At 48.0% G+C, this 115343-nt stretch carries 72 protein-coding genes and 1 rRNA gene (1 of these 73 cut by a window edge); 25 read left to right on the top strand and 48 right to left on the bottom strand.

The window, feature by feature from the left end:
• The first annotated feature begins 4 nt into the window (after positions 1-4).
• Entirely contained in the window at positions 5-1783 is a 1779-nt protein-coding gene (locus ACOJUO_RS02360; protein ID WP_422138808.1) for an N-6 DNA methylase, read from the top strand.
• On the opposite strand, the gene fliP is transcribed toward ACOJUO_RS02360, so the two are convergent.
• The 7 genes from fliP to ACOJUO_RS02325 form a co-directional block, all read right to left on the bottom strand.
• Positions 1769-2509 carry a flagellar type III secretion system pore protein FliP gene (gene fliP / locus ACOJUO_RS02355; protein ID WP_422135150.1) on the bottom strand — a complete coding sequence of 247 codons (741 nt, stop codon included), beginning with the start codon at positions 2507-2509 and terminating at the stop codon, positions 1769-1771. The two genes, ACOJUO_RS02360 and fliP, sit on opposite strands and share 15 nt — an antisense overlap.
• A 3-nt stretch (positions 2510-2512) precedes the next feature.
• Positions 2513-2914 (bottom strand): flagellar motor switch protein FliN, encoded by a 402-nt coding sequence (fliN, locus tag ACOJUO_RS02350; RefSeq protein WP_422135149.1) that lies wholly within the window; start codon positions 2912-2914, stop codon positions 2513-2515.
• 29 nt (positions 2915-2943) lie between these two features.
• On the bottom strand, positions 2944-3903 hold the full coding sequence (locus ACOJUO_RS02345; RefSeq protein ID WP_422135148.1) for a flagellar motor switch protein FliM: 960 nt from the start codon (positions 3901-3903) through the stop codon (positions 2944-2946).
• Between the two features lie 79 nt (positions 3904-3982).
• The gene (flhA, locus tag ACOJUO_RS02340; protein WP_422135147.1) at positions 3983-6088 is read right to left on the bottom strand and encodes a flagellar biosynthesis protein FlhA; all 2106 of its coding nucleotides are present in this window, start codon (positions 6086-6088) and stop codon (positions 3983-3985) included.
• Positions 6085-7236 (bottom strand): flagellar biosynthesis protein FlhB, encoded by a 1152-nt coding sequence (gene flhB / locus ACOJUO_RS02335; protein ID WP_422138807.1) that lies wholly within the window; start codon positions 7234-7236, stop codon positions 6085-6087. The genes flhA and flhB overlap by 4 nt, the downstream gene beginning before the upstream one ends.
• Before the next feature lie 10 nt (positions 7237-7246).
• On the bottom strand, positions 7247-8020 hold the full coding sequence (fliR, locus tag ACOJUO_RS02330; RefSeq protein WP_422135145.1) for a flagellar biosynthetic protein FliR: 774 nt from the start codon (positions 8018-8020) through the stop codon (positions 7247-7249).
• Positions 8020-8289 carry a flagellar biosynthetic protein FliQ gene (locus ACOJUO_RS02325; protein WP_422135144.1) on the bottom strand — a complete coding sequence of 90 codons (270 nt, stop codon included), beginning with the start codon at positions 8287-8289 and terminating at the stop codon, positions 8020-8022. Before ACOJUO_RS02325 ends, fliR begins: the two co-directional genes overlap by 1 nt.
• A 254-nt stretch (positions 8290-8543) precedes the next feature.
• On the opposite strand from ACOJUO_RS02325, the gene ACOJUO_RS02320 reads away from it, so the two are divergent.
• From ACOJUO_RS02320 to ACOJUO_RS02285, 8 genes are all read left to right on the top strand, one after another.
• Positions 8544-9347, top strand: a complete 804-nt coding sequence (locus tag ACOJUO_RS02320) for a flagellin (protein WP_422135143.1) — start codon at positions 8544-8546, stop codon at positions 9345-9347.
• A gap of 152 nt (positions 9348-9499) precedes the next feature.
• On the top strand, positions 9500-10849 hold the full coding sequence (gene fliD / locus ACOJUO_RS02315) for a flagellar filament capping protein FliD (protein WP_422138806.1): 1350 nt from the start codon (positions 9500-9502) through the stop codon (positions 10847-10849).
• Positions 10850-10863: 14 nt separating this feature from the next.
• Positions 10864-11265 carry a flagellar export chaperone FliS gene (gene fliS, locus ACOJUO_RS02310; protein ID WP_422135141.1) on the top strand — a complete coding sequence of 134 codons (402 nt, stop codon included), beginning with the start codon at positions 10864-10866 and terminating at the stop codon, positions 11263-11265.
• Positions 11266-11278: 13 nt separating this feature from the next.
• Entirely contained in the window at positions 11279-12526 is a 1248-nt protein-coding gene (locus tag ACOJUO_RS02305) for a flagellar hook-length control protein FliK (protein ID WP_422135140.1), read from the top strand.
• A 30-nt stretch (positions 12527-12556) separates the two neighbouring features.
• Positions 12557-13069, top strand: coding sequence for a flagellar basal body-associated FliL family protein (locus ACOJUO_RS02300; protein ID WP_422135139.1), 513 nt, complete (start codon positions 12557-12559; stop codon positions 13067-13069).
• 16 nt (positions 13070-13085) lie between these two features.
• Entirely contained in the window at positions 13086-13820 is a 735-nt protein-coding gene (locus ACOJUO_RS02295) for a sigma-70 family RNA polymerase sigma factor (protein ID WP_422135138.1), read from the top strand.
• 4 nt (positions 13821-13824) lie between these two features.
• Positions 13825-14676, top strand: a complete 852-nt coding sequence (gene motA / locus ACOJUO_RS02290) for a flagellar motor stator protein MotA (protein WP_317145266.1) — start codon at positions 13825-13827, stop codon at positions 14674-14676.
• Entirely contained in the window at positions 14673-15659 is a 987-nt protein-coding gene (locus ACOJUO_RS02285) for a flagellar motor protein MotB (protein ID WP_422138805.1), read from the top strand. The genes motA and ACOJUO_RS02285 overlap by 4 nt, the downstream gene beginning before the upstream one ends.
• A 16-nt stretch (positions 15660-15675) precedes the next feature.
• On the opposite strand, the gene tcdA is transcribed toward ACOJUO_RS02285, so the two are convergent.
• Entirely contained in the window at positions 15676-16482 is an 807-nt protein-coding gene (gene tcdA, locus ACOJUO_RS02280) for a tRNA cyclic N6-threonylcarbamoyladenosine(37) synthase TcdA (protein WP_422135136.1), read from the bottom strand.
• Positions 16483-16589: 107 nt separating this feature from the next.
• Here tcdA and glk point away from each other — a divergent pair, with 107 nt between their 5' ends.
• Positions 16590-17561, top strand: coding sequence for a glucokinase (glk, locus tag ACOJUO_RS02275; protein ID WP_422138804.1), 972 nt, complete (start codon positions 16590-16592; stop codon positions 17559-17561).
• Positions 17562-17611: 50 nt separating this feature from the next.
• On the opposite strand, the gene ACOJUO_RS02270 is transcribed toward glk, so the two are convergent.
• Complete coding sequence (locus ACOJUO_RS02270) at positions 17612-17752, bottom strand: hypothetical protein (protein WP_422135134.1); 141 nt, start codon at positions 17750-17752, stop codon at positions 17612-17614.
• A gap of 354 nt (positions 17753-18106) precedes the next feature.
• Here ACOJUO_RS02270 and ACOJUO_RS02265 point away from each other — a divergent pair, with 354 nt between their 5' ends.
• Both ACOJUO_RS02265 and ACOJUO_RS02260 read left to right on the top strand, forming a co-directional pair.
• Positions 18107-19888: a hypothetical protein gene (locus ACOJUO_RS02265; protein WP_422138803.1), complete on the top strand. Its 1782-nt coding sequence runs from the start codon at positions 18107-18109 to the stop codon at positions 19886-19888.
• A 144-nt stretch (positions 19889-20032) separates the two neighbouring features.
• Positions 20033-21016, top strand: a complete 984-nt coding sequence (locus ACOJUO_RS02260; protein WP_422138802.1) for a transposase — start codon at positions 20033-20035, stop codon at positions 21014-21016.
• A gap of 459 nt (positions 21017-21475) precedes the next feature.
• Here the strand turns inward: ACOJUO_RS02260 and lamB are convergent, their stop codons facing one another.
• Positions 21476-22963, bottom strand: coding sequence for a maltoporin LamB (gene lamB / locus ACOJUO_RS02255; RefSeq protein ID WP_422138801.1), 1488 nt, complete (start codon positions 22961-22963; stop codon positions 21476-21478).
• A 465-nt stretch (positions 22964-23428) separates the two neighbouring features.
• Between lamB and ACOJUO_RS02250 the strand changes: the two genes are divergently transcribed.
• Complete coding sequence (locus ACOJUO_RS02250) at positions 23429-24508, top strand: MalM family protein (protein WP_422138800.1); 1080 nt, start codon at positions 23429-23431, stop codon at positions 24506-24508.
• Positions 24509-24574: 66 nt separating this feature from the next.
• Here the strand turns inward: ACOJUO_RS02250 and malQ are convergent, their stop codons facing one another.
• The 17 genes from malQ to ACOJUO_RS02165 all read right to left on the bottom strand — a co-directional run bounded on the left by malQ (position 24575) and on the right by ACOJUO_RS02165 (position 62768).
• Positions 24575-26764 (bottom strand): 4-alpha-glucanotransferase, encoded by a 2190-nt coding sequence (gene malQ / locus ACOJUO_RS02245; protein ID WP_422138799.1) that lies wholly within the window; start codon positions 26762-26764, stop codon positions 24575-24577.
• Positions 26765-26778: 14 nt separating this feature from the next.
• Positions 26779-27912, bottom strand: a complete 1134-nt coding sequence (locus ACOJUO_RS02240) for an ABC transporter ATP-binding protein (protein WP_422135128.1) — start codon at positions 27910-27912, stop codon at positions 26779-26781.
• A gap of 34 nt (positions 27913-27946) precedes the next feature.
• The gene (malG, locus tag ACOJUO_RS02235) at positions 27947-28834 is read right to left on the bottom strand and encodes a maltose ABC transporter permease MalG (protein ID WP_422135127.1); all 888 of its coding nucleotides are present in this window, start codon (positions 28832-28834) and stop codon (positions 27947-27949) included.
• Between the two features lie 6 nt (positions 28835-28840).
• The gene (gene malF / locus ACOJUO_RS02230) at positions 28841-30391 is read right to left on the bottom strand and encodes a maltose ABC transporter permease MalF (protein ID WP_422138798.1); all 1551 of its coding nucleotides are present in this window, start codon (positions 30389-30391) and stop codon (positions 28841-28843) included.
• Between the two features lie 129 nt (positions 30392-30520).
• Positions 30521-31738, bottom strand: a complete 1218-nt coding sequence (gene malE / locus ACOJUO_RS02225; protein ID WP_422138797.1) for a maltose/maltodextrin ABC transporter substrate-binding protein MalE — start codon at positions 31736-31738, stop codon at positions 30521-30523.
• Between the two features lie 693 nt (positions 31739-32431).
• Positions 32432-33151, bottom strand: a complete 720-nt coding sequence (locus ACOJUO_RS02220; RefSeq protein ID WP_422138796.1) for a papain-like cysteine protease family protein — start codon at positions 33149-33151, stop codon at positions 32432-32434.
• Between the two features lie 363 nt (positions 33152-33514).
• Entirely contained in the window at positions 33515-36571 is a 3057-nt protein-coding gene (locus ACOJUO_RS02215) for a hypothetical protein (RefSeq protein WP_422138795.1), read from the bottom strand.
• Positions 36572-36699: 128 nt separating this feature from the next.
• Positions 36700-39843: a hypothetical protein gene (locus tag ACOJUO_RS02210; protein ID WP_422138794.1), complete on the bottom strand. Its 3144-nt coding sequence runs from the start codon at positions 39841-39843 to the stop codon at positions 36700-36702.
• 130 nt (positions 39844-39973) lie between these two features.
• Positions 39974-43060 (bottom strand): hypothetical protein, encoded by a 3087-nt coding sequence (locus tag ACOJUO_RS02205; protein WP_422138793.1) that lies wholly within the window; start codon positions 43058-43060, stop codon positions 39974-39976.
• 141 nt (positions 43061-43201) lie between these two features.
• Complete coding sequence (locus tag ACOJUO_RS02200; protein ID WP_422138792.1) at positions 43202-46255, bottom strand: hypothetical protein; 3054 nt, start codon at positions 46253-46255, stop codon at positions 43202-43204.
• The gene (locus ACOJUO_RS02195) at positions 46252-46404 is read right to left on the bottom strand and encodes a hypothetical protein (RefSeq protein WP_422138791.1); all 153 of its coding nucleotides are present in this window, start codon (positions 46402-46404) and stop codon (positions 46252-46254) included. Before ACOJUO_RS02195 ends, ACOJUO_RS02200 begins: the two co-directional genes overlap by 4 nt.
• Before the next feature lie 323 nt (positions 46405-46727).
• Positions 46728-49757, bottom strand: a complete 3030-nt coding sequence (locus ACOJUO_RS02190) for a hypothetical protein (protein WP_422138790.1) — start codon at positions 49755-49757, stop codon at positions 46728-46730.
• On the bottom strand, positions 49754-49927 hold the full coding sequence (locus ACOJUO_RS02185) for a hypothetical protein (protein ID WP_422138789.1): 174 nt from the start codon (positions 49925-49927) through the stop codon (positions 49754-49756). The genes ACOJUO_RS02190 and ACOJUO_RS02185 overlap by 4 nt, the downstream gene beginning before the upstream one ends.
• 345 nt (positions 49928-50272) lie before the next feature.
• Positions 50273-53326: a hypothetical protein gene (locus tag ACOJUO_RS02180; RefSeq protein ID WP_422138788.1), complete on the bottom strand. Its 3054-nt coding sequence runs from the start codon at positions 53324-53326 to the stop codon at positions 50273-50275.
• Positions 53327-53417: 91 nt separating this feature from the next.
• A complete protein-coding gene (locus ACOJUO_RS02175) occupies positions 53418-56453 on the bottom strand; it encodes a hypothetical protein (RefSeq protein ID WP_422138787.1) in 3036 nt (1011 codons plus the stop codon).
• Entirely contained in the window at positions 56450-59569 is a 3120-nt protein-coding gene (locus ACOJUO_RS02170) for a hypothetical protein (protein ID WP_422138786.1), read from the bottom strand. Before ACOJUO_RS02170 ends, ACOJUO_RS02175 begins: the two co-directional genes overlap by 4 nt.
• Positions 59570-59684: 115 nt before the next feature.
• Positions 59685-62768 carry a hypothetical protein gene (locus ACOJUO_RS02165; RefSeq protein WP_422138785.1) on the bottom strand — a complete coding sequence of 1028 codons (3084 nt, stop codon included), beginning with the start codon at positions 62766-62768 and terminating at the stop codon, positions 59685-59687.
• Between the two features lie 294 nt (positions 62769-63062).
• On the opposite strand from ACOJUO_RS02165, the gene ACOJUO_RS02160 reads away from it, so the two are divergent.
• Positions 63063-64883, top strand: a complete 1821-nt coding sequence (locus ACOJUO_RS02160) for a hypothetical protein (RefSeq protein ID WP_422138784.1) — start codon at positions 63063-63065, stop codon at positions 64881-64883.
• A gap of 109 nt (positions 64884-64992) precedes the next feature.
• Here ACOJUO_RS02160 and ACOJUO_RS02155 read toward each other — a convergent pair whose 3' ends face one another.
• The 10 genes from ACOJUO_RS02155 to ACOJUO_RS02110 form a co-directional block, all read right to left on the bottom strand.
• Positions 64993-68055, bottom strand: a complete 3063-nt coding sequence (locus tag ACOJUO_RS02155) for a hypothetical protein (protein WP_422138783.1) — start codon at positions 68053-68055, stop codon at positions 64993-64995.
• Between the two features lie 126 nt (positions 68056-68181).
• Positions 68182-71256: a hypothetical protein gene (locus ACOJUO_RS02150; protein WP_422138782.1), complete on the bottom strand. Its 3075-nt coding sequence runs from the start codon at positions 71254-71256 to the stop codon at positions 68182-68184.
• A gap of 85 nt (positions 71257-71341) precedes the next feature.
• A complete protein-coding gene (locus tag ACOJUO_RS02145; protein WP_422138781.1) occupies positions 71342-71752 on the bottom strand; it encodes a hypothetical protein in 411 nt (136 codons plus the stop codon).
• 168 nt (positions 71753-71920) lie between these two features.
• Positions 71921-72232, bottom strand: a complete 312-nt coding sequence (locus ACOJUO_RS02140) for a CcdB family protein (protein ID WP_422135107.1) — start codon at positions 72230-72232, stop codon at positions 71921-71923.
• The gene (locus ACOJUO_RS02135) at positions 72233-72454 is read right to left on the bottom strand and encodes a type II toxin-antitoxin system CcdA family antitoxin (protein ID WP_422135106.1); all 222 of its coding nucleotides are present in this window, start codon (positions 72452-72454) and stop codon (positions 72233-72235) included.
• 166 nt (positions 72455-72620) lie between these two features.
• Positions 72621-75719: a hypothetical protein gene (locus ACOJUO_RS02130; protein WP_422138780.1), complete on the bottom strand. Its 3099-nt coding sequence runs from the start codon at positions 75717-75719 to the stop codon at positions 72621-72623.
• A 125-nt stretch (positions 75720-75844) separates the two neighbouring features.
• Positions 75845-78988: a hypothetical protein gene (locus ACOJUO_RS02125; RefSeq protein WP_422135104.1), complete on the bottom strand. Its 3144-nt coding sequence runs from the start codon at positions 78986-78988 to the stop codon at positions 75845-75847.
• A gap of 238 nt (positions 78989-79226) precedes the next feature.
• Positions 79227-79448, bottom strand: coding sequence for a hypothetical protein (locus ACOJUO_RS02120; RefSeq protein WP_422135103.1), 222 nt, complete (start codon positions 79446-79448; stop codon positions 79227-79229).
• Positions 79445-79993 carry a hypothetical protein gene (locus ACOJUO_RS02115; protein ID WP_422138779.1) on the bottom strand — a complete coding sequence of 183 codons (549 nt, stop codon included), beginning with the start codon at positions 79991-79993 and terminating at the stop codon, positions 79445-79447. Before ACOJUO_RS02115 ends, ACOJUO_RS02120 begins: the two co-directional genes overlap by 4 nt.
• A 423-nt stretch (positions 79994-80416) precedes the next feature.
• Positions 80417-83473 (bottom strand): hypothetical protein, encoded by a 3057-nt coding sequence (locus ACOJUO_RS02110; RefSeq protein WP_422138778.1) that lies wholly within the window; start codon positions 83471-83473, stop codon positions 80417-80419.
• Positions 83474-83550: 77 nt separating this feature from the next.
• Between ACOJUO_RS02110 and ACOJUO_RS02105 the strand changes: the two genes are divergently transcribed.
• A complete protein-coding gene (locus ACOJUO_RS02105; protein ID WP_422138777.1) occupies positions 83551-83778 on the top strand; it encodes a hypothetical protein in 228 nt (75 codons plus the stop codon).
• Positions 83779-83855: 77 nt separating this feature from the next.
• On the opposite strand, the gene ACOJUO_RS02100 is transcribed toward ACOJUO_RS02105, so the two are convergent.
• The gene (locus tag ACOJUO_RS02100) at positions 83856-86945 is read right to left on the bottom strand and encodes a hypothetical protein (protein WP_422138776.1); all 3090 of its coding nucleotides are present in this window, start codon (positions 86943-86945) and stop codon (positions 83856-83858) included.
• A 77-nt stretch (positions 86946-87022) separates the two neighbouring features.
• Between ACOJUO_RS02100 and ACOJUO_RS02095 the strand changes: the two genes are divergently transcribed.
• Entirely contained in the window at positions 87023-87334 is a 312-nt protein-coding gene (locus ACOJUO_RS02095) for a hypothetical protein (protein ID WP_422138775.1), read from the top strand.
• 55 nt (positions 87335-87389) lie between these two features.
• On the opposite strand, the gene ACOJUO_RS02090 is transcribed toward ACOJUO_RS02095, so the two are convergent.
• Both ACOJUO_RS02090 and ACOJUO_RS02085 read right to left on the bottom strand, forming a co-directional pair.
• Positions 87390-90518, bottom strand: a complete 3129-nt coding sequence (locus ACOJUO_RS02090; RefSeq protein WP_422138774.1) for a hypothetical protein — start codon at positions 90516-90518, stop codon at positions 87390-87392.
• A 120-nt stretch (positions 90519-90638) separates the two neighbouring features.
• Entirely contained in the window at positions 90639-91538 is a 900-nt protein-coding gene (locus ACOJUO_RS02085; protein ID WP_422135094.1) for an ROK family protein, read from the bottom strand.
• 305 nt (positions 91539-91843) lie between these two features.
• Between ACOJUO_RS02085 and ACOJUO_RS02080 the strand changes: the two genes are divergently transcribed.
• The 3 genes from ACOJUO_RS02080 (at position 91844) to glgX (ending at position 98838) form a co-directional block, all read left to right on the top strand.
• On the top strand, positions 91844-94306 hold the full coding sequence (locus tag ACOJUO_RS02080; RefSeq protein WP_422138773.1) for a glycogen/starch/alpha-glucan phosphorylase: 2463 nt from the start codon (positions 91844-91846) through the stop codon (positions 94304-94306).
• A 140-nt stretch (positions 94307-94446) separates the two neighbouring features.
• A complete protein-coding gene (gene glgB / locus ACOJUO_RS02075) occupies positions 94447-96657 on the top strand; it encodes a 1,4-alpha-glucan branching protein GlgB (RefSeq protein ID WP_422138772.1) in 2211 nt (736 codons plus the stop codon).
• Between the two features lie 15 nt (positions 96658-96672).
• Complete coding sequence (glgX, locus tag ACOJUO_RS02070; RefSeq protein ID WP_422138771.1) at positions 96673-98838, top strand: glycogen debranching protein GlgX; 2166 nt, start codon at positions 96673-96675, stop codon at positions 98836-98838.
• Between the two features lie 72 nt (positions 98839-98910).
• On the opposite strand, the gene amrA is transcribed toward glgX, so the two are convergent.
• Positions 98911-99480, bottom strand: a complete 570-nt coding sequence (amrA, locus tag ACOJUO_RS02065) for an AmmeMemoRadiSam system protein A (RefSeq protein WP_422138770.1) — start codon at positions 99478-99480, stop codon at positions 98911-98913.
• 81 nt (positions 99481-99561) lie between these two features.
• Positions 99562-100341 (bottom strand): AmmeMemoRadiSam system protein B, encoded by a 780-nt coding sequence (gene amrB, locus ACOJUO_RS02060; protein WP_422138769.1) that lies wholly within the window; start codon positions 100339-100341, stop codon positions 99562-99564.
• A gap of 63 nt (positions 100342-100404) precedes the next feature.
• On the opposite strand from amrB, the gene amrS reads away from it, so the two are divergent.
• On the top strand, positions 100405-101499 hold the full coding sequence (gene amrS / locus ACOJUO_RS02055; RefSeq protein ID WP_422138768.1) for an AmmeMemoRadiSam system radical SAM enzyme: 1095 nt from the start codon (positions 100405-100407) through the stop codon (positions 101497-101499).
• Positions 101500-101574: 75 nt separating this feature from the next.
• Here the strand turns inward: amrS and ACOJUO_RS02050 are convergent, their stop codons facing one another.
• Positions 101575-102909, bottom strand: a complete 1335-nt coding sequence (locus ACOJUO_RS02050) for an FAD-dependent oxidoreductase (RefSeq protein ID WP_422138767.1) — start codon at positions 102907-102909, stop codon at positions 101575-101577.
• Positions 102866-103687, bottom strand: a complete 822-nt coding sequence (locus ACOJUO_RS02045) for an HpcH/HpaI aldolase family protein (RefSeq protein ID WP_422135086.1) — start codon at positions 103685-103687, stop codon at positions 102866-102868. Before ACOJUO_RS02045 ends, ACOJUO_RS02050 begins: the two co-directional genes overlap by 44 nt.
• Before the next feature lie 365 nt (positions 103688-104052).
• On the opposite strand from ACOJUO_RS02045, the gene ACOJUO_RS02040 reads away from it, so the two are divergent.
• On the top strand, positions 104053-105363 hold the full coding sequence (locus ACOJUO_RS02040) for a WD40 repeat domain-containing protein (protein WP_422138766.1): 1311 nt from the start codon (positions 104053-104055) through the stop codon (positions 105361-105363).
• Between the two features lie 344 nt (positions 105364-105707).
• On the opposite strand, the gene ACOJUO_RS02035 is transcribed toward ACOJUO_RS02040, so the two are convergent.
• Positions 105708-106316, bottom strand: a complete 609-nt coding sequence (locus tag ACOJUO_RS02035) for a hypothetical protein (protein WP_422138765.1) — start codon at positions 106314-106316, stop codon at positions 105708-105710.
• Between the two features lie 341 nt (positions 106317-106657).
• Between ACOJUO_RS02035 and ACOJUO_RS02030 the strand changes: the two genes are divergently transcribed.
• Positions 106658-107158 (top strand): cupin domain-containing protein, encoded by a 501-nt coding sequence (locus tag ACOJUO_RS02030; protein ID WP_422138764.1) that lies wholly within the window; start codon positions 106658-106660, stop codon positions 107156-107158.
• Positions 107159-107316: 158 nt separating this feature from the next.
• Entirely contained in the window at positions 107317-107478 is a 162-nt protein-coding gene (locus ACOJUO_RS02025; protein ID WP_422138763.1) for a DM13 domain-containing protein, read from the top strand.
• 40 nt (positions 107479-107518) lie between these two features.
• On the opposite strand, the gene ACOJUO_RS02020 is transcribed toward ACOJUO_RS02025, so the two are convergent.
• The 3 genes from ACOJUO_RS02020 to ACOJUO_RS02010 form a co-directional block, all read right to left on the bottom strand.
• Positions 107519-108157 carry a histidine phosphatase family protein gene (locus ACOJUO_RS02020; protein WP_422138762.1) on the bottom strand — a complete coding sequence of 213 codons (639 nt, stop codon included), beginning with the start codon at positions 108155-108157 and terminating at the stop codon, positions 107519-107521.
• A 259-nt stretch (positions 108158-108416) separates the two neighbouring features.
• A complete protein-coding gene (locus ACOJUO_RS02015) occupies positions 108417-110075 on the bottom strand; it encodes a hypothetical protein (protein WP_422138761.1) in 1659 nt (552 codons plus the stop codon).
• Between the two features lie 143 nt (positions 110076-110218).
• The gene (locus ACOJUO_RS02010) at positions 110219-112597 is read right to left on the bottom strand and encodes a Lon protease family protein (RefSeq protein WP_422135079.1); all 2379 of its coding nucleotides are present in this window, start codon (positions 112595-112597) and stop codon (positions 110219-110221) included.
• Positions 112598-113044: 447 nt separating this feature from the next.
• Here ACOJUO_RS02010 and dacB point away from each other — a divergent pair, with 447 nt between their 5' ends.
• Together dacB and ACOJUO_RS02000 are read left to right on the top strand one after the other, a co-directional pair.
• Positions 113045-114451 carry a D-alanyl-D-alanine carboxypeptidase/D-alanyl-D-alanine endopeptidase gene (gene dacB / locus ACOJUO_RS02005; RefSeq protein ID WP_422135078.1) on the top strand — a complete coding sequence of 469 codons (1407 nt, stop codon included), beginning with the start codon at positions 113045-113047 and terminating at the stop codon, positions 114449-114451.
• A 582-nt stretch (positions 114452-115033) separates the two neighbouring features.
• A 16S ribosomal RNA gene (locus tag ACOJUO_RS02000) occupies positions 115034-115343 on the top strand (it continues 1247 nt past the right edge of the window).

The raw sequence follows: 115343 nt of genomic DNA, 5'->3' as shown, positions 1-115343 counted from the left end.
TTTTATGAGCCGCGACATTGTTAATGCCCTTATTCCGGGTACGTTACAGAATAAAAACTGGTATCAGGCTTACCTGGTTCTGCTGGGGCAGCTCTTTGCCTGGGCAAGGTTGTGTGAAATGGAGTTTTTGCCGGAGCGAGAGTTGCCAGACAATCATTCTGAACTTGAGCAGCTGTTCAGAGAAATCGGGCAGAAAAAAGTACCGGAGACATTTGCCAATGCAGATCAACGTATCTGGCAAATAGCCTGGCAACAGGGCGAAGAATTAGCTGGACCGATCCCGACAGATGAAATCACCCGAGCCTGCCACTCAGTGATGACTGCAAAGAGGCATAAGCTACTGAAGTACAATGAGATTCCTCTGGCCCTGCATCGTCGCTTCAGACCTCTCTCCTCGGCATTGCCCGAAGCCATTGGTGGACTGCTGGAGGCACTGTCCGAATCAGTTGGCAGTTGCTACCTGCCCAATGCAGACAGTTTTATTCTGGGAGCGGATCTTGCGCTCACCGGCGAGATTTATTCTGAGCAGCCTTCTATCAATACTCTGGATGCTTTGAGTGTTTTGATTAATCCGGATATTCATATTGCCCAGGGGCATCCGGTACTTGAACCTGCTTTTTTTAAATCTGGCCAGCTACAAAAGTTTGATCATGGGGTGGGTCTTCTGACAGCGAATCACCGTTATAAAGTGAATGAAGTTCGAGATATTTTCCAACGGCTGGATACCCAGGTCCGTAATGAAGAAATGTTGTTTATCCGGCATATGTTCTGGCGCTGTTCCGAACAGGTTGTCATCGCTGTGCCGGGGGTATTTCTTCAGAAAAATACCGAGCATCATATTGCCTTTCGCCGCTGGTTATTAAAACAGAACAGGCTGCACGCTATTATTAAACTGCCTAAAGGACTGCTTCCCGGACGAGCCACTCCACTTTATGTGCTGGTGGCAAAACGACAAGTTACTGATAATGTGCATTTGATAGACGCCAGCAGCGACTACTTCAAAGTTACCCCTGTGCGCAAAAAGGGAGCAGCTAAAATTCAGCTGAATAATGTTGATGTCATTCTTGAACAAATGAATGAAGAAACAGTAAACCCTCGTTTCTCCAAAAAGCTGGACAAAAGGCAGCTGATTCAGGGGAGCGTCATTCTTGATCCCGGACATTATTGTGCTGACACCCGACGCATTGATTTACTCGGTAAGCCTTTAGCTGCCAGTCATTTAGAGTCACAGGTCGATATCATAAGAGCTCAAGCTCTGCGTGATAATAGTCTGGAAAAACAGGTATTTCTGGAAGTAACAGCCAATGACATTAATGAGGCTGGAGAGATTGAGCACCCTGAAAAAGAAATTCATGTTGATGAAAAAGGGCTGAAGCGGGCAAAACAACAGTTATTGCGACCAGGCGATGTTCTACTGGTTATCAAGGGACAGGCAGGGCGAATTGCCATTGTACCGGATGTCTGTGGGTTAAACTGGGTGGCCAATCAGTCCTTTGTCATTCTTCGACTGAAGAAAAATACTTATCTCAATAGCTCTATTGTTTTGTTTCGATTCCTGCGTTCGCAAACCGGAAAAATGTTGCTTGATAGTATTTGTACAGAAAGTCAGGTGCCGTTTATTCATGGCAATGATTTAAAACAACTTCCTGTTCCCGAGTGGTCTTCCATTGAACAAAGGCAGGCAGAACAGTCGCACAGAGAAATTCTCAAACTCTATGCCCAGGTTCGGTTTATTCGCGATAAAGCGCGAATGATAGAAAGTGAGTTGTTAAAAGAAGCTTGATGCCAGAGTACCCATAATCATGGCCCAGCCGTCTACCAGAACAAACAGCATCAATTTGAAAGGCAGCGAAATCATCTGGGGCGACAGCATAATCATACCCATGGCCATGAGAACACTGGCCACTACCAGATCAATCACCAGAAAGGGTATGTATATAACAAAGCCAATTTGAAAAGCAGTTTTTAATTCACTGGTAACAAAAGCAGGAATGGCGATGGAGAAAGGCGTTTCAGCAACATCGATCGGTGGCGTTATATCGGCAATTTGATAAAACAATTCCAGATCCGTATCTCTGGTCTGGCGCAGCATAAAATCTTTGACAGGAACTTCTGCCTTTTTTAAAGCCTCTATCATTGTCAACTGCTCATCCAGATAAGGTTCAACCGCCTGGCTGTAAACAAGCCCAAATAATGGTTGCATTATAATCAGGGTCAGTGCCAGCGATATGCCAAGCAAAACCTGAGTTGGGGGAGTCTGTTGTAAACCCAGAGCCTGACGCAGAATGGCCAGAACAATAATAATCCGGGTAAAGGACGTCATCATCAGCAGCGCAGCAGGAATAAAACTCAGTGCTGTCATCAGAATCAGAATCTGAAGACTGGCGCTGTATTCCTGAGAATCACCATTACTGGTGACAGTCATTAATGGAAAGCCTTCCTGCCCCCAGCTGAGTGACGGAGTCAGGAGAAATGTCAGGCCGACATAGATCAGCAACCTTATAGTCATGGGTCAGGCCAGATTTTTCAGACGTTCTGATTCGCTGATGACATCCAGCAGGCGAATGCCGTACTTATCGTTGATCACCACAACTTCGGCGTAGGCGACCAGAGTACCATTGACTTTCACTTCCAAAGGCTCGGAGGCTTCTTTCTCCAGCTCTACAATTGAGCCTTTATTAAGGTGCATTAGTTCACCAATGTTAATTTCGGTGCTGCCCAGTTCCAGAGACAGTGTCACCGGAATGTCAAGTATCATGCCCAGATCACTGACTGACTGCGGCGGGTTATTGGTATCTTCCAGTAGCTCTCTGGAGGTGGTTTCTGATTCCAGACTGTCCTGAAGACTGACACCATCACCTGCAGGTTGTGGCGGAGCCAGTTCCTGCTCGTTTTCATTTTCTTCATTACTCATGGATGATATTTCCTCGGGCTGGTGGATCTCTACTCTTTCTGGCCTGGATACAGAGAGTTAAGAATTTTCATGGCCAGCATATTATTCACAGTGCAGACGTCAGCACGGTAGGCTGGAATGCCTGCAAACTTGACAGTGACACTGCTGGGAATATCTGCCTGAATGATCTGTCCCGTTTTCAGTCTCAGCACATCGCGAAGGCTCAGCTTCAACTCGCACAATCGGGCAGAGACTTCCAGTGGAGCCTGCATAACCCCGGCCATCATGTTGCGTTGCCAGGTGGGATCCTGTTCTGTAAATTTAAAGGCCTGCAGCTTTTCTCTGACCGGTTCCAGAGCCTGATAAGGCATGATGATATGAAATGGACTTTCTGTGGAGCCAAGGGAAATAGTGAAGCGGCTGAGGAGAATAATCTCGGTATCTGAGCGAAAGACGGTGGATATGGGGCGGTTGTGATTTTCAGCAAGGCGTATCTTGAAAGAAAGAATACTGCTCCAGGCTTCGGTCTGGTCATCCGCTGCAGATTTTAGCAGGCGTTCCATGATACGAATTTCGGCGTTGGTCAGTTCCTCTTCATGGTTTTCGTTAAACTCACCGGTACCACTGAAAAAAATGTCTACAAGAGAATATAAAAGCGGTGTCTCCAGGGCCATGAAGCCAGCGCACTTCAGTGTTGTTGAACGGTAGATATACTGTACATCAGGTATATTTTCCTGATGCAGATAATCACCGATTGCCAGGGAATCGACCGATTCGAAATGAATATCTACCGGGCGACGAAAAACAGCAGTGAGACTGTGACGAAATAATTGGGAAAAACGCCGGTAGATCAATTCAAGTGTCGGCAAAAGGTCGTGAATCTTATAATCCGGGTTAGTCAGATCATAAGTCGTCAGATCCTTGAATTTTGAAGGCGGATGAACCCGGCGAGTCTTTGTTTCACCCGACAGGCTGGATTCGGTATTGTTTGATAAAGATTTCCGTTCCATGGGAAATTCCATATAACTGGCTTATCACCAGATAATTCTTGTTATTAAAAAACATACCGCTATTAGCTGATAAAGACAATCAGCCAATCTTGCCAACCACTATGACTTCTTTATTTTCAGGAATTTCATTAAACGACAATACATGCATACCCTCGGTGCATAGACGAGCATATCTGGCCATGGCCGGGCGCAATGATGCATTGACAAGCATGACAGGCACTTTTCCTTCAGCAGCAAGGTTGGCAGAGACTTCTGGCATTTGAACTTGAAGTTGCTCCGCAATTCGGGGTTCAAGTGGCAGTGTGTCAGGGGAGAAGTCGTTACTCTGACGAGCTTGTTGGTAACTTTGCATAATGACCTGCTCCAGCTCTGAGCTCATGGTGACAACCGGTATTTCAGAGGTGTTGCCTACCAGGTTCTGGATAATGCTGCGACGCAGGGCAATTCGAACTTCAGAGGTCAGCAGGTGTGGTTCTGTAATCCGTTCAGACGACTCCAGTAAGGTGCTGGCAATGGTTTGAATATCACTGACAGAGACATCTTCGGTCAGCAAATCTCTGAGTATTCGGGAAAACACACTCATGGACAGCTTTTTGGGAATAAGATCTTCAGCCAGTTTGGGGGAATAGTGAGTCAGCTTATCCAGCAGTTGCACTACTTCATCATGCCCAAGCAGCTCACTGGCGTGTTCATCAATAATTTTATTAAGGTGTGTAGCGATAACCGTAGCAGCGTCGACTACCGTGTAGCCCAGTCCGACGGCATGTTCCCGCTCTGAGGTTTCAATCCAGAGTGCTTCCAGTCCGTAAGCAGGCTCTGAAGTTGCAATACCATTTATCTCACCAAATACTTCACCGGGATTGATCGCCAATAAACGCATGGGCTCAATCTGTCCTTCGGCAACAATGACACCCTTGAGCAGTATATTGTAACTATCAGGTTTCAGGTTCAGGTTATCTTTCACATGCACGCTGGGAATCAGAAAGCCCAGCTCCCGGGATTGGGTTTTGCGAATGCCTTTTAGCTGAGTGAGTAGTTGAGCGCCCTGATTTTCATCTGCCAGAGGAATGAGTTTATAACCCAGTTCAAGCCCCAGGGTATCCACTGGCGGAATATCTCCCCAGGACCAGGGTGATGACTCACTGACATCTTCTGTATTGGCTGCAGAGTGGCTGGATTCGGGTTCATCCTTCTGATGTTTGTTGGTGGTCCACCAGGCCAGAAACGCCACGATCAGGCCCAGACTGAGAAAGGGTACATGGGGCATACCGGGAACAATGCCTATCACCATTAAAATCATGGCTGTGAGGCCCAACGCTTTCGGAGAAGAGAACATCTGTTCGGAAACCTGATGCCCTACATCCGCAGATTCAGAGACACGGGTTACCATGATAGCCGCAGAGGTGGAGAGCAGCAGCGAAGGAATCTGGGCCACCAGACCATCACCAATCGTCAGAAGAGAATAAACAGCAAAGGCTTCCCCGGCAGATAACCCTTGGCCAATGGTGCCTATCAGCATTCCACCTATGATATTGATGGCAAGAATAAGCAGGCCGGCCACAGCATCACCCCGGACAAACTTACTGGCACCATCCATTGAGCCATAGAAGTCTGCCTCCCGGCGTACACTTTCCCGGCGGTCGTGCGCTTCCTGCTGATCAATAACGCCGGCATTGAGGTCTGCATCAATGGACATCTGCTTGCCTGGCAGGGCATCGAGAGTGAAGCGGGCGGTCACCTCAGAAATACGACCAGCACCCTTGGTGACCACGACAAAGTTGATAATCACCAGAATAAAGAACACCACCAGACCAACAACGTAACTGTTGCCAATAACAACCTCACCAAAGGATTGAATCACCTTTCCGGCAGCGCCATTGCCAGTATGTCCATTCAGAAGAACCACCCGGGTTGATGCCACGTTCAGGGCAAGGCGCAACAAAGTGGAAACCAGCAGGATGGTTGGAAACACCGCAAATTCAAGAGGTCGAAGTGTGTAAATGCTAACCAACAGGATGAGCAGAGACAGTGCGATGTTGAAGGTAAAGAATACATCCAGCATAAAAGGCGGCATCGGCAGTGTAACCATACCGAGCGTCATCAGAACGATCAGCGGAATCCCGATATTCAGGTTGCCGCTTTTGGGCGACATCATGTATAGCAGACGTTGAGCTTCCTTGATCATTGTCTCTTCTTATCCCATTTTTCCCGGAAGGCGCTGGGGACTTCCGGTGTTGGTAAATCGGGTGCCTTGCTTCTGCGTCCGGCCTGAAAGTCATTCAGATGATGGACGTAAGCCAAAACCTGGGCAACGGCCAAAAACAGGTCGTCGGCAATTTCCTGATTTAACTGTGTCGTATGATAAATCACCCGGGTTAACGTGGGTGACTGTACCACCGGCTTATTGTATTCCCGTGCCACAGCGCAGATATGCAGGGCTACTCTGTCAACGCCTTTTGCTACGACATAGGGCGCTCTGGCTTTGTCCAGATCATATTTCAGAGCCACTGCAAAGTGAGTTGGGTTGGTGATAATGACATCCGCCGAAGGAACGGCCTGCATCATTCTGCGACCCGCAATTTCCTGTTGCTTCTCCCGCAGTCTTGAACGAAGCTCTGGCTGACCTTCAGACTCTTTCATTTCATCACGCATTTCCTTGTGTGTCATGCGCAGTTTTTTCATGTGGTTCCATCTTTGGAAAGGTACATCAATAAAACAGATCAACAGCAGGGCACTGACCAGAATGGTGATGGCCATGGTAAGGTGGCTGAGGCCCTCTGAAACTGCTTGAAATATCGGCAGCCGGTTGAGCCAGAGCACATCCCGAAAGAACCATTGATTAATGAGCCAGAGGGAAAAAGCCAGCAGCGAGATTTTGGCAATGGACTTTAACAACTCAATCATGGAGTTGGCAGAAAACATGCGTTTAATGCCTTTGAGAAAACTGATGCGCTCAGCCTTGGGTCGTATCTGTTTATTTGAGAATATCCAGCCTCCTAAAGCCGCTGAAGCGGCTATTGAGGCCAGAATGACAATCAGCATAAAGGGCAGCAGGCCGGAGAACCCCTGAGTAATGCTGACGATCAGGTGATCCGTCAGCCAGCTTTCCTGACGCAATACGTCTTTTTCAAACCTGAAGCTTTTGTACATAACCTGAAACAGCTGGTCGCGAATTAATCCACCACTGAGCCATAAAGCAACCAGGGTTGAAGCCAGCAAAGCAAAGGTGACCAGTTCCCGGGATCGGGGAACCTGGCCTTCGTCACGGCTCTTCTGAAGTTTTCGTTCGGAGGGTTCTTCTGAGCGTTCGCCAGTCTGTGATTCTTCTGCCATCTGAAAATTCCTAAAGAACCAGTGATCGTAGAATGTCCAGAACAGTCCGGGTAAATCGTGTGAAGACACCGTTCAGGGTGGAACTGATCAGCATCAGAATAAAAATGCCTGCCAGCATGGTCAGAGGAAAGCCCAGACTGAAAATATTGAATTGCGGCGCCGAGCGGTTCATTACACCAAAGGTAAAAGTGACAATTAATAATGCAACAATGGCGGGAAGAACCATCAGTAGTGCGCTGGCAAACATCCAGCCGCCCATGGCGGGAAGCCGGTCAATATCCAGTTGGCGAATAGAAAAGGGCGCAATGGGAATGGTATTAAAGCTCTCCACAACAATAGAAATGACGACCAAATGCCCATCAAATGCCAGAAACATCAGAAAGCTCAGCAGTTGGAATACCTGGCTGATTACCGGAATCTGGGCGCCGTTCATCGGATCAAACATGACCGCCATACCCAGACCCATCTGCAGGGAGAGCATTTGTCCGGCGGAGGTGAAAATAGCGAAATAGATTTGCAGTACCATCGCCATTAAAAGCCCGACAGCCAGCTGTTGTGCAGTGATCAGAAGGGCTTCACCCGACAGTGGCTCTACTGCGGGTACCGCAGGCAGCATGGGGGCCACAATAATAGTGATGGCCATCGCCAGAATTACCCGGATTCTGGGTGCCACTACCTGACTGCTGATAATGGGCATTGCCAGAAAGAGGGCTCCGATACGAAAAAACGGCCAGAGGTACTGACCAATCCAGCCCACCACTTCAGAGAAGGTAAAGGTTCCCATCAGGCCAGCATCTCAGGAATAAATTCATACAGCCGGAGAAACAGATCCATAAATTCCTGAATCAGCCAGGGGCCCGTCATGCCTATAGTGACCAGTGTTGCCAGCAGACGGGGCAGGAAACTGAGGGTTTGCTCATTGATTTGAGTCGCTGCCTGCAGTGTGCTGACCACCAGACCCACCAGCAGTCCGGGCATCACAATCACCGATACCATCAGAACAATGAGGGTCAGCGCATCACGAAAAAGGTCTGCCACAACTTCCGGTGTCATGGGGTTTCCTCTGAATAGTTCAGGTTGTTTCGCAACTTTGCAAAACAGACTGCAACCCGAAGAAATTAACCAAGAGCATAGTTTTCTAAAATGAATTCGCAATAGATATATAAAAACATTTTTTTACTTTAAAAACGACTTAAAAGAATGGCAAGTCTATTTAATAAATCCAGAAGCCTTCCCGAGTGGTACTTATCAACAGGCAGTACGTTGAAGTTATTAAGCGAGTAAAACCATGAATAGGAATTAGTAAAATGGCAATGACCGTAAATACCAATATCTTCTCTCAGAATGCTCAGCGTAATCTGAGTAAGACCGAGGCAGGTCTTCAGACCGCCATGCAGCGTCTGTCTTCTGGTATGCGTATTAACAGTGCTAAGGATGATGCTGCCGGTTTGCAGATTGCGAATAAAATGGCTGCACAAATTGGTGGACTTGGTGTCGCTATCCGTAATGCCAACGATGGCATCTCCATGGCCCAGACTGCTGAAGGTGCTATGAGCGAGATCACTAACTCTTTGCTGCGTATGAGGGATCTGGCTTTGCAGGCGTCAAGTGGTACCTATGAGGCTGCTGATGTTACCGCCCTGCAAGCCGAATACGATGCTCAACTGGCTGAGATTGGCCGTATTGCCGCAACGACTGAGTTTAACGGGACAACCGTTCTTGGCGCAGGTACCGTCGAAATTGCAGTTGACTATACCGATGCTACCACCAATAACATAGACCTTAACTTTACTGCCGTTGCGCTGACCGCTGTTACCTTTACCGATGCCGCTACCGCTCAAACAGCAGTGGGTGCATTGGATGTGGATATTGCTGCTTATGACGCTGTTCGAGCCAGTCTGGGTGCATCCCAAAACCGACTGAGCACTACCGTCAATAACCTTTCAAATATCCGTGAAAATCTGAGTGCTTCCAGAAGCCGTATCGTGGATACTGATTTTGCTTCAGAAACAGCGAATCTGAGTAAGTATCAGGTTATGCAACAGGCCGGTACTGCTGTGTTGGCTCAGGCTAACGCGATCCCTCAGAACATTCTGTCTCTGCTGCGTTAATCGCTGGAGAGGTAAAATTCAGTCAGCTTTAATGCTGATGGTCTTTGTGGGAGCCAGTGAGCTCCCATTTTTTATAGAGCTGTCTGTTATTCGGTTATGTTTCTCAAAGCGGTGCCGACTGAATAAAAGCAGGCATTAATCAGAGGCTGATTATGTTCAGTTTAAGTGGCATCTATTCAGGGCTGGATGTTAACTCCATTGTTGACACTTTGGTGGAGGCCGAGCGTGCTCCCAGTGAAAACCGTTATGCCCGCAGAGAGGAGGCCTTTAATGTAGAACTGTCTGCCGTCGGGACGCTAAAGTCTGCACTGAATGATTTTAATACTCAGGTAGAAAGCCTGAACAGCATCAGTAAATTCAGTCCCAGAGCCGTCAGTGTCAGTAATGAGTCCGTTCTGAGCGCAACCGCTTCCAGCAGCGCCGGGGAAGGCAGTTATCAGTTTTATGTGGATCAGCTGGCGACTCGCCACCAGACTGTATCCGCAGCTATCGCTACAGATGCCACTATTGGTTCCGGAACGGTCAATCTCTCGGTTAACGGTGAAAGCTTCTCCGTTACGGTCGAACCGGGTTCAGAAAGCCTGACTAATTTACGCGATGCTATAAACAGCGCAGCCGATAACGCCGGGATTCAGGCAGCGATTATTAATGAAAACGGTCAGCAACGTCTGATGCTGACTAGTGAGAAATCCGGAGCAGCAAACACCATAACGAGTGACTTCAGTGGCCTTTCCGGTGGCTCAGCAACCCTGGGTTCCTTTACCGATTTACAGGTGGCAGTGGATGCCAGTATCCGGTTTGGTGCAGGAGCCTCTGCAATCACTATTACTTCCGAAGATAACCAACTGGAAAACCTTATTGATGGCGTCACGCTCAATCTGAAAGCCGTCAGCACAGATCCGGTTACCGTGAATATCTCCGTAGACAAAGACAGCCTGAAAGAGTCCATGCAGGAGTTTGTGGATGCCTGGAACAATGTTAAGTCTACCCTTGATACTCTCACAGATTTCAACGGTGTTTCAGCGGGGCCTCTCAATGGTGATAGCCAGACCCGGGCTATTGAGGGTCAGTTGAGAAGTGTCATCAGTTCTTTATATGGTGAAGACGGTGACACATTCAGAACACTCGGGCAATTGGGTCTGACAACTACCGAAGACGGCTCAATAACCCTGGATAACGATAGTCTGGATAACGCCCTGATTAACAACTTTGATGAATTGGCGCAGGTGCTGGCTGGTGAAGATGGCTTAATGAATCAAATGGCAGCCGTTCTCACTCCCCACCTTGAAAGTAGCGGAACGCTTGACAGTCGAGAGGACAGGATTGAAGAGGGCTTGAGTGATATTGAAGATGATCGTGCGGCACTGGAGCTGAGACTGGAGCGGACCCGCAGCTATTACCAGAATCAGTTCCTGGCGATGGAAAGTATTCTGGCCTCACTGAGTGGAACCAGTGACTGGATCACCAGCAGTCTGAATAGTCTGAATAACAATAATTCCTGATCATGGAGAGGGTCATGAAGAAAAAAGGTCTGGGTGCTTATCAGCAACAGGAAAAAGCGGGTGTAGAAGCGTCTGATTCTGTTCAGCTGGTGGGTGTGTTGTTTACCAAACTGATGGACAATCTGGCTAAAGCAAGCCACCACATTGAGCGAAAGGATCTGACCAACAAGTCTGATCGCCTCTCCCTGTCTATCGAAATTCTGCTGGTGCTGGAACAGTCTCTGGATTTTGAAAGAGGTGGTGACTTGGCCGGAAATCTCCAATCGTTATATCTCTATTGCATCAGACGTTTAACTGAGGCCAATGCAAAAAATGATTTGACTGCTATCAGTGAAGTTATGGGGCTGCTAAAAGAAATACAGGAAGCCTGGGCCCATATTTCCCTTCCTCAAGCTGCGATTGCCACTATTCAGTAACGGAGCGGTTTGAATGGAAAACCAGGCTCTGCCAGTTTTTTCGTTGTTATCTCTATCGAGTTCAGCGCCATCGGTTGATGGTGCTCAACCGCAGGTCATGGCGGCTGCTGAGACAGTTACTACTTCTTCTGAGTTGACATTTGAAACTGTTCTTCAACAGTTTTCCTCAATAGAATCTGCATCCACAGAGTTAGTCTCTCCGGAGCTTCTGGCTGCAGGGTTGATACCTGTTGATGGGCAGGCAAAAACAAATTTACCCTTGGCAAACCCTGACGTTTCAGAGCTGACAAAGCATATTCCCGTCACCAGCTTACCGATACTGACCAGAGAAGCAAAACCTGAACAGTCCGCCGTAGAAATAAAAAGTACCTCTTTAACAGTAGGGGTTACTGAACGGCCTGATTTAAATCTGTCAATGCCCGGAAAATCTGAAAAACTCCGCCTGCCTGTTCGACCACAGGAATCAGAGGTCTCTCTGACTCCGGTTAATACTCAGTGGGTGTCTCAGACTCAAAAACCATTAACGGATGTTAATCTGGTAGAGGAAGTCGATCACCAGACAGGAAAATTTAAGCCGGAAATCACTCTGAAACCGGATCAGATCCAGACAGAAGCCAAAGCGCCGGAGATAAAAAATCACCATGGATCAAAAGAAATTCCAGCTCCGCTGTCTCTGTTCAATTTCGAAGTGGAACGGAAGGTTTCTTTAAAAACAGCGCCTGCGCTGGTACAGCAGACCGAGTCAATACAGGCCATCGTTAATCAGACGCCTCAAACCTCCCAACAGCCTGTTTCCATTCAGATGACTGAGCCATCATCAGCAGCCCAGTCAGCCACAGTTAAGCAACCTTTCCTGCAACCTGAAGTAGCTCAGCGACCCTTCGGGCAGACAGTGGTGCAAATGATTAAGCAGGGTGAGCAGAAAATGGAGTTTCGGTTAGACCCACCGGAATTGGGTCGTGTAACGCTGACGGTTAGCGTTGACAGAGACGCTGTCAGCCTTCAGGTGATAACAGCAACACCCGCTGCTAGAGACTTGCTGCTGCTTCACGGAGATCGCCTGCGGGAAGCTCTTAATAGTGAATCACTGACTCTGGGGCAAATGTCAGTGGATGTGGGTAGCCAGAAAGACGCTGATACGTCGGAACAATCTTCAGAATATCTGCCCACCGCCGATGGTTGTCTTGAATCAAATGGTTATCAGAGCGCCCAGGAACAATTCAGGCTTCATGGCGGCAGATTATTGGATCATTTCGTTTAACAGATCATCGGAAAAGGAGTTTCTGGACTCATGGCAGATGAAAAAGAAGGCAGTGACTCTGAAAACAAAAATTCAGGCCACGGCAAGTTATTAATCATCATCATTATTCTTCTGGTGCTGTTGCTGGCGGGTGGTGGCGCTTTTGTGGCAATGACAATGATGAATCCGCCGCAGCAACAGGAACAGCAACAGCAACAGCAGCCGCAACCGCAAGCTGCAGCATTGGGACCACCCAGTTTTATGGTGCTTGAGCCATTTATTATCACTCTCAAAAGTGATGCCCGACCTCGATATATGCAGATAAAACAGTCATTGATGGTACGGGATGAAACCGTGATCGCAACACTGGAAGCCTACCGGCCTCTTATTCGTAATGAAGTCATCAACTATCTGGGCTCACTCTCGTTTGAAGAGGTTAAAGCCGGGGGAGTTACAGAGATTATCCGTGCTGAAACGCTGGCAAGAGTCAATGCCCTGCTCGAGAAAGAGAGGGTGGGAGCAAGGGTGGATGACTGTCTGATTACGGATCTTGTGATCCAGTAGCAACTTAGTGGCTGAGATGCAGCAAAAAGGACTTGACGCTTATCGCCAACAGGCAGGAAATCAGCGGGATGTTCTGGTTAAACAGCACTTGTCTCTGGTCAAAAAGATTGTGCTGCATCTGGCCAGTAGTCTGGGTAGTAACATTTCCCGGGATGATCTCTTGCAAGCCGGGATGATGGGGCTTCTGGATGCTGCCAGTCGTTACGATCCGGGCCGCAAAGTCCCCTTTGAACAGTTTGCCAAAACCCGGATTCGAGGCGCAGTGATTGATGAGTTACGACAGTGGGACTGGCGCAGCAGAACAGATCGGGAACACGGACAGAAGATCAGGAAGGCAATTCAGACGCTTAATACAAAGCTGGGACGGGCTCCGTCCGAGTCAGAAATTGCAAAAGAGCTTGGTGTCAGCCTTGAGCGATACCACCGCATGTTGCAGAGCAGTAATTCCGACAATCTGCTGAGTCTGGATGGGCTGATGCAGGGTGAGGCTGACAGCAAAATCATAGAGGTTAATCAGGATGACTCTATAGAAGTGGTTGCCATGGGAGGGGAGCGCAGCAGGGCCCTGGCAAATGCTTTAAAGGAGTTACCGGAACGAGAGCAACATTTGATGAATCTCTATTATGTTCATGAACTGAATATGAAAGAAATTGGAGAAGCTCTGGATCTGACGGAGGCCCGTATTTGTCAGTTACACCGTCAGGCTGTTCTAAGACTGCGCTCGCTGCTGGAAGAATGGAACAGGGAATAGTGTTATGAAAATCTTGGGGCTGCTTATCCAGCTAGGCTGCATCTTTGGTGGCTTTATGGCTGCGGGTGGTGAAATGAGGGCTATCTGGCAGCCAGCAGAAATAGTGATGATTGGTGGTGGCGCCTTGGGGGCGTTTATGATTGCCAACCCAACGAATGTTGTCAAAGCGGCCGGGCGACATTTGGTTTATACCGTCAATAATTCAGGTTTTAATCGTGAATATTTTGATGAGCTGCTCTCTCTTTTGTATACGTTGTTCAATATGGCGAAAAAAAAGGGAGGGACCAAGGCGCTTGAAGAGCATATAGAAAACCCTGAAAACAGCGATGTTTTTTCCAAATACCCTCTGATAATGAAGACCCCTCATATCTATAACTTCATTACTGAAAACCTCAGGTTGTCACTGGTAGACGGCATTGAGCCCCACGAATACGAAACCATTATTGAGGAAGAAATTGAATCCATGGAGTCAGAAATGATGCGTCCGGCGGATGCTCTGCAGCTGATTTCTGATGCATTGCCGGGTTTCGGTATTCTCGCGGCAGTACTGGGTATCGTTATTACTATGGGTGCGATAGATGGCCCAATGGATCAACTGGGCCGATTGATTGCTGCGGCTCTGACAGGTACTTTTCTTGGCATATTTATGGCCTACGGATTAGTAGGACCCTGTGCAACGGCCATTGGCCACTCAATCGATCAGGAGATTAGAGCATTTCATTGCATCAGGGTGGGGCTGGGCAGTAACAAGTCCGGTTTTCCTCCTGTTGTTTCAGTGGATTCCGGCAGGAAAATGCTTTTTGCGGACAAACGCCCCACTTTTAGTGAACTGGAAGAGTTGCTGGACGGCTCATGAGTAAAGATCATGTCATTGTCATTAAAAAGAAACATGGCGGTCATGGTGATGGACATCATGGCGGTTCATGGAAAGTAGCCTTTGCTGATTTTGCCATTGCCATGATGGCTTTGTTTCTTTTGCTCTGGATCATGAGCGCCACGGACAAGGAACAGAAGAAAGCCATTGCCACCTATTTTGAAGATCCGGGCTCATTCCGCCATCCAAGCAGTTCCAAGCCCATTAATTTTGGGGGAATGAATACTTTGGTGAATATTCCCAGACCAGGGGCAAACAATCGAGGCAGGGAAGAGACTGAAGTTATTGCTGAGGATATGGACAAAACCCTGAATAACACGCTGATTTTCGACAAGCTGTCCGATGAATTACAAAAATTGGTAGGCGGCAGTAAATCAGCTGGAAGATATGAAGATTACATTGATCTGGAGAAAACACCGGAAGGCTTACGCATTGTCATTCTGGACAATAACAAGAAGAATATGTTTGAAAAGGGGAGCGCGAGACTGCAGCCATTTTTTCAGGATTTAATGCTTGAGATGGCCCCTATTTTGAACAAACTTTCTTTCAGTCTCATGATCAGCGGTCATACCGACAGCTCAGGCTTTCAGAGGAATAACTATTCAAACTGGGAACTGTCATCAGCCCGGGCTCAGGTTGCCAGAAGAACACTGGTTTTCGGAGGACTGGAGGAGTCCCGGATTATGATGGTGTTGGGTATGGCTGACCGGGTACTGCGCGACCCTGAAAACCCTGAATCCAGCTCCAATCGTAGAATTGAAATTCTGTTTTTGAACGAGGAAATGGAAAAGCGGATTGAAGATATGTTTGCACCGGTTGAAGAAGGTACCGGAGATGTAATTCAGGAAGGCACCGAAAAACTGAGTGATGAAGACTCGCAGAAAATGCGCACAGCTCTGGACAAAGCCCGGGACAATCAGCTTCCGGAAGAAATGAAAGATGATATAAACTGGGGAGACAATTAAGCATCTGACCAGTTTCTTAAGTTTTCTTATCGATGATTTTTTTAATGATTCGAGACACAGCCACAAAGCCAAACGTAGCCGTCACAACAGTGGTGGCGCCAAAACCACTGGCACAATCCATTTTTGTAGAACCCATATCAGCAGGCTTCTGCTGGCACACTGTGCCATCGGGCTGAGGATAAACGGCCTGTTCTGAAGAGAAGACACAATCGACACCAAACTTCCGCTTGCTGTTTTTAGTAAAGCCGTGGAAATCTCTCAGATGGTTTCTGACTTTTTTTGCCAGAGGGTCGTGCCAGGTTTTGGTAAGATCGGCAATCTGAATCTGGGTAGGATCGACCTGACCGCCCGCGCCACCGGTTGTGATGACAGGAATCTTGTTTCTTTTGCAGTGATGAATCAGGGCGGCCTTGATTCTGAAACTGTCTATGGCATCCAATACATAATCAAAGTCCGGACTGATCAGTTCAGACACATTTTCGGTCGTTACAAAGTTTTCAATAACATGGCACTGGCAGTCCGGATTAATGGACTGAATGCGGCTGGCCATCACTTCACATTTGGACTGGCCAATGGTTTCAGTGGTGGCATGAAGCTGACGATTGATGTTAGTGACACAGACATCATCCAGATCGATCAGAGTAATAGTCCCTACCCCGGTTCTGGCCAGAGCCTCTGCTGCCCATGAGCCGACTCCGCCAATGCCTGTGACGCAGACATGAGATTGTCTCAGTCGGTCTACAGCATCGTTGCCATAGAGCCTGCGGCTTCCTCCAAAACGGGCGTCATAGCCATTGGTTGAGTTTTCTGAAGCAACTGTCATAGAGAGTCCGGGAGCTTTTCAGGCATTTTCAGGTCAGGAGTTCGGGCGCAGGATTATAATACTGACATCCTCACTTGTCATGAAGCCTGTTGGCCTGGATGTATCCGATGACTGAAGTATTGCAATCTCTGGTGGGGGATATTGGTGGTACCAATGCCCGCTTTGCCCTGGTGAAACCTGACAGTCTGGTGTTGGAAGGCATTCAGACGATGTCGAGTATTGATTATTCCGATCTGGAAGATGCCGTTCGGCTCTACCTGAAAAATCAGCGGGTTAAAACCATTGCCAGGGCCTGTCTTGCTGTTGCAGGCCCGGTCGTGGGTGGAAAGGTAAGTTTCACCAACAGCCACTGGAAAATTGATCAGCAACAGTTCAAACAAGACTTTGAACTGGAAGTGATGGCGCTGATCAATGATTTTGCCGCACAGGCTCTGGCGGTCCCTCACCTTCCTGTAAGCGAACTCATGCCTGTTGGGCCTGAGCTGGACTTTGATCCTGATGCCGTCAAGCTGGTAATTGGTCCCGGAACCGGTCTGGGGCTTTGTGGATTGATCGAAACGCCTGTGGGTTGGCAAGCTCTGCCCGGTGAAGGGGGCAATGCCGACTTTGCACCTTCTACTGAAAGAGATATCAGTGTCTGGAGATTTATCCGAAAAGAAGTTGGGGGGTTGCTGGGAGTTGAGAGAATACTTTCCGGCTCAGGTCTGGAATTACTTTATGAAGCGCACTCGAGCCTGGATGGTCGGATGGATAAACTGCAGGCGGCAGATATTACAGTTCAGGCTCTGGAAGAACAGGATTCTCTCGCTTACGAAGTGCTGGATCACTTTTTTGAGATTCTGGGTAATACCGCCGGGAATGCTGCACTGATTCTGGGAGCAAGGGGTGGTGTCTACATTGCGGGCGGCATTATCCCCAAAGTTAAAACGCTGTTTGCCAGAGGAACGTTCCGTAAGGCCTTTGAGAACAGAGACAAGATGAAAGACTACATGTCAGGCATACCAACATGGCTCATATTGTCTGAAAATCCCGGGTTAACCGGAGCGGCGGCCTATTTGAACCGTTCAGGTCATTATTAAAGTCAGCTGTCTTCTAAAAGTATCCCCAGAGGCTGTGGATAAGTCTGGGATTAACCTTTGGGTGGTTTCTCAAACTTCAGGGAAGTAACAAACTGCAAATAAGTGGTTAAAAAATGATCAGTGAACACGGCAGGATCATCGTCCAGATGGGCTTCGGCCAGAAATTCAGCAATTTCATTGTCCTGCAGCATTTCTAGAGGGTTTGTATTTGCCCCTGACGGGGCTACGGCTCATGAGTACTCAGCCATACGGAATCGAATATTTCTGGCTTATTGGGCAGGTGCTCTGCAAGGCGCAACGACGGGAACATAGCAAGCTATGTGACCAGAGTTGCAACGCATCACGACTGCATGGATGCAGGAGCTAGAGCAACGCAGGAGCAGTTGCCGCGAGTGCCTGAACAATGAGTCAGAAAATATGATTTCGTATGGTTGAGTAGTTATATGTCAGTTGATGTAACTATAGGGTTAGGCTATTCAGGAAACTAATAAGCATTCAAACAATCAAAAGTTATAACTTGAGAGTTTAAGAAGGAAGAATGCAGCATGTTTGGAACAATTGGTCAAAGTGTTGGGACGTATCAATATCCTGGTTGTGGGCTTGGAGGAGCAGACCTTATATCAATGAGTATAAAGCCTGATCGATACTCCTTAGAAGTATGGAAAGAAACTTTGAATAAAATAAATCCTAATATTTCTGATAATCTGGGAATCAGTCCACTGATGTATGTAATATGGGCGGCAGATGATGACTCTATGGATAAAGCTCGTTCTGAAAAGATAGCAACTATTATTGAACTTTTTATTAAGAACGGGGCTGATTGCAATCCACAAAATGGCGCTGGTGACACTCCGCTGCTACTACTTTGCAAAAAAAAATGGGGTGACTTTCCACAGCTCATAGAATTTGCCCTTGAACAAATAATAAATAATGGAACTGAACCTGACTCTATTATGGTTCGTGGCATACCTCTACTTTTGGCTATGTCAACATTTCCAGGAAATTATTCAACAATGGCATGGAAAATTTTGTTGAAAAAGGGGCTAAACCCTAATGTTTCTGATGCTGGAGAAAGCCCATTGACCAATGTAATAAAAAGCAAGTCTATGGATGACGTTATTAATCAAAAGCTAGCAACTATTATTGAACTGTTGATTAATAATGGGGCAGATTGCTATCAAGAAATTGGCTCTGGTGAAACTCCGTTACAACTACTTTGTTCAAAAAAATGGGATGACTTTCCAAAGCTCAGAGAGCTTGCAATTGAACAAACAATAAATAAAGGAATTGATCCTGACTCTATTATGGCTGTTGGCAAACCTCTACTTTTAGCTATGTCAAACTATCCAGATTATTATTCTTCAATGGCATGGAAAACTTTGTTGCACAAAGGGCTAGACCCTAATGTTTCTGACGATTCAGGAATGAGCCCATTGATTAATGTAATAAAAAGTAAATCTTTGGATAAGAATTCTTCTGAAAATCTAGCAACTATTATTGAACTGTTGATTAAGAATGGGGCAGATTGCAATCAAGAAAGTGGCTCTGGTGAAACTCCGCTACAACTACTTTGCTCAAAAAAATGGGATTACTTTACAAAGCTTAGAGAATCTGCACTTGAACAAATAAGAAATAATGGAATTGAACTTGACTCTATTATGGTTGATCTCCAATCTCTACTTTTAGCGATGTCAAGATATCCAGGGTTATATTCTTTAAAGGCATGGAAAACTTTGTTGCACAAAGGGCTGGACCCTAATGTTTCTGACGATGCAGGAATGAGCCCATTGATTAAAGTAATAAAAAGTAATTCTTCGGACAAAGTTATTTCTAAAAAGCTAGCAAATATTATTGAGCTTTTGATTAAGAATGGGGCAGATTGCTATCAAAAAGATAGGGTTCGTGACAATGCGCTAGAACTACTTTTTTTAAAAAAATGGGATAACTTTCCACAACTCAGAGAGCTTGCGTTAGAACAAATAAGAAATAATGGAATTGAACCAGAGTCTCTTAAGGTTAAAGGCAAACCTCTGCTTTTAGCAATGTCAAAATCTCCAATAAAGTATTCTAAGTTAGCTCTTAGAAGCGTTTTCAGATATGGAGTTCTCCCTATTTTAGAAGAAAATGAATTAGAAGGGCCTACAGAAAAAAAACCAAAATTGAAGTGTTATTTTAACGATACGTTAGAAAAGCACAAAGCCCATTTTTGTTTTCGCCCTCTTGAGTATCGCTGCATTTGTGCTGTAGACAGACATTCAAGAGGACAGGAATTGACAATGCTTCCGAAAAGCATTCAGAAAGATATTAAACACTTGTTTTATTCATGAAAGAAAAAAGAAAAAAGAAAAAAGACACCCATAAATTAAAAAAGAGACCCAAAAAAAGAAAAAAGACACCCTTAAATTTGCTTTACTATCCACTTGGTCTACTTTTTCATCCATCACTGATTTTTTACCCAGACAGGTGAGTCCATGGCTCAGGCCCGCAATACTCTGATTGACCCCAGCTCAACGCCTTATTATCACTGCACGGCAAGATGTGTTCGTCAGGCTTACCTCTGTGGAGAGAACCACCTGACTGGCAAGAACTACGAGCATCGCCGCCAATGGGTGGTGGATAAACTCCGGGAACTGGTTTCAGTCTTTGCTATAGAAGTCTGCGCTTACGCTGTTATGTCGAATCATTATCATGTGGTTTTGCACATCAATCAGTCATTTGCCAGAGGCTGGTCACGGAATGAAGTGCTTCATCGTTGGACGACCTTGTTCAGAGGTCCGCTCCTGGTGCAAAGGCATCTGGCCGCTGACAAACTGGGCAGCGCTGAGTTGGCCCGTATTGATGAATATGCTGAGCAATACCGGCGTCGTTTAACGGATATCAGCTGGTTTATGCGCTGCCTGAATGAACATCTTGCTCGTGAGGCCAATAAAGAAGACGAGTGTAAAGGACGCTTCTGGGAAGGTCGTTTTAAAAGCCAGGCACTGCTGGACGAAGCAGCGTTACTGACCTGCATGACCTATGTTGACTTGAATCCGATTCGGGCTGGAAAGGTAGAAAGACCGGAAGCATCAGACTACACGTCGATTCAGGAACGCGTGGAGCAGGTTACACATTCTGAGACTAAAAAACAGCCGCTGACCCTGAAACCTTTTTGTTTGCAGGGCCAGAATACGGAGGTTGCCCTTCCCTACCTTCTTCGCGACTATCTGGAACTGGTTGACTGGAGTGGCCGCATTGTCAGGACAGACAAGAAAGGTTCCATCCCGTCGTGTACCCCTCCTATTCTTGAAAGATTGGAAATTGATCCGGATGAGTGGCTGAAAACCATGCAATGGAATAATCGTTTTTATCGGGCAGTTGGCCGTCTGAAGGCGATGAAGGCTTATGCACTTGAAGCCGGACAGAAGTGGCTTCGAGGTTTAAACGCCTGTAGTCGTTTGTACCTGACAGGTTAGCGTAGAAGTCTGTCAAGGCGTCAAAGACCCTCTCTTTATCTCTCTTCGACTTATCTCGGAATGAATTTGCATTGTCTGAATTATGGCTTGAACAGCTTCTGTTCGTTGGATGGTGCTGTGTGGCTCGTTGATACGCTGGTTGAAGATAGATTTTCTGATCCTTTTTGGGGATGCAGTTTTTGAATGTCTTATTTTTTATAGGTTTTTATGGGTGTCTTATATTTACTATATTTAATGTATATTTTTTATGGGTGTCTTATATTTTTATATTTTTTTATATTTTTTATACGAACCAGAAATGCCCCACAGATTTTGCTGACGAGGCAAAAAAATAAGGCTGCACAATTGCAGCCTTATCTTGATCATAAGTAACATATTATTGCTCTAGGATTTTTTTAAAATACCTCGCTCAACCCCTTGGCAGAAAAACCCGCTACTTTATTCATTTCAGATTACGGATTACCACCAAGCTTCAAACTGCACGCCGTATGTCCAACCGTCGGAGTCCGCGCCAAAGGTGTTTGCGATCTGAGGTCTTGAAGTTCCTGTATCGAAGTAGTCAAGGCCCTCCACTGAACTGCATGTTTCCTCACCGTAATCAGCTACGCTACATAATGGAGTGCCTGATTTGTCGGTAGGGAGCAAATTGGGATTTTCGACAGCATCCCATTTTGCGTACGTAGCAAATACTCTGATAACCGGTCTGACAAATGCTCCAAACTTTGGATGGAACTGTTGAGCTATAGTGAATTTGGTCACCTGACTGTCAAAGCCTTGGCCTTTTCCGCTGTCTAAAGTACTGTCATAAAAGGCATTTTCAACTTTATCCCAACCCAGTTCAATTGCAGTACTGGTGATTTCGGTCCACTTCCAGATGGGTCTGATACCCGCTGTTATCCAGGTTCTCTTGTCAGGCAATGAGGTATCTAGTTTTTGAGCTTCTTCGTCGTATTCTACCTGTGTCCAGGCTGCAACGTACATGATGTCCATTTGGTCACTCAGAGAGAATGAACCATGATCAAGCACCCTGTAGAGCTTGTTACCTTTGTACCACTCTGCTGAGGCTATGTCTCTGCCAGTTGAACCAACGCTTGGACCCGTCATGCCATCATTAGCGTATTGCACCGCAAACTTGTTAAAACCATCCAGAACCTCCCAGGTCAGCTCAGCTGTAAGCAGCCATCCGTCTTTATCAAGAAACTCTTTGTAAACAGACTTGTCAGGAGGGTTTCCTTTGCCGTAGTCAACTCCCAGTTCAAGGCTTAGATTATCCATAAGCCTCAAATCTTTCAGTCTGAGATCTATGACATCGGTTTCAACTCCCTGCTCAACTCTATTGGCAGGTTCACTGCTGTCGAAATATTCAACCTTGGGTGTATGTCTTAGCCAGGCAATATCAAACTTGCCTATACCTACATCAATATCCTGAATACCGGCTCCCGGGCCAGAAACATCCCAGTAGTACCAGTCATTCATATGAACATCATGTCTCTGGTAAAAGCGTTTGCCCGCCCAGAGCATAGCCTCCGGCATACCCTCAATGATATTAGTGGCCTGTAAGTTGACTTCCCTCAGGGCAAACTCATTGTTGCCATAATAATCGTCACCCATTCCGGGCATTTCCCAGTCATTGTTTTGGAAAACCTTATAGGCGATATTGGTATCCAGCCTGAACGAGGTATTATTATCATTAGACAACTCAGCACCAAACTTCAGCTCGGTATAGGTCTCACACTCATTACCCAAGCGGTACTTGGCGGGTGCCCCAGCCGCTTTAAAGCAGGCCTGATCTCCTCCTTCTGCTGAACGACCTACGCCAGAGCGGGCATAGCCGTGAAAATCAACGTTAACTTCTTCAAAGGCCCAGGAAAGTGCAGGGAGGGAAGCGAGAGAAATAACCCCAATACTGCGACCCAGAGCAGACAGAGTACTCTGTATCTGAATCATTGCTATTTACCTTGTGTGTGTACGACAGTTGACCAGAGCTAACCGTTGGCTAAGTTGCTCTGGCCTGTTGCCATGAAGATGCGGTTTCCCAAGATCCTGAAGCCATCACATATTCATGGCGGCTTGAGTAAATAAACCGAATGACTTTGAGAATTATGTTTTCGGCATACCCGTAAAAAATCTAGACCAGAGATTCGCAATCAGCAAAGTAAACAGGAAAAAATAGCAGATAATAGAGTTTTTTATCCTGTCTGACACAAATACGACTATGTTTGCAGACAGGCTCCCAGAGCCTGTGCGGCAATACTGTTACTGATAGTGAAAAAATGCTGCAATTTTTTGTTGATCGTGAATTCAGGTATACAGTTTATGATTTTGTTGAGAGGTATCAGAACAGTTGGCACTCCAGGCGGCCAAATTAACGCAGCATTAAGAAGATCTTATAAACGACGGGATGTGTTTGGAATGCGGAAAAAACAGATTCTTTCGCTGTGTATTATTGTCCCTGTGATAACCCTGACGGGCTGTACTTTTTTCAATAGCCGCGAAGAGATAGTCAGGCAGCCAGACTCAGAAGGCAAAGTGTACAACTCGGTTAAACATATTACCTGTCAGCCAATCAGTTATCCCGGCGATAAAAAAAAGACTAACGTTGTCGTTAATGACTTTACTTCAAGGTTAAAACAATCCACCGGAGAGACTCCGGTACTGGCTTTCAGTCTGCCGCTAACGGGTATTCATAAAGTGAGTATTAACAGCTACGTGGTTAAGGATGGCGACAAAGAACAGCTGTTCTATCCGGCTGTTGCACTTCTGGATCAGTCGCACAATATCATAGCCCATATACCTGAAAGTCAGATCAAGTACAAAAAGCCCGGGTTTACCAGCCCTGAAAGTATTGAAGCCCAATTCGTCATCGATAATGACAAACGCTCCAATGAGGAAGCTGTTTGTATACTTATCTACACCACCGATGAACTGAGGAAAGGAAGAACTACTTTGATGAATGAGGCCAAGGCATATGCCAGAGCTTACGGTGTTGTAGCTCCGCCGGTTCCGGATCCTGTAGCAATTCACGGGAATACGGGGCATCTGGCCATTGGTATAAAAAGTTCAGAGGTGGCTCTTGCTTCAACGGCCATTGTTCCTGAAGCTGCTACTGCTGTGTCACTTCCAAATGCGGTACGGGACCCTTTTACAAAAGAAGTTCTGCAGCATTATGTTGATGCTGTTAATAAGGCCTTTAAGTCATGCAATGTTGGCTGGGCTATCGTCAAAAGGGGGGAGTTGGGGAGCACTTTCAGGGATACGAAGGAGTACTTTGTCGAGCAGTATGGTAAACCCGTTGATAAACTGAATGCCCCCAAAACTCCCGATGCTGTAGACGGTTATGGCGGGGAAGTCCTGTATCACTACCAATTGCAGATATACGAGCACCTGAAGGCCGGTCAGGGAGCTGCGGCATTGAAGGTCATTGATCAGATCAAGGCTGCCTTGGATGAAGTGGATAAGCTGTTTGATTATAGGCGACAGACGAACAGTTAACACTTGCAGCCTGTCGTTTCCTATTAAAGCGGCCGCATTCTGTTTTGCACTTTGATGGCGTTAAACTTAACCGCTCTTTCTAATCACCGTCATGTTGTTAAAAAACGACCGATTGGATTCATCAGCAAAAATATTTTCCAGAGTATCGGTCAACTTCCTGCGCCAGTTTAGATACTCTTCGCTGGTCCCGGGAATATTCACCGGGGAGTCAATTTGCAAAACCTCTTCCAGCTGAACCACGGTGATTTTTGAAGCTGTTTTAGTCAGGTAATAATGCACTTTTTCCATTAAGTCCCTTGAGTATCCCATGGTGGAAATATCGTGTGGGTTCATGCCTGCAGGAAACTCATGGATGCTCGAAAGTGTTTTCAGTAAAGCCAGCTTTTCCCTGTGTCTTGCCTCTTTCTCTTGCAGTGTCCGGTTGTGATCATAAATACCCAATTGCAGACGCAAATCCAGATCCAGACAATTCCACCAGGCCTTCAGAGGAGGGATGTCATGGTTGCTGATACAGGTCAAAGCCATCGGTTTATAGTCCAGAGGTGGCGTAAAATGATCACCCAGGCATTCGAAAAGAACCACTTCATTGGAATAGAACAGGGCCGGTGGCAAAGTGGCCTGAATTTCAGGCGGAACTGTCCCGAGGTCTTCTCCGAATACCAGACACTGACGACGATGGCTCTCCAGTTTGATGATGCCGAGTAAGTCCTCAAGGGGATAATAGACATAGGCACCATAGTCAGCGGTTTTGCCCTTGGGGCACCACCAGAGTCTCAGTAGTCCCATGACGTGATCAATTCTCAAAGCCCCGCAATGGCTCATATTAGCCTGAACCATTTCAATAAAGGGCTGGTACTGCTGAGCCCTTAGCACCTGCGGATTAAAGGGAGGCAAACCCCAGTTCTGTCCCTGGGGAGCGACACCGTCCGGGGGCGCACCAACGCCTGCATCCAGACAATACAGGCTGCGATGACTCCAGACATCAGAGCCGCCACTGTCCACACCTACGGCCAAATCACGATAGATGCCCACCAGCATACCGGCTTCAATGGCCGCTTCCTGGGCTTTGGCCAGCTGATCTTCAGCCAGCCACTGTAAGTACATATAGTATTGAATGCGTTTTCGGTTATCGCTAGCAAACGCTTTAACGGCACTGGATTCAGGGTTTTGGAACAAAGGCTCCCAGCATGGCCATCCCCAGTTATTGATGTTCAGCTTTTTGTAATGCTCATAAATAGCTTCATAGAGGGCATGTTGCTCCAGAGCCGGGCCACGGTTTCTGCAAAAATCCAGAAAAGCTTTTCCCCTTGAGCTTTCGGGGTTAAGGTGCTGTTGATAGAAGTGTTCAAACAGTGTGTTCAGAAAACCAAACTTCAGCCACGCTACCAGGCTGTAGTCTACGTATTCCTGATCTCTTGCCCGTTGCAGTTGTTCTTTGAACTCTGGCTCTTCAAATCGCGTCCGGGCTTCGTCACATTCCCTGAAGTCCGGCACAGCTGTGATATCGATATACAAGGGATTAATAAAGGTTCGACTTGATGGGCTGTAGGGGCTGGCATGAAGAGGGTTGGCAGGGTAAAGGGCATGAATAGGATTCAGACCAATAACATCTGCGCCCTGCTCTGCCAGTTGAGTCGCCAACTGACTCAGGCTTGAAAAGTCACCCATACCCCAATCATGACGAGTTCGGAGTGTGTAAAGTTGGATTGCACTGCCCCATATCTTATTGCCACTGCCCAGTCCTTCAGGTTCGTAACAGGTTTCAGGAGCAATAATTATCAGTGCACAGTCTTGCGTATTGTTACTTTGCAGCGAGAGCCGATGGTAACCAAGGGGCAAAGTATCCGGTAATTTGAACGTCAGGTGATGATAGATTTTACCCCCAAAATTGCAACTTTCCTCTATGGGCATATCGTCAGTATTCAGATTCAGTGAGTGGTGGCCAGCGGTTTCCAGTATTATTTCGCCTTTGAACAGCTGACCCAGCTGTTGATCTTCAAGGTGCAGACTGACCTGATAGGCTTGTCCCTGTGTGAAGACAGAAACGGGATGCAACAGTTGCTGCCACCTCTGTTGTTCAAAGTCTGTGATCGCCTGTTTTATCGCATCGTCAGATTCAACGTTCAATCCCATGGCGGCGAGAATTGGCAATTTGTATTCGATGGGGACGCTGATAGGCTCACCCGCCCAGTCACTGTATTCTCCAGAAACGCGATAGTACCCGGCCAGCTGTTCAATCAGATCAGGATCAGACATAACGCTCTCTCTTATCAGTCGTGGGCTGGCGCCTGGGTACGAGGAAAAGCCTTGCCCTCAGCGTTGAAGAGGTGACAAAACTGAACCGGAAGCTCAATTTTCATCTTGCTGCCTGCATCACGTTTTTTTGAGTCTTCTACCCGGACAATAAAGTTTTCACGAATGGTATCGTGGCTCATGTATATGTAAGATTCGGCGCCCAGACGCTCCAACGTCTCAACCTTGCCTTCGACAGCGTTGCCATTATCCGTTTCTGCCAGAGCATCTTCGGGTCGAATGCCCAGCACGACCCTGTCACCCTTTTTGGCATCCTGGCAGTCAACATTTGTCCGGAGTACTTCACCGGTGGTTAATTTGACTCGGGTTTCGCTGTTGCCGGTCTCTTCAATAAAACCGTCAAAGAAATTCATTTTGGGTGAACCGATAAATCCGGCAACGAACAGGTTGGCGGGTTGGTGATAAAGCTCCAATGGCTTGCCAACCTGCTCCAGGTTAGTTTTTGCCCCCTGAGCCAGAGGGCTCAGGACAACAATCTGGTCTGCCAGAGTCATGGCTTCAATCTGGTCATGGGTGACGTAGATAGACGTTGTTTGCAGACGGTTGTGGAGTCGGGCTATTTCCTGCCGCATCTGAACCCGGAGTGCGACATCGAGATTGGACAGCGGCTCATCAAACAAAAAGACCCTTGGTTGCTGCACGATGGAGCGGCCGATAGCCACCCTTTGTCGTTGACCTCCGGACATGGCTTTTGGCTTTCGATCCAGCAGGGCTTCCAGTTGGAGAATTCGGGCGGCTTCTTCAACCCGGCTTTTGATTAACGATTTATCGGCTCTTGCCAGCTTCAGACCAAAGGCCATATTTTCGGCCACCGACATGTGTGGATAAAGAGCGTATGACTGGAAGACCATGCCTACCCTGCGCTCGTTCGGTGGCCAGTCATTCACCTGCTCTCCGGCAATGTACATTTCTCCTTCAGTGATATCTTCAAGACCACAGACCATTCGAAGCAGAGTGGACTTACCGCAGCCAGAAGGCCCGATAAACGCAATGAATTCACCCTCTGCAATGTTCAGGTTGATATTCTTGAGAACCCAGGTCTTGCCCTGGTCATAGCTTTTGGAAATATTGACAAGCTTAACTTCAGCCATAAGGTTTTCCGTTTTTTATACGCTGAACCCGGCCCTAGCCTTTTACACCACCTGAAGTCAGACCACCGACAATCCAGCGCTGGCACAACAGGAAAATAATAGAGATGGGCAGACCTGACAGAACGGCTGCCGCAGCAAAGTCGCCCCAGAGATAATTCTGTGGATTCAGATATTGTCTCGAGCCAACCGCCAGCGTCAGATTATCCATGCTCTGCAAAAGCACTGAAGCAACGGGATATTCAGCAATATTGGTAATGAAAGCCAGAATAAAAACCACCGCCAGAATGGGTGTTGATAGCGGTAGCAACACAAAACGAAATGCCTGCCAGGGCGTTGCTCCGTCAATCGCTGCAGCTTCTTCGAGGGATGAATCAATGGTTTCGAAGTAGCCCTTGATTAACCAGATGTGCAGAGCCAGACCACCCAGGTAGGCGACAGTTACCGAACCCAGAGTGTCCAGACCTAACCAGGGAACATAGTTGCCGATCTGCTCAAACAGGGAGTATATGGCAACCAGTGCCAGTACAGCTGGAAACATTTGCAGAATCATCATGGCAGTAAGCATGGATTCCTTGAATCGGAATCTCAGTCTGGCGAATGCGTAGGCGCCCGTGGTTGATAGTAGCAGGATCAACAGCGTGGAAATAAACGCTACTTTGATAGAGTTCCATAACCAGAGGAGAACAGGGAAGGGAGACTGGGTGATGGAGCCGTCGGCATTTTCCCAGGGAATACCAAAAGCCAGATACCAGTGTTCCAGACTGGGATTACTGGGTATCAGGTCGCCGGTAGCAAAGTTACCGGAACGAAAAGACACCGAAATAATCATCAGGAAGGGAAACATGATCAGGCAGAGAAAGAGAATCATAAAGATTCTGGCAGACCACACCCGGCATTTAAGGTTTCTTGGCTGTACCATCATAGTCGTTCACTCCAGTACCTGTTTAGTCGCTTTCAGGTTCACCCAGGCTATGATACCCACCATGATGAAGATGAAGGTGGCTATGGCAGAAGCCAGGCCGTAATCCTGCCCGTACTGGCCAAATGCGATCCGGAAGGTATAGCTCACCAGAATGTCGGTGGCACCTGCCGGAGTGCTGGCACCAATGATATTGGGAGCACCGTCAGTCAGCAGTGCAATCAGAACCAGGTTGTTGAAGTTGAATGCAAAACTGGCAATCAACAGCGGTGTCAGAGGCTTTATGATCATGGGCAAAGTGATGTTAAAGAAGTTCTGGATGGGAGAGGCGCCGTCTATTGCTGAAGCTTCATAAAGAGTATCTGGAATAGACTTCAACAGGCCTATGGCGAGAATCATCATGTAAGGATAACCCAGCCAGGTATTAACGATCAGGACCATGGTTTTTGCCAGATACTCGTTGCTGAACCATTCGGGTTGAACCCCAAAGAGCAGGTTTAGCAGCATATTGATCTCACCAAAATTCTGATTAAACAGGCCCCTGAAGATCAAAATAGAAATGAAGGCTGGCACTGCATAAGGAAGAATTAACAGCAGCCGGTAAAAGTTATTACCTTTCAGGGGTTCCCACTGCACCAGACAGGCCATCAGCAACCCTACAGTCATGGTAAAGAGCACCGAGAGAGCTGCAAATACCAGGGTCCAGAGGAAAATTTTTAAGAAAGGACCCTGAATACCAGGATCTTTGAGCACCCGAACAAAATTATCCCAGCCGTTATAAACGACAAAGCCCGGTCTTACCTGCTTGCCCGCTGAATCAGGCTGCCCTTCAGGCACTTCGATATAATAGCCCGTTGTATGATCAGGCTTTAGCAGGTTGCCATTACGCGTGTCCTGCAGAGTGTCATTACCAATGTCACGGTAAATTTTTGACATGGGACCAAATTTTCTCAGGCTGGTCATTGTTAGCTCAGTCTTGTCAGGCAGTTCTACGTCCAGTTTTTTGAGGGTACTCCGTAGCTTTATGGTCTCCTTGAGGGGGAGCTCATTGCCTTCAGGAAGGTCCGGTGAAAAGTCAGCTTTCAATGGCACTGGAATGACGGTTTCGTTGAACGGCTGACTTATAAGGTACTTGTCTGTCTCCTTGTTACTGATAAACAGAACCCGGTAATCAGCCCCCTGCTGATAAACACTGAAATGATAGGACTCACCCTCTGTTTTATAGGTTTTGCCCAGATGCAGGATTTTTACGCGCTCCAAGGATAAAAGGTGACTGGAACTGTAATTTGTGAATGCGACATATACCGTATAGATCAGGGGGAAAACTATAAATACCGATACACCCAGAATTGCAGGGAAAACATATCGGTAGTTGTAGCCATCAGCGCTTATGAACACCCAGGTGCCGACGCAGACAATCACCAGAATGATCAGGGCAAAAGCAAACTCTCCCTGAAAGTACATCAGGGCCACGCCATAGAGCAGCACAAGATCAATCATGCCAATTAACCCACACACGAACCAGGTCAATGGGCTCTTTGCTTTCTGATCAGCCTCCATAAGGTCGACTCCTGGAGCAGATTTAGCTCACACGTTCTGATCTGGTGGGCTCGAAACTGCACGAATCACTCTCGAAATCACTTGTCGTATTTCACTGCACTGAGATAAGTAGAAGGGGATCTAGACAGCCTAGTTGACAATCTGCTTGGCTGCTTCATTGAGTGCACTTTTGTAGTCCTGTCTTCCGGAGGTGATGTTCAACAGGGCAGACTCCATGGCTGACCAGAATTTGCCCATTTCCGGTACATTGGGCATGAGCAAACCGTTGACGGCATTTTCGTAGGTAACCTTGATGCGAGGATCTTTTTCCAGTTCCTTCATGTAGCTTTTATTGACCACAGCACCCAGCGGAACATCGCTGTTCATAGTACGAAGACCGTCGTCTGTTAGCAGGTAGTTTTCAAGAAACTCTTTAGACAGGGCTTTATTGGGACTGGCACTGTTCAAAGTGGCTCCCCAGACGCCAACAAATGCCTTGGAACGCTGGCCATTGACGCTGGGCAAAGCGGCCACACCATAATTCAGATCTTTGCCGTCGATTTTGGTTTTGTCCAGGTTTGACCAGGCCCAGGGGCCGGTAATCATCATGGCTGTCTGGCCCTTGTTGAAGCTGGACTCCATAACACCATAATCAACGCCTCTGGGCATAACGCCTTTGTCAATCAGCTCGGTCAGCATTTTGGCACCGGCCATGGCTCCGGCGTTATTGACTCCGGTGTCTTTGATATCATAACCAGTCGGTGTTTTTTTGAAGACATAGCCGCCATCTGCAGCAAGCATCGGCATAGTGAAGTAAGGCTGGATCTGATCCCACATAATGGTAGTCACTTTGCGTTTGGCCAGTTTGTCTTTAAGAGGAAACATTTCCTCAAATGAGCCGGGAGGCTCTGGCAACAGATCCTTGTTGTAGATCACGCTGATAGCCTCCATAGAGACAGGGTAACCATAGATCTTGCCGCTAACCGTCATCGCCTGCCAGCCCAGATCGTCAATCTTGCTTTTGAAATCCGCAGCTGGGTTTACAGGCGAAAGAAGGCCGCTCTGGGCCCATTCACCGTATCGGTCATGGGCCCAGAAGAGAATGTCTGGTCCACCACCGGACGCTGCCGACTGTTGAAAACGATCGGTAATATTTTCCGGAATCTCAACTTTAACCTTGATGCCGGTGTCTTCCTCAAACTCCTTGCCGATTTCCCGGATACCATTGTAGGCCTTGTCACCGCCTACCCAGATCACCAGTTCATCATCCTCAAAGGAGAAGGCCTGGAAAGGGCTGAGGGCAGTCCCGAGAGTGATTGCAGCTGCAGCTATGGTTTTGCCAAGCGGAGTACCCAGTAATCTGATCATCAGTCAACGGCTCCTGATCAATTTAGCTATTCAGTTAAAGCGCAGCGGCTATTCGCAGTGATAAACCGCAGGCGCGTTCTGTAGGACAAGCTTCATACGCACCCGGACGTGAACCTCTCCGGTCAGCCTAATGATGATTCCCCTACATGGCTTGAAAGTTCGCTCAAGAGTGAAGATTTGTTTTCACAGACAGACCCATTGGGTTGCTGTCTGAGATGAAAGAAAAACTTATTCTATAATAGCGGCAGAATCGGAAGGTAATGATGATGTGGAGAAGAATTTTTCATCAAGGCAAGGTTTTAAGTACCTAACCAGTTGGTTTCGCATATTCTGGCCGGCGGCTTTTTCCATCCTTCTGCGTTCCAACTCTGGTTGCGTAGCTATGGCTACGCGCCCGTCGTTGCGCCTTAAAGGATGAAAAAATCCACTCGCCAGAATATGCGAAACCAACTGGCCAGGTACTTATTCATAATTTTCTAAAAAAGCAAGTTAATATTATTTTTGAGAATTAAATCAAAATATACGACGATAGCTAATTAATTGAGGCGAAAAAAGGAAGTCGTTTTCATCTCGTTCTGATTCTGGAGACAGGGAGCTGGGTTTAGTCCGGGTTCCCTCGCTGGGGCCCAAAGGGCACGACAGCTTGGGAACCTGAGTTTTGCGACAGCCGCTCCAGCATAGGAACCAGTTACATCATTGTCGACGGTTAAGGCGCTCTTTTACTCTGGCAACTAAGCTATCAAAATCCTCTGAAGGTTCTGGATCTTCTGAATCAACTTTTATTGTAATAATGCCTGTTGGAAGTATGTCATCAGCCGTCTTGTTTTGTGCAAGAAATGCTTCTAATTCATTTTCTGAAATCAGTGACTGTAACCACTCTACAGTTTCTATTTGACTACCTCCGGACCAAGGATCATGAATGACTAATTTATCACCCATAATGCCTATTAACAGGGCATAATGACCATAGAAGCAATTTTCTTGATATCTAAGAAGAATAGGTGTCTCGGCAATGAGTTCAGTTAAAGACTCAACTAATGCTTCTTTAGTGTATGAAGAATCAGGAAATTGCAACTCAGATAATTTGAAATTTGAACGAATAGACTCTTCGTAAAATTCTTCTAAGGGGAATCCTTTAAATATTCTTCTCGGGTTAGTAGAAAGTGATTCAACTTTTTCTGGATTTATACTGGTAACAAATAATGGATCGTCACCATAAAACCTTCTGAGCATTTCTACACAGGCATCACCACAGAGATTAACATGCCCTTGATGAATGTACTTAACAGGGTGAATGTGACTTTTGAGCTCTACACTCCTTCCTTTGAACTTTTTCTGTTCAGCTTCTAAATTTGTTGTGTCATTAGTAGCATTAAAACCCCAAATTGCTCTGAGCGGTCCTCTTAGTTTCATATTTTATCCATTTTTTAGTTATCGAATTTTCAGAGGGTGTCGTAAAACTCTGGTTGCCACGCTTTCAGGCCCTGTAAGTCGAAGCGTGGGAACGGGTTGTTCCTTTTTTCGCATCTTCTTGTCAGGTGTTTCATTCAGTGACTGAAGTGAGGGAGGTAAATCTCTTTTGTTTTCAATGCTGGGCACTGCGAATTCCTTTTCATGGTTTTTTTCTATTACTAGTTGTATAGCAAAAACCTATGCACGGGACAAATTGCACAATGGAATGGACCGGGAAGCGATTCTCGCCATAATACTTAAAATGACTGCGAGGGAAGAATCCAGCTTTATGCCACAGAGCTGGTGTACCCCTGTTTACCGGAGCTATTCTCGTGGCTTTTTCAGTATCTTCTTTGGCACCAGCATTTCCTTTTCTCCCGGGAAGCCATTGTTGTTAAAGTAGCGACGCTTCTCGCTGACCACAGCAATACCCCGCTTCTTCAGCACTTCCCGGGCGTCCTCCGAATGCAGTGTTTCCTGAATCAAGGTGCCCGGATTCATCCGTATACCTTCGTTCTTCAGCCGCTGCACCTCTTGCTCTATTGCCTGTCGTGTGGCCGGGCTCAGCAGCGACGGGTCATGTTCGTACTGCATCTTTTCCAGCAGCGTCATTCCGGCCGGAATCGTCACCTGCCCCAGATCATACCCGCTGTTATGAATACCATAAGTGATCCCTTTGTTCTGATCGGCCCTGCAGGCTTTGTGGCTGGGGTCTGAACAAGCAGTAATTCCGGCCTCCCGGGCTATTTTGCGGCGGACATTGTCATCAATAAACTGGTTCATTCTCTGCACTGGCTCAGTAGTCCATTCAAAGTTTTCGGAGATCTTTGAGCCATTGTCGATCAGACCGTAGACTTGGGCGTAGTTTTTTCTGCGCCGATCCAGAAGTTGCCAGGTTACCTGCGCCAGATCAGCCGCTCCGTGCATGGCGGCTTCAAGATGACGTTGGAATTCAGTCTTTTTGTCAGGCTCGGAGGTAAACTCTCTGGTCAGCTGCAATGGCAAGTCAAGAAGACTGGCGTTAAAACCCAGAGATCGAGTCACTGTTAATCCTGGGAAATCAGCCCCAACCCCGCAACCACGGATAACATCCATTCGATCCGCAAAGCGTAATATGCGCAGATACCAGCGCACACGCTCACAAAGGCTCTGCTCGTCTTGACCCTTGACATCGTTTTCCTTGCTGACTATCGCCTTTGCCATATCAGCCAGCAGCTTTTCAGGATAGTGCCCGGCCAGATCCCGTTTGAAATATTCAGCTGAACTCGTTTCTTCTACTGATTTGTCGACATCTTCGGCAGCCGCGTCATGGTAGATGATCGCCAGAGAAAGGAGTTCTTTTTCTTGCGGGTGCAAGGAGCGTTGCTGAAATTTCTCCAGCAACTCCATATACCAGAGCCCATTATTCCTGGCCCGCAGAACATGACTGCAACTGTGCAGTGGTTTCCACACGGCTGGCATGGTCTGTCTGACAAGGCTCTCTATCACCCGCTCTGGTCCCGGACGGCGGTAATAATGCTGCAATACTTTCAGGATGGTTTTTTCATTATCGCCGACATTGTCAGGCAGGACCGGCGGTTTACTGAACGCTTCCACCACAAACTGTAATGCCGCCGGTACTTCGGTTGTCAATGGTGTTGCCGATGCGCCGGTATCGTTCAGGCCGAGAGATTGTTTCAGGTCCTTAACTTCCCGCTGAGCCTGCCGGACATGCTCTGGCCAATTCTGGTAGAAAGGATATTTTTCCCGTTGATCCCGAAGGTTTTCAAGCCATTTGATATAACCATTGAGAGATAAATCTTCAATAATCTTCTTACCATTACCATATCTGCTCGCATGATAGACTTTAACGCGATTCAGAACGTCATTGTCCAGAGAAGCTCCGTAATGGAACAGGGCCAGTAAGAGGGACTGGAGGGTGTTGAGAGTTGGAGGATTAAAGTCAACCACATGATGTATTATTAACTCTTCCAAAAAGCTTTGCCGCTGCTGTTGGGTGGTTTCCCGGCAGATTCGGTCAAATTCAATGACGTTTCCCGGGCAACCGGTTAAAGGTAGTCTCCGGAGATGATTCAGGGTCAGAAAATCAAATGGAGCAAAGGCAGGCAAAACATAGTTCATAATGCTCAGTGGCATTAATGCATGCATGCACTCATCCATATGGAAAATGGGTGGAAAATTCTTTTCCAGTCTTGCACCGCTCTGCAGAAGCAGCCGACATAAGCGGCAGGCTTCGTCCGCCTGTTTCTGGATTTGCTTGTGCATTGGCCGGTCGTTTCTGATCAATTCGGAAACCAGTAACATTCCAAGTAAAGATTCAACACTTCCTTCATGAGAAAAAAACTGGTGAATTGGCAAGCCACTTTGTTTCAATTCCAGAAGCCTCTTATAACTGTAATGACAGGGATTATTTACCAGCTCGATGGCTTCTTGCAGTAGCTGCATGGTATCTGGATCAGCTGAGAGAGTTGATTTCGAACTCAGTGCCTTTGCCCGCAAAGGCATTGGCAGCAAATTCAGCATGGCTCTCAAATGCTCTGGGGCTAAGCCCTGTGAGAAGGCAAAATCATTCAGAGAATTCTCATTGCTGGCCAGGTGCGGACTTTCCAGCTCATCATCAAAATAGACCTCTACAGAACCTGTGCGGTGGCAGTAAACCACCAGAGGCAAGGGGCCAAGCTCCAGTAAAATTTCACACTGATTTTTACGCCTAAGGATATCGGAAATATTTATTTGTGCGTCCTTGTATACGCAAAAGCATTTGACGTCTCCCATGCGGTAGTTGGTGAGTATCAGTTCAGGGTAATGAAAAAGGTGGGATTTATTGCCGGATTTCAACTTTGGTAAACTGAATGTTCCGTCTTTTTGCAGATGTCCCGAGGTGAAACGAGGATAAACTCCCCAGAAAACTTTATTGCTGCGCTCAAGAAGTGCGTCGTGCAGTGATTGCAGATCAGGCAGGTGTTTTTCAATCCGTTTATTCTCATCAGCGCCCTGCGCCAGATGATTGGTGTCGGCATCACGTTTGTAGACATGCAGGCATTGGGGGTTAACAATGCCTACCATCCATTTACCGAAAGCATCTGTTATGGGCCCGGTGGGCATCATCTTCCCCGGCAGAGCGAGAGTGAAGGGTCTTGGTGCTCCCTTACCCGAAAAGTAATCTTTTTCTTTGGTGTATTGAATTCCCCGAAACGCCAGGCGTCCACTGGCGGCAGCTTCCTTCAGCTTCTGTCGCTCAGGCTCTCTGGAATCATGGGATCGCAGCCTGCTGGTTGATTCGCAGACTGTCCATTGGCCAGAGGCCGTTAGCGACTCGGTGTCAAACTTTGTTGGAGGGCACAGGCTTTGAGAGGTTCCCGTTCCATGGGCAATATTCATGGCAATACTCCTTTAAGACTTATTACTTAACTATTTTCCTGAAGGTAAACTTTAGAGTCCTTAGAGTAACTGGCTGGCGAAAAGTTCCGCCAGGTTACTGCTGTCTGAAGTTGCATTTCATAGCCAGATCAAAGGATTTTGCAGGCCCACTCTGCTGACGCGCTCTGAGCATCAGGCTTCGCTATCTTCTTTGGCACCAGCATTTTCCGTTCTCTCGGGAGGTCATCGTTGGTGAAGTAGCGACGCCTCTCCCTGACCACGGCAATACCCTGCTGTTTCAGCACTTTTCGGGCTTCCTCCGAAGCCAGTGTTTCCTGCTTCAAGGTGCCCGTATTCATCCGTATACCTTTGCTCTTCAGACGCTGCACCTCTTGCTTCAGTGCCTGTTGTGTTGCCGGGCTCAGCAGCGATGGGTCGTATTCGTACTGCATCTTTTCCAGCAGTGTCATTCCGGTCGGAATCGCCACCTGCGCCAGATCGTACCAGCTGTTATGAATACCATAAGTGATCCCTTTGTTCTGATTGGCCTTGCAGGTTTTGTGACTGGGGTCTGAACAGACAATAATTCCGGCCTCCTGAGCCATTTTGCGGCGCACATTGTCGTCAATAAACTGGTTCATTCTCCGCACCGGCTCAGTTGTCCATTCAAAGTTTTCAGAGATCTTTGCGCCATTGTCGCGGAGACCGTAGATCAGGGCGTAGTTTTTTTTGCGCTGATCCTGAAGTTGCCCGGTTATCCGCGCCAGATCAGCTGCACCGTGCATGGCGGCTTCCAGATGACGTTGGAATTCAGTCTGGTTGCCAGAGCCTGAGTGAAAATCCCTGGGTAACTGCGTCGGCAGGTCAAGACGTGTAGCATCAAAACCCCAGGGTTGAGTCTCCATTATCCTGGGAAAATCAGCCCCAACCCCGCAACAACGGATAATATCCATTCGATCCGCAAAGCGTAATATGCGCAGATACCAGCGCACAGACTCAGACAGGTTCGGCTCATCGCTACCATCGACATCTTTTTCCTTGTTGATCATTGCCAGTGCCATATCTTCCAGCAGCTGTTCGGGGTAGTGCCCGGCCAGGTCCCTTTTGAAATAATCAGCCGATCTTGTTTCTTCCTCCGATTTGTCGACATCTTCGGCTGCAGCGTCATGGTAGATAATCGCCAGAGACAGGAGTTCTTTTTCTTTTTTGCTCAGGGAACACTGCTGAAATTTCTCCAGCAATTCCATATACCAGTGCCCGTTATTCCTGGCCCGCAGGACATGACTGCAGCTGTGCTGGAGTTTCCATTGTGTTGGCATGGTCTGTCTGCCAAGGCTCCTGATCACCCGTTCCGGCCCCGGACGGCGGTAATAATGCTGCAATACCTTCAGGATGGTTTTTTCATTATCGCCGGCATTATCAGGCAGGACCGGGGGTTTGCTGAAGGCGTCCACCAGAAACTGCAACGCCGTTGGTGTTGCAGCTGCCAGGGGTGTCGCCAATGTGGCAGAATCGTCCAGACCGAGAGATTGTTTCAGATCTGTTATTTCCTGCTGAGCCTGACGGACATGTTCTGGCCAATTCTGGTAGAAAGGATGCGTTTTTCGTTGCTTGTACAGTTCTTCAAGCCAGTGGATATAATCATCTACGGAGAGATCATCAATGACCTTTTTGTCATTCCGGCAATGATACCTCTTCAGGTCAAATTCAAGATTATCCAGAACGTCTTTTTCCAGGGAAACCTGGTAATGAAAAAGAGCCAATAAGTTGGACTGAATATGTTCGAGGGTCGGATTCGGCAAAGTGACCACATAACGTAATACCTCTTTCAGACATTCCTGCTGTTGCACTGGACTGTCGCTCCGGCAGATACGGTCAAATTCAATGACGCTTCCCGGGCAGCCGGTCAAAGGTAGTTGTCTGAGATGTTGCAGGTTCAGGAACTCAAATGGAGCAAAGGCAGCCACTAAACAATTGAACAGACCCACTGGCAATACATATTCCAAATACCGTTCCATACCGTCGATGCGGCTCAGGCCCCATTGAGTCAGCCTTGCCCCGCTTTGCAAAAGCAGCTGAAATAATCGGTAAGCTTCTTCCCCCTGCTGAACCCGAATTGGCTGTCCCTTAAGCAAATCCTCTCTCGTTCTTCCGAAATCCAGGGCCCCATTGTGTCTGAATATTTCGGTATCCAGGAGAATATCAAGCAAAGATTTAACAGCCACGTCATGAAAAAAACGCTGGTCAATGGGCAATCCACCCTGTTTCAATTCCAGAAGCCTTTCATAGCTGTAACAACAGGGATCACTCACCAGCTCTATAGCCTGTTGCAATTTGTGCATAACCTCAGGTGGGACGGTTAACTTTGAACTCAGCGCCCGGGCCCGCTGAGGCATTGGCAACATATTTAACAGGGCTCTGAAATTGTCCAGGTCTATGCTCTGTGAGAACGCAAACTCATCCAGAGAACGCTCATTATCGGCCAGGTGCATGCTGTCCAGCTCATCATCAAAACAGACCTGCACAGAGCCTGTGCGATGGCAATAAACAACCAAAGGTAAGGATTCACGATTTAATACCTCTTCACAACGGTGCTTATACTGCAGGATATCGGAAATATTGGTCTCTTTATCCTTGTATACACAGAAACACAGGATGTCTTTCTTGCTGTAGTTAATGAGCACCAGTTCCGGGAAATCATATATGGGATTATATTCGCCGTTTTTCAATTTAGGTAAACTGAACGTCCCATCTTCTCGAAGGTGTCCAGAGGTGAAACAAGCAGGATAGAGTCTCCAGTTGACTCGATTGGCATTCTCGCGACGTTTGTCGTGCAATGACTGCAGATCTGATAGTAGTTTTTTTGGCAGTGTATCAGGAGTCATATCCGGCTCCTCCAGCAAACGCTCAGTCCGTGGATCACGTTTGTAGACGAACAGGCATTGCGGATCGCTGATACCTACTATGTACCTGCCTAACGCTTCTGGCACTGGCTCGACGGGTATCATCTCCCCCGGCAGAGCCAGACTGAAAGGTCTTGGTGCACGTTTGGTAGTGAAGTAATCTTCTTCTACATGCACTTCAATTCGCCGAAACGCCAGACGCCCACTCTCAGCGACTCGAAGTAGCTCTTGTCGCTCAGACTCTCTGGGGTGAGGAGACAGCAGCTTGCTGGTCGATTCGCAGACTGTCCGATGGCCAAAAGTCGTTACCGGCTGGGTGTCAGATTTTGTTTCAAATTTTGTTTCAGGGCACAGGCTCGGAGGAGTTTCCGTTCCGAGGTCAACATTCATGGCAATACTCTCGTGGACTCATTACTTACCCATTTTTCTATAGGTAAACCTTAGGGGCTTTGGAGTAACTATCTGGCAAAAAGTTCCATCAGGGTCCCAAAAAAGTCCGCAGTTGCATTTCATAGCCAGATCAAAGGATTTTACAGGCCCACTCTGCCGACGCGCTCTGGGCATCAGGCTTCGCTATCTTCTTTGGCACCAGCATTTCCCGTTCTCTCGGGATGCCTTCGTTAGTAAAGTAGTGACGCTTCTCGCCGACCACGGCGATACCCCGTTGTTCCAGCACCTTTTGAGCTTCCTCCGAAGTCAGCGTTTTTTGCGTCAAGGTGCCGAGATTCATGCGAATGCCTTCGCTCTTCAGCCGCTGCACCTCCTTTGCCAATGCCTGCTGTGTTGACGGGCTCAGCAGCGACGGATCATGTTCGTACTGCATCTTTTCCAACAGCGTCATTCCGGCCGGAATCGTCACCTGCCCCAGATCATACCCGCTGTTATGAATACCATAAGTGATCCCTTTGTTCTGATCAGCCCTGCAGGCTTTGTGGCTGCGGTCTGAGCAGACAATAATTCCGGCCGCCTGAGCTATTTTGCGCCGGACATTGTCGTCAATAAACTGGTCCATTCTCTTTACTGGCTCAGTTGTCCATTCAAAGTTTTCAGAGATCTTTGCGCCATTGTCGTCCAGACCGTAGACTTGGGTGTAGTTTTTTTTGCGCTGATCAAGAAGTTGCCCGGTTATCCGCGCCAGATCAGCCGCACCATGCATGGCGGCTTCCAGATGGCGTTGGAATTCACTCTTGTTGCAAGACCAGGAGCTAAACTCACTGGTTAGATGTGATGGTAAGTCAAGACGTGTAGCGTCAAAACCCAGAGGTCGAGTCACCGTTAATCCGGGAAAATCAGCACCAACCCCGCAACCACGGATAACATCCATTCGATCTGCAAAACGCAATATTCGCAGATACCAGCGCACAGCGTCAGGCAGGTTCTGCTCCTCTTTACCCTTAACATCGTTTTCCTTGCTGACAATCGCCTTTGCCATATCAGCCAGCAGCTTTGCAGGATAGTGCCCGGTCAGATCCCGTTTGAAATAATCAGCTGAACTTGATTCTTCAACTGATTTGTCGACATCTTCGGCAGCCGCATCAAGGTAGATAATTGCCAGCGACAGAAGTTCTTTTTCTTGTTCTTTCAGAGAACACTGCTGAAATTTCTCCAGCAATTCCATATACCAGTGCCCATTATTCCTGGCCCGCAGGACATGACTGCAGCTGTGCAGGGGTTTCCACACGGTTGGTATGGTTTGCATGCCAAGTCTCTGGATCACCCGTTCCGGTCCCGGACGGCGGTAATAATGTTGCAATACCTTCAGAATGGTTTTTTCATTATCGCCGACATTATCGGGCAGGACTGGCGCTGTGCTGAAGGCGTCCACCACAAACTTTAATGCCGCTGGTGTTTCGGTTGCCAATGGTGTTGCCAGATTGTGAGAATCGTCCAGACCGAGAGATTGTCTCAGATCTTTGATGTCCTGCTGAGCCTGCCGGACATGCCTTGGCCAATTCTGGTAGAAAGGATATGTTTCCCGTTGCTCCCATAGTTTTTTGACCCATTTGACATAATCAGCCACGGAAAAATCATCAATGATATTTTCATCTTCTTGGCGATACATATCCAGATGGGATTCAAGACTATCCAGAACGTTTTTGTCCACGGCAACCTGGTAATGAAACAGGGCCAATAAGCTGAGCTGAATATGTTTGAGGGTTCTATTCTTCAGAGTTACCACATAATTTAATACCCTTGTCAGGCATTCCTGCCGTTGCAGTTTATTCTGACCACGGCAGATACGGTCAAATTCAACGACGCTACCCGGGCAGCCGGTCAAAGGGTACCATTTGAGATGTTCCAGAGTCAGGAACTCAAATGGAGCAGAGGCAGCTACCAAACAATTGAATATCCCAGCCGGGATTGCCGGTCCAAAGATACCCTCCATGCGCTCAATGAGATATACATACCCATCCAGCCTCGCACCGCTGCGCAGAAGCAACTGACATAAGCGCCGGGCTTCGTCCTCCTGTTTCCGGGTCTGATCGTGTTCTGGCCGCTCGTTTCTGCGTATTTCGGAGTCCAGCAGCATGCCAAGTAAAGATCGAACTCTTCCTTTATGAAAAAAACGCTGGTGAATTGGCAGGCCACTTTGTTTTAACTCCAGAAGCTCTTCATAACTGTAAAGAAAGGGATCACTGACCAGCTCGATGGCCTGTTGCTGTTTGTGTATGACATCCGGATCAACTGAGACGGTTGATTCCGAACTCAGTGCCTTTGCCCGCAAAGACATGGGCAGCAGATTCAGGATGTCTCTGAAATGATCTGGAGCCAGGCCCTGTGAAAACGCAAAATCATCCAGAGAACGCTCATTCCTGGTCAGATACAGACTGTCCAGCTCATCAGCAAAATAGACCTGTACAGAACCTGTGCGATGGCAATAAACAACCAGAGGCAAGGAGTCAATCTGCAATAAAAATTCACAGAGATACTTATCCCGCAGGATGTCGGAAATATTTGTTTTTGAATCGTTGTAAACGCAAAAGCATTGGATGTCTTTCTTGCGGTAATTAGTCAGCACCAGTTCAGGGTAACATTCCAGGTGGGAATAATTGCCAGTTTTCAATTTTGGTAAACTGAAGGTTCCGTCCGCTTGCAGATGTCCCGAGGTGAAACGCGGATAAACTCCCCAGGTAACCTTATTGGCATGCTCAATGAGTCCGTCGAACAATGATTGCCGATCAGAGAGTAGTTTTACATCCAGTTTATCCGCATCTGCGCCCAACTCCAGATACCGGGTGGTGGCATCACGCTTGTAAACGAACAGGCATTGGGGGTTAGTAATGCCCACCATCCATTCACCGCAATCATCTGGCAGGGGCATAGAGGGCATCATCTCTCCCGGCAGGGCGAGTGTGAAGGCTCTTGGTGCTCTCTTACCCGAGAAGTAATCGTTTTCTTCAGTCAATCTGATGCGCCGAAACGCCAGGCGTCCACTCTCAGCTGCCCGAAGTAGCTGTTGTCGTTCGGACTCCCTGGGATGAGGGGGTAGCAGCTTGCTGGTCGATTCACAGACTGTCCATTGGCCAGAAGCCGTTAACGATTGGGTGTCAAAATTTGTTGTAGGGCACAGGCTCTGAGAGGTTCCCGTTCCATGGGTAATATTCATGGCAATACTCCTGTAAGACCTATTACTTAACCATTTCCTGAAGGTAAACCTAAGAGTCTTTGGAGTAACTATCTGGCAAAAAGTTCCATTAGGGTCCCATTGAAGTTCGCAGCTGCATTTTTATAGCGAGATCAAAGGATTTTATCGGCCATCCTCTGCTGGCGAAGTCTGAGCATCAGGCTTCTCCATCTTCTTTGGCACCAGCATTTTTCGTTCCTTCGGGAAGCCATCTGCACCAAAGTAGCGACGCTGCTCGCTGACCACGGCAATACCCCGATCCTCCAGCACTTCCTGGGCCTTCTCCGAATCCAGCGTTTCCTGGGTCAGGGTGCCCGTATTCATCCGAATACCTTCGCTCTTCAGTCGCTGCACCTCTTCCTCTATTGCCTGAAGTGTTGCCGGGCTCAGCAGTGACGGGTCATGTTCGAACTGCATCTTTTCCAGCAATGTCATTGCGGCCGGAACCCTCACCTGCCTCAGATCGTACCAGCTGTTATGAATACCATAAGTGATTCCTTTGTTCTGATCCGCCTTGCAGGTTTGGTGGCTGGGGTCTGAACAGGTAATAATTCCGGCCTGTTTGGCAATTTTGCGGCGAACATTATCATCAATAAACCGCTCCATTCCTTGCACGGGCTCCGCTGTCCGGTCAAATTGCAGGGTGATTTTTTTGCCATCAGGCACCAGTCCGTAGACTTCGGTGTAGGGATTTTTGCGCTGGTCCTCAGGGTCCGTGGTTGTTACCTGCACCAGGTCAGCCGCACCGTGCATGGCGGCTTCCAGATGCCGTTGGAATTCAGTTTTGTGGTCAGGCTCGATGGTAAAATCCCTGGCCCACGGGTCCGGCAGGTCAAGATAGGAAGCGTTGAAAAACAGAGGCTGAGTCGCCAACCCGGGAAATTCAGGCTCAACGATATTGCGAGTAAATTCCATACAAACGGCAAAGCGTAATATACGCAGATACCAGCGCACGGTTTCAGACAGCTTCTGATCCGCTGCACCATCAATATCGTTTTTCATATTGACCATCGCCAGGGCGACCTCATCCAGTAGCTTTTCAGGGAAATGCCCGGCCAGGTCCTGTTTGAAGTAAACAGCTGACCTGGTTTTTACCGCCGATTTGTCGACATCTTCAGCTGCGGCATTCTGATAAATAATGGCCAGTGGCAAGAGACTTTTTTCGACTGGATTAAAAGAGTGAACCTGACATCGCTCCAGCAATTCCATATACCAGAGCCCATTATTCCTGGCCCGCAGAGCATGACTGCAAGGGTGTTCCTCTTTCCACGTTTTTTGAAAGAGTTTGTCCAGGCTGGCCATCACCCGCTCCGGTCCCGGGCGACGGTAATAATGCTGTAAAACCTTGAGGATTGTGTCTTCATTATCGCCAACATTATCTGGCAAGACCGGCGGTTTGCTGAATGCATCCACCATAAACTGTAACGCCGGTTTCACCGATGCGAAGCGATCGACCGGCAGATCGAGGGATTGTTTCAGTTCCTTGAGTTGCTGATTGGCCTTTTCGACATGTGCTGGCCAATTCCAGAAGAGGGGGTGAGTATTCCGTTCATGCCAGAGTGTTTTAATCCATTCGATGTAACCAGCCACGGATAAATTACAAATAAGCGTTTCACCGCCATACAGCTTCAGATCGCTTCCAATAGAATCCAAAACGTCTTCGTCCAGGACAGCGCCGAAATGAAACAAGACTATCAGGAAGGGCTCCAGGGTATCCAGGGTTGTTTTCTTCTGATAAAGCCGGAGAAAAGATAATCCCTCTTTCAGGCAGTTCTGCCGTTGCTGATCATTGAACTTCTGGCAGATTCGGTCAAATTCAACAATGCCTCCGGGACAACCGGTCAATGGTATATTCCAAAGGTTTTGCATGGTTAGGAACTTGAATGGACCAAAGGCAGCCACCATATAATTGAACATGTCCGGTGGCATATAAAGTTGATCACAATCTCCCATCTGTTTGAAAAGGTGCCAGCCCCATGCAGTCATTATGGCCCCGCTCTTCAAAAGCAGCCGAAGTAATGGGGCAACTTCATCAACCCGGAATTCCGATGCCCGGTCATGCACATTGTATTTGACTACTACAGAGGTCAGGAAAATATCAAGCAGAGAAGTCATTTTTCCATCATGAAAAAAACAGCGGTGAATGGGCAAGCCTCTCTCTTTTAATGCCAGAAGTTTCTGGGCACTGTGAGGACAGGGATTACTCACCAGCTCGATGGCCTGTTGCCATTTATGTTGATCATCAGGCGGGATGGAAAATCCTGACTTCAGTGCCTCTGCTTGCAAATGCATTGGCAATAAATTCATTACCTTCATGATTTTGGATAAAGATTCGCCGGAAGGATCAAAACAATCCAGAGAACGCTCAATCAGGGCCAGATGTTCAGAGTCAAGTTCATCGTCATAACAGACCTCTGCAGACCCGGTTTCGCAGCAAAAAACAACCAGTGGCAGGGGCGGCAGGCTCAATGCCTGTTCACACTCACGCTTTTTCTGCAGAATATCTGAAATATTTCCAGGGACATCACTCACAACAAAAAAGCATTTGATGTCTGCTTTTCCACCGTTGGTGACCACGAGTTGCGGAGGGGGTACGGAGCCTCCGAAATATGCTGAAGCAGATTTGTGGCTATCGTATTTGAAGGGCTTCAGTTTTGGTAAACTGAACTTTCCGTCCGCCCCCAGATGTCCTGAGGTTAAACGTTTATAAACCTCCCAACCGGCTTGTTCTTGTATCTCTCTATCTTTTTCAGCCAAAGATTGCAGATCAGACAGAAGTTTTACCTTCAGTTTATCCGCCTCTGCGCCTTGTTTCAGCGGCCAGGTACCCGGATTTTGTTTGTAGACATACAGGCAATCCGGGTCGACGATGCCTACCGTCCATCGACCTGTCAGGTTCCCGTGTTGCAACCCCCGCAAGACAAGGTTAAAGGATTTTGGTGTGCCATTGCCGTTAAGGTAACTGGTTACTTCGGCTGGTTTAATTTTCCGAATCGCCAGACGCCCGCTCTCCGCCGCCTGGCGTAGTGCCTGACGCTCAATTTCTCTGGAAGGCCCCGGTAACTGTTTGGTCGGCTCGGTCGCTGTCCATTGGCCAGAGGCTGTTACCGACTGGGTGTTAGGGTTTGGTTGATGACAGAACCAGGAGGGGAGTTGTATGCCTCTGAAAATATTCATGATGATGCTCCAATAATCGTTATTATTTCCCTCTTCCCTGAGGAGGCTGTCGCAAAACTCTGGTTCCCGCCTTCACCCCCGTCATTCCCGATTTCATTCTCGTCATTCCCGATTTCATTCTCGTCATTCCCGCGAAGGCGGGAATCCACACTGACTCTCCACCAGAACCCTACTGCCCGGTGTCCCCCTGGCCTTGTCATCCCCGAGAAGGCAGAGATCCACCGTTGGCGCTGGATTCCCGCCTTCGCGGGAATGACGACTTCAGAGCGTGAGAACGAGCTGTTGGAGTTTTGCGACACCCTCAGAGCGTTGGAACGAGTTCTTAGAGTTTTGCGACAGCCTCTAAGAGCCCATACTCTTATTATTAGAGTGACTGATTGGTAAAAAAGTTCCGTCAGGATCTTATTGCCCGAAGCGGTATTCACTCATAGCGGGGTCAAAGGATTGTCCATGCCAACCTGTCGGCATGCTCTCAATCAGGCTTTACTATCTTCTTTGGCACCAGCATTTCCCGTTCTTTCGGGAAGCCATCTGCGCCAAAGTAGCGACGCTGCTCGCTGACCACGGCAATACCCCGATCCTCGAGTACTTCCTGGGCCTTCTCCGAATCCAGCGTTTCCCGGGTCAAGGTGCCCGTATTCATCCGAATACCTTCGCTCTTCAGCCGCTGCACCTCTTCCTCTATTGCCTGAAGTGTTGCCGGGCTCAGCAACGACGGGTCATGTTCGAACTGCATCTTTTCCAGCAGCGTCATTGCGGCCGGAACCCTCACCTGCCTCAGATCGTACCAGCTGTTATGAATACCATAAGTGATTCCTTTGTTCTGATCCGCCTTGCAGGTTTGGTGACTGGGGTCTGAACAGGTAATAATTCCGGCCTGTTTGGCAATTTTGCGGCGAACATTATCATCAATAAACCGCTCCATTCCTTGCACGGGCTCCGCTGTCCGGTCAAATTGCAGGGTGATTTTTTTGCCATCAGGCACCAGTCCGTAGACTTCGGTGTAGGGATTTTTGCGCCTGTCCATGGGGTGTGTGGTTGTTAACTGCACCAGGTCAGCCGCACCGTGCATGGCGGCTTCCAGATGCCGTTGGAATTCAGTCTTGTGGTCAGGCTTGCTGGTAAAATCCCTGGCCCACAGATGCGGCAGGTCAAGGTCGGAAGTGTTGAAAAACTGAGGCTGAGTCGCCAACCCGGGAAATTCAGGCTCAACGATATGGCGAATAAAGTCCATATGAACGGCAAAGCGTAATATGCGCAGATACCAGCGCACGGTTTCAGACAGCTTCTGATCCGCTGTACCACCGATATCGTTTTCCATATTGACTATCGCCAGAGCGACCTCATCCAGTAGCTTTTCAGGGAAATGCCCCGCCAGGTCCTGTTTGAAGTAAACAGCTGACCTGGTTTTTTCTGCCGATTTGTCGACATCTTCAGCTGCGGCACCCTGATAAATAATGGCCAGTGGCAGGAGACTTTTTTCGACTGGATTAAAAGAGTGAACCTGACATCTTTCCAGCAATTCCATGTACCAGAGCCCATTATTCCTGACCCGCAGAGCATGACTGCAAGGGTGTTCCTCTTTCCACGTTTTTTGAAAGAGTTTGTCCAGATTGGCCAACACCCGCTCCGGTCCAGGGCGACGGTAATAATGCTGTAACACCTTCAGGATGGTGTCTTCATTATCGCCGACATTATCTGGCAAGACCGGCGGTTTGCTGAATGCATCCACCATAAACTGTAACGCCGGTTTCACCGATGCGAAGCGATCGACCGGCAGATCAAGGGATTGTTTCAGTTTCGCGATTTGCTGATTGGCCTCCTCGACATGTGCTGGCCAATTCTGGTAAAGAGTGCAGGTTTCCCGTTTCTTCCAGAGTTCTTCAACCCATTCGATGTAACCAGCCACGGATAAATTATCAATAAGCTTTGCATTGTCATGGTGATAGGTCTTCAGATCGCGTTTAAACGAATCCATAACATCTTTGTCCGGGATAGCCTCGTAACGAAACAAGGCCAGTAGCTGGGACTCCAGGGTATCGAGGGCTAGATTCGGATAAAACCGCTTACGAGATAATATCTCTATCAGGCAGATCTGCCGTTGCTGATCATTGTAGTTCTTGCAAATTCGGTCAAATTCAACGACGCCTCCCGAACAACGGGTCAATGGTATATTCCAGAGGTTTTGTAAGGTAAGGAACTTAAATGGACCAAAGGCAGCCACCATATAATTGAACAGGTACGGTGGCAAAGATGGTGAAGTACAACCTCCCATCTGTCTGATATGGTCCTGGCCCCATGCAGTCAGTCTGGCCCCGCTCTTCAAAAGCAGCCGCAGTAATGGGTCAACTTCATCAACCTGGAATTCCGTTGCATGGTCATGGGCATTGTATCTTTCTATTTCAGAAAACAGGAACAGATCAAGCAAAGAAGTCATTTTTCCATCATGAAAAAAACAGCGGTGAATGGGCAAGCCTCTCTCCTTTAATGCCAGAAGTTTCTGGGCACTGTAAGGACAGGGATTACTCACCAGCTCGATGGCCTGTTGCCATTTATGTTGATCATCCGGCGGGATGGAAAATCCTGACCTCAGTGCCTCTGCTTGCAAATGCATTGGCAATAATTTCATTCTGTCCATGATTTTTTCTATAGATATATTCCCGGAAGGATCAAAACAATCCAGAGAATGCTCAATCTGGGCCAGATGTTCAGAGTCAAGTTCATCGTCATAACAGACCTCTGCAGACCCGGTTTTGCAGCAAAAAACAACCAGTGGCAGGGGGGGCAGGCTCAATGCCTGTTCACACTCACGCTTTTTCTGCAGAATATCCGAAATATTTCCAGGGACATCACTCACAACAAAAAAGCATTTGATGTCTGCTTTTCCATCGTTGGTGACCAGGAGTTGCGGAGGGGGTACGGAGCCACCGCGACATAATGTACTAGGTTTGTGGCTATCGTATTTGCCGGGCTTCAGTTTTGGCAAACTGAACCTGCCGTCCGCCCCCAGATGTCCTGAGGTAAAACGTTTATATACCTCCCAACCGGCTTGTTCTTGTATCTCTTTATCTTTTTCAGCCAATGATTGCAGATCAGACAGAAGTTTTACGTTCAGTTTATCCGCCTCTGCGCCTTGTTTCAGCGGCCAGGTATCTGGATTTTGTTTGTAGACATACAGGCAATCCGGGTCGACGATGCCTACCATCCATCGACCTCTCAGGTCCCCGTGGGGCATCCCCTGCAAGGCAAGGGTATAGGATCTTGGTGTGCCATTGTCATTAAAGTAACTGGCTACTTCGGCGGGTTCAATTTGCCTGATCGCCAGACGCCCACTCTCCGCCGCCAGGCGCAGTGCCTGACGCTCAGGTTCTCTGGAAGGCCCCGGTAGCCGTTTGGCCGGTTCGGTCGCTGTCCATTGGCCAGAGGCTGTTACCGACTGGGTGTTAAGGTTTGGCTGATGACAGAGCCAGGATGGGAGTTTTATGCCTCTGAAAATATTCATGATGATGCTCCAATAATCGTTATTATTTCCCTCTTCCCTGAGGAGGCTGTCGTAAAACTCTGGTTCCCGCCTTCACCCCCGTCATTCCCGATTTCATTCTCGTCATTCCCGGCTTCATTCTCGTCATTCCCGGCTTCATTCTCGTCATTCCCGCGAAGGCGGGAATCCACACTGACTCTCCACCAGAACCCTACTGCCCGGTGTCCCCCTGGCCTTGTCATCCCCGAGAAGGCAGAGATCCACCGTTGGCGCTGGATTCCCGCCTTCGCGGGAATGACGACTTCAGAGCGCGGGAATGACGACTTCAGAGCGCGAGAACGAGCTGTTGAAGTTTTGCGACACCCTCAGAGCGTTGGAACGAGTTCTTAGAGTTTTGCGACAGCCTCTGAGAGCCCATACTCTTATTATTAGAGTGACTGATTGGTAAAAAAGTTCCGTCAGGATCTTATTGCCCGAAGCGGTATTCACTCATAGTGTGGTCAACGGATTGTCCATGCCAACCTGCCGACATGCTCTCAATCAGGCTTTGCTATCTTCTTTGGCACCAGTATTTCCGGTTCTTGCGTAAAGCCAACGTCGCTACTAAAGTGGGGACGCTTCTCGCTGATCACGGCAATACCCCGATCCTTCAGCACTTTTTGGGCCTCCTCCGAATTCAGTGTTTCCCGGGTCAAGCTGCCGTGATTCATCCGAATACCTTCGCTCTTCAGCCGCTGCACCTCTTCCTCTATTGCCTGAAGTGTTGCCGGGCTCAGCAGCGACGGGTCATGTTCGAACTGCATCTTTTCCAGCAGCGTCATTGCGGCCGGAACCCTCACCTGACTGAGATCGTACCAGCTGTTATGAATACCATAAGTGATCCCTTTGTTCTGATCCGCCTTGCAGGTTTTGTGACTGGGGTCTGAACAGGTAATAATTCCGGCCTGTTTGGCAATTTTGCGGCGAACATTATCATCAATAAACCGGTTCATTCTCTGCACGGGCTCCGCTGTCAGATCAAATTGCATAGTGATTTTTTTGCCATCAGGAACCAGGCCGTAGACTTGGATGTAAGGATTTTCACGCTTGTCTAAAGTCGGCTCCCATGGGTGCTTGGTTTGCACCTGCACCAGGTCAGCCGCACCGTGCATAGCGGCTTCAAGATGCTGTTGGAATTCAGTTTTGAAGTCTTGCTCGCTGGCAGAATCGGTAGCCAAATGCGGTGGCAGGTCAAGGTCTGAAGCATCAGGAATCCGACGTTGAGCCATCGTCAATCCCGGAAAATTAGGGCTAACCCCTTTAGAGCGAATTTTGTCCATAAGAACAGCAAAGCGTAATACGTGTAGATAACAGCTTACGGATTCAGACAGGTTCTGCTCAGCTTTATCACCGGCCTTGTTTTTCATGTTGACTATCGCCAGTGCCATGTCATTCAACAGCGATTCAGGGTAGTGCCCGGTCAGGTCCCGTTTGAAGTAATCAGCTGACTTTGTTTTTTCCGCCGATCTTTCGACATCTTCACAAGCGGCCCCTTGATAAATAATGGCCAGCGGCAGAAGACTTTTTTCTTGTGGAGTAAAAGAATATGCCTGATATTTCTCCAGCAATTCCATATACCAGAGCCCATTATTCCTGGCCCGAAGCGCATGACTGCAGGAGTCATGTTTCCACGTATCCGGGAAGAAGTAGCCCAGGCTGGCAATCACCCGCTCCGGTCCCGGGCGACGGTAATAATGCTGTAACACCTTCAGGATGGTGTCTTCATTATCGCCGACATTATCCGGCAAGACCGGGGGTTTGCTAAAGGCATCTACCAAAAACTGTAACATCGGTTTTAACGATGCGTGGCGATAGTTCGGCAGATCCAGGGATTGTTTCAGTTTCGCAAGTTGCTCACGGGCCTCGGTGACATGTGTTTCCCAATTCCGGTATAGACTGTGGGTGTTGCGTTCCCACCAAAGACCTTGAACCCATTCGATGAAACCAGCCACGGATAAATTATCAATAACCCTCATGTTGTCATCGCAATGCGCCAGATCGCGTTTAACCCTATCCAGAACCTTATCGTCCAGGACAGCCCCGAAATGAAACAGGGCCAGTAAGTGGGACTCCAGGGTATCAAGGGTTGGTTTCTGAAAAAGTCGCTCACGAGATAACCCCTCTCTCAGGCAACTTTGCAATTGCTGATGATCGTATTCCTTGCAGATTCGGTTAAATTCAACGATGCCTCCCCAACAACGGGTCAATGGTATATTCCAAAGGTTTTGCAAGGTAAGGAACCTGAATGGAGCAAAGGCAGCCGCCATACAATCGAATAGGGCCGGTGGCATGAAAAGTTGACCATTTGATCCCATCGTTTTGATAATGGACAAGCCTCGTGCAGTCGGTATTGCCCCGCTCTTCAAAAGCAGCTTAAGTACTTGCAGAGCTTCGTCCTCCTGATCCGGAACGCTCTGTTCCCGGGGCTCGTTATTGAATCTTTTCAGCTCTGAAATCAGAAGCATATCAAGCAAAGAAGTAACCGTTCCTTCATGACAGAAACAGCGGTGAATGGGTAAGCCGCTCTCTTTTAATGCCGAAAGTCTCTGGCAACTGAAAGAACAGGGATCACTCACCAGCTCGATGGCCTGTTGCCATTTATGTTGATCATCCGGCGGGATGGTAAATCCTGACCTCAGTGCTTCTGTTTGCGTACGCATTGGCAACAAATTCATCATGCTCTTGAGAGTGTTAAAGCGTATATTCCAGAAAGACTTGAAAATATCCAGAGAATGCTCAACCAGGGCCAGATGTTCAAAGTCAAGTTCATCATCAAAACAGACCTCTGCAGACCCGGTGTGGTGGTCAAAAACAACCAGTGGCAGTGGTTCAATTTTCAGTGCCTGTTCACACTGCTTTTTATCCTGCAGGATATCCGAAATATTTTTAAAGGTATCACTGACAACAAAAAAGCATTTGATGTCTGCTTTTCCATAGTGGGTGACTACGATTTCTGAACGCGCGGGGTGATAAAAATATTGTGAAGTAGGCATAGAGGCATCATATTTGTACTCATTCAGTTTTGGTAAACTGAACATCCCGTCCGGCTCCAGATGTCCTGAGGTAAAAGGAGGATAAATATCCCACCAGGTTCGTTCCCTTATCTCATCAGATTTTTCAGCCAATGATTGCAGATCAGGCAGTAGTTTTTCGTCCGGTTTATCCGCAGCTGGGCCATATTCCAGCCACTTGCTGGCGGCATTTTTTTTGTAGACGTACAGGCAGTTTGGATCGACGATGCCTACCGTCCATTTCTGCTCAGCTTTCCGGCTCGAGCAGGGCATCCCCTGTTGGGCAAGGGTAAAGGTTCTTGGTGTGCTATTGCTATCCAGGTAACTGGCTTCTTCAGCTAATTCAATTTGCCGAACCGCCAGGCGACCACTCTTTGCAGCCTCCAGCAGTGCTTGTCGCTGATCTTCTCTGGAAGGCGGGGGTAGGCGTTTGGTCGGTTCGGTGGTTGTCCATTGGCCAGACGCCGCTACTGACTGTGTGTGAGGGTTTGGCTGCGGGCGCAGGCAGGAAAAACAATTTATACCACTTAAAGTATTCATGATGTCACTCCAATAATAGTTGTTATTCTCCAATTCCCTGAGAGTGGATACGTTCATCATTAGAGTGATTAACCGGGAAAAAGTTCCGGTCTTATTTCTTCTCTGGCACCAGCATTTTCCGTTCTTTCGGGAAGCCATCGTTGGTAAAGTAGGGGCGCTGCTCGCTGAACACGGCAATACCACGCTTGCTCAGCACTTCCCGGGCTTCCTCCGAATCCAGCGTTTGCTGGGTCAAGGTGCCCGTATTCATCCGTATACCTTCGCTCTTCAGCCGCTGCACCTCTTGCGCTATTGCCTGTTGTGTTACCGGGCTCAGCAGTGACGGGTCATGTTCGTACTGCATTTTTTCCAGCAGTGTCATTCCGGCCGGAATCGTCACCTGCCCAAGATCATACCAGCTGTTATGAATACCATAAGTGATCCCTTTGTTCTGATCCGCCTTGCAGGCCTGGTGGCTGGGGTCTGAACAGACAATAATACCGGCCAGCTGAGCTATTTTGCGCCGGACATTGTCGTCAATAAACTGGTTCATTCTCTGCACTGGCTCAGTTGTCCATTCAAAGTTTTCAGAGATCTTTGAGCCATTGTCGTTCAGACCGTAGACTTGGGTGTAGTTTTTTTTGCGCTCATCCAGAAGTTGTCCTGTTATTCGCGCCAGATCAGCCGCACCGTGCATGGCGGCTTCCAGGTGACGTTGGAATTCAGTTTTGTTACCAGACTCGGAGGTAAACTGACTGGTCAGCTGCAATGGTATGTCAAGACGTCTGGCGTCAAATCCCGGAGGTTGAGTCACCGTTAATCCGGGAAAATCAGCCCCAACCCCGCAACCACGAATAACGTCCATTCGATCCGCAAAGCGTAATATGCGCAGGTACCAGCGTAAAGGGTCAGGCAGGTTCTGCTGGTCTTTACCCTCAACATCGTTTTCCTTGCTGGTCATCACCTGTTCCATATCATCCAGCAACTGCACAGAATAGCGTCCGGTCAGGTCCCGCCTGAAATACTCAGCTGACTTTGATTCCTCAGCTGATTTGTCGACATCTTCGGCAGCCGCATCATGGTAGATAATCGCCAGAGACAAGAGTTCTTTTTCATCCGGGCTCAGGGAGCACAGCTGAAATTTCTCCAGCAATTCCATATACCAGTGCCCATTATTCCTGGCCCGCAGGACATGGCTGCAGCTGTGCTGCGGCTTCCATACTGCTGGCATTGTTGGTCTGACCAGGCACTGGATCACCCGTTCCGGTCCAGGACGGCGGTAATAGTGCTGCAATATCTTCAGGATGGTTTTTTCATTATCGCCGACATTATCTGGCAGGACCGGTGGTGTGCTGAAGGCGTCCACCACAAACTTTAATGCCGCTGGTGTCTGAGCTGCCAATGCTGTTGCCGATGCGCCAGAATCGTCCAGACCGAGCGATTGTCTGAGGTCCCTGATCTCCCGCTGAGCCTGCCGGACATGCTCTGGCCAATTCTGGTAGAAAGTATGTGTTTCCCGTTGCAGCCACAGGTTTTTGATCCATTGGATATAATCAGTCATGGAAAAGTTACCAATAACTTTCCTGTCGTCCGGGTAATACCATTTCAGAATGTCTTTAAGATCAAGCAGAATCTCTTCGTCCGGGCAAACGTCATAATGAAAAAGGGCCAGCAAGCGTGACTTGATCATGTCGAGCGATATAGAGTCGACAAACACATCAGATAATACCTCTTTCATACACTGCTTTAGTTGCCCTGGACTGTAACCCCGACAGATTCGGTCAAATTCAACGACGATTCCCGGGCAACCGGTTAAAGGTATTCTGCTGAGATGTTCCAGGGTCAGAAAATCAAATGGAGCAAAAGCAGCCACCAGATAATTCATTACGCCCACTGGCATTACCGGTTCTGAGCTATTGTTCATGTTGTCAATTTCGGAAGCAGCAGTTCCCAGCTTTGCCCCGCTCTGCAGAAGCAGGTGAAGTAAGCGACAAGCTTCTTCCTCCTGTTTCCGGGTTTGCTCATGCTCTGGCTCACGGTTTCTGTCTATTTCGGAAAACAGCAACAGGTCAAGCAAAGAATCAACAAATCCTTCATGGAAAAAACGCTGGTGAATCGGCAAGCCACTTTGTTTTAATTCCAGAAGCTTTTCATAACTGTAATGACAGGGATCACTGACTAATTTGATGGCCTGTTGCAGTTTATGCCTTACATCCGATGAGACGGTTAACTCCGAACTCAGTGCTTTTGCTCGCAGCGACATTGGCAGCAGATTCAACATGTCTCTGAAATGGTCTGGGGCTAAGCCCTGTGAAAACGCAAAATCATTCAGAGCACGCTCATTCGTGTTCAGGTTTACACTGTTCAGCTCGTCATCAAAATAGACCTGTACAGAGCCTGTGCGGTGGCAATAAACGACCAGAGGCAAGTTTTTAATCTTCAATACCTTTTCACACTGAGACCTGTCCCTCAGGATGTCGGAAATATTTATCTGTGCATCGTTGTAAGCAAAGAAGCATTTGATGTCTTCTTTACCATATTTGCCAAGCACCAGTTCCGGGAAATCATCTGAGCGGGTAGTATCGTCGGGCTTCAATTTAGGTAAACTGAACGTCCCGTCCGCTCGCAGACACCCCGAGGTGAAACGAAGAGGATAAACTCTCCAGAAGATTTGATTGCCACGTTCAAGACACCTGTTAAGCAATGATTGCAGATGAGGCAGCAATTTCACTGACAGTGTTTCCGGAGTTAAGTCAGGCTCTAGCAGCAGTTTTCTGGTCCCTGCGTCACGTTTATAAACGTACAGGCATTGTGGATCAACAATGCCCACCATCCATTCACCATAATCTTCTGGCACGCGCCCGGTGGGCATCATCTCTCCCGGCAGGGCGAGGGTGAAGGGTCTTGGTGCCCCCTTACCCGAAAAGTAATCGTTTTCTTTGGTCAACTCAATTCGCCGGAACGCCAGACGCCCAGTCTCAGCGGCCTGCAGTAGCTTCTGTCGCTCAGACTCTCCGGGGTGAAGCAGCCTGCTGGTCGATTCGCAGACAGTCCATTGACCAGAGGCTGTTACCGACCGGGTGTCAAGCTTTGGTTGAGGGGGAGGGTAGAAGCTCGCAGAGGTTCCCGTTCCCTGGGCAACGTTCATGGTAATACTCCTGTAAAACTTACTACCTGCTCACTTCCATATGGATCTACTTCCTCTGCTGGCGTACTCTGAGCATCAGGTACCGCCATCTTCTTTGGCACCAGCATTTCCCGTTTTCCCGGCAGGCCATCCCTGGTAAAGTAGGGACGCTGCTCGCTGACCACCGCAATACCTCGCTCCTTCAGCACTTTTCGGGCTTCCTCCGAAGTCAGCGTTTCCTGGGTCAAGGTGCCCGGATTCATCCGTATACCTTCGCTCTTCAGCCGCTGCACCTCTCGCTCTATTGCCTGTTGTGTTGCCGGGCTCAGCAGCGACGGGTCATGTTCGTACTGCATCTTTTCCAACAGCGTCATTTCGGCCGGAATCTTCACCTGCGCCAGATCATACCCGCTGTTATGAATGCCATAGGTGATCCCTTTATTCTGATCAGCCTTGCAGGCTTGGTGGCTGGGATCTGAACAGACGACAATTCCCGCCTCCTTAGCTATTTTGCGGCGAACGTTGTCGTCAATAAACTGGTCCATTCTCTGCACTGGCTCGGTTGTCCACTCAAAGTTTTCAGAGATCTTGGAGCCATTGCCAATCAGACCGTAGACTTTGGTGTAATCTTTGTTGCGCTGATCGTGAAGTCGCCCGGTTACCCGCGCCAGATCAGCCGCACCATGCATGGCGGCTTCCAGATGACGTTGGAATTCACTCTTGTTGTCAGGCCCGGAGGTAAAGTCTTCAGTCAGCTGCGTTGGTAAGTCAAGAAGTCCAGCGTTAAAACCCCGGGTTCGAGTCGCCGTTAATCCGGGAAAATCAGCCCCAACCCCGCAACCACGGATAACGTCCGTGCGATCCGCAAAGCGTAATATGCGCAGATACCAACGCACTGACACAGACAGGTTCTGCTGGTCTTTACCCTTAACATCGTTTTCCTTGTTGATCATTGCCTCTGCCATATCAGCCAGCAGGGCGGCAGGGTAGTGTCCGGTCAGGTCCCGTTTGAAATATTCAGCTGAACTTGTTTCCTCTTCTGTTTTGTCGACATCTTCGGCAGCCGCATCGTGGTAGATAATCGCCAGCGACAGGAGTTCTTTTTCTTCTTCGCTAAAGTAACGCTGCTGAAATTTGTTCAGCAATTCCATATACCAGTGCCCATTATTTCTGGCCCGCAGGACATGACTGCAGCTGTGCTGCGGCTTCCACACTGTTGGCATGGTTTTTCTGTGAAGGCTCTGGATTACCCGCTCCGGTCCCGGACGGCGGTAATAATGCTGCAATACCTTCAGGATGGTTTTTTCATTATCGCCGGTATGATCTGGCATGACCGGCGGCCTGTTGAAGGCGTCCACCATAAACCGCAATGCTTTTGATGTTATGGCTGCTGATGGGGTAGCCAGATTGTGAGAATTGCCCGGATCCAGAGATCGTTTCAGTTCCCGGATGTCCTGCTTAGCCTGCCGGACATGCTTTGACCAATTCTGGTAGAAAGGATGTGTTTCCCGATGCTCCCATAGTTTATTAACCCATTGGATATAATCTGCCACAGAAAAATCATCAATAACTTTCTTACCCTCTGGGTGAGACCATTCCAGACTTCCTTTGAGCCTGAGCAGAATTTTTTTGTCGGGGCAATCACCGTAACGAAAGAGGGCCAGTAAGCGTTGCCTGAGCATGCCGAGGTGTGGGTATGAACCCACATCAGATATAACCTCTTTCATATATTGCTTTAGTTGCTCTTGACCGAGACCCTTACAGATTCGGTCAAATTCAATAACACTCCCCGGGCAACCGGTTAAAGGTATTCTGCTGAGATGCTTCAGGGTCAGAAAATCAAATGGAGCAAAGGCAGCCACCAAATAATTTATGACACCCGTCGGCATTACTGGCTGTAAGGCACTTTCCATAGAGGCAATGTGTTGAATAACAGTTCTTTCCAGCCCTGCACCACTTTGCAGAAGCAGCTTGAGTAAGCGACACGCTTCTTTTTCCTGCTCCCCGGTTTGCTCGTGCTCTGGCTCAGAGTTTCTGCACGCTTCGGAAAGCAGCAACATGTCCAGCAAAGATCGAACACTTCCGTGATGAATAAAACTCTGGTGAATTGGCAAGCCACTTTGTTTTAATTTCAGAAGTTTCTCGTAACTGTAAAAACGGGGATTCCTCACCAGCTTGATGGCCTGTTGCAATTTACCCATAACCTTCGTTGAGTCGGTTAATTTTGAACTCAGCGCCACTGCACGCGAAGACATTGGCAGCAGGTTTAACAGGGCTCTGAAATGTTCTGGGGCCAGGCACAGTGAAAACGCAAAATCATTCAGAGAGTGCTCATTTCTGGCCAGGCGTTTACTGTCCAGCTCATCATCAAAATAGACCTGTACAGAACCAGTGCGGTGGCAATAAACAACCAGGGGCAGGGGGTCAAGCTGAAATTCCTTTTCACATTGATGCTTGTCCAGCAGGATATCAGCAATATTTATCTGAGCATCGTTGTATACACAAAAGCATTTGATGTCTTCTTTGCCATATTTGGTGAGCACCAGTTCCGGGTAATCAGCTGAGAAGGTGCCATCGCCGAGTTTCAATTTTGGTAAACTGAACGTTCCGTCCGCTTGCAGATGTCCCGAGGTGAAACGAGGATAAACTCCCCAGACAATCTTATCAGCACGCTCAAGAAGTCTATCGTGCAATGATTGCAGATCAGGCAGTTGCTTTACACCCAGTTGATTTGGGCCAGTGCCCCACGCCAGTTGCTGGGTGTTAGCATCACGTTTGTAGATATGCAGGCATTGAGGATTAACAATGCCTACCATCCATCTACCGCATCTTTCTGGTACGGTCCCAGTGGGCGCCATCTTCCCCGGCAGGGCGAGGGTGAAGGGCCTTGGTGCCCCCTTACCTGAAAAGTTATTTTTTTCTTCAGTCAATTCAATTCGGCGAAACGCCAGGCGTCCACTCTCAGCAGCGTGAAGTAGCTGTTGTCGAGCAGACTCCCGGCGATCATTGGGTAGCAGCTTGCTGGTCGATTTGCGCAATGCCCATCGGCCCGAGGCTTTTACCGACCGGGTGTCAAACTTTGATTGAGAGGGAGGGTACGGGCTCGCAGAAGTCCCCGTTCCGTGGGCAACATCCATGGTAATACTCCTGTAAAACAAATTACCTACCCACTTCCATATGGGGGCTTACAGTAATTTAGAGTCACTGGCTGGCGAAAAGTTCCATGTTCATAGTGGCATTATCACAGAAAGATCAAAGGATTTTATCGTTCTTTTCCTGCTGAGGATCAAGCTTCACTATTTTCTTTGGCACCAGCATTTCCCATTCTTTCCGGAAGCCATCGTTGTTAAGGTAGGGACGCTTCTCGCTGATCACGGCAATACCTCGCTGTTTCAGTACTCCTCGGGCTCCCTCCGAATGTAGTGTTTTCTGCGTCAAGGTGCCCGTATTCATCCGTATACCTTCGCTCTTCAGTCGCTGCACTTCTTGCTCTATTGCCTGTTGTGTGGCCGGACTCAGCAGCGACGGGTCATGTTCGTACTGCATCTTTTCCAGCAGTGTCATTCCGGCCGGAATCGCTACCTGCTGGAGATCATACCAGCTGTTATGAATACCATAAGTGATCCCATTGTTTTGATCCGCCTTGCAGGTTCGGTGTTTGCCGTCTGAACAGACAATAATTCCGGCCTCCTGAGCGATTTTGCGCCGAACATTGTCGTCAATATACCGGTTCATTCTCTGCACTGGCTCAGTTGTCCATTCAAAGTTTTCAGAGATCTCTGAACCATTGCCAATCAGACCGTAGACGTGGGAGTAGTTTTTTTTGCGCTGATCTCGCAGTGGTCCGGTTACCTGCGCCAGATCAGCCGCACCGTGCATGGCGGCTTCCAGATGCCGTTGGAATTCAGTTTTGTTGTCAGTGTCGGAGGTAAACTGTTCGGTCAGCTGCGATGGTATGTCAAGACGTCTGGCGTCAAATCCCAAAGGTCGAGCCACCGTTAATCCGGGAAAATCAGTCCCAACCCCGCAACCACGGATAACGTCCATTCGATCCGCAAAGCGTAATATGCGCAGATACCAGCGCACGGACTCAGACAGGTTTTGCTGATCGCCGCCCATGACATCGTTTTCCTTGCTGGTCATCGCCAGTGCCATATCCTTCAGTAGCTGTTCAGGGTAGTGCCCTGTCAGGTCCCGTTTGAAGTAATCAGCTGACGCTGATTCTTCCATTGATTTGTCAACATCTTCGGCAGCCGCGTCATGGTAGATAATGGCCAGAGACAGGAGTTCTTTTTCATCCGGTTTCAGGGAACACTGCTGAAATTTCTCCAGCAATTCCATATACCAGTGCCCATTATTCCTGGCTCTCAGGACATGACTGCAACTGTGCAGTGGTTTCCACACTGCTGGCATGAACTTTGTGAGGCTCTTGATGACTCGTTCCGGTCCTGGTCGGCGGTAATAATGCTGCAATACTTTCACGATGGTTGCTTCATTATCGCCGACATTTTCAGGCAGGACCGGCGCTTTGCTGAAGGCGTCCACCACAAACTGTAATGCCTTGGTTCTCTCGGTTGCCAGTACTGTTGCCTGGTTGTGAGAAGCGTCCGGAGCGAGTGATTGCTTCAGATTCCTGATCTCCTCCTGAGCCTGCCGGACACGCTTTGGCCAATTCCGGTAGAGAGGATAGGTTTCCCGTTGCTCCCACAGATTTTCAATCCATTCGATGTAATCAGCCATGGAAAAATCACCAATAACCTTCTTGTCTTTAGGGTAAAGCCACTCCATATCGTCTTTAAGATCATTCAGAAAGTCTTGGTCCGGGATAGCCTTATAATGAAACAAGGCCAATAAGTGGGACTGAATATCTTCGAGGGTTGGAGCCAGCCTGGTTGTCACATAAAGTGATGCCCTGTTCAAACAGGCCTGATTTTGCAGTTGACTGTTGCCCCGACAGATTCGGTCAAATTCAACGATGCTCCCCGAGCAACTGATTAAAGGTAATCGACAGAGATGTTGCAGGTTCAGGAAGTCAAATGGAGCATAAGCAGCCACCAGACAATTGAATATGCCCACTGGCATTGCAGATTCATTCCTGGATGCCATATCGCTGATGAGTTCCAGACCAAATTCAGTCAGCCTTGTCCCGCTCTGCAAGAGCAGCTGAAAACATCGGTAAGCTTCTTCCTCCTGCTGCTTCCTGATTTGCTGTTCCTGAACATCATTGTGTCTGAATATTTCGCTGTGCATGAGAAAATCAAGCAAAGATCTAATACCCGCGATGTGAAAAAAAGGCTGCTCAACCGGCAATCCATTACGTTTTAATTCCAGAAGCCGCTCGTAACTGTAACAATAGGGATTACTCAGCAGCTTGATGGCTTCTTGCAGATTGTGGACAAGATCCGGTGGGATGTTTAATTCTGAACTCAGTGCCTCCGCCCGCAAAGACATTGGCAGCAGATTTAACACGGCTCTGAAATTTTCTGAGGCTACGCCCCTTAAAAACGCAAAATCATTCAGAGAATGCTCATTTCTGGCCAGGTGTTTACTGTCCAGCTCATCGTCAAAATAGACCTCAACAGAACCTGTGTGGTGGCAATAAACGACCAGTGGCAAGGATTTAAGCTGCAATTCCTCTTCAAACTCACGCTTCTCCAGTAGGATATCGGATATATTCATCTCTGCATCCTTGTAAACACACAAGCATTTGATGTCTTCTTTAGCGTATTTGGCGAGCACCAGTTCTGGGTAATCCAGTGAGAAAATCTTTTCGCGGGGTTTCAATTTTGGCAAACTGAACGTCCCATCCGCTTGCAGGTGCCCCGAGGTGAAACGAGGATAAACTCTCCAGATGACTTGATCGCTAAACTCAAGACGTCTACTAAGCACAGATTGCAGGTTAGGCAGCAGTTTTACTTGCAGTGAATCCGGACTGAAACCATGCTTCTCCTTCAGCCTTTCAGTCCCTGCATCACGTTTATAGACGTACAGGCATTTTGGATCAACAATGCCCACCATCCAGTGACTAAAGCCTCTCGATATGCGCCTGGTAGGCATCATCCGCCCCGGCAGGGCGAGGGTGAAGGGTCTTGGTACTCCCTTACCCGAAAAGTAATCTATTTCATCCGTCAATTTAATGCGCCGTAATGCCAGGCACCCACTCTCAGCAGCTCGCAGTAGCTTTTGTCGTTCGCACTCCCTGGGATGATGCGGTAGCCGTTTGCCAGTCGCTTCGCAGACTGTCCATTGGCGAGAGGTTGTTACCGACCGGGTGTCAAAGTTTGATTCGGGTTGAGGTGCTGGGCACGGGGTCGCTGAGGTTTGGGCGACATCCATGGTAGTACTCCTTTAAAACTTATTATTTACCTGCTTTCGATTGGGGATTCTGTCGTCGTTAGAGTAACTGGCCGGTAAAAAGTTCCATTTCATACCAGTCGTGCTTTCTAACTCCCTATTGCGCTGAAGATTTGGGCCTTAATCCTGCCTTGGCGATCCTGCATTTTCATAGCGAGAACAAGGGAAATCTACTTTCAGGTGTCCGCCCTGTGCCCGGGCACTGATAGTTAAGCACTGCTGCAAACCGTGGACTATCTTATCTGGGCATTCATAAACCGGAGAAGGTGGGTATTTATGAATCACTCCATTTCCCGATTCCCTGAGACAGCAAAGCGAATGACATTTTTTTATCGTGGCAAGGTTAAACACTGGATTGTCACAGCCCTTAACCTCACCGCTATAGCTTGCCCCTGTTCTAAACTGCTGGCAAAAAACCCTTTACCAACGCCAGTTGTGGAGGTGCTTGCCGGAGATAAAACAACAAAAGAGACTAACTTCCTGGACGACTTGATTAACCATAATGCTTTCATGGGGTTAACTGCTCCTTTTGCTCTCGACCCAAATGCAACCCATCTTATTTTCGCCATGAACCATAACAATGAGCAGGGCGAAAAAAAGAGTGAGCATTCAGAAGAACCAGAGGGAGCCGGGGCACAACAGCTGCAGCCTTTAATGACCATTCCGCTCCCGCCAATGTCCCATGCACAAATTACTGCCATTATCCAGGGGCTGGATACCGGCCTTTACCAAGACACCCTGAACACTCTGTTGGCCTGGCTCCCGGAAGCCTCCGACAGTGGCAACCTGACCATTGCAGACATGATTGAGCAAGTGAAGCAAACACTCAACATTGAGCCTGACCCAGACCAGGAAAAAATGATGGAAGTTCTGTCTTCTATCCAGGGTACTGAATCGCCTGTCGATTTGACCAAACCAGAAGATCGGGAGAGCCTGGCAAGGTTACTGGTGAGTTACTATGCGGCCATCCATTCAAGAGGAGCATCCCAGGAGGCTTATGATTTTTTTGACTCATTCCTGCTGTATGCCACTGGCTTGTCGGGTATCGAGAGGCTCGAGGCCAGAAAAGGAGAGCTGTTAGGTACAAAAGAACCCATAGAAAGTCACTTAATAATGGGAAATGTTAAAGAATCTGCATCCGTCTTCTCTGGACTGAAGTTGTTGCAAAAAATGCGCCTCAGGCTTTTGCGACGACTGTGGGCCCCCTCAGAATCCATAAATCTCTTTAGATATTTGCAACGTCTGGAGATCCCCATGGAAACTGAAGAGCTCCTTGAGCATTTGCAACGAATCGCAACCCCCTCAGAAAGAACACTCAGTCTTTTCCGGCGAATATTGAACCCCTCAGGAATTCTAAAATTCGAGAAATTCGAGGAACCCCCAGATCCAACGCTAGAATACGCATCCTCTCTGCTCAACCGTTGCCTTGATATGTACGAAATACCGTTTTACGAGCGTACTATAAGTTCAACTGAACGAACGTTAGAAGTGATAAAAGAACAGGCTGAAAACAGACCTGTAATCATTGCCTCGAATAATCAGTTTACCACTTTGATGAATGCCATAAGCCTTATTCTTGACCCATTCAAGATACAAGACGCTGACGAACTTATAGACAACATGTCGAGCTATTTCAGCCAATCAAATTGGGATCAGACCATTACTGACTCTGAAGGGAAAGAACAGAAATTATTTGATGTATTCAAAAAGGTAATCACTGATGCAAAAGAAAACCCGGGAAATGAAAACCCTCAATTATTTCAAGAATTGCTTCTCGCCATAGAAAAATACCTATCGCAACATTTAGAAAAAATGTTTATGCATGAAGTTGATCGCCAAGTCATATTTTCAAACCTTGTCCATGGATTTTCTGACCTGCGCAGACAATCAAGGGCTCAGTTGGAAATGCTTGAGCCAGCTATAGACACTCATACCAGTGAACAGGCTGATGAAGCCCAACATGACAAGGCAGCAAAGGCGCAGAAAAGAAAAGAACTCAGCAACGAAGAGAAGAAGAGAAAATACCTGAGAGAAAGGATAGAATACCTGGACGATTTCTACTTTCGGTTCGGCTGTAAATATGGTAACTGGGCGTGACCGGCCCTTAACCTTCTTCCAGACCGGCTGCCAGCAGCAGACTTCCCGGCATGCTGCTGGCACTTAAGACTGTCCTGCACGGCAACTGCGCATACATGCAGTCGTGCTCTCAATCAAGCTTTGCCATCTTCTCTGGCACCCGCATTTCCCATTCTTTCGGGAGTTCGTCATTGGTAAAGTAGGGACGTTTCTCGCTGACCACGGCAATACCTCGCTGTTTCAGTACTCCCCGGGCTTCCTCTGAAAGCAGTGTTGCCTGCGTCAAGGTGCCCAGGTTCATCTGTATACCTTCGCTACTCAGCCGTTGTACCTCTTGCTCTATTGCCTGTTGTGTTGCCGGGCTCAGCAGCGACGGGTCATGTTCGTACTGCATCTTTTCCAGCAGCGTCATTCCGGCCGGAATCGCCACCTGCCTCAGGTCATACCAGCTGTTATGAATGCCATAAGTGATCCCTTTACTTTGATCAGCCTTGCAGGCCTGGTGGCTTGGGTCTGAACAGACAATGATTCCGGCCTCCTGAGCGATTTTGCGCCGGACATTGTCATCAATAAACTGGTTCATTCTCTGCACTGGCTCAGTGGTCCATTCAAAGTTTTCAGAGATCTTTGAACCATTGCCAATCAGACCGTAAACTTCGGTGTAGTTTTTTTTGCGCCAATCCCGGAGTAGTCCGGTTACCCGCGCCAGATCGGCTGCACCGTGCATGGCGGCTTCCAGATGCCGTTGGAATTCAGTTTTGGTGTCACTATCGGAGGTAAACTGTTCGGTCAGCTGCGATGGTATGTCAAGGAGTCTGGCGTCAAATCCCAAAGGTCGAGCCACTGTTAATCCGGGAAAATCAGCCCCAACCCCGCAACCACGGATAACGTCCATTCGATCCGCAAAACGTAGTATGCGCAGATACCAGCGCACGGACTCAGACAGATTCTGCTGATCGCCGCCCATGACATCGTTTTCCTTGCTGGTCATCGCCAGTGCCATATCCTTCACTAGTTGTTCAGGGTAGTGCCCTGTCAGGTCCCGTTTGAAATACTCAGCTGACGTTGATTCTTCCACTGATTTGTCAACATCTTCGGCAGCCGCGTCATGGTAGATAATGGCCAGAGACAGGAGTTCTTTTTCATCCGGTTTCAGGGAACATTGCTGAAATTTCTCCAGCAGTTCCATATACCAGTGCCCATTATTTCTGGCCCGCAGGACATGACTGCAACTGTGCTCTGGTTTCCACATGGTTGGCATGGTCTGACTGCCAAGGCTCTTGATGACTCGTTGTGGTCCGGGACGGCGGTAATAATGTTGCAATACTTTCAGGATGGTTGTTTCATTATCGCCGACATTGTCAGGCAGGACTGGTGGTTTGCTGAAGGCGTCCACCACAAACTGTAATGCCTTTGGTGTTTCGGTTGTCAATGGTGTTGCCTGGTTGTGAGAAGCGTCCAGACCCAGTGATTGTTTCAGATTGCTGATGTCCTCCTGAGCCTGCAGGACATGCTTTGGCCAATTCTGATACAAAGGATAGGTTTCCCGATGCTTCCACAGATTTTCAAGCCATTTGATGTAATCAGCCACGGACAAATCACCAATATTCTCATTGCCGTCAAAGCAGTAAAGCTCCAGATCCTCTGCAAGATCATTCAGAAAGTCTTCGTCCGGGATAGCCTCATAATGAAACAAGGCCAATAAGTGGGACTGAATATGTTCGAGGGTCAGACCCAGCCTGGTTTTTGTATAGAGTGATACCTCTTTCAAACAAGCCTGATTTTGCAGTTGACTGTTGCCCCGACAGATTCGGTCAAATTCAACGATGCTCCCCGGGCAACCGATTAAAGGTAACTGACTGAGATGTTCCAGGTTCAGGAAGTCAAATGGAGCATAAGCAGCCACCAGACAATTGAATAGGCTCGCTGGCATTGCAGATTCATCCTTATATTCCATGCAGCTGATGAGCTCCACACCAAATTCAGTCAGCCTTGTCCCGCTCTGCAAAAGCAGCTGAAATAACCGGTAAGCTTCTTTCTCCTGCTGCTCCCTGATTTGCTGTTCCTGAAGATCATTGTGTCTGAATATTTCGCTATGCAGGAGAAGATCAAGCAAAGATCTGATTCCCGCCGTACGGAAAAAAAAGGGGGACTTGAGAGGCAGACCACTGAGTTTCAATGCCAGAAGCTGCTGGTAACTGTAACAAGAGGGATTAATCAACAGCTTGATGGCTTCTTCCAGTTTATGCACAAGATTCGGAGGAATGGTTAATTCTGATGAACTCAGTGCTTTCGCTCGCAAAGGCATTGGCAGCAGATTTAACAGGGCTCTGAAATGTTTAAAGGCTATGCCTTGTGAAAACGCAAAATCATTCAGAGAATGCTCATTGCTGGCCAAGTGTTCACTGTGCAGCTCATCGTCAAAATAGACCTGAACAGAGCCTGTGCGGTGGCAATAAACGACCAGTGGCAAGGATCCAAGCTGCAACTCCTTCTCGCACTCACGCTTGTCCAGCAGGATATCGGATATATTCATCTTTGCATCCTTGTAAACGCAAATGCATTGGATGTCTTCCTTCCTGTAGTGGGCGAGTAACAGTTCCGGGAAATCATCTGTACGGGCACATGGACCAGATTTCAACTTTGGCAAACTGAACGTCCCATTCGCTTGCAGATGCCCCGAGGTGAAACGAGGATAAACTCTCCAGATGACCTGATCGCCACGCTCAAGACGTCTATCGAGCAAAGATTGTAGATGAGGCAGTAGTTTTACTCCCAGTTTATCCGGAGTTAAGTCAGGCTCTACCATCAGCTTCCTGGTAATCGCGTTACGTTTATAAGCATACAGGCATTGTGGATCAACAATGCCTACCATCCATTTCCCAAACCCTTTCCCAATGCGCGCGTTAGGCATCATCCTCCCCGGAAGGGCGAGGGTGAAGGGTCTTGGTGCTCCCTTGCCAGAAAAGTATTTTCTCTCTCTGGACAAATCAATGCGCCTGAGCGCCAGACGTCCACTCTTGGCAGCCTGCAGTAGCTTGTGCCGTTCACACTCTCTGGGATGATGCAGCAGCCGTTTGCCAGTCGGTTCGCAGACTGTCCATTGGCCAGAGGCTGTTACCGACCGGGTGTCAAAGTTTGATTCGGGTTGAGATGGTGGGCACGGGCTCGCAGCGGTCTGGGCAACATCCATGCTAATACTCCTGTATAACTTATTGTTTACCTGCTCTCGTTTGCAGAGATTCTGAAGTCCTTAGAGTAACTGGCTGCTGTAAAGTTCCATCTCAGCTAATTTTTAAGGCAAGATCAAAGGATTTTGTCAGTCTTTTCCTGCTGGTTTGTCCTGAGCATCAAGCTTGGTTATTTTCTTTGGCACCAGCATTTCCCGTTCTTTCGGGAAGCCATCGTTGGTAAAGTAGGGACGCTTCTCGCTGACCACGACAATACCTCGCTGTTTCAGTACTGTCTGGGCTTCCTCCGAAAACAGCGTTTCCTGCGTCAAGGTGCCCGTATTCATCCGTATACCTTCGCTCTTCAGCCGTTGCACCTCTCGCTCTATTGCCTGTTGTGTTGCCGGGCTCAGCAGCGACGGGTCATGTTCGTACTGCATTTTTTCCAGCAGCGTCATTCCGGCTGGAATCGCCACCTGCCCAAGATCATACCAGCTGTTATGAAGGCCATAAGTGATCCCTTTGTTTTGATCAGCCTTGCAGGTCTGGTGACCTGGGTCTGAACAGACAATAATTCCGGCCTCCCGAGCCATTTTGCGGCGAACGTTGTCGTCAATAAACTGGTTCATTCTCTGCACTGGCTCAGTTGTCCATTCAAAGTTTTCAGAGATCCTGGAGCCATTGTCGTTCAGACCATAGATTTCGGTGTAGTTTTTGTTGCGCTGATCTGGAAGTTGCCCGGTTATTCGCACCAGATCAGCCGCGCCGTGCATGGCGGCTTCGAGATGACGTTGGAATTCAGGCTTGTCGTCAGGCTTGGAAGTAAAATCTCCAGTCAGCTGTGGTGGTAAGTCAAGACGTGTAGCGTCAAAACCCAGAGGTTGAGTCAGCGTTAATCCGGGAAAATCAGCCCCAACCCCGCAACCACGGATAACGTCCATTCGATCCGCAAAGCGTAATATGCGCAGGTACCAGCGCACAGGCTCAGACAGGTTCTGATCATCGCTGCCATTGACATCGTTTTCCTTTTTGATCATCGCCATGGCTATATCATTCAGTAGCTGTTCAGGGTAATGCCCGGCCAGATCCCGTCTGAAATAAGAAGCTGACCTTGATTCCTCCACTGATTTTGGGACATCCTCGGCAGCCGCATCGTGGTAGATAATTGCCAGAGACAGGAGTTCTTTTTCATCCGGACTCAGGGAACGCTGCTGAAATTTCTTCAGCAATTCCATATACCAGTGCCCGTTATTTCTGGCCCGCAGGACGTGACTGCAGCAGTGCTTCGGTTTCCAGACCGTTGGCATGGTCTGTCTGCCAAGGCTCTGGATTACCCGTTCCGGTCCCGGCCGACGATAATAATGTTGCAATACCTTCAGGATGGTTTTTTCATTATCGCCGACATCATCAGGCAGGACTGGCGGTGCGCTGAATGCGTTCACCACAAACGCTAATCCCTCTGGTTTTTTGGCTGCCAATTGTGTCGCAAGCTTCTGAGAGTCGTTCAGACCGAGAGATTGTTTCAGGTCCGCGATGTCCTGCTCAGCCTGCCGGACATGATTTGGCCAATTCTGGTAGAAAGGATGCGTTTCCCTTTGCTTCCATAGTTTTTCAACCCATTGGATATAATCCGCCACGGAAAAATCATCAATAACTTTCTTGCCGTCGGGGTAATAGCAGTCCAGCGTTCGTTTAACTCTATACAGAGTCTCCAAGTCCAGGTCAGTATAATGAAAGAGGGCTAGTAAGCGGGTCCTGATAATTTCGAGGGGGCGAGAGTGTAAACAGACATCATAGAGTACCTCTTTCATGCATTTCTGAAGTTGCTTTTGAGTTTGAGCCCGACAGATTCGGTGAAATTCAACGACGCTGCCCGGGCAATGGATTAAAGATATTCTGCGCAGATGTTTCAGGGTCAGACAATCAAATGGAGCAAAGGCAGCCACCATATAATTCATTGTGCTCGCTGGTATGACCGTTTGCATGTCATCCGCCATGGCGTGAATGCTTGAAATAGCAGTCCCCAGCCTTGCCCCGCTTTGCAGAAGCAGCTGAAGTAAGTGACAAGCTTCTCTCTCCTGTTCGGTTTGCTCCTCACCAGACCCATCGTTTCTGGACCTTTCGGAAACCAGCAAGATGTCGAGTAAAGATCGAACCTTTCCTTCGTAAAAAAAATCCAGGTGAATTGGCAAGCCACTTTCTTTTAATTTCAAAAGCCCCTCATAATTGTAAGAACGAGGATGACTCACCAGCTTGATGGCTTGTTGCATTTTGTGCACCAGGTTAGGTGGGACGCTTAATTCCGAACTCAGTGCCTCCGCCCGCAAAGACATTGGCAGCAGATTTAACAGGGCTCTGAAATGTTCCGGGGCTATGCCCTGTGAAAATGCAAAATCATTAAGAGACTGCTCATTCCTGGCCAATTGTTTACTGTCCAGCTCATCATCAAAACAGACCTCGACAGAACCTGTGTGATGGCAATAAACAGTCAGAGGCAAGGATTTAAGCTTTAATTCCTTTTCACACTGACGCTTGTCCTGCAGGACATCAGCAATATTCATCCCTGCATCCTTGTAAACACAGAAGCATTTGATGTCTTCTTTGCCGTAGCTGCTGAGCACCAGTTCCGGGTAATCAAGTGAGTGGGCGACATCGTCAGGCTTCAATTTGGGTAAACTGAACGTCCCGTCGGCTAGCAGATGCCCCGAGGTGAAACGGTGAGGATAAGTTCTCCAGAAGACCTGATCACCATGCTCAACGAGTCTAGCGAGCAACGATTGCAGATCAGGCAGTAATTTCACTCTAAGAGTATCCGGAGTTACGTCAGACTCCGCCAGAAGCCGTCTCGTGGATGCGTTGCGTTTATAGAGATACAGGCATTGCGGATCAACAATGCCTACCATCCATTTACCATACCTTTGTGGTACGGGCCCGGTGGGCATGATCCCCTCAGGCAGGGCGAGGGTAAAGGGTCTTGGTACTCCTATACCCGAAAAGTAATTGTCTTCTTTAGTTAATTCAATTCGCCGGAACGCCAGAAGCCCACTCTCAGCGGCCCACAGTAGCTCTTGTCGCTCTGATTCCCTGGGGTGGCAGGGTAGCCGCTTGCGGGTTGATTCGCAGACTGTCCACTGGCCGGAGGCAGTTACCGACTGGGTGTCATAATTTGCTTGAGAAGGAGTGCATTGGCTGGCAAAGACACCCGTTCCCTGGGCAACATTCATTGAAATACTCCAAACTTGCCATTCACTCTTTAAACCAGTGGTTGTCAAAAGGCAATGCACTGGATTTTGTTGTTGGGTGGCGTAGTTATTTCTGAACGTGGTTTACGATGATGGCGAGAGTTTTTTCTATTTTGTCAAAACGTTCGTCGTGCTGGTCAAGACGTTTGTCGAGCTGGTCAAAACGTTCGTCGTGCTGGTCAAGACGTTTGTCGAGCTGGTCAAAACGTTCGTCGTGCTGGTCAAGACGTTTGTCGAGCTGGTCAAAACGTTTGTCATGCTGGTCAAAACGTTTGTCGTGCTGATCAAAACGTTTGCGGTTCTCAGACTGGTAAGCCTCGATCTTGCGGTCTTGCCGCTCAAACATGAGCCGGGTCTCTCGCTGGTTTTCGAGCACAATCTTCTGTGTTTCCCCAGTAATCTCGATGAGCCGGTGTACAGCGTTATCCAGCGATTCAAAATGGGATTCAAGTCTCTCTACACGAAGTTCCAGTGACATACTGCGTACCATTATCATTTGTTGAAGCAGCAGTCAGCATAGCAGACATTGAGAGGGGGGGGCCGGACAGATATGAAAACACTCAGCGGGCTGCTGCTGATCCTGTCAGCCTTATACATGGTGCTTATGGGTATAGATTATTTCTATCCCCAGTTTTTGCTGTCAGTGTTAGCCGATGCCTGTGAACAGGCGGTCTATGGCAGAAATAATATCACTACGCTGCTCCTGCATACTGGCCACTTTTTTGCCGATGAAGTGATTGGGAATAGATGCCAGCTGCGGAATAACCAGCATCCATTCTTCATCGTCCACAACAGTTTGGGGGCATACCTGCAATGCTTTTTTGTAACGGTGACTGCGGCTTAGAGGAGCAACAATCGATTGGTCGTCGAACTGAATTAAACTCGACTGAAGCACTACAACATAAGGATACTTGTCTGCATTATCGGCGGTGTTCAAACACACATCGAACTGTGTCATTTAGAATGTCCTCATGCCATCACTGAACAAACCATCTTCTTTAATGACTTGTTCAATTTCTTCCATGGCTTCCTTGTAAAGTTTCTTCAAACGCTCTTCCTCCAAACTTCTGACTTCAGCCTTAACGCCTTGTTCGGCGGCAGAAGAAATATTAATGTTCAACTCACGAGCCTTCTCTAACACCTCGTCATCAATGGTCACTGTGGTTTTACTTTTGCTCATGCTAATACCTACTTATTCAGTGTTTTGGTTAGTATAACAGGTGCATATCAGAACTGTTTCCCATACTTCCCAACCGCTTCAGCAGACAGCTTGCTCATTGGAGTAACTGTCTGGTAAAAAGTTTCACCAGGGGGCCACCGCCCGAAGATGAATTTCAATAGAGGGATCAAAGGATTGCACATGCACGCCCCGCTGGCGCATTCTGCTGAGCATTAAGCTTTGGCACCAGTATTTCCGGTTCTCTCGGGAAACCCTCGTTGCTGAAGTAGGGACGCTTCTCGCTGACCACGGTAATACCACGCTTTTTCAGCACTTTTCGGGCTTTCTCGGAAGCCAGTGTTTTTTGAGTCAAGGTGCCCAGATTCATTCGTATCCCTTCGCTCTTGAGCCGCTGTATCTCTTTCTTCAACGCCTGTTGTGTTGCCGGACTCAGCAGCGACGGGTCATGTTCGTACTGCATCTTTTCCAGTAGCGTCATTCCGGCTGGAATCTCAACCTGTCCCAGATCATGCCAGCTGTTGTGAATACCACGAATGATCCCTTTTTTCTGATTAGCTTTGCAGGCTTTGTGGCTGGGATCTGAACAGACAATAATGCCAGCTTCCTGTGCCATTTTGCGTCGGACATTGTCGTCAATAAACTGGTTCATTCTCTGCAAAGGCTCGGTTGTCCATTCAAAGTTTTCAGAGATATTGGAGCCACTGTCGTTCAGGCCATAGACTTTGGTGTAGTTTTTTCTGCGATAATCCTGAAGATGCCCGGTTACCCGCGCCAGATCAGCCGCACCGTGCATGGCAGCTTCCAGATGACGTTGGAATTCACTCTTGTTGCCAGGCTCGGAGCTGAACTCTTTAGTCAGCTGTGCTGGTAAGTCAAGACGTGTAGCGTCAAAACCCGGAGGTCGAGTCACTGTTAAACCGGGAAAATAGGGCGCAACCCCAAAACAACGGATAACGTCCATTCGATCCGCAAAGCGCAATATGCGCAGATACCAGCGCACAGGGTCAGGCAGGTTCTGTTCATCTTTACCATTGACATCGTTTTCTTTGCTGATCATCGCCATTGCCATATCAGCCAGCAGTTGTTCAGGGTAATGCCCGGTCAGATCCCGTTTGAAGTACTCGGCTGACCTTGTTTCTTCCGCTGATTTGTCAACATCTTCGGCAGCTGCATCATGGTAGATAATTGCTAGAGACAGGAGTTCTTTTTCTTCTTTGCTCAGGGAACACTGCTGAAATTTCTTCAGCAATTCCATATACCAGTGCCCATTATTTCTGGCCCGCAGGACATGACTGCAACTGTGCATTGGTTTCCACACTGCTGGCATGGTCTGTCTGCCCAGATTCTGGATCACCCGCTCCGGTCCCGGTCGGCGGTAATAATGCTGCAATACCTTCAGGATGGTTTTTTCATTGTCGCCGACATTATCTGGCAGGACCGGCGGCTTGCTGAAGGCTTCTACCACAAACTGTAATGCCGCTGGTGCCGTGGCCGCCATGGGTGTTGTCGATGTACCAGAATCGCCCAGACTGAGTGATTGTTTCAGATTCTCTATGTCCCGATGAGCCTGTTGAACATGCTCTGGCCAATTCTGGTACAAAGTATGTGTTTCTCGCTGATCCCATAGTTTTTCAAGCCAGTTGATATAATCATCCTGAGAAATACCCGCAATGACTCTATTACCTTTGGGATATTCCTTCTGCACATAGGATTCAAAAGATTTCAGAACGTTTTTGTCCAGAGAAGCTCCGAAGTGAAACAGGGCCAGCAAGAGAGACTGGATGGTGTCGAGAGAAGGGAGAATACGATCATTCAGATATTGCCGTAATAACTGTTCCAGAGTGTCCTGCCGTTGCGGTTGGCTAAGCCCCTGGCAAATGCGGTCAAATTCAATAACGGCTCCCGGACAGGCGGTCAAGGGTACCCTCCTGAGATGAAGCAGAGTCAGGAATTGAAATGGTCTGAAGGCAACCAGCATACAATTCATTATGCCCGGTGGCATTGTAAAAGAGAGAGAGTCGTCCATCCGGTAAATGAAGCTCAAGCACCACTTTTTCGGCAGACTTGCCCCACTTTGCAAAATCAGCCGAAACATTCGATAGGCTGTTTCCTCCTGTTTCTGAGTTTGCTCCTGATCAGTCTTTTCGTTTCTGAACATTTCCTGAGTCAGGAGCATTTCAAGCAAAGATTGAAAACGTCCTTTATGAAAAAAAGGCTGGTGAATGGGTAAGCCACCCTGTTTTAATTTCAGAAGCCCCTCGTAACTATAACAACGAGGATTTTGCACCAGCGTGATCGCCTGTTGCAATTTGTGCTCGGCATCTGGTGAGACGGTTAATTCCAGACTCAGTGCCTTTGTCCGCAAAGACATTGGCAGCAGATTCAACATGTCTCTGAAATTTTCCGGCGCTATGCCCTGTGAAATCGCAAAATAATCCAGAAAATCCTCATTCCTGGCCAGGTGTTTATTATCCAGCTCATCATCAAAATAGACCTGAACAGAGCCTGTGCGGCAGCAGTAAACAACCAGAGGCAGGGGGTCAAGTTCCAATTCCTTTTCACACAGACGCTTGTCACGCAGAATCTCGGCAATACTTGTCTGTGCTTCGTTGTATGCACAGAAGCATTTTATGTCTTCTTTGCCATATTGGGTGAGCACCAGTTCCGGGTAGTCGAGTAAAGGGGTGACATTGCCGATTTTCAATTTTGGTAAACTGAACGTTCCATCCTCTTGCAGATGTCCCGAGGTGAAACGATGAGGATAAGCTCTCCAGAGGACTTGATGGCCATGCTCAAGACGTCTAAGAAGTGATGATTGCAGATCAGGCAGTAGTTTTGCTCGCAGCGTTTCCGGAGTGGCGCTTGAATCTATCAGCAAACGTGAAGTAGCTGCATCATATTTATAGGCATACAGGCATTTTGGATCAACAATGCCTACCATCGATTCACCAAAATCCGTTTTTTGCATGGGCCTGGTGGGCATCATTCCCCCCGGCAGGGCGAGAGTGAAAGGCCTTGGTGCCCCCTTACCCGAAAAGTATTCTTTTTCTTCATACAAATCAATTCGCCGGAGCGCCAGGCGTCCAGTCTCTGCGGCCCGCAGTAGCTCTTGTCGCTCAGACTCCCTGGAAGGAGCGGGTAGCAGCCTTCTGGTCGATTCGCAGACTGTCCATTGGCCAGAGGCCGTTACCGACTGGGTGTCAGACTTTGATTGTGTGGGAGGGTAAAGGTTTGCAGTGGTTCCCGTTCCCTGGGCAACATTCATGGTAATACTCCTGTAAAACTTATTACTTACCTGCTTTCCTGTGGGGCTACCTTTTTTTGGAGTCACTGGCTGGCAAAAAGTTCCAACTGGCTGGCAAAAAGTTCCACTTTGACTTCATAGCGAGATCAAAGGACTGAGCACGTCCACCCTTCTGGCGCATTTTGCTGGGCATCAAGCTTTGCTATCTTCTCAGGCACCAGCATTTCCCGTTCTTTCGGGAAACCTTGGTTGGTAAAGTAGGGACGCTTCTCGCTGACCACTGCAATACCTCGCTGTTCCAGCACCTTTCGGGCTTCCTCCGAAGCCAGCGTGGTTTGCGTCAAGGTGCCAGGATTCATCCGAATACCTTCGCTCCTCAGCCGTTGCACCTCTTTCGCTAATGCTTTTTGTGTTGCCGGGCTCAGCAGTGACGGGTCATGTTCGTACTGCATCTTTTCCAGCAGCGTCATTCCGGCAGGAATCGTCACCTGCCTGAGATCATACCAGCTGTTATGAATACCACGAGTGATCCCTTTTTTCTGATCCGCCTTGCAGGCTTTGTGGCTGGGGTCTGAGCAGACAATAATGCCGGCCTGCTGAGCCATTTTGCGGCGGACATTGTCGTCAATAAACTGATTCATTCTCTGCACTGGTTCAGTTGTCCATTCAAAGTTTTCAGAGATCTTTGAACCATCGCTATTCAGACCGTAGACCCGGGTGTAGCTTTTTTTGCGCCGATCTTGAAGCTGCCCGGTTACTCGCGCCAGATCAGCCGCACCGTGCATGGCGGCTTCGAGATGACGCTGGAATTCAGTCTTGTTGTCAGGCTCGGCGGTAAAATCTCGAGTCAGCTGCGCTGGCAGGTCAAGACGTGTAGCGTCAAAACCCAGGGTTCGAGTCACCGTTAATCCGGGAAAATCAGCCCCAATCCCACGGCAACGGATAAAGTCCATTCGATCTGCAAAGCGTAATATGCGCAGATACCAGCGCACAGAGTCAGGCAGGTTCTGTTCATCCTTACCCTCGACATCGTTTTCCTTGCTGACCATTGCCAGCACTATATTCTCCAGCAGCTGTTTGGGGTAGTGCCCGGTCAGGTCCCGTTTGAAGTACTCGGCTGACTTTGTTTCTTCCACTGATTTGTCAACATCTTCGGCAGCAGCGTCATGGTAGATAATCGCCAGAGACAGGAGTTCTTTTTCTTCTTTGCCCAGAGAACACTGCTGAAATTTCTTCAGCAATTCCATATACCAGTGCCCATTATTCCTGGCTCGCAGGACATGACTGCAACTGTGCAGGGGTTTCCACACTGCTGGCATGGTCTGTCTGCCAAGGCTCCGGACCACCCGTTCCGGTCCCGGACGGCGGTAATAATGCAGCAATACCTTCAGAATGGTTTTTTCATTATCGCCGACAGTATCTGGCAGGACCGGCGGCTTGCTGAAGGCGTCCACCACAAACTTTAATGCCGCCGGTGCCTGAGCTGACAATGCTGTTGCCGATGGGCCTGAATCGACCTGATCGAGAGATTGTTGCAGGTCCCTGATGTCCCGTTCAGCCTGCCGGACATGCTCCGGCCAATTCTGGTACAAAGAATGTGTTGCTCGTTGATCCCACAGTTTTTTAAGCCATGTGATGTAATCATCCGCAGAAAAATCAGCAATAACTTTCTTACCTTCAGGATATTCCTTACGCAAATAGGATTGAAAAGATTTCAGAAAGTTTTTGTTCAGGGAAGCTCCGAAGGAAAACAGGGCTAGCAACTGAGACTCGACGGTGTCGAGAGTGGGACGGTAACAATCGTTCAAATGTTGCCGCAATATCTGTTCCAGAGCGTCCTGCCGTTGCTGTTGACTAAGCCCCTGGCAAATGCGGTCAAATTCAACAAGGGCTCCCGGACAGGTGGACAAAGCGATCTTCCTGAGATGGAGCAGAGTCAGGAATTGAATGGGTCTAAAGGCAACCAGCATACAATTCATTATGCCCGGTGGCATTATGTAAGAGAGAAAGCTGTCCATTCGGTAAATGAAATACAGGCACCACTTTTTCGGCAAACTTGCCCCACTTTGCAAAATCAGCCGAAACATTCGGTAGGCTGTTTCTTCCTGTTGCTGAGATTGCTCCTGAGCAGAGTTTTCGTTTCTGATCATTTCCAGAACAGTGTTTTCGTTTCTGATCATTTCCTGAGTCAGGAGCATTTCAAGCAAAGATTCAAAATCTCCTTCCTGAAAAAAAGGCTGGTGAATTGCCAAGCCACTCTGTTTTAATTTCAGAAGCTCCTCGTAACTGTAAAAACGAGGATTACTGACCAGTTTGATGGCCTGTTGTAACTTTTGCCTGGCATCTGCAGAGACGGTTAATTCCGAACTCAGTGCCTCTGTCCGCAAAGACATTGGCAGAAGATTCAACATGGCTCTGAAATTTTCCGGGGCTATGCCCTGTGAAATCGCAAAATAATCCAGAGAATCTTCATTCCTGGCCAGGTGTTTATTGTTCAGCTCATCATCAAAATAAACCTCAACAGAACCTGTGCGATAGCAATATATAACCAGAGGCAGGGGGGATTTAATCTTCAATACCTTTTCACACTGACGCTTGTCCCCCAGGATCTCGGCAATATTTATCTGTGCATCTTTGTATGCACAGAAGCATTTGATGTCTTTTTTGTCATATTGGGTGAGCACCAGTTCCGGGTAGTCGAGTAAAGGGGTGTCATTGTCGGATTTCAATTTTGGTAAACTGAACGTTCCATCCTCTTGCAGATGTCCTGAGGTAAAACGATGAGGATAAACTCTCCAGATGACCTGATTGCCATGCTCAAGACGTCTATTGAGCGATGATTGCAGATCAGGCAATAGTTTTGCACGCAGTGTTTCCGGAGTGACGCCGGGCTCTATCAGCACACGTCCAGTAGATGCATCATATTTATAGACATACAGGCATTGTGGATCAACAATGCCTACCATCCATTTACCAAAATCTGCTTTTGGCATGGGCCTAGTGGGCATCATTCCCCCCGGCAGGGCGATTGTGAAGGGCCTTGGTGCCCTCTGACCCGAGAAGTAATCGTTTTCTATATTCAATCTGATTCGCCGAAACGCCAGGCGTCCAGTCTCTGCGGCTCGCAGTAGGTCTTGTCGCTCAGACTCCCTGGAAGGAGCGGGCAGCAGCCTGCTGGTGGATTCGCAGACTGTCCATTGGCCAGAGGTCGTTACCGACTGGGTGTCAGACTTTGATTGCGTGGGAGGGTAAAGGTTTGCAGAGGTTCTCGTTTCGTGAGTAACATTCATTGGAAATCTCCAAAATTAATATTTACCACTTTCGTAAAGGTGATTTCTGCGCTTTTAGAGTGACTGGCTGGAAAAAAGTTCCATGATCGAGGGGGGAGAGTATGAATTCACATAGTACCTCTTTAATGAATTGTTGTTGTTGCTCTTGACTGGGTTTCCGGGTGGATGGTCAATCAAATTTATGGTTGTCCTTGTTTCTTCTTCTTTTGCTTTTCTGAAGTAATTGTTTGGTATCAGGTTATTTTAATTTTTTCATAATTTCTTCACAAATAGGAAAAATTGTTTTAAATAATTCCTCGTTATCCTTCCCTGCTTTGTCTGGGTGTATTCTTAATAACAGCTTTTTATATTTTTTCCTGAACTCATCTCTGCTTGGTATTCCTTGTATTTTAAAATCGGATAAGTTGGGGTCAATTAATAGACGATTGTACCTCTCAAGTAACTGAGCTCTGTCACTCATTTCAACAGATTCATAAGTTTTGTATGAGTTATCTGACCTTGACGAACGGCTATCAGATTCAGTGTCCGAGTAAGACTCTGAGTAATAACTGTGATGGGATTCGGGACGAGTTTCTCTTGATGAACGACTATCAGTCTCAGAAGAGTAAGACTCTGAGTAATGACTGTGATCGGATCCGGGACGAGTTTCTCTTGATGAACGACTATCAGCCTCAGAAGAGTAAGACTCTGAGTAATGACTGTGATCGGATCCGGGACGAGTTTCTCTTGATGAACGACTATCAGCCTCAGAAGAGTAAGACTCTGAGTAATGACTGTGATCGGATCCATAAAGAGTTTTTCTTGACGAATGGCTATCAGCCTCAGAGTCCGACTCTGAGCAATGACTGTGATCAGATCCGTAAGGAGTTTTTCCAGACGAATGGCTTTCAGCCTCAGAATCCGACTCTGACCAGTGAGTGTGTTTAGATCCGTAACGAGTTTTTTTTGACGGAGGGCTATCAGCCTCAGAGTCAGACTCTGAGCAATAACTGCGATCAGATCCATAACGAGTTTTTGATGACGAAGAGCTTTCAGTCTCAGAGTGAGACGCTGACCAATGACTGCTATCAGATCCGTAACGAGTTTTTGTTGACGAAAGACTATCAGTTTCGGAACTCGATGAGATTATTCTTTCAGAAACTTTTGTCTGTTTTTGATGTCTTCCATACTTTTTTGGTATTTCCTTTTTTTTCTCCCTATTGTTAGATTCATCTTCACTTAACCGGAATGAGCGGCGTATACCGGCTTTGCTGCCAACACTATTCAAGTTGAACTCCTGTTTATTAAATCAACCGGACAGGCTCATTGCGAATGGCCTCAATAGTTAGAGTGATTATCTGGGAAAAAGTTCCGGCAAGGTCCTATTGCCTGGTCATGGACTTCATAGCGAGATCAAAGGATTGTTCATGCCAACCTGCTGGCGTGTTCTCAATCAAGCTTGGCTATCTTTTTTGGCACCAGCATTTTCCGTTTTCTCCGGAAGCCATCGTTGTTAAAGTAAGGACGCTTCTCGCTGACCACAACAATACCCCGCTCCCTCAGCACTTTTTGGGCTTCCTCCGAATACAGCGTTTCCTGGGTCAAGGTGCCCGGGTTCATCCGTATACCTTCGCTCTTCAGTCGCTGCACCTCTTGTGCCATGGCCTGTTGTGTTGTCTGGCTGAGCAGCGAAGGGTCATGTTCGTACTGCATCTTTTCCAGCAGCGTCATTCCGGCCGGAAGCTTTACCTGCCCCAGATCATACCAGCTGTTATGAATACCATAAGTGATCCCTTTGTTCTGATCCGCCTTGCAGGCTTGGTGGTTGGGGTCTGAACAGACAATAATCCCGGCCGCCTGAGCGATTTTGCGCCGGACATTGTCGTCAATAAACTGGTCCATTCTCCGCACTGGCTCAGTTGTCCATTCAAAGTTTTCAGAGATCTTTGCGCCATTGTCGTCCAGACCGTAGACTTGGGTGTAGTTTTTTTTGCGCTGATCCAGAAGTTGCCCGGTTATCCGCGCCAGATCAGCCGCACCATGCATGGCGGCTTCCAGATGTCGTTGGAATTTACTCTTGTTGCAAGACCAGGAGCTAAACTCACTGGTTAGATGTGATGGTAAGTCAAGACGTGTAGCGTCAAAACCCAGAGGTCGAGTCACCGTTAATCTGGGAAAATCAGCACCAACCCCGCAACCACGGATAACATCCATTCGATCTGCAAAACGCAATATTCGCAGATACCAGCGCACAGCGTCAGGCAGGTTCTGCTCCTCTTTACCCTTAACATCGTTTTCTTTGCTGACTATCGCCTTTGCCATATCAGCCAGCAGCTTTTCAGGGTAGTGTCCGGCCAGGTCCCGTTTGAAATAATCAGCTGAGCTTGATTCTTCCACTGATTTGTCGACATCTTCGGCAGCCGCATCATGGTAGATAATCGCCAGCGACAGGAGTTCTTTTTCGTCCGGGCGCAAGGAGCACTGCTGAAATTTCTCCAGCAATTCCATATACCAGAGCCCATTATTTCTGGCCCGCAGGACATGACTGCAACTGTGCAGTGGTTTCCACACGGTTGGTATGGTTTGCATGCCAAGGCACTGGATCACCCGTTCTGGTCCCGGACGGCGGTAATAATGTTGTAATACCTTCAGGATGGTTTTTTCATTATCGCCGACATTATCGGGCAGGACTGGCGCTGTGCTGAAGGCGTCCACCACAAACTTTAATGCTGCTGGTGTTTCGGTTGCCAATGGTGTTGCCAGATTGTGAGAATCGTCCAGACCAAGAGATTGTCTCAGATCTTTGATGTCCTGCTGAGCCTGCCGGACATGCTTTGGCCAATTCTGGTAGAAAGGATATGTTTCCCGTTGCTCCCATAGTTTTTTGACCCATTTGACATAATCAGCCACGGAAAAATCATCAATGATATTTTCATCTTCTTCGCAATACCTATCGAGATAGGATTCAAGACTATCCAGAACGTTTTTGTCCACGGAAATCTGGTAATGAAACAGGGCCAATAAGCTGAGCTGAATATGTTTGAGGGTTATATTCCAGAGAGTTACCACATATTTTAATACCCTTCTCAGGCAATCCTGCTGCTGCCGTTTACTGAGACCGCGACAGGTACGGTCAAATTCAACGATGCTTCCCGGACAGCCGGTCAAAGGGTACCACTTGAGATGTTCCAGAGTCAGGAACTCAAATGGAGCAGAGGTAGCCACAAAACAATCGAATATTCCAGCCGGGATTACAGGTACGCGGGGACCATCCATGTTCTTAATGCGATAAAAATACTCCTCCAGCCTCGCACCGCTGCGCAGAAGCAACTGACATAAGCGCCGGGCTTCGTCCTCCTGTTTCAGGGTCTGCTCGTGTTCTGGCTGGTCGTTTCTGAACACTTCGGAATCCAGCAGCATGCCAAGTAAAGATTGAACTTTTCCTTTATGAAAAAAACACTGGTGAATTGGCAAGCCACTTTGTTTTAACTCCAGAAGCTTCTCATAACTGTAAACAAAGGGATCACTTACCAGCTCGATGGCCTGTTGTTGTTTGTGTATGACATCCGGATCAACTGAGACGGTTGATTCCGAACTCAGTGCCTTTGCCCGCAAAGACATTGGCAGCAGATTCAAGATGTCTCTGAAATGATCTGGAGCCAAGCCCTGTGAAAACGCTAAATCATCCAGAGATCGCTCATTCCTGGTCAGATATGGACTGTCCAGCTCATCAGCAAAATAGACCTGTACAGAACCTGTGCGGTGGCAATAAACAACCAGAGGCAAAGGTCCGATCTTCAATACCTTTTCACACTGGTGCTTGTCCTTCAGGATGTCGGAAATATTTATCTGTGCATCCTTGTATACGCAAAAGCATTTGATGTCTTTTTTACTGTATTTGTTGAGCAACAGTTCCGGGAAGTCAAATAAGCGGGTGCCATCGTCGAGTTTCAATTTTGGTAAACTGAATGTCCCATCCGCTTGCAGATGGCCTGAGGTGAAACGATGAGGGTAAATTTTCCAAATGATCTGATTGCAACGCTCAAGACGTACATCGAGCAATGATTGCAGGTGAGGTAGTAGTTTTATTAACAGTTGTTCCGGAGATTTGCCGTACTGGAGGTATCTGGTCTCTGCATCACGTTTATAGACATACAGGCATTCTGGATCAACAATGCCTACCATATATTGACCGAACCCTTCTGGCATGGCCTCATTGGGCATCATTTCCCCCGGCAGGGCGAGGGTGAAGGGTCTTGGTGCCCCCTGAACTGAAAAGTAATTGTCTTCTTCAGTCAATTTAATTCGCCGAAACGCCAGGCGTCCACTTTCAGCGGCCAGCAGTAGCTTATGTCGCTCAGACTCCCCGGAAGGATCGGGCAGCAGCCTGCTGGTGGATTCGCAGACTGTCCATTGGCCAGAGGCCGTTACCGACTGGGTGTCAGACTTTGATTGCGGGGGAGGATACAGGCTTGCAAAGGTCCCTGTTCCCTGGGCAACATCCATGGTAATACTCCTGTAAAATAAATTACTTAACCATTTCCATGATGGTGTCGTAAAACTCTCTCCAGCGTGGGAACGAGTTGACTCCTGTCATTCCCGGCTTCATTCTCGTCATTCCCGGCTTCATTCTCGTCATTCCCGCGAAGGCGGGAATCCAAACTGAATTACCACCGGAACCATACTGCCTGCTGCCCCCCTGGCCTTGTCATCCCCGAGAAGGCAGAGATTCACCGTTGGCGCTGGATTCCCGCCTTCGCGGGAATGACGACTTCAGAGCATGGGAACGAGCTGTTGGAGTTTTGCGGTAGCCTCCCATACGGGGGTCTCCCTTTTGTTAGAGTCACCGGTTGGCGAAAAGTTCCATCAGGTTCTTATACCATTCGTGCTATCGGCCCACCCCTGCTGGTTTGCTCCGGGCATCAGGCTTTGGCATCTTCTTTGGCACCAGCATTTCCGGTTCTCTAAGGTCGCCTTTGTTGGTAAAAAAGTAGGGACGCTTCTCGCCGATCACGGCAATACCCCGATCCTTCAGCACTTTTCGGGCTTCCTCCGAAGCCAGTGTTTTCTGCTTTAAGGTGCCCGGATTCATCCGTATACCTTCGCTCCTCAGACGCTCTACTTCTTTTTCCAATGCCTGTCGTGTTGTCAGGCTCAGCAGTGACGGGTCATGTTCGTATTGCATCTTTTCCAGCAGCGTCATTCCGGCTGGAAGCTTTACCTGCCCCAGGTCATACCCGCTGTTATGGATACCATAAGTAATCCCTTTGTTCTGATCAGCCTTGCAGGCTTTGTGGTCAGGATCTGAACAGACAATGATTCCGGCCTCCCGGGCTATTTTGCGGCGGACATTGTCGTCAATAAACTGGTTCATTCTCTGCACTGGCTCAGTGGTCCATTCAAAGTTTTCAGAGATCTTTGAGCCATTGTTGCTCAGACCGTAGACTTGGGTGTAGTTTTTTTTGCGCCAATCCTGAAGTTGCCCGGTTACCCGCGCCAGATCAGCCGCACCGTGCATGGCGGCTTCCAGATGGCGTTGGAATTCACTCTTGTTGTCAGGCTCGGAGCTAAACTCCCTGGTCAGCTGCAATGGTAAGTCAAGACGTCTGGCATCAAAACCCCAGATTCGAGTCACCGTTAATCCGGGAAAATCAGCCCCAACCCCGCAACCACGGATAACGTCCATTCGATCCGCAAAGCGTAAGATGCGCAGATACCAACGCACTGACACAGAAAGGTTTTGCTCGTCTTTACCCTTGACATCATTTTCCTTGCTCACCATTGCCTCTTCCATATCATCCAGAAGCTGCTCAGGGAAGCGTCCGGCCAGGTCCCGTTTGAAATAGTTAGCTGAACGTATTTCTTCCACTGATTTGTCGACATCTTCGGCAGCCGCATCATGGTAGATAATCGCCAGCGGCAGAAGTTCTTTTTCTTGTTCTTTCAGGGAACACTGCTGAAATTTCTCCAGCAATTCCATATACCAGTGACCATTATTTCTGGCCCGCAGCACATGACTGCAGCTGTGCTGAGGTTTCCATACGGTTGGCATGTTTTGCATGGCAAGGCTCTGGATCACCCGTTCCGGTCCTGGACGGCGGTAATAATGCTGCAATACCTTCAGGATGGTTTTTTCATTATCGCCGACATTGTCAGGCAGGACTGGCGGTCTGCTGAACGCCTCCACCACAAACTTTAATGCCGTTGGTGTTTCGGCTGCCAATGTTGCCAGGTTGTGAGAATCGTCCAGACCGAGAGATTGTTTCAGATTATCGATGTCCTGCTGAGCCTGTCGGACATGCTTTGGCCAATTCTGGTAGAAAGGATATGTTTCCCGTTGTTCCCATAGTTTTTCAACCCATTCGATATAATCATCCAGAAAAAAATCATCAATAACTTTCTGACCTTCGTCGTAAAAGATCTTCAGGTCGCATTTAAGACTACGCAGAATGTTTTCATCCACTGAAACCTCGTAATGAAACAGGGCCAGTAGGTTGGACTGAATATGTTCGAGGTTTTTAGTCGGTAAGGTGATCAAATAACGCAATACTGCTTTCAGGGATTCCCGCAGGTTCAGTTTGTTTCTTCGGCAGATACGGTCAAATTCAACGACGCTTCCCGGGCAATCGGTCAAGGGTAAACGCTTGAGATGTTGCACGGTCAGGAACTCAAGTGGAGTAGAGGCAGCCACCAGGCAATTGAATATTCTTGCTGGCATTGCTGGTCCCAGGAAAGCTGCCATGACGTCAATATAAAAAGTATACTTCTTCAGCCTCGCTCCGCTCTGCAGAAGCAGCTGAAGTAACCGTAAAGCTTCTTCTTCCTGTTTCCGGGTTTGCTCATGTTCTGGCACATCTTGCCTTTTCATTTCCGAATGCAGCAACATTTCAAGCAACGAATTATCAGAAGATCCGTTATAAATAAAACACTGGTGAATGGGCAATCCAGCCTGTTTTAATTCCAGAAGCTTCTCATAGCTGTAGCGACGAGGATCTGTTACCAACTCGATGGCCTGTTGCAATTTTTGTCTGACATCTGGTGTGATGGTTAATGTCGAACTCAATGCCTTTGCCCGTAAAGACATTGGCAGCAGATTCAACATGGCCCTGAAATGTTTCGGAGATATGCCCTGCGAGAAGGCAAAATCATTAAGAGAAAGCTCATTCATGTACAGCCGTGAACTCTCCAGCTCATCACCAAAATAGACCTGTACAGAACCTGTGCGGTGGCAATAAACCACCAGAGGCAAGGGTCCAAGCTTCAATTCCTCTTCACACCGACGCTTGTCACATAGGATATTGTAAATATTTTTCTGGGCATCGTTGTAAACACAAAAGCATTTGATGTCTTCTTTGCTGTAGTGAGTGAGCAGCAGCTCCGGGAAATCATCATGGGTGTTATAAGGGCCAGATTTCAATTTTGGCAAACTGAACGTCCCGTCTGGCAGCAGATGTCCCGAAGTGAAATAAGGAGGATAAATTTTCCAGAAGACTTGATTGCCACGCTCGAAACGTTTATCGAGCAGTGATTGCAGATCAGGCAGCATTTTTGCCAGCATTTTTTCCGGAGTGACGCCAGGCACTTTCATCATCAGCGATCTGGTCCCTGCATTACGTTTGTAGACATACAGGCATTGTGGATCAACAATGCCTACCATCCATTTGCCATAACCTTCTGGCACAGGCTGGGTGGGCATCATTCTCCCTGGCAGGGCGAGGGTGAAAGGTCTTGGTGTTCTCTTGCCTGAAAAATATTGTGCTTCTTCAAACAAATTAATTCGCCGAAACGCCAGGCGTCCACTCTCAGCGGCCAGCAGTAGCTGTTGTCGCTCAGACTCCCTGGAAGGACCGGGCAGCAGCCTGCTGGTGGATTCGCAGACTGTCCATTGGCCAGAGGCCGTTACCGACTGGGTGTCAGATTTTGATTGCGGGGGAGGATACAGGCTTGCAAAGATCCCTGTTCCCTGAGCAACATCCATGGTAATACTCCTGTAAAATAAATTACTTAGCCATTTTCATGAGGGTGTCGTAAAACTCTCTCCAGCGTGGGAACGAGTTGACTCCTGTCATTTCCGGCTTCATTCTCGTCATTCCCGGCTTCATTCTCGTCATTCCCGGCTTCATTCTCGTCATTCCCGGCTTCATTCTCGTCATTCCCGGCTTCATTCTCGTCATTCCCGGCTTCATTCTCGTCATTCCCGCGAAGGCGGGAATCCAAACTGAATCACCACCGGAACCATACTGCCTGCTGCCCCCCTGGCCTTGTCATCCCCGAGAAGGCAGAGATTCACCGTTGGCGCTGGATTCCCGCCTTCGCGGGAATGACGACCTCAGAGCATGGGAACGAGCTGTTGGAGTTTTGCGGTAGCCTCCCATACGGGGTGCTTACGATATTTGGAGTCACTGGCTGGCGAAAAGTTCCATCAGGTTCTTATACCATTTGTGCTATCGGCATCCCCTGCTGGTTTGCTCCGGGCATCAGGCTTTGGCATCTTCTTCGGCACCAGCATTTCCCATTCTTCCGGCTTGCCCTCGTTGTTGAAGTAGGGACGCTTATCGCTGACCACGGTAATACCCCGGTCTTCCAGCACTGACTGGGCCTTCGGCGAAAGCAGTGTTTCCCGCCTCATGGTGCCCGGATTCATCCGTATCCCTTCCCTTCTGAGCCGCTGCACCTCTTGTTCCAATGCTTGCTGAGTTGCCGGGCTCAGCAGTGACGGATCATGTTCGTATTGCATTTTTTCCAGCAGCGTCATGCCGGCCGGAAGCTCTACCTGCCTCAGGTCATACCAGCTGTTATGGATACCATAAGTAATCCCTTTGTCCTGATCAGCCTTGCAGGCCCGGTGGTCAGCATCTGAACAGACAATGATTCCGGCCTCCCGGGCTATTTTGCGGCGGACATTGTCGTCAATAAACTGGTTCATTCTCTTTACTGGCTCAGTGGTCCATTCGAATTTTTCAGAGATTTTTGAGCCATTGCCAATCAGACCGTAGACTGTGGTGTAATCTTTGTTGCGCTGATCGTTAAGTCGCCCGGTTACCCGCGCCAGATCAGCCGCACCATGCATGGCGGCTTCCAGATGACGTTGGAATTCACTCTTGTTGTCAGGCTCGGAGGTAAACTCTTCAGTCAGCTGCGTTGGTAAGTCAAGAAGTCCAGCGTTAAAACCCCGGGTTGGAGTCATCGTTAATCCGGGAAAATCAGCCCCAACCCCGCAACCACGGATAACGTCGGTGCGATCCGCAAAGCGTAATATGCGCAGATACCAACGCACTGACACAGACAGGTTCTGCTCGTCTTTACCCTGAACATCGTTTTCCTTGCTGATCATTGCCTCGGCCATATCAGCCAGCAGCGCTTCAGGGTAGTATCCGGTCAGGTCCCGTTTGAAATATTCAGCTGAACGTGTTTCTTCAGCTGATTTGTCGACATCTTCGGCAGCCGCATCATGGTAGATAATCGCCAGCGACAGGAGTTCTTTTTCGTCCTTGCGCAAGGAGCATTGCTGAAATTTCTCCAGCAATTCCATATACCAGTGCCCATTATTCCTGGCCCGCAGGACATGGCTGCAACTGTGCAGTGGTTTCCACAGGGTTGGCAAGGTTGGTTTGCGAAGGCTCCTGATCACCCGTTCCGGTCCCGGACGGCGGTAGTAATGCTGCAATACCTTCAGGATGGTTTTTTCATTATCGCCGACAAGATCAGGCAAGACCGGCGCTGTGCTGAACGCATCCTCAATAAACTTTAATGCCGATGGTGGTTCGTCTGCCAATGGCCCGGATGGGCCAGAGTCGTTCAGGCTGAGAGATTTTTTCAGATCCTTGATCTCCTTCTCAGCCTGCTCCAGATGTTCTGGCCAATTCAGGAATAAAGGATAGGTGTTCCTTTCGTCCCAGAGTTTTTTAACCCACGGGATAAAATCAGCCACAGTAAAATTATCAGCAATCTTCTTAGTGCGATGGCAATAATAGTCCAGAAATACTACAAGAGAATCCAGATTCACTTCGTCCAGGCAAGCGCCGTAATGAAAGAGGGCCAGCAAGTGGGATTTGATCATGTCGAGGGGTGGAGGTTCAAAACTCACATCCAATACCTTTATCATACGTTGCTGTATTTGTTCTTGACTGAGCCCCTGACAAATTCGGTTAAATTCAACGACGTTCCCTGGGCAACCGATTAAAGGTATTCTCTCGAGATGTTTCAGGGTCAGAAAATCAAATGGGTCAAAGGCAGCCACGATATAATTCATTGCACTCGCTGGTATTACCTGAGATGTGCAATCTTTCATGCTTTTAATGTAGGGGATGGCGCTCTCCAGCCTTGCTCCACTTTGCAGAAGCAGTTGCAGTAAGCGACAGGCTTCTTTTTCATGTTCCCGGGTTTGCTCATGCTCTGGCTCACCGTTTCTGCCCATTTCGGTAAGCAGCAACAGATCAAGCAAAGATACATACTCGCCTCCATAAATAAAATGCTTGTGAATGGGTAAGCCACTTTGTTTTAGTTCCAGAAGCTTCTCATAACTGTATGAACAGGGATCAGTCAGTAATTCGATGGCCTGTTCCAATTTGTCCTTAAGACCAGGTGAAAAGGTTAATTTCGAACCCAGTGTCTTTGCCCGCAAAGACATTGGCAGCAGATTCAACAGGGCTCTGAAAGTGTCTGGGAATAACTTGTGAAAGATCGCAAAATCTTTCAGTGAGCGCTCATTCTCGGCCAGGAGCATATTGTCCAGCTCATCTTCAAAATAGACCTGAACAGAACCTGTGCGGTGGCAATAAACAACCAGAGGCAAGGGGTCAAGCTCCAATTCCTCTTCACACTCGCGCTTGTCCCGGAGGATATCGGAAATATTTTTCTGTGCATCGTTATAAACACAGAAGCATTTGATGTCTTCTCTTCTGTAGTGGGTGAGCACCAGTTCCGGGAAATCCTTTGAGCGGGTACATTGGCCCGGTTTGAATTTTGGCAAAGTGAACGTTCCATCTGCTTGCAGATGTCCCGAGGTGAAACGGGGATAAACTCTCCAGATGACTTGTTCGCCACGCTCAAAACGTCTATCAAGGGCAGATTGTAGATCAGGCAGTAGTTTTACCTGCAGTCCTTCCGGAGTAAAGCCAGGCTCCAGCAGCCTGCTGGTCCATGCGTTACGTTTATAGACATACAGGCATTGTGGATCAACAATGCCAACCATCCATTCGCCATGATTTTCTGACACGCGCTGGGTGGGCATCATTGCCCCCGGCAGGGCGAGGGTGCAGGGCCTTGGTGCTCTCTTGCCAGAAAGGTATTCTTCTTCTTTAAATATATCAATTCGCCGAAGTCCCAGACGTCCGCTCTCAGCGGCCAGCAGTAGCTCTTGTCGCTCAGACTCCCTGGCAGGACTGGGCAGCAGCTTGCTGGTTGACTTGCAGACTTTCCACTGGCCAGAGGCTGTTGCTGACTGGGTGTCAAAATCTGATTCAAAATCTGATTCTGACTGGGTGTCAAAATCGGGTTGATGTTGATAGCTTAGGTGCGAACAGCTTCTCACTCCCTGAGTTACATTCATGGTTATAGCCCTTTAAAAGTTATTATTTACCCACTTCCCTGTAGGTGAGTCCTGAGTCTTAGAGTCACTAGCTGGTAATAAAGTTCCGTTCCCACTGTCTGAGGATGTCAATTATTTAATTTAAAGCCAGGCAGCGCCCCTGACACCCGATGAATCACCGTGTTTGGCGGGTGCGATCCGGGTATTCAGCTGATCGGAGAAAACATACTTTGCGACAGCTCCCGGAAGTTCGGTATACAGTGCCTCGATATTCGACATGCCGCCACCGAGGACAATGACCTCCGGATCAAAAATGTTGATGACGCCGGCAAGCGCACGGGCCAATGCATCCACATAATGATTGAAATGCTCAATAGCCGGTTGATCAGCATTTTGAACTCTTGCCATCACTGATTTTGCATCAGGAATTTCACGGGCGCTGAAGCCATGGGCTTCACGGAAACGTTTGGCCATTCCTGTGCCGGATACAAAGGTTTCAATACAGTTCTTGCGGCCGCAGTAGCAGTTCTGGTCCGGACCGTCGGTGTGGTTATGGTAATAGGGCAGAGGATTGTGGCCCCACTCTCCGGCAATGGCGTTGGGTCCCTGAACAAGCTGGCCGTTATACACCAGTCCGCCACCACAGCCTGTCCCGATAATGACGCCAAAACAGCTTCTGGCGCCCGCTGCCGCCCCATCGGTTGCTTCTGACAGGGCAAAGGAGTCGGCATCGTTGGCCAGCTTCACGGCTCTACCCAATCGCTGCTCAAGGTCTTCCGCAACAGTCTGATCGATCAGGTAGAGGGTGTTGGCATTTTTCATGCGACCTGTATCAGGACTGACAGCGCCCGGCAGGCAGAGACCGATATGGCTGGCAGGTCCATACTGTCTTTCAGTGACGCGGATTAATACCTGAATGCTATCGAGAAAGTCAGGGTAATTATTTGGGGTAGCTTGTCGCTCCCGATGAATCATTTCCCCGCTATCGGAAAGCACCACAATCTCTGTTTTGGTGCCACCCACATCAATGCCAAATCGCACAGAATTACCTCGTTTATGGATCGGTTGGCTTGGCATCTGAGTTTAAACGAATAACTGAAGGTATCATTATTAAAAAATCTTTGTCGTATAAATGTTGAAATCGTACACAGGGCGTAATGTCTTTTCATCGTCCGACTGAGCAGGAATTAATGACAACTAAACCGAAATGACCTGAAATCAGAATTATAATTATCCACAGGTCATGCCATCACGTTTGGTTAAGTAAACAGCCCTGATTGTAGGCAACGATTGAATGCCTCTCATGGCCAAAAGTTTTTCATGGTTGATAGTGCAGGTGGAAAAACATGAGTGCAAACAAGGCTGGGCAAAATGATGCAATGCCCGTTTTGGGCAGTGAAGAGATTGCCCGGCGGGTGGTCGAACATCTTCAACAATCACTGGGTGTTGAGTCTGAAGAGTCCGGGCCCGCAGAGTATTGGGAAGCCCTGAGCCTGGTGGTTCGTGAGATGGGTCTGCAACGTATCCGCGCAACACGCAAGAGAGAGCGTGAAGGCAAAGCCCGGCGCATTTATTACCTGTCGCTGGAATTCCTGATTGGCCGCCTTTTGGGTAACAATCTTCACAATCTGGGAATCTTCAGGCAGACAGAACAAGCCATGGCCAGCCTGGGAATATCTCTGGTTGATATTCTTGAGTATGAGTCTGATCCGTCACTGGGCAATGGCGGTCTGGGAAGACTGGCTGCCTGCTTTCTGGATTCCATGACCACCCTTGATATGCCTGCCATGGGTTACGGCATTAACTATCGATTTGGTCTCTTTCGTCAGAGCTTTGCCGGAGGCAAACAGGTGGAAACGCCTGACGCCTGGCGTGAGGAGAGTTTCCCATGGGGTATTGAGAGAGCCAAGCGCAAGCAGCGCGTCAAACTCTATGGCACCGTGAGAGAACATGCTGGTAAAGCGGTCTGGGAAGATACTCAGGAAATTTTAGGTATGCCCTGGGATGTGCCTGTCACCGGTTATGGCACAGAGACTGTTAACACTCTGCGTCTTTGGGAAAGTCGTGCCGCTCAGGGTTTTGATCTGAACAGCTTTGATGCTGGCCGCTATGAGGATTCCCGTTCACAGGAAATCAGCGCCGAAAACATCAGTCAGGTGCTCTATCCCAACGATAATCATCCTGCGGGAAAAGAGCTGCGCTTCATTCAGCAGTACTTCTTCGTCGCCTGTTCACTGGCTGATCTGATCCAACGTTACAAGCGTGAAAACAGTGAAAGCCTGGAACCTATTGCCGACAAGGTCGCCATTCAGCTGAACGATACCCATCCTGCCATCGCTGTGGCTGAATTCATGCGCTTCCTCATGGATGAGGAAGGTTTTGCATTTAACAGGGCGCTGGAAATCACTCGTGAGGTGTTTACCTACACTAACCACACTTTGTTGCCAGAAGCGCTGGAAAAGTGGCCTCAGAGTTTGATTATCAGAGTACTGCCCCGCCATATGCAGATCATTCATATGATTAACTACCACTTTCTGCATTCTGAAGTAGAGGCAGTCTGGCCGGGCGATGACGCTATGAAACGTCGCCTGTCCATTATCGAAGAGCCGGATCGTCCGGGGGATGATCAGATGGTTCGTATGGCATTCCTGTCGGTTGTTGGTAGCCACAAAGTCAACGGAGTGGCTGCCCTGCACTCAAGACTGGTTCAGGAAAAACTGTTCCCCGAATTTCATAAAATGTGGCCTGATAAAATTGTCAATGTGACCAATGGTGTTACTCCAAGGCGCTGGCTGGACTATTGCAATCCGGCATTGGCAGTCCTGATCGACGAGACTGTTGGAAGCGACTGGCGAAAAGACCTTTACAAACTTGATGCTTTGAAGGCTCATGCCGATGATCCGGCATTCCAGAAACGCTTTGCGGCTATCAAACATGACAATAAAAAGCATCTGGCAGCAGTTATCAGGGAACTCTGTGATGTTGATGTAAGCCCTGATGCCATTTTTGACGTCCAGATCAAACGTCTCCACGAATACAAGCGTCAGCAAATGAACCTGCTTCACATCATGGCGCTGTATCGTCGACTTCTGGATAACCCGGATCTGGATGTACCCCGGCGGGTCTTTATTTTTGGTGCCAAGGCAGCGCCTGGCTACAAAGTGGCCAAAACCATTGTTCATGCCATCAACCGGGTGGCTGAACGAGTGAATAATGATCGTCGTATCAAAGATAAGCTGAAGGTGGCTTTCCTGCCTAATTATCGAGTCAGTCTGGCGGAAAAAATTATCCCTGCTGCGGATGTTTCCGAGCAGATCTCTACGGCCGGATTTGAAGCGTCCGGTACGGGCAACATGAAGTTTGCTCTCAACGGTGCCTTGACCGTGGGTACTCTTGATGGCGCCAACGTCGAGATTGCCGAAGAGGTAGGCGACGATAATATCTTTATTTTTGGTCTGACGGTTGAACAGGTGTCAGAGCTTCGTCACCGTGGCTATAACCCCCGGGATGTCTACAACCGTTGTGAAGAGCTGCGCAGTGTCATTGACTGGCTGGATTCCGGAGATCTTTCTCCCGAAGAGCCGGATGCCTTCCGGCCTCTGGTTGAAGCCCTGCTGAACAAGGGAGACTACTTCCTGACACTGGCGGATTATCAGGCCTACAGTGATGCCCATGATCGCATTGTTGAAACCTGGAAAAAGCCGGAACTCTGGTGGAGAAAGGCCATCATCAACTCGGCCTCAATGGGCAAGTTTTCATCCGACCGGTCTATTCAGGATTACAGCAAGATCATCTGGAATATGGCCTGAGCTGAAAGCAGCGAGTCACTCCTGAATGAGCCACTTCTTATAGTGATTCGCTGCTTTAGAGCATTTTTTTCAGGAGCCTGTCGATTTTTGAGTGGGCTCCTATAATACCTCAGACTGAATAAACAGAAGCCGTTCCCTGTATGCCTGATTCTGTCGAAGCGCTGGTCGGTCAACTGCTGAATTGTCACTGTGCCGAGCCGTTTAATATTCTGGGGTTTCATGAGCGTCCTGAAGGCGGCGGCCTGTTGCTTAGGGTCTGGAGGCCAGATGCCAGTGCTGTCAGTGTCATCGCCTTTACTTCCGGTGAAGCCATAGGTGAAATGGTTCAGATCGCTCCGGGATTGTTCGAGCTGGTACCGCCAGAATGCTGTTCTGTTTTTCTGTATCAACTGGTGATCACAAATAAAGATCATCAGTCGTATACATTAATGGACCCCTACCAGTTTCAGTCTTACACCCTGAGTCATGTTCACCGTGAGCCTTATCGAAACTATCGTTATATGGGCGCGCACCTGGTTTCGTTGCACCCTGAGGAGAAAGTTTCCATAGAAGGGGTGATCTTCAGGGTCTACGCACCCCATGCGAGAAGCGTCAGTCTGGTGGGCAGTTTTAATGGCTGGGACGGCAGAGTTCACCCCATGGCCAGCTCGGACGACGGGGTCTGGTGTCTCTTTCTCCCGAATGTGAAGGCGGGTGATCTCTACAAATATGAAATTCGCAGCCAGCAGGGGGATTTACTGCCTCACAAGGCCGATCCCTATGGCTACTATGCCGAGCAGCCACCCGGTAATGCTTCCATTGTTTACGATCACCTGAACTATGAGTGGGAAGACTGTCACTGGAAGCATCACTCCTGTCTGGACAGGCCGGTCAGTATCTATGAAGTACACCTGGGGTCCTGGCGCCAGGAACAGGGTAAAAGCCTCACTTACAAGGCGCTGGCCGAACAGTTAATCCCTTATGTTGTCGAGATGGGGTTTACTCATATTGAACTGATGCCCCTTATGGAACATCCATTTACAGGCTCCTGGGGCTATCAACCGGTGGGACTGTTCGCTCCTACCAGCCGCTTTGGCAATCCGGATGATTTTAAAGCCTTTATTGATGCCTGCCATCAGTCTGGTATTGGTGTCATTCTGGACTGGGTACCTGCTCATTTTCCCTCCGACCCCCACGGTCTGGGTCATTTTGATGGAACAGCCCTGTATGAATATGCTGATCCCAAAAGAGGTTGGCATCCCGACTGGCAATCTCATATCTACGACTATGGAAAACCGGAGGTAAAGGATTTTTTGATCAGCAATGCCATGTACTGGCTGGATCGTTTTCATCTGGATGGTGTGCGGGTGGATGCGGTGGCTTCTATGCTCTACCTCGACTATTCCAGAAGCGAAGGGGAGTGGGAGCCTAATTGCATGGGTGGAAACGAGCATATTGAAGCGGTGCAGTTCCTGAAGGAATTGAACGAAACACTCTATCTGCACTACCCGGATCAGATATCGATTGCCGAAGAATCTACCAGTTGGCCCAAGGTTTCCATGCCTACCTACGACGGGGGGCTGGGCTTTGGCTACAAATGGAATATGGGGTGGATGCACGACACCCTCGGCTATATGGCCCGTGACCCCATTTATCGATACCATCATCATTGGGAAATGATGCAGAGCATGACCTACCACTACAGCGAACATTTTATTCTGGCGCTGTCTCATGATGAAGTGGTGCATGGTAAGGGCAGTCTGCTGGGAAAAATGCCGGGAGATGAGTGGCAAAAATACGCTAACTTACGTGCCTGTCTGGGCTTTATGTTCGGGCATCCCGGTAAGAAGTTGCTGTTTATGGGTTCTGAGATCGGTAGTACCCGGGAGTGGGATCATGATGGCCAGCTGGATTGGGCATTGCTCAATAAAAACCATTACAGTCAGGGGCTCAGTCTTCTGGTTAAAACATTAAATCACCTGTATAAGTCTTATCCTGTGCTGTATAAGTCCGATTATGACCAGAATGGGTTTGCCTGGGTGGTGGCTGACGATCAGCAGCAGAGTGTATTTGTATTTATTCGAAAAAGCTTTTCAGGTTCTCCGGTTATAGTCGTGGCCAATATGACACCGGAAGTAAGGAAAGATTACAGGATTGGAGTACCCATCGAGGGTGTCTGGAAAGAAATATTGAATTCCGATGCACAGAGCTTTGGTGGCAGTGGCGTTGCTAACAGCAAGGTACTTTATACCGAGCATTTTCACACCCACAGTTATGATCACTCTCTTTTGGTCACACTACCTCCTTTGTCGACCCTGTTTCTTGCTCCGGATTCTCGCGCTCTTCCCATTTCACAGGACCATAACTTTTAACGACAACAGCCGTGAGTGAAAAAAACGATTGTGATGACAGATATTTCTGTTTCTGCGGGGTGTCCCGAGCTGCAAGGGGCAACAAGGGTAAATGATGATTTCCTGCCAACAGCTGACCATGAAGCAACAGGTGTTAACTTTGCCGTCTATGCCCCTGATGCCAGTCAACTCTACCTTTGCCTGTTCAGCCAGAATGATGAGGAAGAAAGGCTGGCAATGATGCCTTCTGATCAGGGGGTGTGGCATCTTTTGGTAAAAGGTATTGAGGTCGGTCAGCGTTATGGCTTTCGTGCCGAAGGAGCCTGGTCGCCTTCTATTTCTCCCCGGTTTAACAATCACAAACTATTGATGGACCCTTATAGCCGCGAAGTGCGGGGAAAGGTCCAGTGGTCAGAAGCGTTATTTGACTACCAGTGGCATACCCCCTCTGAAGACAATACTTACAGGGTAAAGCGTTTTTCATCGGCAAACAGTGCTGAACAGTGGCTCAAGAGTGAGCTGGACAGTGCCGCCTTGATGCCACGAAGTGTTGTGAGAGAACAGACTTTCGACTGGCAGTCCGTTCAGAAGCCCGCTATTTCCAGAGCCGACAGTATCGTTTATGAACTGCATGTGAAAGGGTTTACACAGCAGCATCCGGACGTACCGGAAGCATTGAGAGGCACTTATCTGGGGCTATGCCATCCCAGTGTGATTGACTACCTCAAAAGGTTGGGAGTCAACGCAATTGAGTTGCTTCCGGTGACCTCTATGGTCAATGAAGAACGCCTTGAAAATATGGGACTCAGGAATTACTGGGGATATAACCCTCTCTGTATGATGGCTCCGGAACCTTCACTGGCGATCAAGGACCCGGTCACTGAAATGAAGACTATGATTCGTGAGCTGCACAGGGCGGGTATCGAGGTTATTATGGATGTGGTTTACAACCACACCTGTGAATCAGGTTATGGGGGGCCCAGCTTGAGTATGCGTGGCCTGGCAGAACGTGATTACTATCTGATGGACAATCATAATGGTCGTCTGTCTGCCGTCAACTATACGGGTTGTGGCAACACTCTGAATTTTGACAGTCCCCAGACCCTGAAGCTGACCATGGATGCGTTGCGTCTTTGGGCAGAAGAATATCAGGTTGATGGTTTCCGCTTTGACCTGGCTCCTGCACTTGCCAGACAGCATCGAGCGTTCCGCTTTGACAGCGCCTTTTTCCGCGCTGTACATCAAGACCCGGTTATTTCCCGCACTAAATTAATTGCAGAACCCTGGGATATTGGCCCCGAAGGTTATCGACTGTCCGGATTCCCACAGGCGTGGCAGGAGTGGAGTGATCGTTTCAGGGACAGTACACGAGCTTATTGGCGTGGCGATGGGGGAAGGCTGGCAGAGATGGGCTGGCGGATAACCGGTTCTGAAGATGTATTTGGTAAACGTCGTCCATTAGCCAGTATCAACTACATTTGCAGCCACGATGGCTTTACCCTCAACGACCTCTGTTCCTTCGAGGAGCGTCATAACCATGCCAATGGCGAGGAGAACAGGGATGGTGACCAGCACAACTTTTCGCGGAATTATGGCGTAGAGGGAGAAACGGAAGATCACTATATCAAAGCGAGAAGGTTGAGGGCTCGAAAAAACATGCTGGCAACACTGATGCTTTCCCGGGGAACGCCAATGTTGATGGCCGGAGATGAGTTCGGTAACAGCCAGCAGGGTAATAATAATGCCTACTGTCAGGACTCACCCTTATCCTGGCTGGACTGGAGCTGGATGCAGGACAGTGAAGATGATGGTGCTGTTTTACAGTCATTTGTCCGGCAGCTGATATCCTTTCGAAAGACTCACCCCCTGTTGGGTGGTGCCGGTGGTCGTAAAGCTACGGCTTGGTATTCGCCGGATGGCAGTAAGCTGACGGAAGCACAACTGGGAGAACTGGGTGGGGGTTGTCTCTGTATCAAGCTGAGTTCAGTGGTCACCTCTGAGGATGAAAAAAACCTCTACATTTTGATCAATAATGAAGCGCAGTCCAGAAAAGTGACTTTGCCTCAGGTCGAACCCCATAAGTACTGGACCCGCCTTTTGGATACTGGTTCGGAATCACCTTTTTCCAGGGAAGCCTTGCTTACCCGGGGCTGGGTTGAGATGGAAGCAAATTCACTGGTGGTTATTGAAGAGCGACGGTGACTTTTGATAGAGGCAGGGATGGCTCCTGTATTCTCGTTTTGCTCACATGATTATGATCCTCTTTTTGTTGTTTTAATCTTCTTTGAATTTGAGACATTGATAAGAAAAACACTCCATATCTGCGGGCCACTCATGAGGCTGAAGTCCGGCTTTGTGCTTGAGGTGAAGGAGAAACTGGTCAGGTTCGGTCAGTTGTTCCCATACCTGGGGAAGGAACGTGGCCTTGTGATGATCCCCCTGGATCAACAGGCCATCAATTCCCGGGCGTAACTGCGCCAGAAGATCTTCTTCAGTTTCAATCTTCATAGCCGTCATGGGCGTCAGGATAGATATTTCAATACGCAGATCGGCCAGCTCATTTTCGGTGACAGGAAAAAAACGCTGGTCTCTGAACGCACTGGCAAAAGCATTGTGTGCGATATCTTCTATCAGGGGTTTTTGAGGAATCAGTGTGCCGATACAGCCTCTGAGTTCGCCAAACTTTTGAAGCGTCACAAATGAAGCAAGATGGGCCTGCAATGTTGTTGGAAACTCAGTTAAATCAAGTTTGGGGGGTTCACCGTCAACACAGATTTTAGCAATGGTGTGTCTGGCCAGACGTAACAGGTTTTTTTTATCCAGTTCTGTGAGATTCAGATCCATCCGGGTTGATCCTTTCATGCCATGGCCAGTCTTTTAAGCACTAAACAGGTGTACAGCTGATAATATCGACTCGAGTAATTTTTACTGGATAACATAGGCCCCATATCCGACGACCCGTTTTTTATCACCGGCCGTATCGCCGGAGTTGCGGACATCCAGAGTCACGACTTCCATGCCCCTGCGCTGAGCTATTTTCAGCATACCATTGAGAGGATAGCTGCCGCAGGCCTGTCCCCCGGTCAGGCATCCGCTCATTTGTTCTATGGCTTTGGTCGTCAGACTGTCACGCTGGTTGGCTTCTTCATAGCTGAGATAGTGACTGAGATCTGAGCTAATGACAATCAGGGTTTCATCGCCGCCCCAGAGAAAGTCTATAACCTCGGCAACGGCGAAGGGTGAGGCATCACCCACAACCAGGGGAATAAGCTTGAAATTGTCCAGGGTGCTCTGCAGAAAGGGGCACTGGACTTCCAGACTGTGCTCATTGGCATGAGCTGCATCCAGAGTATGTACCTGATTGAAACGACTCAGACTTTTGATTGTATCGGTATCCAGCGGAATATCGCCCATGGGGGTTGAGTAGGCTTCACAGTCCGGAAGGGCTATCCCTTCAAACGCAACCTGATGAGAAGGACCCAGCAATACCACTCTTTTAATCTTGCTGCGGTAGGTCTTCAACTGTTTGTAGCCGGATGCGGCAACAGCTCCGGAGTAGACGTATCCGGCATGAGGTACGATCAGGACTTTAGGCGACAGTTCTCTCTCAGTGGCTTCGGACATCAGATTATTGACAACGGTTTTCAGCAGTTCTGGCTGGTCGGGATAGAAAACACCAGACACAGCGGGTTGTCGAATATTCATTGAGCTTACCCCCCGGATGAACGGCCCTATAATTATAGTCAGCGAACCGAGCGAGGCACTGTGATGATGAATGGAATTCGTCAATCTCCACCTGACTATTTTCCCACTGAGTACTGGCACAGTCTAGAAGATGGTCGAATTCAGTGTGATGTCTGCCCCAGAGCCTGCAAGTTAAGAGAAGGCCAGCAGGGGCTTTGCTTTGTCAGAGCCCGGCATCAGGATCAGATTGTGTTGACCAGTTACGGGCGCTCCAGCGGTTTTTGCATTGACCCCATAGAAAAGAAGCCACTGAACCACTTTTTACCCGGCACTCCGGTGTTGTCATTTGGCACGGCAGGTTGCAATCTTGCCTGCAAGTTTTGCCAGAACTGGGATATGAGCAAGTCCAGGGAAATGGATACTCTGGCCGATCAGGCCATGCCCGGACAGCTGGCTCAGGCTGCGTTGGCAACGGGCTGCAGAAGTCTGGCTTTTACCTACAACGACCCGGTTATTTTTCTGGAGTATGCCAGAGATGTTGCGCTTGCCGCTCATGAGCAGGGTATCCGCTCTGTCGCCGTCAGTGCCGGTTATATCTGTGAAGCCCCCAGAGAAGCCTTCTTTGAATGTATGGATGCAGCCAATATTGACCTGAAAGCATTCACTGAGTCTTTCTATAAAAAGATTTGTGGCGGGTCTTTGCAGCCCGTGCTGGAGACTCTGAAGTATCTAAAGCATGAGACAAAGGTATGGTTTGAAATAACCACTCTGCTGATTCCCGGAGAGAATGATTCTGATCATGAGCTTAACAGTATGTGTGAATGGATCGTTGAACATCTGGGTGTTGATGTGCCTGTACATTTCACCGCATTTCATCCTGACTGGAAAATGATGGAGCACACTCACACACCCGCTGATACCCTTACCAGGGCAAGAAATATCGCGATCAAAAAAGGCATTCGTTATGCCTACACCGGCAATGTACACGACAGTCAGGGGGGGAGTACCTGGTGTCATAACTGCGGGCAATTGTTGATTGAGCGAGATTGGTATCAGATGGGTGTCTGGAACCTGAAGTCGGGTTGCTGCCATCAATGCGGTGAAAAGGTGGCCGGTGTTTTTGAAGAGCTGCCCGGTGACTGGGGGAGCAAAAGAATTCCTGTGAGAATGAAGTCCTGAACTCTTTATAAGACAGTGGTTTGTGATCCTCCTTTAGCAGTCATACCTTGCGGGCGGGCTTCTCAGAAATAGCCGCTAAAAGAAATGACGTTGGTTGATTTTTTTTAACACTTCGCTATATGAGAGATCTAAGAAATTGACCATGGTAATGGCTGGGGGGGGTAACAGTGATGGAAACAGCCTTCTAATAATTGGTATGACTGCTTTTACGGTCAGGTTAAATAGGGAGGTTTTTGCGTCAGTCAGCTCTTGGTAGTTACGTTCCGAGAGTACATTGGCAGCAAATCCTTCAGGCTGTCGGTCATCGTTAAACTTTTGAAATGTTTGATCGAGGTTATTGCTGTATTTTTTCAGAGTATCAAATAAGAATTGGCAATCTTCAAAGCCAAGATTGACTCCTTGCCCCATAAAAGGAACGATGGCATGTGCAGCATCACCGATCAATAAAATGTTATTTCTAAAAACATAACGGTCACACTCTGCTTTAAACACATATCCTTGCTGTTTCTCCAATATCTCACTCCCGGATTCTTTGATGAATGGGTAAATGTCAGGAAACTGTGCTTTTAAAAAATCTTCAATCTTTTTGGGTGAATCGAGGGATGAAAAACTGATTTTCCCCATTGAGGGTAGAAATAAATTAGCTCTGAAGGAGTGGTTTAAATTGGGAAGCGCAATCATAAAAAAGTCCTTGCGAGGCCAAATGTGGATGGCACCTGGATTAATGGCCCAGGAATTGTTTTTTTCTTTGATGGTAATTTCTTTATAAGTAGAATCTATTAATGAAAATTGGTGTTTAAAAGAGTTTCTTTTTGCCATCAAACTACGAGTTATGGATTTTGCACCATCTGCACCGATGACGGCATCAGCTTCAAGGGTATTTTTCTTGCCAGCCTGAATATAAGTCACATTATTCTTTTTTTGTGAATTATCAATATTGATGCACTCACTATTTAAACATATTGATACATTGCGAGTCTCTTTCGCTGATTTTAATAATAATTTATGCAATTGACTTCTTTCTACTGAATAGTTGAACCAGGAATTTTTTCCGTATTTTGTCAAACTTATGGGTCTGCCTTTCCGATGAGTGGCTCGACTGTCCATCGGTAACGCAATATCTTTGAATTCCGTTTCCAGCCCTGCTGCTCTCAGTGCTTTGAGACCTCTTGGTGAAATTGACAAATTGATGGTTCTGCAATTATTAGTAGTTTCGGTGTTGATATTCTTTTCCAGTACATGTACAAAAAATCCCAACTCAGCCAAAAATTTTGCTGCCAATAGTCCAACGGGGCCAGCACCGACTATGACAACATCCTGTTTGTCAGGAGCATGTAGCGTGCGACAGGTAAGCATGGGGTCAGGCTCAAAGGTTAACGCTGTTACACCAGGTCTCTGCTGGTTCTTCAAGGTTATTTAGCTGGCCGTATTGTTGACCGGCAAACGTTAACATGAAATGAGCATCACTGCCCATGCCCAGAAATGTCAACCCATCCTGCATCCTTTCTTTGACCTGGGATGCTTCACGGCATAACGTTCCCACCGGGATATTGCGTTTCTTACAACCCTTGATGACTTTCTCGGTAGCACTGACAAAAGTGGGCTCATCACTCCAGAACCTGGCGGGTAATCCAAGGGACATGTGTAAGTCATTTGGACCGATGAAAAAAAGATCTACACCAGGCACATCTAATATTTCGTCGAGGTTATCAATGGATTCTTTCGTTTCTATCTGGATTCCGACAAGAATCTCCTGGTTGGCTGCACTCAGATATTGTGGGCGATTGACGCCAAAACCCAGGTGTGGGGCCAAGCCACCTCCACCTCTTTTGCCATCAGGAGGAAAGCGGGCATAGGCGACTGCTCGTTTAACGTCATCAGCGGTATTTATCATTGGCACGATAATGCCCTGTGCACCACAATCCAGAGCGCTTTTAATATGTTCAATGGAGCCAACCGGTACTCTGACAAGAGGGGTAATACGCCCGTCACTGATATCAGATATGGTCGACATGATGATGGCGGCAGTGGGATAGTCGTAAGGCGTGTGTTCCAGGTCAAGCAGTAGCCAGTGGAAGAAGCCTTGGCCAGCGAGCAACCGGGCTGCATGAAAACTGTTCATTTGTAGCCAGGTTCCGATGGCAAACTTACCCTGTCTTAAGCTCAATAACGTTAGATTTTTGCGCATCAGAGAGTCCTGTATTCAGACATCCTGAAATTCTAGGCAGCATTGACAGAATTTTCCAAATTCGCGATTTCAGGTCCTGAATCCCGATTCCTGATTCCGTCTTCATTCGTTGTTGGCAGGGATGCGTCAATCACTGTCCTGTCACGAAACCATGAGCCAAAATGACCTGTAAGTACTTAAGCAACCGGTTGTACTCCTTCTGGATTTTTAATTCCTGTTAAAACGTATTGCATGGTCAATATTCTTGAATTTCTAATAAAAATCATTCGGAAAATGAAGGAACTTACCTGTAGTTTCTTGGTCAAATAATTAAGGAGTCCTGATTAAATGGATTTTTTTATTAAAACGAAATGGAGAAACTTATTATGAAGTCTTATTGGAGAAAAATGATTAACTGTTCAGTGCTGGCTGGACTGTCCTGCGTCGCTATTACAGGACTTAATGCTGACACGTCTGCGCAGGAGCCACCAAAAAAAGTGGATATTGAATTGGCCCTTGAAATGAACGCGAATCCTCCCGTTGAGTTCGTGAATCCCTATGATGGTCAGAGCTCTATGTGTAACGTGCACTCAACTTCATGGAATCATGACGCTTCCTGGCTGGCAGCTGGAGTATCGTGCAAACATAAGCATATTTCGAATACCGCTCATGTACAACTATTACAAAAGGATACATTGATTCGTTTATATATTCGTATTCCATCTGGTGAAAATTTTGATAAAGTCAATGCCGTATTTAGCCCCGATGGTTCATTGTTGGCGGTATCTACGAACGAGAAGGTCATCAGATTTTATGATGCCCATAAAGGTTTTATACTCAAGCATGTGCATGAGCTTGATGATAATTTTCGCCCGAATCCACCTTTTTCTTTCAACTCCGATGGTTCATTATTTGCGGTTGCACGCAGTCATGATGTAAAAGTGTACAGTTTGAAGGGTGATTTTCTGCACACTGGTACGATTAATAATATTGAGCCAGTTGAAATGACTTTTACTTCCGATAAAAACATACTGGCTGTCAAGACTTTCTCTCAGATAAAAACTTTTCATTCAAACGATGAATTTGCAACCAGTGAAGTTGTGAAAACTTCCAAAATGAAAAAACGAAGGTTTTATCGAGGTTTCGCTTCGAGTCCAGATGGTTATTTATTGGCAACCCCAACTGCTTTCGGTGGAATCAGGTTTATAGATAATAGAACTTGTCAACCAGGAGATCCGTATCAAACGTCTTTTACTCCTATGATATCTGAAGAATACTCACCCTGTTCCGGCAACAGTATGTTCAATCAGGATATTGTCTACCTGGATACTAGTTTCACAACCAGTATGGCATTCAATAATGATGGGTCTCTTTTGGTCGTAGGTGGAAGCGACATTAATGATGGCTCCGGATATGTTAGTGTTTTATCGAAACAGGGATATGGGTGGTCCATAGAACATTCTATCAAAGATCCAAAATCAACAGTTAATAGCGTCAGCTTCAGTCCTGACGGTGAGTTGATGGCGGTGGCCGGGGTTGAGGGAAAAATCTGGTTATACGAAATTAATCCGGTCGAAGACAATTCGGACGAAGTTAACCAAGAAGAAGTTAACCTGGTCAATAAATCCACAACACCTGAACCATCCAACTTGACTACTGAGTACTCAATGTGCACTATTTTCGGCCACTGTAAGTAACGACGGCTCGATCGTAAAAATGATATGAGAGCCAGCTGGTGGCTGAGTTGTATTTCATTAACAACTGTCAAAATCAGTGGCTCTCATTTATCAGATTTACCTATTCAGTAACATGATGGTTTTTTCTTCTCTCTTGAATCCGCCCTAGGAGCCTGACCGAGAATAGCGCCCGTAGCGAGGACGGCAGAAAATTGAGGATGAAAATTCGGTTTTGTGAGGAGAATAGCGAGCTATTTGACGAACAAAAGCGGATTTTCAGACCAATTTGCTGCCGCCGCAGTAGGGCAGTCTATTCTCGGTCAGGCTCCTAGAGGTGATACTTATATTTTGTTGAATTTTAAATGTTAATGTAATGCTGTGCTTATTAATTCAATAGTTGTTTTATACTCACTTTCTAAGTAAAAATTAGTGCATGTTGTTAAAAAAACCTGATCATTTTTTAATGATTCGTAAATTTTTGATAAGTGTTCTTTTGTTTTTTCGGAGATTTCTTCGTCATTGAAGCTGTCTATTTCAAAAAAAAGTTCAGATTGTGGAATACCATATTTTTCTTTATGCCCATGAAATGTAAAGTAACTCCCCCCTTCACCAGACGACATTAGCCCAGTTAAAACTTGCATGATAAATTGAGCATAAGCATCAGGGAGGGGACGAAAAATTTGTTTTTTTGTTTCTTCTATAAAGATGTCTTTTGAAGACGCTGTGCCTGGTTTCTGTCTGGCAAGTAATGATGCGTGATATATCCTCATTAATGCAATATTGTTATTTAACTCTAAATCAGAAGAAATAGGTGTGTCTGATTGATTTAATTGATGTTGTTTTAATCTTATCTCGTCAATAAGGGAGATTAAGCTATTGACCGCACTGTTGAGTGATGCATTGGCATTATATGAATAAAAAACAGAAATAATAAAAATAATTCGACATATTAAAGTTGCTCTGTGATTTTTCATGTGATTCAGGTTTAGTGACTTCGAAAACTACCCCCGAAACGTAGCACTTTTTTATTATTTTTGCAGACTGTTGGAAAACATAGCGCTTGCAGCAAGGGTGGTGAGCGCAGTTAAACTTTCCCTGATTAATTCAAATTCTGTCTTTAACTAAGCCTCTGCCTGGTATTTCAGGAGGCTGACCGGGAATAGACTGTCCTACGCGGCAACTGCTCCTGCGTTGCTCTAGCTCCTGCATCCATGCAGTCGTGCGGCGCCGCCTCTGAAAAGTGAGAGCGCTTTGACTTTACGAATTGTTCTGGTTGACTCACTATAAAGCTTTCCATCAAAGGGAGGTGCATACAGTGAAGGATGCGAACGGCTGGATTGAAGCGCTGTCGCTTGAGCCTCATCCGGAAGGCGGCTTTTTTCGGGAAACTTATCGCTCTGATGAAGTATTAGCCCATGGTAGTCTGCCGGATCGGTTTTCAGGAGAACGAAACTTTTCGACGGCTATTTATTATTTGTTGGAGGGTAAGGATTTTTCCGCGTTTCATCGAATTCAGCAAGATGAAGTCTGGCATTTCTATGACGGTGCATCATTGATTATCCATATTATTGATCCGGAGGGAAGCTATTCCACTGCAAGGCTCGGACGCACCATTCTGGATGGTGAAGTTCCACAGTTTATAGTACCTGCAGGCTGTTTTTTTGCGGTAGAGGTAAGTGATCCTTCTTCGTACGTTCTTTCTGGTTGTACCGTTGCTCCGGGCTTTGACTTTGCGGACTTTGAAATGCCTTCAGCTGAGCAGCTGTTGAATAGCTTCCCTGAGCATGCTGTTCTGATTGAGCGATTGACACGGTAAAAGCTATGAAAAAATTTATCGAATGAGCGTAAAACCCCGTACTTTGAGAGGGTGTCGCAAAAGGTCAATTAAAACGCTTCAAGCTTCAAACCGTCATCTCCGCGAAGGCGGAGATCCACTGTTCGTGGTGGGTTCCCGCCTGCGCGGGAACGACGATCTTGATATATCCTGCTGACCATACCCTTTTGCGACACCCTCTTCACGGCGGGGAGGATGTCAATGTAACTGTCCCCTCGAATATCAATATCAATTCATACAATACTGTTGTCGTTTGGTGTGAGACCTTTGGCGAGTTTATCACTGCGGCCAGGTATCGATAGAATGGAGCCGGACTTGTTGAAGTCCGGCAGAATTGATGGCTTAACTTTCGTTAAACGCCTCGTCCCATTCATTGGCAAAAAGATAACCCAGGGTGTGGGCATTTTTTTCTTCTTTATTGACCGCAAGGAAGATGGTTGCGTTGTATGTAGACTTGTCGTGTATGTCCATGACCACGAGATCATCGTTCTGGGCTTCACCTAACTTGTCGATACAGGTGCTATGGGTCACCAGAATCAGGTTTTTGCCTTCTTCCTTGTATTTGAAAATATCGCTATAAAGGTTCTCTTTACAGCCTTCACGAAGCCAGTTTTGAGTAATGGTCGCTTCCTCACCAAACATCAGGTCAGCAGTCTGGTGGGTTCGTTTGACAGGGCTGTTGTAGACGATGGTTGTTTGCTCGGGTAAGTGATTAAATTTCTGGCCGACGGCAATAGCCTCTGCCTTGCCGGGAACGGTGATACCGGTTTCCCCATCAAGACACAGGTTGTCGGAGCGATCACAGCGTTCAGCGTGTCTGACCAGTGCAACGACATTACCTTGAACCCAGTGAACCTGTAGATCAAACAGTCTTTTATCATTTTCAGCCAGGCTAACAGTGGGCTCAGGCTGCAGAAAGGACCAGGCTGCTGACGCTGAAACGGTCAGACCAGCCAGGGCAATCAATGTCTTTTTAAGCATATAAGGTGTTGTGCGACAATTCTTTGAGAGAGGTAATGTATCGAATCACCGCCTCTCCAAAACAGTGTTAATCAACGCAGAGTAAGCCACATATATTACGGATTTATGACGGAAGCGCACATGGATAGAGAAATGCCACTTGTCGGGTTTGGGCGTGGTGCACTAAAGAATAGGTATAAGTAGCTTGCTGTTTTCTATACTGACGCAGTTCAGACTCCATCGCCCCTGCTCTGAAATCGCAGAGACGATTGAATTCAGGTTACAGAGCCAAGATTGCGGTCAGACAGAACGCGAAATCCAAAGTAACGATAATAACAGCATTCAAAACAAAGGTAGCAGTAGCATTCAAAGCAAAGATAACAGCAGTGGCTCTCGCAGATGAACTATTGAGTGCGCTTTTATCCTGGGCTATTTTTGTACCGGGGTTTGAGCTTGCTCCGGAATCATAGGGTGGGGCGACTGGCTGGCAGATTTCTGTGTCAAAGAATAGCTTGCCTTCAAGGTTGAACAGTCCTCTGCAGGCAGAAAGAGTGGAACCGTTGATAGCAGACCATGTATTCACCATCGGGTTGCGTGTGGGGGTTGACATGACAATGCTGGAACTCACAGGTCTTTCGCACAGTTCTCGTACTTTATGTTCTGACAGTTTTTGTTCGCCAAGATCTTCCAGTGATTTGTGAACTGCTTTCAGGCTGAATGGTTTCAGGGGTTGCCACCATGGATTGACTGCTTGCAGATGGTTACAAACCAGGTTCAGTTCAAGCCCTCCCCAAATGGTTATAGCTGTCCATGTTACACCGATATGATTTGCAATCATGTAAAAACGTGGAAGTCCTGCTTTGATTATTTCGGAACCTTCGATATCTCCGGTAAGAACAAAACCACCTTTGCGAGCAGGGTCGTGACGACTGAAGCCGACATTGGAAATGTCGACTTCGTTGCTGATAATATCCATGCTGCTTCCAGATGCTATTCTAAACTCACCCGCTTCTGCCATATTGCCGATGAAACTGTTCGACTTGACAACTAATGGCTCTGACTGGTTGCTGATCTCGGGAAGATTAATAAATATCCCATGATCCGGAATTAAATGTGGGAAATAGTGGTTGTTAATCGTGCTGTATTTTTCACCTGTGATCAGGTTGACAGAGAACTGCAAGCCCGGACCCCGGATCTCACCATTGGCAGACGCATCCAGAGATTTTCTGCAGTCAAGGACAACTGCGGCACGGATGGGAAGATGAAAAATGTTCCCTTCTAAAATCAGTTTCCGGTTGTAGCACTCTGCAAAAACAATGGAGTCAATTGAGGGGTGGTTATTCTCTCGGTCTGGCTGAAAATTAACGTGTTTTATATTGCTGTTTTTTGTTTCACCAGGCTGGAAATTGTCAGTGGTTCCGATCCTGACCATATATTTGTCTTTATATCCCGGTCGATCCCTGATGATGATATCAAAACCATTTTCGGCTGCTCCAATAATGTCCTGACCGTTTTTCAAACGTATTGCACTGCTAATAAAGTATTCAACCGGAGTTACAACAGGTGCTGTCGTATGTAAAGAGCTATCCGATGGAGAGGGTGTCATTGGCATGACCATTTCAGAGGAGAGCAGTATAACAGTGTTCTCAGGTATCCGTTCTATCAACTCATTTAAATTCTCGGTCGGTTTGGCACTGAGAATAGTACACTGTCGTTTGTTAACAAGTGCTGAATCCATTTTTAGCCGTTGCTGAAGCACCGTCGAATGCTCTGAGAGGAGGGGCTTGGGGTCAAGCAGAGAGTCGCAGTCGACTATCGTAAGGGGTGTAGAAGAGGAGACCGTTGGAGATTGAGTCGACGCTTCGAGCTGTTGAATCAGAGTTTGTAACAGGAATACTGGGGCGATGAATCGGGTCAACAAACACTGCTGATTAATCATGTTCTGAACTTCCAAAGAAATTTAGAAGGGAAGCCTAGACGCCGTAGCTATATCTATCCATCCAAATTATGCGCAAGTTTTCGAGGATAAGGCACGATGATTCTCGCGCTTGACCAGCTAAAGTCGGTCAAGCGCGATTGGCGTCAGCTGCCTTCCTTGGAGAGTTCAGAAATTTCTTTCAGGCGCTCCAGAACTTTGTAATTGATGGAGTCTTTTGTGTACTGACCACGACTGTTCAGTGTGCCAGGCTTGCAACCGGTCAGAAGCTCCATGGCTTCGTCAGCATGATTGACTGCATAAACACTGAAATTGCCTGCTTTTACAGCATCGACCACTTTCTGGTGGAGCATCAGGTTTCGGAGGTTGGTGGCAGGGATAATGACGCCCTGCTCACCTGTCAGGCCACGGGCGTTACAAAGATCAAAGAAGCCCTCAATCTTTTCATTAACACCGCCAATTGCCTGAACTTCCCCATGCTGGTTCATGGAGCCGGTGACGGCAAAACCCTGTTTGATAGGCGTATTGGTCAGAGCGGACACCAGGCAGCAAAGTTCAGCCAGAGTGGCGCTGTCACCATCAATATAACCGTAGGATTGCTCCATGGTCAGGCTGGCCGAGATAGCCAGAGGGAATTTCTGGGCGTATTTGCTGCCCAGATAGCCAGTCAGGATCATAACCCCCTTTGAATGAATGGCCTGACCCAGAGAGACTTCCCGTTCAATATCGACAATCCCCTGGGATCCCGGGTAGACGGCTGCCGTAATTCTGGCTGCAGAACCAAAGCTGGTATCCCCGATAGACATGACAGTGAGCCCGTTGATCTTGCCGATCTTTTCTCCTTTGGTATCGATCAGGATGCTGCCTTCAATCATCTCGTCGAGAATCTGTTGGCTGACACGTCCGGTGCGCTCAGACTTGGCGGCCAGGGCCCGGTCAATATGTTCGTTGTTGATCTTGCGGCCACGGCTCATACGACGAATGAAGTCTGCTTCTGCCAGCAGGTCGAACAGATCGCCTATCCTGGCAGACATCTCACCCTGGTGTTCAGCCATTCTCGAACTGTGTTCGACGAGGCGGGCAACGGCCGCAGCCGTCAGGGCCGGGTAGTTTTCATCATCTGCACGGTTTTTTAACAGTTGGGCAAAAGCATGTACCGATTCCCTGTCTCGTGTAATCCGGTCATCAAAATCGACCAGAACTCTGAATATTTCGTGGAAATCCGGATCAAGCTGTTGCAAGAGGTAATAAATATCTCTGGAACCGACAAGGATGATCTTGATGTTGAGAGGGATGGACTCCGGGTTCAGGGTAATGGTGTTGAGCAGCCCCATCTCTGAGTACGGAGATTCAATAGTCAGCTCTTTCTGTTTCAGGGCTCTTTTTAGTGCTTCCCAGACAAAAGGTTCTTCCAGCAACTTGTTAGCGTCCAGCAACAAGTAGCCACCATTGGCTTTATGCAGAGAACCAGGGCAAATCTGTCGGTAATTGGTCACCAGGGCACCCATCTCGCTGGCGTATTCAATACGACCAAACAGGTTCTTGTAGTTAGGGTGAGACTCATACACGACGGGTGCAGCACCGCTGGCAGAATGGCCAATCAGCAGGTTGGGTGCATAGAGTTCAACCAGTGACTGTCGTTTGCTTGAGTCATCCTTGGACTCCATGTTGCGGTCATCAGCAAGAATATCAATAACGGTGCGGTGCAGGTGATTTTTAACGGCCTCAAGATACCCCAGCACCGACTTCTGATTGTTGTACTTTTTATTCAGGGGTTTGAGCAGAGGTTCCAGGGCCTGGTCAATGGTTTCCTGATTGAGCTTTTGTAGTTTCTCGTTGGATTCCCTTTTCCATTGCGGAAGTTCAACCAGTGAGTCGTTCAGTATTGATTCCAGTTCACTGATGTCTTTATTGAATTTGGACCGTTTTTTATCCGGGAGCTGGGCAAATTCGGTTTCGTCCATCGCCTTACCCTCATGCATAGGGGTAAAGCTGAGGGAGCCCGCTTCGCGAAACAAGGCAATGTTCCGTTTCAGGGCTTCCTGTTCAATCTGATCAATGGCGTGGTCATAGCTTCGGTTGAAATCACGCTCAATAACGCTTTTCTTTTGCTGATAGGTCGGGTTTTCAAACGCTGCCGGAAAGGTCAGCATGAGACTGTCAACAAACTGATCAAAATCTTTCTGCAAAGGCTCGCCCGCTCCTGCGGGAAGCGTCAAAATCTTTGGTTCACGAGGAGTGTCGAAGTTATTGATATAAATCCAGTCGTCAGGTGGCGTCTGGAGCTTGGCTTCAGATTCCAGATATTTTCTCAGGTAGGACATCCTGCCTGTACCGGACTCCCCCATCACATAGATGTTGTAGCCCGTTCGGTGCATGGCTACGCCGAATTGAATGGCACTGGTTGCTCTTTCCTGGCCGAGGATACCCGCATATTTCTCAAGATCGTCGGTGGACTTGAACCCAAGTTCTTTGACCGGCTGTTTCGCAATGAGTTGACTGGTTGAAAGTTTAAGCTTTTTCACTAAGGCCTGCCGTTAACTAATGAGTTCTCTGGGTCATTTCTACGTCGCAGAGCACCATAGGATCAATCATAAGCCGCTCTGCTTTGATGGATTCTTAACCTGCCGGAAAAACCATTAGCCGGTAGGCTGCCAGGTCATCAGTCTCTTTGGATAACCCGTACGGATAGCATAATGCTTTTTTTATCTAACTGTCATGAATTCTGTTGCCAATTGAGGTTGGAGGATAAAAGCGGCTTTTTTAGCGGTTATTTGTTACAAGAACTTGCTTCTAATTTTCTGAGTAATAGCGTTAACTTAAATGATGAGATGTTCAGTGTCGATCGTTGAAGTGACATTGAGTAAAAGTGTGGGATTGCTTCAGAACAAAATGTAGTACGTAAGTTTTATATCGTTTGTGTATGCATCTTTGCGAAGGTCCTCTGAGGTTGCCAGGAAATTGAGGTCATCATGTTGAGATTTCTGTCATGCCTGCTAACAGTTTTTTTTATTTTTTCATTTCACAGTGCTCAGGCTTCACCGCAGCTGGTTAAAGAGTTGCAGAAACTGGTAGGGGGGTTACCACCGGGTAGTGTTCACTCCATTCAGGTCAAAGACCCTGCCAGTGGCCGGGTTGTTTTTGAACAGGGGGCTCATCACAATCTGGTGCCTGCCAGCGTTCTGAAAGTAGTGACGGCCACACTGGCTTATGAGGTTCTGGGCGATAAATTTCAATACACTACCCAGCTCGTAACCCGCGACCGACCTATCCGAAAAGGTATTGTTAATGGGCCCGTAGCTCTTGTGTTCAGTGGTGATCCTTCTTTGAGACGGAAACATCTGGATGAGCTTGTTGGCCAGCTGAAAAAGCGGGGGGTCAAATCTATTCATGGAGACCTCTGGCTGGATGGAGCTGTCTTTACAGGCTATGACCGCGCTGGTGGCGTCAGCTGGGATGATCTGAACATCTGTTTTGCAGCACCGGCAGCCGCCATGATTCTGGACCGGAACTGTTTCTACGGCTGGCTGAAACCAGGCAAAAAAGAAGGTTCCAGAACGTCCATCCAATACGATCAGCCAGACTGGTTTCTGGCCATTGATAATCAGGTACGCACCCATTCTGAAGAAAATTGCCGTCTTGAAGTTCGCCCCTCAAGGGATAAGGAGTACCGTCTACAGGGCTGTATCAGCCCCAAATCATCGCCTGTTCGCCTCGCTTTTTCTGTGAACAATGTAGAGAGAACGGTTAAGCGGTATGTGAAAGATCGGCTGCAAAAAAAGGGTGTCGAATTAAAAGGCAGAGTCATTGTGGGTCGTCCCGGGATGGATTTGCCTTTTGTTCTGGCAGAACATAGATCCGAGTTTTTACCGCAGCTACTCAAACCGGTGTTAAAGAATTCTGACAACCTGTACTCTGACAGCATTCTGAAAACAGTAGGTTACGAAACCTCTGGCAAGCCGGGATCTTATGCCTCAGGTATTGAAACAGCGCGGGAAGTTCTGGGAGGCAAAGGTGTTGGTTTTCGAACCAGCAGGTTGGTAGACGGTTCCGGGCTTTCCCGATACAACTTTATCAGTGCGTCGACCCTGGTTGATGTGCTGATGTTTGGTTGGTCACGATGGGGGGAAAAAAGTCCTTGGCTGAGCGCTCGTGATCGTAAGGAAATGTGGTTCAAAACCGGTTATATGAGTGGCGTCAGCAGTGTGGCTGGTTATGTATTCCAGCCTGATGGAAAGCCCTTGGTGTTTGCTGTGATCCTTAATGGTCTGATGCCTCCTCTACCAGCCAGTCGTGAACAAATGAAAGCTTTTCGCAAAGACATCAGAGTTTTCCGTCGTTCATTTCTAAAAGCTTTGTCCAAGGAAGGAAAGGTCTGAATCATGCTTTCCCCCCCCCCCTTTCGAAGTGGCTTCCATTATCCATGAGTGAGTCATTGTTGTCTGCGGTAGGTGTTTGCCGTTGTTGCTATCTTTGATCCCGCAATTATAATGCGCCTCCACTGAATGGTGCATGGCTCTTAACGGGCACGCAACGATCCATTGCAACAACGTTTAAAACGGTGATTGACAATTGTATCGAACAGCGTAGAATGCACCGCCGCTGAGACAGAAACGCAACGCTCACTGAGTGAACGAATGCGGTCCCGGCAAGTTGAAAAGTGGCTTGAAAAACAGGTGCTTGACAACAACCAGCGCCAAGGTAAGATGAGCGCCTCGCTGAACAGCGCTGACCGCTGGTTCAGCCGGTTAAAACCTTCTTGTTTTAATCCAGTTCTTTAACAAATTATCAGACAATTCGTGTGGGCGCTTGTGCGAATGGCATCGGTCAACAGAGCTTTGCTCTGAAATGATTTAAATGCTGATCAAGCAAGCGAACATACTCGTTAATTCTAACATGTACGTTTAATTGCAAAGATTGAGCAGTCAGCATGTTCTTCGGGGCAGCTGACAAAACGATTTAAACTGAAGAGTTTGATCATGGCTCAGATTGAACGCTGGCGGCAGGCCTAACACATGCAAGTCGAGCGGTAACATTTCCAGCTTGCTGGAAGATGACGAGCGGCGGACGGGTGCGTAACACGTAGGAATCTGCCCGGTAGTGGGGGATAGCCCGGAGAAATCCGGATTAATACCGCATACGTCCTACTCTTTTTCGGAAGAGGGGGGAAAGCAGGGGACTCTTCGGAACCTTGCGCTATCGGATGAGCCTGCGTCGGATTAGCTGGTTGGTGGGGTAAAGGCCTACCAAGGCGACGATCCGTAGCTGGTC

The sequence above is a fragment of the Endozoicomonas sp. ALC020 genome, assembly GCF_049275935.1.
In the GTDB taxonomy this organism is placed as follows: domain Bacteria; phylum Pseudomonadota; class Gammaproteobacteria; order Pseudomonadales; family Endozoicomonadaceae; genus Endozoicomonas_A.
The sequence above is the reverse complement of the archived record's forward strand: the minus strand, read 5'-3'. Positions and strand labels throughout refer to the sequence as shown.

What these genes read in the sequence shown, in the direction of transcription:
- ACOJUO_RS02300 (WP_422135139.1), top strand. Translation starts at nt 12,557, where the DNA reads ATGGCAGATGAAAAAGAAGGCAGTGACTCTGAAAACAAAAATTCAGGC.
- ACOJUO_RS02100 (WP_422138776.1), bottom strand. Translation starts at nt 86,945, where the DNA reads ATGGATGTTGCTCAGGGAACAGGGATCTTTGCAAGCCTGTATCCTCCC.
- ACOJUO_RS02145 (WP_422138781.1), bottom strand. Translation starts at nt 71,752, where the DNA reads ATGTCACTGGAACTTCGTGTAGAGAGACTTGAATCCCATTTTGAATCG.
- ACOJUO_RS02210 (WP_422138794.1), bottom strand. Translation starts at nt 39,843, where the DNA reads ATGAATGTTGACCTCGGAACGGAAACTCCTCCGAGCCTGTGCCCTGAA.
- malG (WP_422135127.1), bottom strand. Translation starts at nt 28,834, where the DNA reads ATGATGGTACAGCCAAGAAACCTTAAATGCCGGGTGTGGTCTGCCAGA.
- fliN (WP_422135149.1), bottom strand. Translation starts at nt 2,914, where the DNA reads ATGAGTAATGAAGAAAATGAAAACGAGCAGGAACTGGCTCCGCCACAA.
- ACOJUO_RS02115 (WP_422138779.1), bottom strand. Translation starts at nt 79,993, where the DNA reads ATGGATCTGATCGCAGTTATTGCTCAGAGTCTGACTCTGAGGCTGATA.
- ACOJUO_RS02190 (WP_422138790.1), bottom strand. Translation starts at nt 49,757, where the DNA reads ATGAATATTTTCAGAGGCATAAAACTCCCATCCTGGCTCTGTCATCAG.
- malF (WP_422138798.1), bottom strand. Translation starts at nt 30,391, where the DNA reads ATGGAGGCTGATCAGAAAGCAAAGAGCCCATTGACCTGGTTCGTGTGT.
- fliR (WP_422135145.1), bottom strand. Translation starts at nt 8,020, where the DNA reads ATGGGAACCTTTACCTTCTCTGAAGTGGTGGGCTGGATTGGTCAGTAC.
- ACOJUO_RS02240 (WP_422135128.1), bottom strand. Translation starts at nt 27,912, where the DNA reads ATGGCTGAAGTTAAGCTTGTCAATATTTCCAAAAGCTATGACCAGGGC.
- ACOJUO_RS02170 (WP_422138786.1), bottom strand. Translation starts at nt 59,569, where the DNA reads ATGGATGTTGCCCACGGAACGGGGACTTCTGCGAGCCCGTACCCTCCC.
- amrA (WP_422138770.1), bottom strand. Translation starts at nt 99,480, where the DNA reads ATGGATCTGAATCTCACAGAACTGGATAAAAAAAACCTGTTACGTCTG.
- ACOJUO_RS02130 (WP_422138780.1), bottom strand. Translation starts at nt 75,719, where the DNA reads ATGAATGTTGCCCAGGGAACGGGAACCACTGCAAACCTTTACCCTCCC.
- fliP (WP_422135150.1), bottom strand. Translation starts at nt 2,509, where the DNA reads ATGACTATAAGGTTGCTGATCTATGTCGGCCTGACATTTCTCCTGACT.
- ACOJUO_RS02045 (WP_422135086.1), bottom strand. Translation starts at nt 103,687, where the DNA reads ATGCGCAAAAATCTAACGTTATTGAGCTTAAGACAGGGTAAGTTTGCC.
- ACOJUO_RS02220 (WP_422138796.1), bottom strand. Translation starts at nt 33,151, where the DNA reads ATGAAACTAAGAGGACCGCTCAGAGCAATTTGGGGTTTTAATGCTACT.
- ACOJUO_RS02270 (WP_422135134.1), bottom strand. Translation starts at nt 17,752, where the DNA reads ATGCTGCAGGACAATGAAATTGCTGAATTTCTGGCCGAAGCCCATCTG.
- ACOJUO_RS02035 (WP_422138765.1), bottom strand. Translation starts at nt 106,316, where the DNA reads ATGAAAAATCACAGAGCAACTTTAATATGTCGAATTATTTTTATTATT.
- ACOJUO_RS02320 (WP_422135143.1), top strand. Translation starts at nt 8,544, where the DNA reads ATGGCAATGACCGTAAATACCAATATCTTCTCTCAGAATGCTCAGCGT.
- ACOJUO_RS02150 (WP_422138782.1), bottom strand. Translation starts at nt 71,256, where the DNA reads ATGAATGTTGCCCAGGGAACGGGTGTCTTTGCCAGCCAATGCACTCCT.
- amrS (WP_422138768.1), top strand. Translation starts at nt 100,405, where the DNA reads ATGATGAATGGAATTCGTCAATCTCCACCTGACTATTTTCCCACTGAG.
- ACOJUO_RS02305 (WP_422135140.1), top strand. Translation starts at nt 11,279, where the DNA reads ATGGAAAACCAGGCTCTGCCAGTTTTTTCGTTGTTATCTCTATCGAGT.
- glgB (WP_422138772.1), top strand. Translation starts at nt 94,447, where the DNA reads ATGCCTGATTCTGTCGAAGCGCTGGTCGGTCAACTGCTGAATTGTCAC.
- ACOJUO_RS02110 (WP_422138778.1), bottom strand. Translation starts at nt 83,473, where the DNA reads ATGGATGTTGCCCAGGGAACAGGGACCTTTGCAAGCCTGTATCCTCCC.
- tcdA (WP_422135136.1), bottom strand. Translation starts at nt 16,482, where the DNA reads ATGACAGTTGCTTCAGAAAACTCAACCAATGGCTATGACGCCCGTTTT.
- ACOJUO_RS02135 (WP_422135106.1), bottom strand. Translation starts at nt 72,454, where the DNA reads ATGAGCAAAAGTAAAACCACAGTGACCATTGATGACGAGGTGTTAGAG.
- ACOJUO_RS02160 (WP_422138784.1), top strand. Translation starts at nt 63,063, where the DNA reads ATGAATCACTCCATTTCCCGATTCCCTGAGACAGCAAAGCGAATGACA.
- ACOJUO_RS02080 (WP_422138773.1), top strand. Translation starts at nt 91,844, where the DNA reads ATGAGTGCAAACAAGGCTGGGCAAAATGATGCAATGCCCGTTTTGGGC.
- malQ (WP_422138799.1), bottom strand. Translation starts at nt 26,764, where the DNA reads ATGTCTGATCCTGATCTGATTGAACAGCTGGCCGGGTACTATCGCGTT.
- ACOJUO_RS02325 (WP_422135144.1), bottom strand. Translation starts at nt 8,289, where the DNA reads ATGACACCGGAAGTTGTGGCAGACCTTTTTCGTGATGCGCTGACCCTC.
- ACOJUO_RS02295 (WP_422135138.1), top strand. Translation starts at nt 13,086, where the DNA reads ATGCAGCAAAAAGGACTTGACGCTTATCGCCAACAGGCAGGAAATCAG.
- ACOJUO_RS02125 (WP_422135104.1), bottom strand. Translation starts at nt 78,988, where the DNA reads ATGAATGTTACTCACGAAACGAGAACCTCTGCAAACCTTTACCCTCCC.
- ACOJUO_RS02175 (WP_422138787.1), bottom strand. Translation starts at nt 56,453, where the DNA reads ATGAACGTTGCCCAGGGAACGGGAACCTCTGCGAGCTTCTACCCTCCC.
- ACOJUO_RS02285 (WP_422138805.1), top strand. Translation starts at nt 14,673, where the DNA reads ATGAGTAAAGATCATGTCATTGTCATTAAAAAGAAACATGGCGGTCAT.
- flhB (WP_422138807.1), bottom strand. Translation starts at nt 7,236, where the DNA reads ATGGCAGAAGAATCACAGACTGGCGAACGCTCAGAAGAACCCTCCGAA.
- ACOJUO_RS02120 (WP_422135103.1), bottom strand. Translation starts at nt 79,448, where the DNA reads ATGAGTGACAGAGCTCAGTTACTTGAGAGGTACAATCGTCTATTAATT.
- ACOJUO_RS02250 (WP_422138800.1), top strand. Translation starts at nt 23,429, where the DNA reads ATGCGGAAAAAACAGATTCTTTCGCTGTGTATTATTGTCCCTGTGATA.
- ACOJUO_RS02020 (WP_422138762.1), bottom strand. Translation starts at nt 108,157, where the DNA reads ATGCTTAAAAAGACATTGATTGCCCTGGCTGGTCTGACCGTTTCAGCG.
- amrB (WP_422138769.1), bottom strand. Translation starts at nt 100,341, where the DNA reads ATGAATATTCGACAACCCGCTGTGTCTGGTGTTTTCTATCCCGACCAG.
- ACOJUO_RS02165 (WP_422138785.1), bottom strand. Translation starts at nt 62,768, where the DNA reads ATGGATGTCGCCCAAACCTCAGCGACCCCGTGCCCAGCACCTCAACCC.
- motA (WP_317145266.1), top strand. Translation starts at nt 13,825, where the DNA reads ATGAAAATCTTGGGGCTGCTTATCCAGCTAGGCTGCATCTTTGGTGGC.
- ACOJUO_RS02140 (WP_422135107.1), bottom strand. Translation starts at nt 72,232, where the DNA reads ATGACACAGTTCGATGTGTGTTTGAACACCGCCGATAATGCAGACAAG.
- fliS (WP_422135141.1), top strand. Translation starts at nt 10,864, where the DNA reads ATGAAGAAAAAAGGTCTGGGTGCTTATCAGCAACAGGAAAAAGCGGGT.
- ACOJUO_RS02180 (WP_422138788.1), bottom strand. Translation starts at nt 53,326, where the DNA reads ATGAATACTTTAAGTGGTATAAATTGTTTTTCCTGCCTGCGCCCGCAG.
- ACOJUO_RS02260 (WP_422138802.1), top strand. Translation starts at nt 20,033, where the DNA reads ATGGCTCAGGCCCGCAATACTCTGATTGACCCCAGCTCAACGCCTTAT.
- flhA (WP_422135147.1), bottom strand. Translation starts at nt 6,088, where the DNA reads ATGATCAAGGAAGCTCAACGTCTGCTATACATGATGTCGCCCAAAAGC.
- dacB (WP_422135078.1), top strand. Translation starts at nt 113,045, where the DNA reads ATGTTGAGATTTCTGTCATGCCTGCTAACAGTTTTTTTTATTTTTTCA.
- ACOJUO_RS02265 (WP_422138803.1), top strand. Translation starts at nt 18,107, where the DNA reads ATGTTTGGAACAATTGGTCAAAGTGTTGGGACGTATCAATATCCTGGT.
- ACOJUO_RS02155 (WP_422138783.1), bottom strand. Translation starts at nt 68,055, where the DNA reads ATGGATGTTGCCCAGACCGCTGCGAGCCCGTGCCCACCATCTCAACCC.
- ACOJUO_RS02090 (WP_422138774.1), bottom strand. Translation starts at nt 90,518, where the DNA reads ATGAATGTAACTCAGGGAGTGAGAAGCTGTTCGCACCTAAGCTATCAA.
- ACOJUO_RS02215 (WP_422138795.1), bottom strand. Translation starts at nt 36,571, where the DNA reads ATGAATATTGCCCATGGAACGGGAACCTCTCAAAGCCTGTGCCCTCCA.
- ACOJUO_RS02015 (WP_422138761.1), bottom strand. Translation starts at nt 110,075, where the DNA reads ATGATTAATCAGCAGTGTTTGTTGACCCGATTCATCGCCCCAGTATTC.
- ACOJUO_RS02200 (WP_422138792.1), bottom strand. Translation starts at nt 46,255, where the DNA reads ATGAATATTTTCAGAGGCATACAACTCCCCTCCTGGTTCTGTCATCAA.
- ACOJUO_RS02040 (WP_422138766.1), top strand. Translation starts at nt 104,053, where the DNA reads ATGAAGTCTTATTGGAGAAAAATGATTAACTGTTCAGTGCTGGCTGGA.
- ACOJUO_RS02345 (WP_422135148.1), bottom strand. Translation starts at nt 3,903, where the DNA reads ATGGAACGGAAATCTTTATCAAACAATACCGAATCCAGCCTGTCGGGT.
- ACOJUO_RS02205 (WP_422138793.1), bottom strand. Translation starts at nt 43,060, where the DNA reads ATGAATATTACCCATGGAACGGGAACCTCTCAGAGCCTGTGCCCTACA.
- malE (WP_422138797.1), bottom strand. Translation starts at nt 31,738, where the DNA reads ATGATCAGATTACTGGGTACTCCGCTTGGCAAAACCATAGCTGCAGCT.
- fliD (WP_422138806.1), top strand. Translation starts at nt 9,500, where the DNA reads ATGTTCAGTTTAAGTGGCATCTATTCAGGGCTGGATGTTAACTCCATT.
- ACOJUO_RS02360 (WP_422138808.1), top strand. Translation starts at nt 5, where the DNA reads ATGAGCCGCGACATTGTTAATGCCCTTATTCCGGGTACGTTACAGAAT.
- glk (WP_422138804.1), top strand. Translation starts at nt 16,590, where the DNA reads ATGACTGAAGTATTGCAATCTCTGGTGGGGGATATTGGTGGTACCAAT.
- lamB (WP_422138801.1), bottom strand. Translation starts at nt 22,963, where the DNA reads ATGATTCAGATACAGAGTACTCTGTCTGCTCTGGGTCGCAGTATTGGG.